The 115343-nt window shown below is 70.1% G+C and carries 91 protein-coding genes, 2 tRNA genes and 2 pseudogenes (2 of these 95 only partly in view); 47 read left to right on the top strand and 48 right to left on the bottom strand.

The genetic code is table 11. The features are described from left to right. Positions 1 to 121, top strand: the end of a protein-coding gene (locus OG245_RS20780) for a trehalose-6-phosphate synthase (protein ID WP_371624990.1). The gene continues 1271 nt to the left of window position 1, outside the view; 121 of the gene's 1392 nt are visible here — the last part of the coding sequence; its start codon lies beyond the left edge, outside the window; its stop codon occupies positions 119 to 121. Between the two features lie 58 nt (positions 122 to 179). Here the strand turns inward: OG245_RS20780 and otsB are convergent, their stop codons facing one another. From otsB to OG245_RS20765, 3 genes are all read right to left on the bottom strand, one after another. Continuing rightward, positions 180 to 1031, bottom strand: coding sequence for a trehalose-phosphatase (otsB, locus tag OG245_RS20775; RefSeq protein ID WP_371624989.1), 852 nt, complete (start codon positions 1029 to 1031; stop codon positions 180 to 182). A gap of 286 nt (positions 1032 to 1317) precedes the next feature. Then, entirely contained in the window at positions 1318 to 3969 is a 2652-nt protein-coding gene (locus OG245_RS20770; RefSeq protein WP_371627935.1) for an FtsX-like permease family protein, read from the bottom strand. Then, positions 3969 to 4862 carry an ABC transporter ATP-binding protein gene (locus OG245_RS20765; protein WP_371624988.1) on the bottom strand — a complete coding sequence of 298 codons (894 nt, stop codon included), beginning with the start codon at positions 4860 to 4862 and terminating at the stop codon, positions 3969 to 3971. Before OG245_RS20765 ends, OG245_RS20770 begins: the two co-directional genes overlap by 1 nt. Positions 4863 to 4997: 135 nt before the next feature. Between OG245_RS20765 and OG245_RS20760 the strand changes: the two genes are divergently transcribed. The 5 genes from OG245_RS20760 to OG245_RS20740 all read left to right on the top strand — a co-directional run bounded on the left by OG245_RS20760 (position 4998) and on the right by OG245_RS20740 (position 9585). Continuing rightward, entirely contained in the window at positions 4998 to 6428 is a 1431-nt protein-coding gene (locus OG245_RS20760; RefSeq protein ID WP_371624987.1) for a sensor histidine kinase, read from the top strand. Further along, the gene (locus OG245_RS20755; RefSeq protein ID WP_371624986.1) at positions 6428 to 7072 is read left to right on the top strand and encodes a LuxR C-terminal-related transcriptional regulator; all 645 of its coding nucleotides are present in this window, start codon (positions 6428 to 6430) and stop codon (positions 7070 to 7072) included. Before OG245_RS20760 ends, OG245_RS20755 begins: the two co-directional genes overlap by 1 nt. Before the next feature lie 150 nt (positions 7073 to 7222). Beyond that, positions 7223 to 8167 (top strand): ABC transporter ATP-binding protein, encoded by a 945-nt coding sequence (locus tag OG245_RS20750; protein ID WP_371624985.1) that lies wholly within the window; start codon positions 7223 to 7225, stop codon positions 8165 to 8167. After that, positions 8164 to 9138, top strand: a complete 975-nt coding sequence (locus OG245_RS20745; protein ID WP_371624984.1) for an ABC transporter permease — start codon at positions 8164 to 8166, stop codon at positions 9136 to 9138. Before OG245_RS20750 ends, OG245_RS20745 begins: the two co-directional genes overlap by 4 nt. 42 nt (positions 9139 to 9180) lie before the next feature. Then, positions 9181 to 9585, top strand: coding sequence for a GntR family transcriptional regulator (locus tag OG245_RS20740; protein WP_371624983.1), 405 nt, complete (start codon positions 9181 to 9183; stop codon positions 9583 to 9585). 70 nt (positions 9586 to 9655) lie between these two features. Here the strand turns inward: OG245_RS20740 and OG245_RS20735 are convergent, their stop codons facing one another. Beyond that, a complete protein-coding gene (locus tag OG245_RS20735) occupies positions 9656 to 10456 on the bottom strand; it encodes a thioesterase II family protein (RefSeq protein WP_371624982.1) in 801 nt (266 codons plus the stop codon). 237 nt (positions 10457 to 10693) lie between these two features. On the opposite strand from OG245_RS20735, the gene OG245_RS20730 reads away from it, so the two are divergent. Next, positions 10694 to 11938 carry a sensor histidine kinase gene (locus OG245_RS20730; RefSeq protein WP_371624981.1) on the top strand — a complete coding sequence of 415 codons (1245 nt, stop codon included), beginning with the start codon at positions 10694 to 10696 and terminating at the stop codon, positions 11936 to 11938. 38 nt (positions 11939 to 11976) lie between these two features. On the opposite strand, the gene OG245_RS20725 is transcribed toward OG245_RS20730, so the two are convergent. After that, positions 11977 to 13056, bottom strand: a complete 1080-nt coding sequence (locus tag OG245_RS20725) for a hypothetical protein (RefSeq protein WP_371624980.1) — start codon at positions 13054 to 13056, stop codon at positions 11977 to 11979. A 148-nt stretch (positions 13057 to 13204) separates the two neighbouring features. Here OG245_RS20725 and OG245_RS20720 point away from each other — a divergent pair, with 148 nt between their 5' ends. Beyond that, positions 13205 to 13855, top strand: a complete 651-nt coding sequence (locus OG245_RS20720) for a response regulator (RefSeq protein WP_371624979.1) — start codon at positions 13205 to 13207, stop codon at positions 13853 to 13855. A 231-nt stretch (positions 13856 to 14086) separates the two neighbouring features. On the opposite strand, the gene OG245_RS20715 is transcribed toward OG245_RS20720, so the two are convergent. After that, positions 14087 to 14740, bottom strand: coding sequence for a helix-turn-helix transcriptional regulator (locus tag OG245_RS20715; protein WP_371624978.1), 654 nt, complete (start codon positions 14738 to 14740; stop codon positions 14087 to 14089). 96 nt (positions 14741 to 14836) lie between these two features. Here OG245_RS20715 and OG245_RS20710 point away from each other — a divergent pair, with 96 nt between their 5' ends. The 7 genes from OG245_RS20710 to OG245_RS20680 all read left to right on the top strand — a co-directional run bounded on the left by OG245_RS20710 (position 14837) and on the right by OG245_RS20680 (position 19213). Then, the gene (locus OG245_RS20710; RefSeq protein ID WP_371624977.1) at positions 14837 to 15529 is read left to right on the top strand and encodes an HAD family hydrolase; all 693 of its coding nucleotides are present in this window, start codon (positions 14837 to 14839) and stop codon (positions 15527 to 15529) included. 104 nt (positions 15530 to 15633) lie between these two features. Continuing rightward, the gene (locus OG245_RS20705) at positions 15634 to 16536 is read left to right on the top strand and encodes a radical SAM protein (RefSeq protein WP_371624976.1); all 903 of its coding nucleotides are present in this window, start codon (positions 15634 to 15636) and stop codon (positions 16534 to 16536) included. A 61-nt stretch (positions 16537 to 16597) separates the two neighbouring features. Then, positions 16598 to 17170: a hypothetical protein gene (locus OG245_RS20700; protein WP_371624975.1), complete on the top strand. Its 573-nt coding sequence runs from the start codon at positions 16598 to 16600 to the stop codon at positions 17168 to 17170. After that, the gene (locus OG245_RS20695) at positions 17088 to 17750 is read left to right on the top strand and encodes a class I SAM-dependent methyltransferase (RefSeq protein ID WP_371624974.1); all 663 of its coding nucleotides are present in this window, start codon (positions 17088 to 17090) and stop codon (positions 17748 to 17750) included. Before OG245_RS20700 ends, OG245_RS20695 begins: the two co-directional genes overlap by 83 nt. Positions 17751 to 17761: 11 nt before the next feature. Continuing rightward, positions 17762 to 18349: a class IV adenylate cyclase gene (locus tag OG245_RS20690; RefSeq protein ID WP_371624973.1), complete on the top strand. Its 588-nt coding sequence runs from the start codon at positions 17762 to 17764 to the stop codon at positions 18347 to 18349. Between the two features lie 19 nt (positions 18350 to 18368). Beyond that, positions 18369 to 18794 (top strand): hypothetical protein, encoded by a 426-nt coding sequence (locus tag OG245_RS20685; protein WP_371624972.1) that lies wholly within the window; start codon positions 18369 to 18371, stop codon positions 18792 to 18794. Positions 18795 to 18943: 149 nt separating this feature from the next. Next, positions 18944 to 19213, top strand: coding sequence for a hypothetical protein (locus tag OG245_RS20680; RefSeq protein ID WP_371624971.1), 270 nt, complete (start codon positions 18944 to 18946; stop codon positions 19211 to 19213). Positions 19214 to 19325: 112 nt separating this feature from the next. On the opposite strand, the gene OG245_RS20675 is transcribed toward OG245_RS20680, so the two are convergent. The 11 genes from OG245_RS20675 to OG245_RS20625 form a co-directional block, all read right to left on the bottom strand. Further along, positions 19326 to 19399: transfer RNA gene (locus OG245_RS20675), tRNA-Thr, on the bottom strand. Between the two features lie 142 nt (positions 19400 to 19541). Further along, positions 19542 to 21071, bottom strand: coding sequence for an alpha/beta hydrolase (locus OG245_RS20670; protein WP_371624970.1), 1530 nt, complete (start codon positions 21069 to 21071; stop codon positions 19542 to 19544). A gap of 80 nt (positions 21072 to 21151) precedes the next feature. Then, the gene (locus OG245_RS20665) at positions 21152 to 22357 is read right to left on the bottom strand and encodes a DNA polymerase III subunit delta' (RefSeq protein WP_371624969.1); all 1206 of its coding nucleotides are present in this window, start codon (positions 22355 to 22357) and stop codon (positions 21152 to 21154) included. Positions 22358 to 22586: 229 nt separating this feature from the next. After that, positions 22587 to 25898, bottom strand: a complete 3312-nt coding sequence (gene tmk, locus OG245_RS20660; protein WP_371624968.1) for a dTMP kinase — start codon at positions 25896 to 25898, stop codon at positions 22587 to 22589. 193 nt (positions 25899 to 26091) lie between these two features. After that, positions 26092 to 29010 carry a type I DNA topoisomerase gene (gene topA / locus OG245_RS20655; protein WP_371624967.1) on the bottom strand — a complete coding sequence of 973 codons (2919 nt, stop codon included), beginning with the start codon at positions 29008 to 29010 and terminating at the stop codon, positions 26092 to 26094. Positions 29011 to 29291: 281 nt separating this feature from the next. Beyond that, on the bottom strand, positions 29292 to 29489 hold the full coding sequence (locus OG245_RS20650) for a hypothetical protein (RefSeq protein WP_032791540.1): 198 nt from the start codon (positions 29487 to 29489) through the stop codon (positions 29292 to 29294). Positions 29490 to 30046: 557 nt separating this feature from the next. Further along, complete coding sequence (locus OG245_RS20645; protein WP_371624966.1) at positions 30047 to 31573, bottom strand: methyltransferase; 1527 nt, start codon at positions 31571 to 31573, stop codon at positions 30047 to 30049. 78 nt (positions 31574 to 31651) lie between these two features. Continuing rightward, a complete protein-coding gene (locus tag OG245_RS20640; protein WP_371624965.1) occupies positions 31652 to 32338 on the bottom strand; it encodes a small secreted protein in 687 nt (228 codons plus the stop codon). A gap of 406 nt (positions 32339 to 32744) precedes the next feature. Further along, positions 32745 to 35174, bottom strand: coding sequence for a sodium-translocating pyrophosphatase (locus tag OG245_RS20635; protein ID WP_371624964.1), 2430 nt, complete (start codon positions 35172 to 35174; stop codon positions 32745 to 32747). Between the two features lie 550 nt (positions 35175 to 35724). Beyond that, positions 35725 to 36204 carry an ATP-binding protein gene (locus OG245_RS20630; protein WP_371624963.1) on the bottom strand — a complete coding sequence of 160 codons (480 nt, stop codon included), beginning with the start codon at positions 36202 to 36204 and terminating at the stop codon, positions 35725 to 35727. Positions 36205 to 36403: 199 nt separating this feature from the next. Continuing rightward, on the bottom strand, positions 36404 to 36757 hold the full coding sequence (locus OG245_RS20625) for an STAS domain-containing protein (RefSeq protein WP_003967428.1): 354 nt from the start codon (positions 36755 to 36757) through the stop codon (positions 36404 to 36406). Between the two features lie 79 nt (positions 36758 to 36836). Here OG245_RS20625 and OG245_RS20620 point away from each other — a divergent pair, with 79 nt between their 5' ends. Continuing rightward, on the top strand, positions 36837 to 39353 hold the full coding sequence (locus tag OG245_RS20620; protein ID WP_371624962.1) for a DEAD/DEAH box helicase: 2517 nt from the start codon (positions 36837 to 36839) through the stop codon (positions 39351 to 39353). A 206-nt stretch (positions 39354 to 39559) separates the two neighbouring features. Here OG245_RS20620 and OG245_RS20615 read toward each other — a convergent pair whose 3' ends face one another. The 7 genes and pseudogenes from OG245_RS20615 to OG245_RS20585 all read right to left on the bottom strand — a co-directional run. Continuing rightward, complete coding sequence (locus OG245_RS20615; RefSeq protein WP_371624961.1) at positions 39560 to 40120, bottom strand: TlpA family protein disulfide reductase; 561 nt, start codon at positions 40118 to 40120, stop codon at positions 39560 to 39562. Positions 40121 to 40442: 322 nt separating this feature from the next. Next, entirely contained in the window at positions 40443 to 40910 is a 468-nt protein-coding gene (locus tag OG245_RS20610; RefSeq protein ID WP_371624960.1) for an Rv3654c family TadE-like protein, read from the bottom strand. A gap of 149 nt (positions 40911 to 41059) precedes the next feature. Further along, a complete protein-coding gene (locus OG245_RS20605; protein ID WP_371627934.1) occupies positions 41060 to 41443 on the bottom strand; it encodes a TadE family type IV pilus minor pilin in 384 nt (127 codons plus the stop codon). Positions 41444 to 41519: 76 nt separating this feature from the next. After that, positions 41520 to 41786 (bottom strand): DUF4244 domain-containing protein, encoded by a 267-nt coding sequence (locus OG245_RS20600; protein WP_371624959.1) that lies wholly within the window; start codon positions 41784 to 41786, stop codon positions 41520 to 41522. A 189-nt stretch (positions 41787 to 41975) separates the two neighbouring features. Further along, the gene (locus OG245_RS20595) at positions 41976 to 42779 is read right to left on the bottom strand and encodes a type II secretion system F family protein (protein WP_371627933.1); all 804 of its coding nucleotides are present in this window, start codon (positions 42777 to 42779) and stop codon (positions 41976 to 41978) included. Positions 42780 to 42814: 35 nt separating this feature from the next. Next, positions 42815 to 43735 (bottom strand): type II secretion system F family protein, encoded by a 921-nt coding sequence (locus OG245_RS20590; protein WP_371624958.1) that lies wholly within the window; start codon positions 43733 to 43735, stop codon positions 42815 to 42817. Next, positions 43732 to 44040: pseudogene (locus OG245_RS20585) on the bottom strand (ATPase, T2SS/T4P/T4SS family); the annotation flags it as partial. The pseudogene OG245_RS20585 and the gene OG245_RS20590, both read right to left, overlap by 4 nt. A 669-nt stretch (positions 44041 to 44709) precedes the next feature. Here OG245_RS20585 and OG245_RS20580 point away from each other — a divergent pair. After that, complete coding sequence (locus tag OG245_RS20580; protein WP_371624957.1) at positions 44710 to 47316, top strand: DEAD/DEAH box helicase family protein; 2607 nt, start codon at positions 44710 to 44712, stop codon at positions 47314 to 47316. Between the two features lie 152 nt (positions 47317 to 47468). Continuing rightward, a complete protein-coding gene (locus tag OG245_RS20575) occupies positions 47469 to 49850 on the top strand; it encodes a protein kinase (protein ID WP_371624956.1) in 2382 nt (793 codons plus the stop codon). Here OG245_RS20575 and OG245_RS20570 read toward each other — a convergent pair. Genes OG245_RS20570 through OG245_RS20555 form a run of 4 tightly spaced genes read right to left on the bottom strand, consistent with a single transcriptional unit; the run spans position 49847 to position 55723 of the window. Further along, on the bottom strand, positions 49847 to 51031 hold the full coding sequence (locus tag OG245_RS20570) for a TniB family NTP-binding protein (protein ID WP_371624955.1): 1185 nt from the start codon (positions 51029 to 51031) through the stop codon (positions 49847 to 49849). The two genes, OG245_RS20575 and OG245_RS20570, sit on opposite strands and share 4 nt — an antisense overlap. 2 nt (positions 51032 to 51033) lie before the next feature. After that, on the bottom strand, positions 51034 to 53178 hold the full coding sequence (locus tag OG245_RS20565) for a transposase (protein ID WP_371624954.1): 2145 nt from the start codon (positions 53176 to 53178) through the stop codon (positions 51034 to 51036). Beyond that, positions 53178 to 53945, bottom strand: a complete 768-nt coding sequence (locus OG245_RS20560; protein ID WP_371624953.1) for a TnsA-like heteromeric transposase endonuclease subunit — start codon at positions 53943 to 53945, stop codon at positions 53178 to 53180. The genes OG245_RS20565 and OG245_RS20560 overlap by 1 nt, the downstream gene beginning before the upstream one ends. Next, the gene (locus tag OG245_RS20555) at positions 53942 to 55723 is read right to left on the bottom strand and encodes a TniQ family protein (protein WP_371624952.1); all 1782 of its coding nucleotides are present in this window, start codon (positions 55721 to 55723) and stop codon (positions 53942 to 53944) included. The genes OG245_RS20560 and OG245_RS20555 overlap by 4 nt, the downstream gene beginning before the upstream one ends. 73 nt (positions 55724 to 55796) lie before the next feature. Here OG245_RS20555 and OG245_RS20550 point away from each other — a divergent pair, with 73 nt between their 5' ends. The 3 genes from OG245_RS20550 (at position 55797) to OG245_RS20540 (ending at position 58223) form a co-directional block, all read left to right on the top strand. Continuing rightward, a complete protein-coding gene (locus OG245_RS20550; RefSeq protein WP_371624951.1) occupies positions 55797 to 56051 on the top strand; it encodes a helix-turn-helix domain-containing protein in 255 nt (84 codons plus the stop codon). A gap of 6 nt (positions 56052 to 56057) precedes the next feature. Beyond that, positions 56058 to 57251 (top strand): TniQ family protein, encoded by a 1194-nt coding sequence (locus OG245_RS20545; RefSeq protein WP_371624950.1) that lies wholly within the window; start codon positions 56058 to 56060, stop codon positions 57249 to 57251. 450 nt (positions 57252 to 57701) lie between these two features. Beyond that, complete coding sequence (locus OG245_RS20540; RefSeq protein WP_371624949.1) at positions 57702 to 58223, top strand: hypothetical protein; 522 nt, start codon at positions 57702 to 57704, stop codon at positions 58221 to 58223. A 207-nt stretch (positions 58224 to 58430) separates the two neighbouring features. Here OG245_RS20540 and OG245_RS20535 read toward each other — a convergent pair whose 3' ends face one another. Next, the gene (locus OG245_RS20535; protein WP_371624948.1) at positions 58431 to 59330 is read right to left on the bottom strand and encodes a DUF6233 domain-containing protein; all 900 of its coding nucleotides are present in this window, start codon (positions 59328 to 59330) and stop codon (positions 58431 to 58433) included. A gap of 26 nt (positions 59331 to 59356) precedes the next feature. Between OG245_RS20535 and OG245_RS20530 the strand changes: the two genes are divergently transcribed. Next, positions 59357 to 59731: a helix-turn-helix domain-containing protein gene (locus OG245_RS20530; RefSeq protein WP_371624947.1), complete on the top strand. Its 375-nt coding sequence runs from the start codon at positions 59357 to 59359 to the stop codon at positions 59729 to 59731. Between the two features lie 87 nt (positions 59732 to 59818). Here OG245_RS20530 and OG245_RS20525 read toward each other — a convergent pair whose 3' ends face one another. Then, a complete protein-coding gene (locus tag OG245_RS20525) occupies positions 59819 to 60067 on the bottom strand; it encodes a hypothetical protein (RefSeq protein WP_371624946.1) in 249 nt (82 codons plus the stop codon). A gap of 653 nt (positions 60068 to 60720) precedes the next feature. Between OG245_RS20525 and OG245_RS20520 the strand changes: the two genes are divergently transcribed. Genes OG245_RS20520 through OG245_RS20510 form a run of 3 tightly spaced genes read left to right on the top strand, consistent with a single transcriptional unit; the run spans position 60721 to position 69516 of the window. Next, entirely contained in the window at positions 60721 to 63924 is a 3204-nt protein-coding gene (locus tag OG245_RS20520; RefSeq protein ID WP_371624945.1) for a BPTD_3080 family restriction endonuclease, read from the top strand. Between the two features lie 2 nt (positions 63925 to 63926). Beyond that, positions 63927 to 66716 carry a site-specific DNA-methyltransferase gene (locus tag OG245_RS20515; RefSeq protein WP_371624944.1) on the top strand — a complete coding sequence of 930 codons (2790 nt, stop codon included), beginning with the start codon at positions 63927 to 63929 and terminating at the stop codon, positions 66714 to 66716. Positions 66717 to 66735: 19 nt separating this feature from the next. After that, positions 66736 to 69516 (top strand): ATP-dependent helicase, encoded by a 2781-nt coding sequence (locus OG245_RS20510; protein WP_371624943.1) that lies wholly within the window; start codon positions 66736 to 66738, stop codon positions 69514 to 69516. Positions 69517 to 70029: 513 nt separating this feature from the next. Here OG245_RS20510 and OG245_RS20505 read toward each other — a convergent pair. From OG245_RS20505 to ssd, 3 genes and pseudogenes are all read right to left on the bottom strand, one after another. Next, positions 70030 to 71073 (bottom strand): TniQ family protein, encoded by a 1044-nt coding sequence (locus OG245_RS20505; protein ID WP_371627932.1) that lies wholly within the window; start codon positions 71071 to 71073, stop codon positions 70030 to 70032. Between the two features lie 244 nt (positions 71074 to 71317). Next, a pseudogene (locus tag OG245_RS20500) lies at positions 71318 to 72172 on the bottom strand (TadA family conjugal transfer-associated ATPase); the annotation flags it as partial. Beyond that, the gene (ssd, locus tag OG245_RS20495) at positions 72169 to 73305 is read right to left on the bottom strand and encodes a septum site-determining protein Ssd (protein WP_371624942.1); all 1137 of its coding nucleotides are present in this window, start codon (positions 73303 to 73305) and stop codon (positions 72169 to 72171) included. The gene ssd and the pseudogene OG245_RS20500, both read right to left, overlap by 4 nt. Positions 73306 to 73804: 499 nt before the next feature. On the opposite strand from ssd, the gene OG245_RS20490 reads away from it, so the two are divergent. After that, on the top strand, positions 73805 to 74650 hold the full coding sequence (locus tag OG245_RS20490) for an HAD family phosphatase (RefSeq protein WP_286023115.1): 846 nt from the start codon (positions 73805 to 73807) through the stop codon (positions 74648 to 74650). 686 nt (positions 74651 to 75336) lie between these two features. Here OG245_RS20490 and OG245_RS20485 read toward each other — a convergent pair. Next, positions 75337 to 76161: an oxidoreductase gene (locus OG245_RS20485; RefSeq protein WP_069752101.1), complete on the bottom strand. Its 825-nt coding sequence runs from the start codon at positions 76159 to 76161 to the stop codon at positions 75337 to 75339. Positions 76162 to 76263: 102 nt separating this feature from the next. Between OG245_RS20485 and OG245_RS20480 the strand changes: the two genes are divergently transcribed. Beyond that, positions 76264 to 77259, top strand: coding sequence for an ATP-binding protein (locus OG245_RS20480; RefSeq protein ID WP_371624941.1), 996 nt, complete (start codon positions 76264 to 76266; stop codon positions 77257 to 77259). A gap of 103 nt (positions 77260 to 77362) precedes the next feature. Here the strand turns inward: OG245_RS20480 and OG245_RS20475 are convergent, their stop codons facing one another. Then, a complete protein-coding gene (locus OG245_RS20475; protein ID WP_371624940.1) occupies positions 77363 to 78847 on the bottom strand; it encodes a hypothetical protein in 1485 nt (494 codons plus the stop codon). 405 nt (positions 78848 to 79252) lie between these two features. On the opposite strand from OG245_RS20475, the gene acs reads away from it, so the two are divergent. The 5 genes from acs to OG245_RS20450 all read left to right on the top strand — a co-directional run bounded on the left by acs (position 79253) and on the right by OG245_RS20450 (position 84847). Next, a complete protein-coding gene (gene acs, locus OG245_RS20470) occupies positions 79253 to 81250 on the top strand; it encodes an acetate--CoA ligase (protein WP_371624939.1) in 1998 nt (665 codons plus the stop codon). A gap of 257 nt (positions 81251 to 81507) precedes the next feature. Further along, positions 81508 to 82929, top strand: coding sequence for a Na+/H+ antiporter NhaA (nhaA, locus tag OG245_RS20465; RefSeq protein WP_371624938.1), 1422 nt, complete (start codon positions 81508 to 81510; stop codon positions 82927 to 82929). Positions 82930 to 82969: 40 nt separating this feature from the next. Further along, positions 82970 to 83509, top strand: coding sequence for a phage holin family protein (locus tag OG245_RS20460; protein ID WP_371624937.1), 540 nt, complete (start codon positions 82970 to 82972; stop codon positions 83507 to 83509). Next, the gene (locus OG245_RS20455; protein ID WP_371624936.1) at positions 83506 to 84528 is read left to right on the top strand and encodes an alpha/beta fold hydrolase; all 1023 of its coding nucleotides are present in this window, start codon (positions 83506 to 83508) and stop codon (positions 84526 to 84528) included. Before OG245_RS20460 ends, OG245_RS20455 begins: the two co-directional genes overlap by 4 nt. A gap of 115 nt (positions 84529 to 84643) precedes the next feature. Continuing rightward, positions 84644 to 84847 carry a hypothetical protein gene (locus tag OG245_RS20450; RefSeq protein ID WP_371624935.1) on the top strand — a complete coding sequence of 68 codons (204 nt, stop codon included), beginning with the start codon at positions 84644 to 84646 and terminating at the stop codon, positions 84845 to 84847. 39 nt (positions 84848 to 84886) lie between these two features. Here OG245_RS20450 and OG245_RS20445 read toward each other — a convergent pair whose 3' ends face one another. The 3 genes from OG245_RS20445 to nth form a co-directional block, all read right to left on the bottom strand. After that, positions 84887 to 86092 carry a MarP family serine protease gene (locus OG245_RS20445; protein WP_371624934.1) on the bottom strand — a complete coding sequence of 402 codons (1206 nt, stop codon included), beginning with the start codon at positions 86090 to 86092 and terminating at the stop codon, positions 84887 to 84889. A 91-nt stretch (positions 86093 to 86183) separates the two neighbouring features. Beyond that, entirely contained in the window at positions 86184 to 87014 is an 831-nt protein-coding gene (locus tag OG245_RS20440; protein ID WP_371624933.1) for a CoA pyrophosphatase, read from the bottom strand. Positions 87015 to 87108: 94 nt separating this feature from the next. Then, on the bottom strand, positions 87109 to 87969 hold the full coding sequence (nth, locus tag OG245_RS20435; RefSeq protein WP_371624932.1) for an endonuclease III: 861 nt from the start codon (positions 87967 to 87969) through the stop codon (positions 87109 to 87111). A 370-nt stretch (positions 87970 to 88339) separates the two neighbouring features. Here nth and OG245_RS20430 point away from each other — a divergent pair, with 370 nt between their 5' ends. Further along, on the top strand, positions 88340 to 89014 hold the full coding sequence (locus OG245_RS20430; protein WP_003967450.1) for a Crp/Fnr family transcriptional regulator: 675 nt from the start codon (positions 88340 to 88342) through the stop codon (positions 89012 to 89014). 102 nt (positions 89015 to 89116) lie between these two features. On the opposite strand, the gene OG245_RS20425 is transcribed toward OG245_RS20430, so the two are convergent. The 4 genes from OG245_RS20425 to OG245_RS20410 all read right to left on the bottom strand — a co-directional run bounded on the left by OG245_RS20425 (position 89117) and on the right by OG245_RS20410 (position 91814). After that, the gene (locus tag OG245_RS20425) at positions 89117 to 89953 is read right to left on the bottom strand and encodes an MBL fold metallo-hydrolase (protein ID WP_371624931.1); all 837 of its coding nucleotides are present in this window, start codon (positions 89951 to 89953) and stop codon (positions 89117 to 89119) included. Then, the gene (locus OG245_RS20420) at positions 89950 to 90906 is read right to left on the bottom strand and encodes an NUDIX hydrolase (protein WP_371624930.1); all 957 of its coding nucleotides are present in this window, start codon (positions 90904 to 90906) and stop codon (positions 89950 to 89952) included. Before OG245_RS20420 ends, OG245_RS20425 begins: the two co-directional genes overlap by 4 nt. A 279-nt stretch (positions 90907 to 91185) precedes the next feature. Next, the gene (locus OG245_RS20415; protein ID WP_279567404.1) at positions 91186 to 91656 is read right to left on the bottom strand and encodes a RidA family protein; all 471 of its coding nucleotides are present in this window, start codon (positions 91654 to 91656) and stop codon (positions 91186 to 91188) included. Continuing rightward, positions 91656 to 91814: a DUF4177 domain-containing protein gene (locus OG245_RS20410; RefSeq protein WP_017947820.1), complete on the bottom strand. Its 159-nt coding sequence runs from the start codon at positions 91812 to 91814 to the stop codon at positions 91656 to 91658. Before OG245_RS20410 ends, OG245_RS20415 begins: the two co-directional genes overlap by 1 nt. A gap of 72 nt (positions 91815 to 91886) precedes the next feature. On the opposite strand from OG245_RS20410, the gene OG245_RS20405 reads away from it, so the two are divergent. Together OG245_RS20405 and OG245_RS20400 are read left to right on the top strand one after the other, a co-directional pair. Beyond that, the gene (locus tag OG245_RS20405) at positions 91887 to 92861 is read left to right on the top strand and encodes an ArsA family ATPase (RefSeq protein ID WP_371624929.1); all 975 of its coding nucleotides are present in this window, start codon (positions 91887 to 91889) and stop codon (positions 92859 to 92861) included. Beyond that, positions 92858 to 94345 carry an ArsA-related P-loop ATPase gene (locus tag OG245_RS20400; RefSeq protein WP_371624928.1) on the top strand — a complete coding sequence of 496 codons (1488 nt, stop codon included), beginning with the start codon at positions 92858 to 92860 and terminating at the stop codon, positions 94343 to 94345. The genes OG245_RS20405 and OG245_RS20400 overlap by 4 nt, the downstream gene beginning before the upstream one ends. A 216-nt stretch (positions 94346 to 94561) precedes the next feature. On the opposite strand, the gene OG245_RS20395 is transcribed toward OG245_RS20400, so the two are convergent. Further along, positions 94562 to 94912, bottom strand: coding sequence for a WhiB family transcriptional regulator (locus OG245_RS20395; RefSeq protein WP_006126397.1), 351 nt, complete (start codon positions 94910 to 94912; stop codon positions 94562 to 94564). Between the two features lie 774 nt (positions 94913 to 95686). Here OG245_RS20395 and OG245_RS20390 point away from each other — a divergent pair. Continuing rightward, a complete protein-coding gene (locus OG245_RS20390; RefSeq protein WP_371624927.1) occupies positions 95687 to 97924 on the top strand; it encodes a transglycosylase domain-containing protein in 2238 nt (745 codons plus the stop codon). 147 nt (positions 97925 to 98071) lie between these two features. Here OG245_RS20390 and OG245_RS20385 read toward each other — a convergent pair whose 3' ends face one another. Next, the gene (locus OG245_RS20385; RefSeq protein ID WP_371624926.1) at positions 98072 to 98536 is read right to left on the bottom strand and encodes a GatB/YqeY domain-containing protein; all 465 of its coding nucleotides are present in this window, start codon (positions 98534 to 98536) and stop codon (positions 98072 to 98074) included. A 98-nt stretch (positions 98537 to 98634) separates the two neighbouring features. On the opposite strand from OG245_RS20385, the gene OG245_RS20380 reads away from it, so the two are divergent. From OG245_RS20380 to OG245_RS20365, 4 genes are all read left to right on the top strand, one after another. Beyond that, a complete protein-coding gene (locus OG245_RS20380; RefSeq protein ID WP_371624925.1) occupies positions 98635 to 99573 on the top strand; it encodes a metallophosphoesterase in 939 nt (312 codons plus the stop codon). 138 nt (positions 99574 to 99711) lie between these two features. After that, entirely contained in the window at positions 99712 to 100482 is a 771-nt protein-coding gene (locus tag OG245_RS20375; protein WP_371624924.1) for a Pr6Pr family membrane protein, read from the top strand. A 28-nt stretch (positions 100483 to 100510) separates the two neighbouring features. Then, a tRNA-Pro gene (locus OG245_RS20370) sits at positions 100511 to 100584 on the top strand. A gap of 229 nt (positions 100585 to 100813) precedes the next feature. Further along, complete coding sequence (locus tag OG245_RS20365; protein ID WP_371624923.1) at positions 100814 to 102241, top strand: DNA-binding protein; 1428 nt, start codon at positions 100814 to 100816, stop codon at positions 102239 to 102241. Between the two features lie 72 nt (positions 102242 to 102313). Here the strand turns inward: OG245_RS20365 and OG245_RS20360 are convergent, their stop codons facing one another. Next, positions 102314 to 103543 (bottom strand): damage-control phosphatase ARMT1 family protein, encoded by a 1230-nt coding sequence (locus tag OG245_RS20360; RefSeq protein ID WP_371624922.1) that lies wholly within the window; start codon positions 103541 to 103543, stop codon positions 102314 to 102316. Positions 103544 to 103676: 133 nt separating this feature from the next. Between OG245_RS20360 and OG245_RS20355 the strand changes: the two genes are divergently transcribed. Continuing rightward, the gene (locus OG245_RS20355; RefSeq protein ID WP_371624921.1) at positions 103677 to 104075 is read left to right on the top strand and encodes a molybdopterin-binding protein; all 399 of its coding nucleotides are present in this window, start codon (positions 103677 to 103679) and stop codon (positions 104073 to 104075) included. A gap of 73 nt (positions 104076 to 104148) precedes the next feature. Here OG245_RS20355 and OG245_RS20350 read toward each other — a convergent pair whose 3' ends face one another. After that, on the bottom strand, positions 104149 to 105675 hold the full coding sequence (locus tag OG245_RS20350) for a PucR family transcriptional regulator (RefSeq protein ID WP_371624920.1): 1527 nt from the start codon (positions 105673 to 105675) through the stop codon (positions 104149 to 104151). 231 nt (positions 105676 to 105906) lie between these two features. On the opposite strand from OG245_RS20350, the gene OG245_RS20345 reads away from it, so the two are divergent. The 4 genes from OG245_RS20345 to OG245_RS20330 all read left to right on the top strand — a co-directional run bounded on the left by OG245_RS20345 (position 105907) and on the right by OG245_RS20330 (position 111401). Next, on the top strand, positions 105907 to 106731 hold the full coding sequence (locus tag OG245_RS20345; RefSeq protein ID WP_371624919.1) for a xanthine dehydrogenase family protein subunit M: 825 nt from the start codon (positions 105907 to 105909) through the stop codon (positions 106729 to 106731). Then, positions 106728 to 109520, top strand: coding sequence for a molybdopterin-dependent oxidoreductase (locus OG245_RS20340; protein ID WP_371624918.1), 2793 nt, complete (start codon positions 106728 to 106730; stop codon positions 109518 to 109520). The genes OG245_RS20345 and OG245_RS20340 overlap by 4 nt, the downstream gene beginning before the upstream one ends. Before the next feature lie 222 nt (positions 109521 to 109742). Beyond that, positions 109743 to 110237, top strand: coding sequence for a molybdopterin-dependent oxidoreductase (locus OG245_RS20335; protein ID WP_371624917.1), 495 nt, complete (start codon positions 109743 to 109745; stop codon positions 110235 to 110237). 357 nt (positions 110238 to 110594) lie between these two features. Then, positions 110595 to 111401 (top strand): SGNH/GDSL hydrolase family protein, encoded by an 807-nt coding sequence (locus OG245_RS20330; protein ID WP_371624916.1) that lies wholly within the window; start codon positions 110595 to 110597, stop codon positions 111399 to 111401. A gap of 88 nt (positions 111402 to 111489) precedes the next feature. Here the strand turns inward: OG245_RS20330 and OG245_RS20325 are convergent, their stop codons facing one another. Both OG245_RS20325 and OG245_RS20320 read right to left on the bottom strand, forming a co-directional pair. Continuing rightward, a complete protein-coding gene (locus OG245_RS20325) occupies positions 111490 to 111882 on the bottom strand; it encodes a nuclear transport factor 2 family protein (protein ID WP_371627931.1) in 393 nt (130 codons plus the stop codon). Positions 111883 to 112082: 200 nt separating this feature from the next. Next, complete coding sequence (locus tag OG245_RS20320) at positions 112083 to 112922, bottom strand: class I SAM-dependent methyltransferase (protein WP_371624915.1); 840 nt, start codon at positions 112920 to 112922, stop codon at positions 112083 to 112085. Positions 112923 to 113206: 284 nt separating this feature from the next. Here OG245_RS20320 and OG245_RS20315 point away from each other — a divergent pair, with 284 nt between their 5' ends. Both OG245_RS20315 and OG245_RS20310 read left to right on the top strand, forming a co-directional pair. Then, a complete protein-coding gene (locus OG245_RS20315; protein WP_371624914.1) occupies positions 113207 to 115048 on the top strand; it encodes a prolyl oligopeptidase family serine peptidase in 1842 nt (613 codons plus the stop codon). 51 nt (positions 115049 to 115099) lie between these two features. Continuing rightward, positions 115100 to 115343, top strand: the start of a protein-coding gene (locus OG245_RS20310) for an SURF1 family protein (RefSeq protein ID WP_371624913.1). It continues 659 nt past the right edge of the window; only the first 244 of its 903 coding nucleotides appear in the window; it begins with the start codon at positions 115100 to 115102; the stop codon falls past the right edge of the window.

The following is a 115343-nucleotide window of genomic DNA, read 5'->3' as shown; positions in this document are numbered from 1 at the left end:
GGCGCTGACGATGAGCGCGGACGAGCGGTCCGGCCGCACGGAGCGACTGGCCGAGGCGGCGACCGCGCTGCCGCCCCAGCAGTGGTTCCTGGACCAGTTGGAGGCGCTGCGCCAGGGGTGAGCCGGCCGGGCCGGCCGGCCCGGCTCCCTGACGCCGCGGCTCAGATCCGCTCGTCGGCTCAGATCCGCTCGGCCAGGGCCGCCAGGAACGCGACGACGGCGGCCGGGCCGGGCACCGACAGGTCGGCCCGCTCGGCCAGTTCGGGCACCTCGGTGCTGCCGCTGCACACCAGGAGGCCGGGAACGCCGTCCGGGCCCTCGGTCCGCAGCTTCTCCACCGCGGCGAACGCGGCGAGGTCCCCGAGGTCGTCGCCCGCGTAGATCACGGACTCGGCGTCCAGCTCCGCGACGAACATGCTGAGCGCGACGCCCTTGTCCATGCCGGGCGGGCGCAACTCCAGCACCAGACGGCCCGGTTCGACGATCAGCCCGTGCTTCGCCGCCAGCTCGCCGAGGGGTCCGCGCAGCGTCTCGAAGGCCGCCTGCGGGTCCTGGGCGCGCCGGGTGTGGACGGCCACGGCCTGCCCCTTCTCCTCGATCCAGGTGCCGTGCCACGAGTCGAACTCATGCAGTACGCCGGGTAGTTCGGCCCGGGCCGCGGCGACTCCGGGGTGCGGGGCGGGGGCGTTGACGGTGCCCGTCACGGCGTCCCAGCGTTCGGCGCCGTAGTGCCCGAGCACGACGAGGTGCTCCAGCCCGGGGACGCCCGCGAAGCCTCCGTAGCGCACCGCGACGCCCGCCGGGCGGCCGGTGATCACGGCGACGGCGGCGACCTTCGGCGCGAGCGCGGCGAGCGCGGCCACCGTGCCGGGGTGGGCGCGGGCCTGCTCGGGGTCCGCGACGATGTCGGCGAGCGTGCCGTCGAAGTCGAGGGCGACGACCGCGCGGTCGGGCCGGGCGAGAACGGCGTCGAGCCCTTCGCGGCCGGCCGGAGTGGTCGGGTTCGGCAGATGTGCGGAGTGACTGCCCATGGGGCGAGCCTATGCCCTGAACGGGTTGATCACGAGCGTTGTGGACCGTCGTTCGGCTGCTCAAGGGCGCGATGAGCAGCCGACGACGGCCCTTCCCGGGTGTCGGTGAACAGTCGGTGGCCGCATGCTCCGGGCGCCGGTGAACAGCCGGTGACGGCCACTCCGGGAGGCGGTGAGCGACCGAGCGCGGCTCGCCGGGCGATGGTGACTACTCGCGGGCACCCGGCTCCCGGCTCCCGGCGCCCGGCCGGCGGTGAGCGGCCGAGGACGGGCGGCCGGCGGGTGACTACTCGCGGGCGCCCGCGAGTTCGACCGGTCGCATCCGCAGGGCGAGCGAGGCGGGCAGGACGGCGGAGACGGCGGCCAGGAGCGCCGCGGCCGCGACGACGAGGCCGAGCGTTCCCCACGGCACCACCACGGCCGACGTGACGCCCAGCAGTACCAGCGCACCCCACACCACCAGCAGGTTCAACGCCGCGACCACGCCCCCGAGGACGGTGCCGACTCCGACCGCCGCCACCGCCTCGGCCGCGACGAGCCGCAGGATCTGGGGGACGGTGGCCCCGGCGAGGCGGAGCACGGCGAGATCGCGGGCCCGGCCGGAGGTGGCCATGACCAGGGTGTTGGCCAGGGCCGTCGCCGTACAGAGGAGAGCGATGCCGAGGATCATCCGGAGCCCGGTCCTGGTCGGGTCGTTCGGCCCCGGGCCGTTCGCGGCGAGCCATTCGGCCCGGGTCGTCACCCGCGTACCGGTGGCGGCCCCGGCGCTGTGCAGCGCGGCGGCGACGGCCCGCCGGTCACCGCCCTCGGCGACCTTGACGTCGATCCGGTCGACGCCCGCGCCGCCGGCGTTGTGCCGGGTGACGTAGACGCCGTTGTCGCCGGTTCCGGTGGCCAGGACGGCGGCGATCCGCAGCGACGTCCTCCGGCCGTCGCCCAGCCAGGCGGTGACCCGGTCGCCGATGCGCGTGGTCAGCCACTCCTCGTTGACGACGATCGTGCCGTCGTCGAGGTCGGCGAGCCGGCCCGCCGTCACCGGCAGCTCCGACACGGCGGCCAGCCGGGCGGGGTCGACCGCGCGGGCCTCGGAGGTGACGAGGGCCGTGTCCTCTTCGAGGACGGTGACGGCCGTGGACCGCGAGACGCCGACCACGGCTCCCTCGACGGCCCGTACCCGCTCCACGAAGGCGGGCGGCAGCGGCCGGCCCTCCTGTCCCGACGTCACCACGAAGTCGGCGGTCACGGCGGTGCGGGCCTCGGTGGCCCTGGCCTCCTCCAGGGTGGCGACGGTGCCGGTCAGCGTGGCGGCGAGGGCGACGGTGATGAGGACGGGCGCGGCGACGGCCGCGGTCCTGCGCACCCCGGCGGCGGTGTTCTCCCGGACGAGTACGCCGGTGGCGCCGGGCAGCCGGGCGGGCAGCCAGGTCAGCAGCCGGCCGACGGGGCGCACCAGGACGGGGGCCAGGAGCGCGCAGCCGACGATGAGCAGCATGGGCCGGGTGATGAAGGACTTGCGGCCCAGCAGGTCGCCGGGGTCGACGGCCAACGCCAGAGCGGGCAGGCCCAGTCCGGCGAGCAGGATCAGGACGGCGGCGGCCCAGCGGCTCGCCGGCATGACGCGGCTGTCGACGGCCGCCTCGCGCAGCGCCTCGGTCGGGGCGGTCCGCCCGGCCCGGTGGCAGGAGACGAGCGCCGCCGCCGTGGCGACGAACACCCCGGTCCAGAAGGCGGTGTGGAGCGGCCAGGAGGCGTCGCCGAGGGCGAACCAGGGCGGTGCCAGGCCCGCTTCGGTCATCCGGCCGACGAGCGCGGGCGCGCTCCTGGCACCGAGCCACGCGCCGGCCGCCGAGGCGAGGACGCCGACGAGGACCGCTTCGGCGCACACCGTACGGCGGATCTGGCCGGGCGTCGCACCGGCCGTGCGCAACAGGCCGAACTCCCGCCGGCGCCCGGCCACGGCGAACGAGAACGTCGAGGCCACGACGGCGGCGGAGACGAACAGGGTGATGCCCGCCGCGGTGCCGAGCAGGGCGTTGACGGAGACCAGGGCCCGGGCGTCGCGGTCGGGATCGGGATCGGCGCGGCGGCGGTCGTGGCCCGTGAGGACGTCCATGCCGCTGTCCGGCCCGAGCGCCTCGCGTACGGCGGTGGCGCCGGCGTGCACCACGAGGGCGTCGATGTCCGGGGAGATCCGGGCGGCCTCGGCGTCGGTGAAGAAGACGGCGTCCTCGAAGCCCCGGCCGCCCAGGGTGCCGACGACGGTCCGGGGAGCGTTCCCGGCCGGGGTACGGACCAGGAGGCGGTCACCGGTACGGAGCGGGGCGCCGCCGGGCCCCGTGGTGACGACGACCTCGCCGGGGGCGGCGGGGGCCCGGCCCGAGGTGAGGCGGTACGGAGCCGCGGCGGCGACCGCCCACGGGTGCCCGACCCGCGGCTCGGCGGACTGGCCGGGGCGGGTCTCGGCGGACTGGCCGGGGCGGGGCTTCCTCGCGTCGGTGCCGGTACGCGTGACCGTGGGGTCGGTGCCGGTACGCGTGACCGTGGCGTCGGTGCCGGTACGCGTGACCGTGGGGTCGGTGCCGGTACGCGTGACCGTGGCGTCGGTGCCGGTACGCGTGACCGTGACGTCCGCCGGGAACGTCCGGTCCTCCACCGTGCGGCCGAGGGCGGCCAGTCGGGCGGCGATCCGCGCGCCGACCGGCCCGGGGTGGTCGAGCGGCTTGCTCCGCGTCCCGGTCGGGGTGTCGACCCGGAGGTGATCGGCCGCCCGGACGACGACGGGGGCGGCGGCGAACCGCTCGGGTCCGCGCTCCGGTGCGTCGAACGTCGCGGCGAGGGCGAGTCCGGTGGCCGCGATCAGGCCCACCCCCAGGGCCAGGGCGACGAACGATCCGACGAAGGTGACCCAGCGCGTGCGCATCCCGCGCAGTGCCAGCATCAGCACGGGACCACCGCCGGGTCCCCCGGGACCTTGGGCGCGGCCTTGGCGCCGCCCGAGACCTTCGGTGCGGCCGTGGCGGCGCCCGCCGCCATACGGGCGGCGACCCGCTCCACCGTGGGCGCGTCCAGCTCGTCCCGGATGCGGCCGTCGGCGAGGAAGACGACCCGGTCGGCGAAGGAGGCGGCGACCGGGTCGTGGGTCACCATGATCACGGTGCGCCCCTCGTCGGTCATCGCCCGCAGCAGGCCGAGCACCACGCGCCCCGCGGTGGAGTCCAGGGCCCCGGTCGGCTCGTCGCCGAAGAGCACCTCGGGCCGGGTCACCAGGGCGCGGGCGATCGCGACCCGCTGCTGCTGGCCTCCGGAGAGTTCGCCGGGCCGGTGGCCGGCCCGGTCGCGCAGCCCGACCTGCTCCAGCGCGCGGAGCACGTCGGCCTTGCGGGGCCGCCGCCCGGCGAGCCTCAGGGGCAGGGCCACGTTCTGCGCGGCGGTCAGGGAGGGCAGCAGGTTGAACGCCTGGAAGACGAAGCCGATCCGCCCGCGGCGCAGCCGGGTCAGCCGGGCCTCGCTCAGCCCGGTCAGATCGGTGTCGCCGAGCAGCACCCGGCCGCCGGTCGGCCGGTCCAGGCCCGCGACGCAGTGCAGGAGCGTCGACTTGCCGGAGCCGGAGGGCCCCATGACAGCGGTGAACGTGCCGCGGTCGATGGTCAGGCTGACGTCGTCGAGCGCTTTCACCATGCGGCCGCCCCTGCCCTCGCGACCGTCGCGACCGTCGCGGCCGCCCCTGCCATCACGGCCTGCGCTCGCTGCGCTGCCTTCGCTGCCGTAGGAACGGGTAACGGACCGGAGCCGAACGGCCGGTACCCGACCGGCGCTTGCTGCTGGATTCATGGGGTCCACTCAACCGGCGGCGCCCGCACGGCACATCGCAGCGAGAGGGGGCTTCCCTGGTGGAGCCAGCTCCACCAGGGAAGGGGCAGAGAACAGGGTGGCCTGCCCGGCGGACCGTCTCGTAGCGTGCCCGGCATGCTCTCCCCCAGCCCACCGCCCGCGCCCCCGGAGCCCCATCCGGCCGCCCTCTCGGAGCCCCGGCCGCCCCGCCCCCGGGCCGCAGCCCGAGCTGTCCCCCGGGCGCTGTCCCGGGCGCTCCCCCGGGCACTGGCCCGTCGGCTCCTCGGCGGCCGGCCGTGGCGTGCCGCGGTCTATCTCCTGACCAGCGTGCCCCTCGGCGCGGCGACGCTGGTGACGCTGCTCCTGCTGGCGGTCGCGGGCAGCGCGCTGACCGTCCTCGTCATCGGGGTGCCGCTGCTGCTGACGCTCGTACTCGCCGGGATTCCGCTGGCCGCGCTGGAACGGCGCAGGCTCCGGCTGATCGACCCGGCCCCTCTCCTCGATCCGCACCGCGAACCGCCCGAGCCGGGCCTGGCGTCCTGGCTGCGGACCAGACTCCAGGAGCGTTGCACCTGGCGGGAGTTGGCGTACGCGCTGCTGTTCGCGTTCGTCCTGTGGCCGCTGGAGGCGCTGGCCGTCGGCAGCGTACTGCTGGTGTGCGGCGGGCTGATCGGGACCCCGGTGATGATGGCGGCGGGCGGGGACGGCGAGGCGCGCGTCCTGAAGCTCTGGCTCGCCGACTCCTGGCCGGAGGCGTTCGCGGTGCTGCTGGCGGGGGTGGTGCTGCTGCCGTTGCTGATCCGGCCGCTGGGGGTGGTGGCCCGGGGCCGGGCCGTACTGACCCGGGCGCTGCTCTCCCCGCCGGACTCCGCGCTCGACTCCCGGATCGCGGAGCTGGACCGGTCGCGGACGCGGCTGGTGGACGCGTTCGAGGCGGAACGCCGCCGTATCGAGCGCGACCTGCACGACGGCGCGCAGCAGCGGCTCGTGGCCCTCTCCATGACGCTGGGCCTCGCCCGGCTGGAGCGGCCCGCCGAGCCGCTGGGCGGGCTGTTGGACCGGGCGCACGAGGAGGCGTCGGTCGCGCTGGTGGAGATCCGTGAGCTGATCCACGGAATCCACCCCCACATCCTCACCGACCGGGGCCTGGAGGCCGCCGTGGAGGACCTGGCGGACCGCTCACCGGTCCCGGTCGAGGTGCGGCTCGCCGTACCGGGCCGACTGCCCGAAGCCGTCGAGACCGCCGTCTACTTCGCGGTCAGCGAAGCCCTGGCGAACGTGGCGAAGCACAGCGGGGCGGGGCGCGTGACGGTGACCGGTGCGACCGCGAGGAGGCGGCTGACCGTGGAGGTCGAGGACGACGGACGCGGGGGCGCACGGCTGGGCGGAACGGCCGGCGGGAGCGTAAACGGGAGCGGACGCGGCGGCAGGGGCGGGACCGGCCTCCAGGGCGTCGCCGATCGCCTCTCGGTGCTGGGCGGGACCCTGCTACTGTCCAGTCCGCCCGGGGGGCCGACGGTGTTCCGGCTGGAGGTTCCCTGCCCGCCCGCGGATTCGAGGACCTGATGCTGCGCGTCGTACTGGCCGAGGACAGCGTGCTCCTGCGCGAGGGCCTGGTCGGCCTGCTGGAACGCTTCGGGCACCGGGTCCTCGCCGCGGTGGGCACCGCCGACGAGCTGACGGCCGCCGCCCTGGAGCACCGCCCGGACATCGTGGTGACCGACGTCCGGATGCCGCCCGGCTTCTCGGACGAGGGACTGCGGGCCGCGGTCGCGCTGCGCGGGAAGCTGCCGGGGCTACCGGTGCTGGTGCTCAGCCAGTACGTCCAGCGCACCTACGCCGAGGACCTGCTGGACGCCTCGGACGGTACGGGAGTGGGCTACCTGCTCAAGGAGCGCATCGGCCACGTCGAGGAGTTCGCCGACGCGCTGCGCCGGGTGGCCGAGGGCGCCACGGTGGTGGACCCCGAGGTCGTACGGCAGCTGATCCGGCGTCGCCGCGACCCGCTCGACCGGCTCACCGCCCGGGAGCTGGAGGTGCTCGCGCTGATGGCGGAGGGCCGGTCCAACGCGTCCGTCGCCGAGGCCCTGCACGTCGGCGAGGGCACGGTCAGCAAGCACTTCGGGTCGATCCTCGCCAAGCTCGACCTCGACGTCTCGGACGCCACCAACCGCCGGGTGCTCGCGGTCCTGGCGTTCCTGCGCGGCTGAGCCCACCACCTTCCCGCTCCCCCTCCCCGTCCTTCCACCGCCACCTCCACCTCCACCGCGTCCGGCCCTCACCGGCCTGCCCGGCTTGACAGTCATTCCCTCACGACTCCATGATTCCATTAATTGACTAATGGAATTGAGGTGAGGCGCGTGGCGGACACGGGCACTCCGAACGCGACGTCCGGCAGCTGGGCACTGGAAGCCCGCGGCCTGGGCAAGCGCTACCGGCGCGGCTGGGCGCTGCGCGACTGCTCCTTCCGGATCCCGGCCGGCCGCATCTGCGGTCTGGTCGGCCCGAACGGGGCGGGCAAGAGCACCCTGCTCAACCTGGCGACCCGGCAGGTGCAGCCGACGACCGGCGAGCTACGGATCTTCGGCGTACCGGTCGACGACCCCGCCGTGATGCCCTCCTTCGCCTTCCTCGGCCAGGACAAGCCGCTGTTCAAGCGGTTCACCGTGGCCGACACCCTGCGCATGGGCGCCGAGCTGAACCCCGGCTGGGACGCGGCGGCGGCGACGCGCATCGTCCGCTCGGGCAACGTCCCGCTGCACGCGAGGGTCGGCACGCTCTCCGGCGGCCAGCGCACCCGCGTGGCCTTCGCGCTCGCCTTCGGCAAGCGGCCGGAGCTGCTGCTCCTGGACGAGCCGATGTCGGACCTCGACCCGCTGGCCCGCGACGAGATGAGCACCCTGCTGATGGCGGAGGCCGTCGAGCGCGGCACGACGGTGGTGATGTCCTCGCACATGCTGACCGAGCTGGAGGACATGTGCGACTACCTGCTGGTCGTCTCCGAGGGCCGGATCCGGATGGCCGGTGACGCCGACGCGCTGGTCCCGGCCCACGCGCTGGTCACCGGAATGGCCCGGGACGGCTCGCTGCCGCCCGAGCTGGCCGACCACACCGTCGTCGAAACCCGCCTCCAGGGGCGGCAGTTCCAGGCGATGATCCGGCCGAAGGCGCCGATCCCTGCCGACTGGGAGAGCGCCGAACCCTCCCTGGAGGAAGTCCTCCTCGCCCATCTCCGCTCCCCGGACGCGCCCTCGCTCTACACCCAGGGCGCCCGCGTCGAGGCCGAAGGGACCCAGGCCGCATGAGCACCACCCTCACCGAGAAGCCCGCCGGAACCGACTCCGGACGCCGCCTGCTGCGCGGCATGCCGTGGCTCGTCGTACGCCAGCACCGGACCGCGCTGGCCTGCGTCCTCGGCCTCACGCTGGTGGGCGCGCTCCTGATCGCGTACGGGCGCAACGAGCTGGTCCAGCTGCTCGACGCGAAGGGCTGGCCGGAGAAGGACGCCGGCCAGCCGATGGAGAACAACCGCGTTTACGAGTACGTCAGTTCCATCCTCGGCGGCCTCCCCCTGATCCTCGCCGTCTTCATCGGCGCTCCGCTGATCGCGGGCGACCAGGAGAACGGCACCGCGCAGCTCGTCACCACCCAGTCGGCGACCCGCCGCCAGTGGCTGATCGCCAAGCTGGGCCTGGCCTACACCCTCGCGCTGGTCTCCGGCGTGGTGCTCTCGGCGCTGTTCACCTGGTGGTGGAAGCCGTACCGCTCGGTCTTCCTCAGCGACTGGATCGACGGCGCCGTCTTCGACAACACGGGCCCCGTCCTGCCCGCGTTCCTCCTCTTCCTCACCGCCGCGGGCATCACCATCGGCACCCTGATCCGCCGGGTGCTCCCGGCCATGGTGGTCACGTTCCTCTTCACGGTGATCACCACCATGTTCGTCTGGGACGAGATCCGCGTACGCCTCGGCGACACACAGATCTTCACCTACCCGATGGGCACCGAACTCCCGGCCCGCTACGCCGAGGCGTACGAGGTGGACCGCTGGGTCGGCAGCGCCGACGGGACCCTGTACGGCTGGGGCACCTGCGCCGAGGCGACCGAGAAGGCGCAGAACGCCTGCATCAAGGAACACGGCATCGTCAACGACGTGATCGAATACCTCGACTACAGCCAGATGGCGCCGATGCAGTGGACCGCGGCGGGCATCCTGCTCGCCGGAACGGCCCTGCTCACGGCGTTCACCCTGTGGCGGGTCACCCGCCGCCCGCTGTGAGCACCATCCGCTCCTACGTAAAATGTCGCAATCGAGCGGAAGGTGAAGACCGTGGTCGTGTTCCGCATCGACCGGCGCAGTGGAGTGGCGACCTATCTCCAGATCGTCCGGCAGGTCGAGCAGGCGCTGCGCATGGGCGCCCTGGAGGAGGGTGACCGGCTGCCCACCGCCGCCCAGGTCGCCGCGACCACCAAGGTCAACCCGAACACGACCCTGAAGGCCTACCGCGAACTGGAACGCATGGGCCTCGCCGAGGTACGCCAGGGAGCAGGCACGTTCATCACCCGCTCCCTCGCCCAGCCCCAGTCCGGCCCCGGCTCACCCCTGCGCTCCGCGCTCGCCGAATGGCTGGACCTGGCCCGCGCCGAGGGCCTCACCAGGCAGGACGTCATGGCCCTGTTCCACGCGGCGTTCGAGAGCGCGTACCCGGGCGAGGCACCGGACTGACCTGCCGGCCTGACCGGCCCGGCCGGCGCTGGTCAGGCACGGTCGAACAGGGCGCGGCCAGGAGGAACGGTCAGGAGGAACCGGGGCCGTCGTCGGCGGAGTGCAGGCGGGCGAGGACGGACCGGAGCAGCGGCTTGTGCTGCTCGACCAGGTAGAAGTGGCCTCCGGGCAGGACGTCCAGCCGGAAACCGTCGGGGGCGACGTCGGACCACGCCGACATGTCCTCCACCGAGGTGTTCGGGTCCTCGTCCCCGATGTACGCGTACACGGGGCAGCCGACCGGATCGGCCGGACGCGGTCCATAGGTCCCGACGATCGTGAAGTCGGCGCGAATGGCGGGCAGGATGATCTCCCGGAGGTCCGGGTCGCCGAGGACCGACTCGTCGGTGCCGCCGAGCCGGCGCACCTCCTCGATCAACGCGTCGTCGCCCTGTTCGTGCAGGTCCCGTGGGGTCAGGCGGTGCGGCGGCGTACGGCTCGACACGTGCAGCGCCGCCGGGCTCCTCCCGTGCCGGTGCCTCAGGCGCAGCGCCACCTCGTAGGCGAGCGAGGCTCCCATGCTGTGGCCGAAGAGCGACAGCGGTACGTCGTGGAAGGGGAGGACCGCTTCGGTCACCCGGTCGGCCAGCTCGTCCATCGCCGTGACGCAGGGTTCGCCCAGCCGGTCGTGGCGTCCGGGGTAGCTCGCGACCAGCAGCTCCGTACCGCTGTCCAGCGCGGCGGCCCAGGGGTGGAAGAAGCCGGGCGAGCCGCCCGCGTGCGGCAGGACCACGAGCCTGCGGCGGACGTCCGCCGGCGCGGTGTAGCGACGCAGCCATCCATCCGCGACGACTTTCACTGGCGGTGCGGTGCGGGAAGTGCCGACGTTCATCCGGTCATCCTTGCTCTGAGGCGCTGGGCGATGGGGAGTCGGTGGACGGGAGGCCGAGCGAAGAGGACCGACACATAAGGGGAGTTGGGTGAATGAGTTGCCGATCCGCAGCATGGCCACCGCCGGTAGAGGATGTCGCGTCGAAGAATATCGCTTCGTGGAGCGGCAGTTAGGGCTTCCGGGAGCACCGGCCCACCAGAGCCGGGAAGAACCTGACGGGTACGTAGAATCCAGGAAATGGGGACGACTGCGGGGGACTTCACCCCGGCCCGCCTCCGGGAGCGCACCGTCGGCCCGGTCTGCGCGGTTCTGGCGCTGCTCGCGGTGCCGGCCGGTCTGCTGACGGGCCCGTCAGCCGGCTGGCGCGCGGCCCTGCCCATGGTGGTCGCGGTGCTGGGCGCCCTCGCCGTGGCCTCGCTGCACGGCAGGGACCGGCTGGTCCCGGCGGCCGCGGCCGCGGTGGCGGCGAGCTCCGCCCTGGGCACCCTGTTCGGGGCCCCTCCGGCCCGGGCGGCGGCGACCGGCGTCGCCACCCTGGTGGAGATCACGGCGCTTCTGCTGCTCGTCTGCCTGGTCGCCCGGTACGCCGGGACTACCCGGCAGGCCTTCGTGCTCTGCACCGTGCTCGGGATTCTGGCCTCGACGGCGCTCCTGCGGCTCCACCTCCCCCCGACCGCACGGGAAGCCGCCGCGCAGAGCTCGTTCTTCGCGCTCGGCGCCATCGCAGCGGCCGCCGCGGGCGGCGGTCTGCGCGCCCTGGAGACCCGAAGGATCCGTGCGGTGCACGAGGCCCGGCTCACTCAGCGCCTCCAACTGGCGGGCGATCTGCATGACTTCGTCGCCCACGACGTCTCGGGCATCGTCGTGCTGGCACAGGCGGCCCAGGTGATCGGCGCGGAGCAGCCGGAGAAGATCGCGCCGCTCCTCCAGCAGATCGAGGCCTCCGGTCTCCAGGCCCTCGGCTCCCTGGACCGTACGGTCCACATGCTCAGGTCCTCCGACGAAACGGTCCCGGCCGACCGGGGCGCGACGAACGCGTCACCGCCCGTCGCGTACGACCTGGAGGACATCGTGGACGTCGTGGACCGGTTCCGCGCGGCGGGCCGGAGCGACGTCCGACTGGACATGACCGGGTTGCCCGAGCAGCTCGCCCGAATCCCCCGCGAAGTGGCGAGCACGGCCCACCGCGTGGTGGTGGAGGCGCTGACCAACGTACGGCGGCACGCCGGCGGCGCGCCCTGGGTGACCGTGTCCGTGACGCCCGAACCGGATCGCCCGGAGCCGGTGCTCTCCGTGTCCGTGACGAACGGCCCTGCCACCGTCGGCGATCCGGGCGACGGGCGCCTGGGTGACCGGGGGCGGCAGGGGGCCAGCGGCCTGGCGGGGCTCGCCGAACGCACCCGGGCGCTCGGAGGGACCCTGGAGTTCGGCGTTCACGGGGAACACGGCTGGCAGGTCACCGCGGTCCTGCCACTGAGCTGAGGCCGTCCCGCCGCGGCGCCTGCCCGTACCGGCTCGCCTCAGCCGCGGGTGCAGCGCCTGCACGCCCCACGCCGCCGGAAGTAGTAGGCGAGCGTGGCGGCGGCCAGGGCGATGCCCCACACCGGCCAGATCATCTCCGGAACCGTGGCCCCCCAGTCGTCCCTCTGGTTGTCGAAGGCCCCCTGGAAGTGCAGCCGGATGTACATGACCCCGGCGATCGTCACCATGACGGAGACCAGCGTGGCCGGAACGACGGCCAGGCTCAACGGCACCCGCCGCCCCCTGAGGCCCACCATCCACCGGGGGAAGACCTCGCCCCAGCGCTGCACCAGGCCCAGAGTGAGCAGCGAGCCGAGCGCTCCCATGGTGGCGAGCGCGGCGCCGGCGATCCAGAGGTTGTCCTCCTTGCCCTCCTCCCACAGCTCCTCGGAGATGCCGAGCGGAATACCCAGGGCCCAGGCCCACCGCGTGCTGGCATAGAGCAGCGGGACGGCGACTGCCGTCCAGGCGGCCCGCTTGCCCCAGCGGGCCGCGGCCTCCGGCGTGGTCCATCCGGCACCCGAGCCGGTACGCCCGCAGCCGGTGCACGCGCCGGAGGTGCGGCGCTGGTAGACGATCGCCGAGGCGAGCATGAGGCCCACCGAGACCACCGCGAACAGCTGGTTGATCACGGTCCAGTTGATCGCGCCGAACTTCAGCATGAAGACATAGGCGAGATTGCCGAGGATGCGGAAGTCGGCGAGCGCGCAGAACACCGCGGCGGCCGAGAACCCGGAGGCGCCCACCAGCACCCGGGCGGGTATCCGCCGGCGGCCCGGCAGGGCAAGGAGGAGAGCCACCGCCGCGCTGCCCAGGAACCCGCCCGCGATCCACGGCGCCAACCGGTCGCGGCCGACGTGCTCGAAGGCCGAGTACTCCGGATTGGCGTCGTCGGCACCGAACGGGAAGCCGTCCCCGCCGAGGGCCCAGTAGGTGTGGGCGAGCCCGTAGAGGAGGAGCGCGAGAAAGGCCACGTAGCCGATCAGGGCCGCCCTGTCGAACCGCTCGCCCACCGGACCTGGGACACCCTCGGCACCGCCCGCTGTCCGCGATGACGGGTGCTCGACCACCTGGGTCATGATGCTTCCTCCTTGGATCGCCTCGCCGACCAGCCTTCCTGGCAGGGCCGTTCGGCACATCTCCCGAACGGCAGATGTGCCTACGCGGGCTTGACGCGCACACGTTTCCGCTGGCTCGTCGTTTCCAGAGCGAACTACCGTACGCACCGTGACAGTTCGCATCCTCCTCGCCGACGACCAGGAATCCGTACGCCTCGGATTCCGCCTCATCCTGGATTCTCAGCCCGACATGGAGGTGATCGGCGAGGCGCGCGACGGCCTGGAAGCCGTAGAACTCGCCGCGAAGCTGAACCCGGACGTCGTGCTGGCCGACATCCGCATGCCGCGCCTGGACGGCCTGGAGGTCACCCGGCGGCTCGCCGGACCCGACGTCGAGCATCCGATGCGCGTGGTGGTGGTGACGACCTTCGGACTCGACGAGTACGCCCACACGGCGCTGCGCAACGGCGCCTGCGGCTTCCTCCTGAAGCGCTCGGGCCCGACGCTGCTGGTGGAGGCGGTACGCGCCGCGATGGCGGGCGACACACTGATCAGCCCCTCCCTCACGATCAGCCTGCTGCAACACCACCGGAACGCCGGCCGCCCCAGGCCCGCGCAGCCGATGGACGCCCTGACGAGCAGGGAAACGGAGATCGCCCGCCTGGTCGCCAAGGGAATGACCAACGCGGAGATCGGGACCGAGCTGTTCATCTCGGCCGGCACGGCCAAGACCCATGTCGCCAACATCCAGCGCAAGCTGAGCGTCCGCAACCGGGTCGGCATCGCCGCCTGGATCTGGGGCAACGGCCTGGAGGAGTGACCTCGGCGGCAATCATCCCGAGAACCACGGAAGCCCGGCTCAGAGGTGTCTGAGCCGGGCTTCGCATGGAGCCGCCTTCGGGATTCGAACCCGAGACCTACGCATTACGAGGGCCTGCAAGATCATCCTGGGTGGTGCTGAGCGGCGCCGCAGAATCCCGTTTCCCCAGATCAGAGGCGTCCGACCGTGATCACCATGACGCCGGGTCCACCCTAGTGCCACCCAGTCCGCTCACGCAGCGCTGGGGTTGGCGCTGGCCGGTTGGCCCCAGATGTGCGGGTTGACGAGCAGGTTGTCGTCGTAGCGGAACATGGATGTGTAGAGGGTGGTGTCGTGGAGTCGTACGCCGCACCCAGCCTCGCCCAACAGCGGGCGGTAGTACGTCAGTGATGCGCGGATCTTGGCGGCGAGGGTGTCGCCGATTCCCTCCTCGCGACCCCGTACGGCGACTGCCTGCCCGTCGGGGTCGCCGAAGCACAGGCGCACCCGGACGCCCTCGGCGGCACGTTCGGAGAGCATCTTGGCGACGTGGGGGTTGGACTGGGCGAAGAAGGTGCCGGAGAAGACGAGGACGCCGATCTCGTGCCGCGCCTCTCGCAGCAGTGCGAGCCATACGTCCCGGGGCACGCTGGCTCGGTTCTGGTAGGTGCCGACCAGCTCTGTGCCTAACCCGTCCTTCGGCCGGCCTGGACGCTTGGACGGCTCGGGCCAGAGAAAGGTCTCTTCGACGCGCAGGTGTCGCGCGACGCGGAAGCGGTGCCGTGCATGGGGGATCCGTCCGCCCAGCCATCGGCTGACCGTCTTGGGATCTACCTCGCAGATCTCGGCGAGTGCGTCGGGCGAGACGCCGCGTTGGCCGAGCACGGTGCGCAGTCGGTTGTTCACAGCTGCCATCGAATCGGCACGGCGCGTGATCGCGCAAGGACGTTTTGGGACGCAGTCCGCTGTAGTGGAACCTCGCGGACTGCCTACTCTGGCGGCATGGAGCTCTTCGTCCTGTGGGACATCGACCACACCCTCATCGAGAACGCGGGGGTCAGCAAGGAGATCTACGCCGCTGCCTTTCGTGCCCTCTCGGGTCGGGAGCCCGCGGAGCCCGCGCGTACTGAGGGGCGTACGGATCGGCTGATCATGCGCGACATGTTCGTCCGCGAAGGGCTATCCGTGCCCGACTGGCCCTTCGTCGAGACGGCGCTCGCCCAGGCAGGGGAGGCGCGCCTGGAGGAGCTGCGCAGGCGTGGGGCCGCCCTGCCCGGTGTGCACGACGCCCTGAAAGCCGCCTCGGCTCAGACCGGTTGGGTCTCCTCCGTACTCACCGGCAACATCTCCGCCAACGCCCTTGTGAAGCTTGCCGCGTTCGGCCTCGACTCCCTGCTTGATCTACCGGTCGGCGCCTACGGAGCGGACGCCGAACTCCGCCCCCACCTGGTCGCTGTCGCCCGCGAGCGCGCACAGCGGCTTCATGGTGTTCCGGCCCACATTCCCACCGTCCTCGTGGGGGACACCCCTCGTGACGTGGAAGCGGCTCTGACCACAGGCTCCGGCGTCCTCGCTGTCGCCTCCGGCATCCACAGCCAGGAGGAACTGACCGCCGCCGGAGCCGTCGAAGTCCTGCCCGACCTGTCGGACACGAAGCGTGTCCTCGGCATCCTGGAGTCCTTCGCAGGTCACTGAAACGTCCCAGGACGTCCTTGGACCGTCCCCGAACGCGGTGTCGAGGTCCCCGAGCAGAAGGCCACTATCAGGCTCCCACCAGGCAACCAGCCGAAGGAGCCGACGTGATCGAGGAAGTCACCGGGATCAAGAAGATCCGCATGCTGTACCTGCAGCTGCTCTACCGCTGCAACTTCACGTGCCTGCACTGCTTCCACGGCAAGCGGCTTCAGTACGCCGACGCCTTCACCGTCGACGAAGCCGCGGATCTCCTCACCCTGATGCGGGACCAGTACGGCACCGAGGCCGTGACCCTGCTCGGCGGAGAGCCCTTCGTCCACCGGGACCTCGCCCAGGTCGTCCGCCACGCCAAGGAGGAACTGGGCCTGCGCGTCGAGATCTGCACCAATGGGTACCGCATCGAGCGCCGCCTGACCGAGATCGCCCCCTCGCTGGACCTACTCAGGGTTTCGCTGGAGGGCGTCGGGTCGACAAACGACGGCATCCGAAAGCAGGGCAGCTACAAGAGCGCCCTGGAGGCGCTCGGTCTGGCTCGGGATCTCGGCGTTCCGACCGGTGCGACCATGACCGTCACCTCGCGGAACATCGCCGAAGTCCTGCCCCTCGGAAGGGCCTTGGCGGAACTCGGGGTCCGGCAGCTCAAGCTCCACCACCTGCGGCCGGTCGGCAACGCCGCCGATCATCCCGAGCTGCTGGTCACCTCCCCTTCCGCCTACGGCGGACTTCGGGACGAGCTGGCGTCAGCCGATCTGCCCTTGGAAGTGATCGTCGACGAGGACCTCTCCGAGGACGGTGCCCCGCAGGTGTGCGCCCCCTCCGACGGTCCTCGCGAGATCGACCGCATCGAGGTCGACCCGCGTGGTGCGCTGACCATGTCCTGCAAGGCCGTGGGGAAGGACGCGCACGCCTTCTGGTACGAGAAGGCGGCAGGGCACATCGTCCACAAGCCCTCGTCCGTCGACGAGCTCACCCTCGCGGTACCGGACGTGGTGTACGGCCGTGCCTGATCGCCCTCGCTTCGAGAGCCTGGAGGGGTTACGCGGCACCGGAAAATCCACCCTGGCGCCCATGCTCGCCGCCGCCCGGCAGGCCGTCCTCGTCGCTACCGTCCCTCTGCCCTACCAGCCGCTCAGGCAGGCGCTGGACGAGCGGACGAACGTAGAGGCACGGATGTGCTTCTACCTCTCGGGCCTGTTCACCGCGGCCGAGGAGATCCAGCACCACCTCGACGCCGGCGTCCCGGTCGTCGTCGAGAGCTACTTCGCCCGGTGCCTCACCACTCACCGGGCCCTGGGGGCACAACTCGGTATCACCCTGCCGAGCCGGCTGCCGACACCCTCTACCTACCACCTCGTCTGCGACAACGACGAGAGACAACGTCGACTCGCTGGGCGGAACAAGCCGGTGTCGCGGTGGGACTCACTGATCGAGACCGCTACGGACCGGGTGACGGACGCCTACGCCTCGTTCCCGATGCATCGCGTCGACACCACAGGGCGCAGCCCCGACGAGGTCCTTCGAGTGATCATGAAGACCGATACGCAAGGAGCGCACCCCCATGCAGACTCAGAGCCTGTGGGAGCACACCCTCACGTTCTTCCCGCAGTTCCTCGCCACGTTGCGGGAACGTGTCGCCCCTGACGCCACCGTCGCGGTGGTCGGCGCGAGCGACGGCAAGTTCGTCCTGCCCCTCGCCGCCGCCGGCTACCGCGTCGTCGCCGTCGAACGTGACGCGGTCGCCCTCCACGGGGGCGACGTCCACCTCCCGGGTGACAGCCAGGCCCACGCGTTGGGACTGATCGATCGACTGAAGCTCGAAGAACTCCACGAACGCGTAGAGGTCGTTGAGGACGACTTCCTGGACGGTGAACCTCTGGGCCCGCAGTGCGACGCGGTCTGGACGAGCTGCTCGTGGCACTACAGTGCCAACCACCACCGCCCGCTCGGCGAGTTCGTCGACCGCATGCAGCGCCTGGTCCGCCCAGGCGGCATGTTCGGCGCGGAGTTCATGATGCCCGTCGAAAGACGCCACCACATGATCGAGCACTACACCTCCCCGGAACGCCTTCACCCCCACTTCATCGGCGACTGGGAGGTCCTGCTCACCCTGCGCACCACCGAGTTCACGGAACGCGCCCACGTCGGCCAGCTGCATGACCACACCCACCGCATGGGCCTCCTGCTCGCGGCCCGGGCGTCCACCCTCACCGACCACTTCTGAGAGAAGGCCCCATGAAGCACGAATACGAGGCGAAGTTCCTGGCCGTGGACGTCGCCGGCCTCCAGAACAAGCTGAGCGCCCTCGGTGCCGTCCAGGCGTTCCCCCGCACTCTCCTCACCCGCAAGATCTTCGAGAACGACTCCCTCGACGGCGGAGCCTGGATTCGGCTGCGGGACGAGGGCACCCGCTCGACGCTCACCCTCAAGCAGGTCACCGACGCCACGACGATCGACGGCACCAAGGAGATCGAAACCGAGGTCACCGACCTTCACGCCATGGCCGACATCCTGCGCCGGGTCGGCCTCACCGAGGTCCGATACCAGGAGAACTACCGCGAGGAATGGCGCCTGGGCGAGGTCGCCTTCGACTTCGACACCTGGCCGGACCTCCCCACCTTCCTGGAGATCGAAGGACCCGACGAGGCATCGGTGCGCCAGGCCGCCGCCCTGCTGGACCTCGCCTACTCCGAAGCCCGGTTCGGCAGCGTCGACGAGATCTACAAGAGCGAGTCCAACCGCGACATCCTCTCCGAACCCACGCTCCTGTTCTCCGAAACCGAGAAGCAGAAGGAAGCTTCTCCCACGGCCCAGGACCGTTGATCGCGGAGGGAGACGAGCAATGCTGAAGGAAGTCGCCCTACAACACAGGGTGATCCCCGGGATCGCCGAGTTCGCCCGAGGAGGACTGCCCTCACCGGCGGCCACCGACGACGGCAACGAGTGGGTCGACGGACCCTGCTGGCTCTACTGCGGGCAGCGGTGGACGCGCGTCCTGTGGATCGGCCCCGCCAGAGTCGCCGGGGCCCAGGACCCGATGTACGCGTGCGGCGCCTGCATCGGTGCGCTGCAGGAACGGGTCTGGCAATCCTTCTTCAACGAGAACCGCCCGGCCGGCTCCACCCGGCCAAGCGAATCCGCCGAGGTGGGGCAGTCGACCTCCGGCAGGAGAACGGACAAGCATCAGGGCGAGAGCAGGCTCCCCTGCCCGAGGTCGAGGAGACAAGGCGGCGCCTCCACTCCGGCCAAGGCCTCGTCGGCAGCCTGACCGTCGCCGAATGGCTCGACCGGTGACTGGTCGGCAAGCACATACGTAAGTCCGGCCTCAACCGCTACGAGACCGACATCCGCGTCCATCTGAAGCCGCGCATCGGCAACCGGCGCCTGGACCGATTGCGCGTCAGCCACCTCACCCAGATGTTCATCGGCATCCGCGAGGCAGATACCCAGATCCTGAAGGACAACGCCCAGCGAAGGCCGCACTCGACGACACCAGAGCGTCCTCCCTCACATCGCAAGAGTGCCGCCGAGGCCACCGCGAAGCTCGTCCCCCACCAGCGCAAGGCAGCGAGGAAGGAGGAGGCCAGGAAGGCCCGCGCTGGCAAGGGCGGCCAGCCGAAGAAGGACGAGGCGGAAGCCCAGGCCAAGGCCGCCAAGAAGGCCACACGCCGAAAGCCCAAGAAGTAGGTCCCCGGCGACTCCGCTCACGCAAGCAACGTCACTCCCGGCCATGTGACTCGCCATGCCCCGAGCAACAGAAAACCCCAGGTCACGGGCTACGTGACCTGGGGTTCTTCTGAGCCGCCTTCGGGATTCGAACCCGAGACCTACGCATTACGAGTGCGTTGCTCTGGCCAACTGAGCTAAGGCGGCGCGCCCTGTCGCACCATGGTGCGATCAGCAGCGGGGCCAAGTCTACACAGTTTCCCGGGGTGCTCCGCACACAGCATCCCCGGAGGCGTTCGCGCTGGTCAGGGCGGGTCGGAGGGGCAGGGCAGGCCGGAAGGGCAGGGGGTCAGGTGCACTTCTTGCCGTCGGTGGGCGCGGTGCCCTCCAGGAGGTACGTGTTGATCGCCGTGTCGACGCAGTCGCTGCCCCGGCCGTACGCGGTGTGGCCGTCGCCCTCGTAGGTGAGCAGGGTGCCGGAGGAGAGCTGCTCGGCGAGGGAGCGGGACCACTTGTACGGGGTGGCCGGGTCGCGGGTGGTGCCGACGACCACGATCGGGTCGGCGCCCTTCGCCTCGGTGCGGTGCGGGGTGCCCGTGGCCTCGGTGGGCCAGTAGGCGCAGTTCAGGGAGGCCCAGGCGAAGCCGCGGCCGAAGACCGGGGAGGCCTTCTCGAAGTCCGGGACCGCCTTCTCGACCGCGTCGGGGCCGTCGAAGGCGGGCGGCAGGTCGAGGCAGTTCACGGCGGCGTTGGCGAACATCAGGTTCGCGTACTTCCCGTTCGGCTCGCGCTCGTAGTAGCTGTCGGCCAAGGACAGGAGGCCGGAGCCGTCGCTGCGCTGCGCGCCCGCCAGCGCCTCGCGGAGCTGGGGCCAGGCCGCCTCGTCGTACATGGCGGCGATCACCCCGGTGGTGGCCAGGGACTCGCCCAGCTTGCGGTCGTCGCCGGTCGGGATGGGCTTGGCGTCCAGGTCCTTGAAGAGCTGCTTCAGCGCGGTCGCCGCGTCGGCGGTGGACGTGGTGCCGAGCGGGCAGTCCGGCTGCTCGACGCAGTCGGCGGCGAAGGACTGGAAGGCCCCCTCGAAGCCCGCCGTCTGGTCGCGGTTCATGTCGACGGCCTTCTGGGAGGGGTCCATCGCCCCGTCCAGGACGAGGCGGCCCGCCCGCTCCGGGAAGAGGTCCGCGTAGGTGGCGCCCAGGAAGGTCCCGTACGAGGCTCCGACGTAATGCAGCTTCTCGTCGCCGAGCAGGGCCCGCAGGACGTCCATGTCCCGGGCCGTGTCGACGGTGGACACGTACGGGAGGATCTCGCCGCTCCGCTTCTCGCAGCCCGCCGCGAACTTCTGGAAGGACGCGCTCAGCTTCTTGACCTCCGCCCCGTCGTCGGGCGTCTGGTCGACCTGGGTGTAGGCGTCCATCTCCGGCCCCGTGAGGCACTCGACGGGTTCGCTGCGGGCCACACCGCGCGGGTCGATCGCGACCATGTCGTAGCGGGCCCTCACCTGGGCGGGATAGCCCAGTGCCGCGTACCCCTGGAGATAGCCGACCGCGGAGCCGCCGGGGCCGCCCGGATTCACCAGGAGGGAGCCGATCCGCCGGCCCGGACCGGTGGCCTTCTTGCGGGAGACGGCGAGGTCGATGTCGCCGTCATCCGGCTGGTCGTAGTCCTTCGGCGCCTTCATCGTCGCGCACTCGAACCCCTCCACGCCGCAGTCGCGCCAGCTCAGCTTCTGCGCGTAGTACGACGACAGCCCCTCGGGAGCCGCGGTGCCGGTGGCCGAGGCGCTCGGCGACGAGCCGCTGCCACTACAGCCGGAGATGAGCAGGCCGGCAGTGCCGATCCCGATGGCGAAGGTGCGGAGCAGCCGCCTGGTATCCATTCAGGGAGCGTATCCGCCGGGTGACGAGTCGTCCGATTCCCTGCGCATTCGGGTGAACAGGGACCGCGGCAGCGTGCCCCTCAGCCGGCCCGCAGCGCCATCGTCATCGCCTCCACCGCGAGCAGCGGCGCCACGTTGCGGTCCATCGCGTCCCGGCAGGCGATCACGGACTCGATCCTGCGCAGGGTCTGCGCGGGCGTCGAGGACTCCGCGATCCGGTCAAGGGAGTCCTGCACGTCGACGTTGGCGATCGCCAGCTTCGAACCGAGCTGGAGCGCCAGCACATCGCGGTAGAACCCGGTCAGCTCGGTCAGCGCCAGATCGAGGCTGTCCCGCTGCGTACGCGTCTTGCGGCGCTTCTGCTTGTCCTCCAGCTCCTTCATCGCCCCCGCCGTGCCGCGCGGCATCCGGCCCCCGGCCACTCCGCCGAGCGCCGCCTTGAGGTCCTCGGTCTCCTTGACGTCGACCTCCTCCGCCAGCTGCTTGGCGTCGTCGGTGGCCGTGTCGATCAGCTCCTGCGCCGCCTTGAGGCAGCCGCCGACGTCGGCGACCCGGAGCGGAACCTTCAGCACCGCCGCCCGCCGCGCCCGCGCCCGCTCGTCCGTCGCGAGACGGCGCGCCCGGCCGATGTGCCCCTGGGTGGCGCGCGCCGCGGAGTGCGCCCGCTCGGGGTCGACGCCGTCGCGGCGGATCAGGACGTCGGCCACCGCCTCCACCGGCGGGGTGCTCAGGGTGAGGTGGCGGCAGCGGGAACGGATCGTGGGCAGGACGTCTTCGAGCGAGGGGGCGCACAGCATCCAGACGGTGCGTGGCGCGGGCTCCTCGACGGCCTTCAGCAGGACGTTGCCGGCGCCCTCGGTGAGACGGTCGGCGTCCTCCATCACGATGACCTGCCAGCGGCCGACCGCCGGCGAGAGCTGGGCGCGCCGGACCAGGTCGCGGGTCTCCTTCACGCCGATGGAGAGGAGGTCCGTACGGATGATCTGGACGTCGGCGTGCGTGCCGATCAGGCTGGTGTGGCAGCCGTCGCAGAAACCGCAGCCGGGCGCGCCGCCCAGCGCCCGGTCCGGGCTCGTGCACTGGAGCGCGGCGGCGAAGGCCCGTGCCGCCGTGGACCGGCCGGAGCCGGGCGGTCCGGTGAACAGCCAGGCGTGCGTCATCTTCGAGCCCTGGTCCAGCGGCTTGCCGTCGGACACCGCGGTGACCAGGGCGTCGGCGTCCTTGGCGGCGGCGGCGAGCTGTTCCCGCACGCGGGTCTGTCCGACCAGGTCGTCCCATACGGTCATGGGTCACCGCCCTTCCGGTGGTGTCGTGCGGTGCAGCGGAACCGCGGTGCGTCGTGGCTTCCCATTGTGGGGGACGCCACTGACAGTCCGGCCGCCCGCCCCGTCGTGGGGGGGCGCGCCACAAACAGTCCGGCCCGCCCGCCCCCGGAGGGGCGGACGGTCCGGTACTTCACCGTCGACGATGGGGCGGGAGCGTCAGCTCGCAGGCGACGCCCCCGGCCCGGGGCTGTCAGCCGCGCGGGCGACGCCCCCGGCCGGCGGGGCCGTCGTCCTCCTGGCCACCGAGCAGCTCGTCCGCCAGGGTCGGCAGATCGTCCAGCGGGGTCTCCTCCGCCCAGTCCGAGCGGGGGCGCTTGCGGCGGCCCCGCTGCCGGTCGGAGGTCGCCCCGGCGTTCGGGTCCTCGACCTGCGGCAGTTCCCGGGTGCGCTCGTTCTCGCTCTCCGCGGGCGAGGGCGCCGGGCTCTCGTCCCGGAAGAAGCCCTGGGGCACCCGGTCGGAGGGCTGATCGGCGGAGACCGGCGGCAGCACGGCCGTCTCGTCCGCGTCCCGGGCCGGCCGGCGGTCCGTCGGCCGCTGGTCCGCCCGCCCCTGGTCCGAGAAGCGCGGCAGCATCGCCGTCTCGTCGTCCCCGAGAGCGGACCCCGAACGTGCGCCCCTGCCCGTATTCGTATCCGTACCCGTACCGGATCCGGAAGGACGGTCGTCCTCCGGCCGGACCGCCGGGACCGGCTGCGTGATCTCGTTCGGGTTCACGATCGGTGTGGGCACCGTGAGCTCGTTCTCCGGAACGGACGGGCCCTCCGACTCCGAGGACCGTGAGGACGACGACGCGGACGACCGCGACGACGTCTCCGTACGGGAGTCGCCGGAGGTACGCGACGCCCGCGCCTCCTCGGCACGATCGGCCTCCGCACGCTGGGCCTCCGCACGATCGGCCTCGGCCCGCGCCGCCTCCGTACGGGCGGCGGCCTCGGCCTCGGCCCGGCGGCGGGCCTCCTCGGCGCGCATCAGGGCCTCTTCGGCCCTGCGCTGCTTCTCCAGCCGCTGCGCCTCGGCCTCCTTGCGGAGCCGGGCCTCCTCCTCGGCCTGCTTGCGCAGGCGTTCCTGCTCGGCCTCGCGGACCCGCTCCTCGGCCTCCAGCCGCAGCCGGTCCTCCTCGGCGCGGCGGCGGGCCTCCTCGGCGCGCTGCCGGGCCTCCTCGGCCTGGCGCTCGGCCTCGCGGCGGCGGGCCTCCTCCAGCTCGCGCTGCTTGCGCTCCTCCTCCTCGGCGCGCAGCCGGGCGAGCTGCTCCTGGCGCTCCTTCTCCAGGCGCTCCTCCTCGGCCTTGCGCGCGGCCTCCTCCTCGGCCTTGCGCCGGGCCTCCTCGATGGCCTGGCGGCGGGCCTCCTCGATGGCCTCGATCTCGGCCTCGGAGAGCGGCAGGAGCTGGTCGAGCCGGTGACGTACGACGGTGGTGATCGACTCCGGCTCCTGGCCGGCGTCCACCACCAGATAGCGCGTCGGGTCGGCGGCGGCGAGGGTCAGGAACCCGGACCGCACCCGCTCGTGGAATTCGACGGGCTCCGACTCCAGCCGGTCCGGCGCCTCGGTGAACCGCTCCCGCGCGGTCGCCGGATCGACGTCCAGGAGCACCGTCAGATGCGGTACGAGGCCACTCGTCGCCCACCGCGAGATCCGGGCGATCTCGGTCGGGGCCAGGTCCCGGCCCGCGCCCTGGTAGGCGACGGACGAGTCGATGTAGCGGTCGGAGATGACGATCGCGCCGCGCTCCAGCGCCGGGCGGACCACGGAGTCGACGTGCTCGGCGCGGTCGGCGGCGTACAGCAGGGCCTCGGCCCGGTTGGACAGGCCGGCGGAGGACACGTCGAGCAGGATCGACCGCAGCCGCTTGCCGACGGGCGTGGCCCCGGGCTCACGGGTCACGACGACCTCGTGGCCCTTGGACCGGATCCAGTCGGCGAGCGCCTCGACCTGAGTGGACTTGCCCGCTCCGTCGCCGCCCTCCAGGGCGAGGAAGAAGCCGGTGGCCGCGGGCGCGACCGCCGGGTCGCCGCCGCGCAGCGCCTCGCGCAGGTCCCGGCGGAGCGGCACGCCCGCCCGGTCGTCCGTCCTGGCGAGGACGAGCGCGGCGACGGGCAGCAGCAGCGCGCCGAGGAGCATCAGGGTGAACGCGGCCCCGCCGTGGGCGAAGACGAAGTCGCCGGCGACCAGGCGGTGCCGCCCGATCGCGGCGGCCAGCAGGGGGCCCGCGACCGCGCCGAGCGCGACGAGCACCCGGGCGACGGCCTGGAGGTGCTCGGTGGTCCGGGCCTGCCGGAACGCCTCGGTCTCCTGGTCGATCAGGGTGTGTCCGGTGTTCGCGGCGACCCCGGCGGCGTAGCCGGCGACCAGGGCGATGGCGATTCCCGTCGCGGTGTCCGGCACCAGGCCGAGCGCGAGGAGCGCGAGGCCGGTGACCATGACGGCCAGCGCCAGCAGACGGCGGCGCGACAGGGTGGGCAGCACCTGGCGCGCGGTACGGATGCCGAGGGCGGTGCCACCGGTCAGTCCGAGGACCAGCAGCGCGAAGGTCGCGGGCCCGCCGCCGAGGTCGTACGCGTGCAGGACGGAGACGGCCGCGGCCGCCGCTACGGCTCCGGCGAGAGCCGCGCAGACCGCGACCAGCAGGGGGACGGCGCCGGTACGGCCCTTGTCCGGGCCGTTGCCGGTGGCGGGGCGGCGCAGCCCCTCCAGCGGGGAGCGCGGCCGGGGCGTCTGCGTGGCCGGGAACTGGATGAAGTACAGGATGGAGATGGAGGCCGAGAAGAGCCCGGCCGCGACGTAGGACCCCAGGGCCGCCTGGTGGAAGGAGAACCACTCCAGGCCCGAGCCGAGGAGGTTGCCGACCAGCGTGGCGGCCAGCAGGACCAGCGCGGCGGCGGGCACGGCGAGGAAGTTCGTACGCAGCGAGAGGCGGCGCAGGGCGTCGAGGTGGTCGGGCAGGGGGCGTACGGCAGCGCCTTCGAGGGGCGGGGCCGGCAGCAGCGCCGGTGCGGCGCTGTCCTTGGCCACGGCCCACAGGCGCTCACCGGCGCCGGTCACGAAGACGGTGATGAGGATCATCATGAGCGCCTTGTCGGGCGTCCAGTCGATCCACAGCGGGGCGACGACCAGGAGCGCCAGGCGCAGCCCGTCGACCCCGATCATCAGCCATCGTCGGTCCAGCTTTCCGCCGGGCCCCGTGAGGGACGTCAAGGGCCCCAGGAGTACGGCTCCGAAGAACAGGGTGGAAAGGATCCGGGCACCGAAGACGGCGGCGACGGCGAAGGCCGCCCCGCGGTATCCGGTGCCGAATGAGCCCTCAAGGACCGCCGCTTGCAGCGACAGCAGCACCAGCACGAGAAGGGCGAGTGCATCGCCGATACCGCCGACGAGCTGGGCGCTCCACAACCGCTTCAGCGGGGGAATACGCAACAGTGCCCGTACGGCGCGCTCGCGTGAGTCTGCGGCAAGTGTGTCGGAGGTGGGGCTCACGACCGTTGGCTGCTCGGCTCGCGTCATCCGCCCAGCCTATCGGCAGCGGTGCGGTGACCGTCGGCCCGTCCGAACATATGGACGCAGACAACTTCCGGCCATGGTGCGCGAGACCCTCTTGCGCATCGCCGCCCGGTTTCCTTCACGCACCACCGCCCGGCACCTGGATCACAGGGATCGAGGTACCGGGCGGCTGGGTGCGATCCGCGTGACGGCGGGGTCAGTCGTCCGACGGGGCGGCGGCGGAGGACGAGGCGGAAGCGGTCTTCCCCGCTGTCGCCGTCGCCTTCTTGGCAGCCGTCTTGGCGGCCGTCGTGGCGGTCGCCGCCTTCTTCGCCGTCGTCGTCTTCTTCGCCGCGGTCTTCTTGGCGGCCGTGGTCTTGGTGGCCGTCGTCTTCTTCGCGGCCGTCTTCTTGACCGTCGCCTTCTTCGCCGGGGCCTTTTTGGCCGTCTTCTTCTTCGCGGGCCCCTTGGCGCGCTTCTCGGCGAGCAGCTCGTAGCCGCGCTCCGGCGTGATGTCCTCGACGCTGTCGTCGGTCCGCAGCGTCGCGTTGGTCTCGCCGTCGGTGACGTACGCGCCGAAGCGGCCGTCCTTCACCACGACCGGCGCACCGCTGACCGGGTCGGTGCCCAGCTCCTTCAGCGGCGGCTTGGCCGCGGCCCGGCCGCGCTGCTTGGGCTGGGCGTAGATCGCGAGGGCCTCTTCGAGGGTGATGTCGAAGAGCTGGTCCTCGGAGGTCAGCGACCGGGAGTCGGTGCCCTTCTTCAGATACGGGCCGTAGCGGCCGTTCTGCGCGGTGATCTCGACGCCCTCGGCGTCCTCGCCGACGACGCGCGGCAGCGACATCAGCTTGAGGGCGTCGGCGAGGGTGACCGTGTCCAGCGACATGGACTTGAAGAGGGAGGCGGTCCGCGGCTTCACCGCGTTCTTGCCGGTCTTCGGCGTCCCCTCGGGCAGCACCTCGGTGACGTACGGGCCGTAGCGGCCGTCCTTGGCGATGATCTGGTTCCCGCTGACGGGGTCGGCACCCAGCTCGAAGTCGCCGCTGGGCTTCGCCAGCAGCTCCTCCGCGAGCTCCACGGTCAGCTCGTCGGGGGCCAGGTCCTCGGGGACGTCGGCACGCTGGTGACCCTCGGCGTCCTTCTCGCCCCGCTCGATGTACGGGCCGTAGCGGCCGACACGGAGCTTGATGTCGTTGCCGACGGGGAAGGAGGAGATCTCCCGGGCGTCGATCGCGCCGAGGTCGGTGACCAGTGCCTTCAGGCCGCCGAGGTGGTCGCCGTCGCCGTTGCCCGCGTCGGAGGCCGATCCGGCTCCGGCGGTGTCCTCACCGGGCTGGGCGCCGAAGTAGAAGCGCTTGAGCCACGGCACGGACTGGGCCTCGCCCCGCGAGATGCGGTCGAGGTCGTCCTCCATGCGGGCGGTGAAGTCGTAGTCGACGAGCCGGCCGAAGTGCTTCTCCAGCAGGTTGACCACGGCGAAGGACAGGAAGGACGGGACGAGGGCCGTGCCCTTCTTGAAGACGTAGCCGCGGTCGAGGATGGTCCCGATGATCGAGGCGTACGTCGACGGGCGGCCGATCTCGCGCTCTTCCAGCTCCTTGACCAGCGAGGCCTCGGTGTAGCGGGCCGGGGGCTTGGTGGCGTGCCCGTCGACCGTGACCTCGTCGGCGGACAGCGCGTCGCCCTCGGCCACCTGCGGCAGCCGGCGCTCGCGGTCGTCCAGCTCGGCGTTCGGGTCGTCCGCGCCCTCGACGTACGCCTTCATGAAGCCGTGGAAGGTGATCGTCTTACCGGACGCGGAGAACTCGGCGTCCCGGCCGTCGCTCGCCCGGCCGCCGATCTTGACGGTGACGGAGTTGCCGGTCGCGTCCTTCATCTGGGAGGCGACGGTCCGCTTCCAGATCAGCTCGTAGAGCCGGAACTGGTCGCCGGTGAGGCCGGTCTCGGCAGGGGTGCGGAAGCGGTCGCCGGAGGGGCGGATCGCCTCGTGCGCCTCCTGCGCGTTCTTGACCTTCCCCGCGTACGTACGCGGCTTCTCGGGGAGGTAGTTCGCCCCGTACAACTGCGTGACCTGGGCCCGGGCCGCGGAGACCGCGGTGTCCGAGAGGGTCGTGGAGTCCGTACGCATATAGGTGATGAAGCCGTTCTCGTACAGCTTCTGCGCCACCTGCATGGTCGCCTTCGCCCCGAAGCCCAGCTTGCGGCTCGCCTCCTGCTGGAGGGTCGTGGTCCGGAAGGGGGCGTACGGGGAGCGGCGGTACGGCTTCGACTCGACGGACCGGACCGCGAAGGAGGAGTCGGCGAGCGCGGCGGCCAGGGCGCGGGCGTTCGTCTCGTCCAGGTGCAGGGTCTGGGCGGAGCCGGCCTTCAGCTGCCCGTCGGGGCCGAAGTCGCGGCCCTGGGCGATCCGACGGCCGTCGACCGCGCTGAGGCGGGCGGTGAGGGTCGAGGGGTCGGAGGCGTCACCGGCGCGGCCGGTGGCGAACTTTCCGGTCAGGTCCCAGTACTCGGCGGAGCGGAAGGCGATGCGCTCGCGCTCCCGCTCGACGACGAGCCGGGTGGCGACGGACTGGACGCGGCCCGCCGAGAGCTTCGGCATGACCTTCTTCCACAGGACCGGCGAGACCTCGTAGCCGTAGAGGCGGTCGAGGATGCGGCGGGTCTCCTGGGCGTCGACCATGCGCTGGTTGAGCTCGCGCGGGTTGGCGACGGCGGCCCGGATCGCGTCCTTGGTGATCTCGTGGAAGACCATCCGGTGGACCGGGACCTTGGGCTTGAGCACTTCCTGGAGGTGCCACGCGATGGCTTCGCCCTCGCGGTCCTCATCGGTGGCGAGGAAGAGTTCGTCGGACTCGGCCAGCAGCTGCTTGAGCTTCCTGACCTGGGCCTTCTTGTCGGCGTTGACGACATAGATGGGCTGGAAGTCGTGTTCGACGTCCACCCCGAGGCGGCGTACCTCGCCGGTGTACTCGTCCGGGACCTCGGCCGCGCCGTTCGGGAGGTCGCGGATGTGCCCGACGCTCGCCTCGACGACGTATCCGGGGCCGAGATAGCCCTTGATCGTCTTCGCCTTGGCAGGCGACTCGACGATGACGAGTCGGCGGCCGCCCTGTGCGGTCTCGCTGGTCGGGGACAACTTCGCTCTTCTCTCCGGTCGACACTCGATGGGCATCCGGGCAGCGTCATGACGCTGCCCGCGGTGCTGTCGCTGCGGAGTGTGACGGTACAACCCGCCCCCGTGTCAAACGGCAAAAGCCCGCAACGGCCACTCGAACGGTAACCCGACTTCCGCCATTCCTGCCGCCCGGACCGCCGGGTCCGGGCCGCGCGGAGGGGTGGCCGGTGTCTTTTCGGAGGTGGTCACGGTGTCCGCCGGACATCCTGTCGGCCCGGGCGCCGCCCTGCCGGGGGCGGGGATCAGACGAGCGTGAAGCACCACACGCCGAGGCCTAGGAAAACCACGCCGAAGAGGGTCGTGAGTGCGGTGGAGGCGACGGGGCTCACACCGTGCGCCACCGGCGCACGGTGCAGGGCTCGCGCCCCGGTCCAGATCAGGAGGGCGGCGCCGAACAGCGCCAGGGCCGTACCGGCGAAGACTGCTGACACGCTCTCCATGTCGTACCCCTAGCCCGTCGTGGCGAACCGCCCGGGACGGGCCGACCGGTCCCGGTGCCGGACCTCGGCGGTCCGGCACCGGGAGGTTGTCACCCCGGGGCATCGCCCACACGAACCCGGGGTGAACAGCACTCCCCCGCCGACCAGCGGAACCCCATCGGCCGCATAGAGACACACGGCCCTCATGCGGACCCCATGAGGACCGCATGAGGACAGCGCAGGGACCACACAGGGGCCGCACGACCGGAATGCGCGGTCCGGGCGCGTCGGAGAGCGCGCCGAGCGGGAACGCACTGGTGACAAGGACGGCACCGCCCGACCGGGAAGCGTCCCCGCCCCGTACCGGAAGACGGTCGCGATCACCGCCGCAGGGCATCGGCCCCCGGGTCACGCTGTTCTACGGACCCGGCCTCCCGATCACGCCGCCCTGACGGACACGACCTCCCGATCACGCCGCCCTACGGACCCGGCCTCCAGGTCGTAGGCCGCCATGCCTCCGCGCCGCCTTCCCCGCACTGCATGCACTCCACCGCCGCGTCCAGCACGCACTCCGCGCCCTACTGGCCCCGCGGTACGACGCCGGTCGCCGGCTCCAGGAAGCCCTCCTCGACCAGCAGCCGGATCGCCTGCGGCGTGCGGTCGCGCAGGAGCACCGGGTCTTCCGCCATCAACTGCGCGATGGCGTCCAGAATCCGCCCGGCGGGCAGCGAGCCGTCGCACACACCCGCGAATCCGGCGGCCACGGCGTCGACCTTGGTCGCCCGCATCATGCCGCGGTGCTGACGCAGCACCACATGTTCGGGGTCCTCCGCGCCCGGCAGGCCGACCTGCTCCTGCACGACCTCGGTGGCGAGGACGAAGTGCCCGGCGAGGAGCGCCGCGTCGTCCTGGTCGCGGAGGTAGTCCTGGCGGGCGAAGTGCTCCTGGACGGCCTGTCCGAGCGGCTGCTGCACGGCGTGCGGCCACTCCTCGACGACGATCGAGGGATTCCCGGCCGCCGCCGCGGCGGATTTGCGCAGGGTGATCCAGCCGAATCCCACGGCCGTGGCGCCCCGCGCCTCGAACTCGTCGAGCCACGCCTCGTACCGCTCGGTGTACTCGGCGGGGTCGCTGCGGTGGTCGCCGCTGTCCCGCAGCCACAGCTCGGCGTACTGCGTGACGTCCTGGACCTCGCGCTGGACGATCCAGGCGTCGCAGCCGTGCGGCACCCAGGAGCGCAGCCGGTCCTGCCACTCCTCGCCCTCCACGTGCTGCCAGTTGGCGAGGAGCTGGGCGTAGCCCCCCTCGTTCAGATGGTCGCCGGACTGCTGCACCAGCGCCCGGCACAGGTCGTCGCCGCCCATGCCGCCGTCCCGGTAGGTGAGGCGGGCGCCGGGCGAGATGACGAAGGGCGGGTTGGAGACGATCAGGTCGAACGTGTCGGAGCCCACCGGCTCGAAGAGGGAGCCCTCGCGCAGGTCGGCGGGGGCGGCGCCGGACAGGGCGAGGGTGAGCCGGGTGAACTCCAGGGCACGGGGGTTGAGGTCGGTGGCGGTGACCCGGGTCGCGTGCTGGGCGGCGTGCAGCGCCTGGATGCCGGAGCCCGTACCGAGGTCGAGGGCCGAGGCGACCGGTGCCCGGACGGTGATCCCGGCGAGGGTGGTGGAGGCCCCGCCGACCCCGAGGACGACGCCCTCATCGCGCGAGCCGATACCGCCCGCACCGCCGACCGCGCACCCGAGGTCGGACACGATGAACCAGTCCTCGCCGTCCGGCCCCCCGTACGGCCGTACGTCGACGCCCGCACGGACCGTCCCGTCCGCGTGGCTCACCCAGCCGTCCGCGACGCACTCGGCGAGCGGCAGGGCGGCACGTGCCCGCTCCTCGGCGACGGGACGCTGCAACAGGAACAGCCGCACCAGCGTGTCGAGCGGGGTGTCGCCCCGGGTCGCCCGCAGGGCGGGGACCGTCTCGCTGCGGGCGAGGGCGGCATAGGCGGGTGCGCCGAGGCGGTCGAGGAGCCCGTCCGCGGTGAAGTCCGCGGCGAGCAGGGCCTCACGGAGGGCGGCGGCGTGGTCGGGTGCGGGAAGGCTGCTCTTACTCACCCACCCATTGTGTCCGCTCCCACCGACAACGGCAGCGGCCCGGACACCCACAAGGTGTCCGGGCCGGAAGAACGGCGCTCAGCCCTGCTTCTCCGAGGAGTCCTTGTCCCCGGACTCCTTGTCCCCGGACTCCTTCTCCGTCGAGTCCTTCTTGTCGGGGGCCGTGCCCTCCGTGGACGCGTCGGAGCCGGCCGCCCCGGAGCCGGAGGGGCCGGTCGAGGCAGTCGGCTTCTGGCAGCCCTTCTGCTTCGACATCGCGACGCCGACCTCGCCGGACTGGAGCTTCTTCAGAGCCTGGTCACCGCTGGTGCTGATCTTGTTCAGCTCGTCGGCGATGCCCTTCAGCCCGTCGGCGAACTTCGCCTGGTCCTTGGTGTCGAGCGCGTCGACGTCGGTCTTGAGGTCGGCGTACGCCTTGGAGGAGGCGTTGAGCTCCTTCACCGCTTCCTTCTGCGTGGTCTCGCCGTCGTCGACCGGCGGCGGGCCGGCCGAGTCCACGGCTGCGCCCAGCGACTTGTACGCCTGGGAGATCTGCTGGAAGGCGGCCGAGTCGGTCTTCTGGACATCGGCGGGCTTGCTGTTGTCCGCGGTCTGCTGCTGGATGGAGGCGTTGGCGTTGGCGATCTTCTGCAGTTGCGGCTGAACCTGGTCGCAGACCTTCTTGGCCCAGTCGTTGACCTTGTTGTCGCTGTCGTCGCTGCAGCCCGACAGCGTCAGTACGAGTACCGCACCGCCGGACAGTGCGGCTGCAAGCTTCTTGTTCACCGGATGGGTCCCTTCCAAGGCTCTCGGCCCCGGAACTTACACGCCGCGGGGACGACAGCCGGGTGCCGGTCATCCGGTGTGCGTGCTTTTGAAGCCATTTGCACCAAGGGAAATGAGGGAGATACCACTCACCCAGAGAATCGGACGCCCGATCGGTCACTCATCCGAAAGGCTGTTCTCAGGCACCGACCCACACCGACGCGGGAGCACGGAGGGAGGCGGAGACCGAGCCGGAGACGGAGACGGAGCACGGGAAGGCGGACGGCACGTCAACACGCACCGCCCGCCCGTTCCTTGATCACGTGTCACACAGATACGCCCACGCGTCCCACGGGTGTGCCCACCAGGCACACTTCGCTACACGCGGCCCACTTCGCTACACCCGGCGCACTTCGCCACGTACGGCTCACGGGGCCGCCGCCGGATCCGTCGCGGGAGCCGAGGGACCGCCCCCTCCCGAGGCGTCGTCATCGGCCACGGCGATGCCGCGCCGCTTGGAGACGTAGACCGCGACGACGACGATCCCGATGGAGACGACGGCCACCAGTGCCCGCACCCACGGGTTCGCGTCCGCTCCGTAGCTGAACTGCACGATCGCCGGGGCGATGAGCAGGGCGACCAGGTTCATCACCTTGAGCAGTGGGTTGATCGCCGGGCCCGCCGTGTCCTTGAACGGGTCGCCGACGGTGTCGCCGATGACGGTCGCGGCATGGGCCTCGCTGCCCTTGCCGCCGTGGTGGCCGTCCTCGACGAGCTTCTTGGCGTTGTCCCAGGCTCCCCCGGAGTTGGCGAGGAACACGGCCATCAGCGTGCCCGTGGCGATCGCGCCCGCGAGGTAGGAGCCGAGGGCGCCGACGCCGAGGGTGAAGCCGACGGCGATCGGTGCCAGGACCGCGAGCAGTCCCGGTGTGGCCAGTTCGCGCAGGGCGTCGCGGGTGCAGATGTCGACGACGCGCCCGTACTCCGGCTTCTCCGAGTAGTCCATGATCCCGGGATGCTCGCGGAACTGCCGCCTGACCTCGTAGACCACCGCTCCGGCGGACCGGGAGACGGCGTTGATGGCCAGCCCGGAGAACAGGAAGACGACCGCGGCGCCCAGGATCAGGCCGACGAGGTTGTTGGGCTGCGAGATGTCCAGGCTCAGCCCCAGCTCGCCCGCCCCGGCCCCGACCTCGTCCACCGCCGTGGCGATGGCGTCGCGGTAGGACCCGAAGAGTGCCGCAGCCGCGAGGACGGCGGTGGCGATGGCGATGCCCTTGGTGATGGCCTTGGTCGTGTTGCCGACCGCGTCCAGGTCGGTGAGCACCTGGGCGCCGGCCCCCGTGACGTCCCCGGACATCTCGGCGATGCCCTGCGCGTTGTCCGAGACCGGCCCGAAGGTGTCCATGGCCACGATGACGCCCACCGTGGTGAGGAGCCCCGTCCCGGCGAGCGCGACCGCGAAGAGCGCCAGCATGATCGACGTGCCGCCCAGCAGGAACGCCCCGTAGACGCCGAGGCTGATCAGCAGTGCCGTGTAGACGGCCGATTCCAGGCCGATGGAGATGCCCGCCAGCACCACGGTGGCCGGGCCGGTGAGGGACGACTTCCCGATGTCCCGGACCGGGCGGCGGTTGGTCTCGGTGAAGTAGCCGGTGAGCTGCTGGATGAGCGCGGCCAGGACGATGCCGATGGCCACCGCGACGAGGGCGAAGATCCGCGGATCGCCCCCGTGCCCGGCGATCGCCTCGTCGGTGACCCCGTCCAGCTCGGCGTACGAGGAGGGCAGATAGGTGAACGCGGCGACGGCCACCAGGGCGAGCGAGATCACGGCGGAGATGAAGAAGCCGCGGTTGATCGCGGTCATCCCGCTGCGGTCGGAGCGGCGCGGCGCCACCGCGAAGATCCCGATCATCGCGGTGACGACGCCGATCGCCGGGACCATCAAGGGGAAGGCGAGCCCGGAGTCGCCGAACGCGGCCATGCCGAGGATGAGCGCCGCGACGAGCGTGACGGCGTACGACTCGAAGAGGTCGGCGGCCATGCCCGCGCAGTCACCGACGTTGTCGCCCACGTTGTCGGCGATGGTGGCGGCGTTGCGCGGATCGTCCTCCGGGATGCCCTGCTCCACCTTGCCCACCAGGTCGGCGCCCACATCCGCGGCCTTGGTGAAGATGCCTCCGCCGACCCTCATGAACATGGCGATCAGCGCCGCGCCGAGGCCGAACCCCTCCAGCACCTTGGGCGCGTCGGCGGCATAGACGAGCACCACGCAGGACGCCCCGAGCAGCCCGAGTCCCACCGTGATCATTCCGACCACACCACCGGTACGGAAAGCGATCTTCATCGCTTTGTGCGAGACAGCGGTGAGATCTCTTTCCGGTTCGCCTTCCGCTGGAGTCGCCTCACGGGCGGCCGCGGCCACGCGCACATTGCTCCGTACGGCGAGCCGCATACCGATGTATCCGGTCGCCGCCGAGAAAAGCGCACCCACCAGGAAGAAGAGGGAACGCCCCGCGCGCTGCGACCAGTTGTCGGCCGGCAACAGGAACAAGAGGAAGAACACGACGACGGAGAAGACACCGACCGTGCGCAGTTGCCGGGCCAGATAGGCGTTCGCGCCCTCCTGGACCGCCGCGGCGATCTCCTTCATACGCTCGGTGCCCTCGCCGGCCGCCAGGACCTGGCGTACGAGCAGCTGGGCGACGATCAGCGCGGCGGCGGCGACGACCGCCACCACGATGACGATCAGCCGGTTGCCGTCGGTGAGTACCGCCGCCGCGAGGGAGACGGGTCGGTCAGAGAATGCGGATTCTTGCGTCAGTGCTGCCAATGGGGTGGTGAAGAACTCCGCCATACGTCCTCCTTGACGCTCAGCGCTCAAGTCGTGGACGGATTGTAGGGAGCGGAACCTGATCAAAACAGTGGGTGGGATGAGAATTGATCGCCCTCCCTCCAACGCCGAAAGATCGACGGAGGGATCGTGCTCGAATGCAGTAATGAGGCAGGACCATTACCCGAAGAGAATCAAGGAAAAAGGCCCTGCTCAGCAGGGCCAGGGAAAACGAAACATCACTGGTGTGCCTCAGCGCCCACGGATCGCAGGACCTCGGATACGCAAGGAGGATCTCAGCACCCCGCACCCAGGCACCCCGGCACCCAGGCGCCTCGGCCCCTCATACGCAGCACTCGGCACCCAGCACGCAGCACTCAGCACCTGGAATCACGGGCAACGACACGGGCACGGTCACCGGCTCGGACAGGAGGCGGCACGGGGCACGGGCGGAGACACGGGCCGCGCGAGCAGGGACGGCAGGCGCCACGTGCGGGGCACGGGTACGGGTACGGGTACAACGGGTACACGGGTACGACATGGGGGGGGCAGGCGCACGCGTGTGCGCGGGCCCTCAGGGGCGTACTGCGGCGCCCGCCGTCGGCCAGCTCATGCGGATCACTCCGCCGCCCGCGCCGGATCGGACCTCCACGTCGTCGACGAGACCGCTGATGACCGCGAGTCCCATCTCGTCCTCGCCCTCACCGTCCGTCTCGGGATCGGGCCGGACAGGCCCCGCTCCGGAAGCACTGGAGGCGCCGGAGCCATTACGCGCCGCGGACGCGGCGGAATCCCCGCCGGGGCCGGGAACACTGTCCCCGACCTCGATGGAGAACGCCTTCTCCTCCTCGGTCAACGCGACGCTGACCGGCTCGGTGATGCCGTGACTGCGGTGCAGCCCGACCGCGCGGCTGCACGCCTCTCCGACGGCGAGCCTGACCTCGTCGAGCACCGCCTCATCGACGCCGGCCCTGCGCGCCACGGCGGCCGCCACCAGGCGGGCCGTCCTGACATGTTCAGGCTGGGCGCTGAAGCGGAGTTCAACGGTGGCCATGACATCCCCCTCGAACGTTCGGGCGTACGTCTCAGAGGCCCCGGGCATATCGCCCGGCACCCCTGCTCTCCTCCTCCGGAAGCCGACAAAACCGACAGCCGACCCGAAGGTCGACCGCCTGTCCGTCACGGCCCATGCGCTGCCGCTGCCGGCCTGTCCACTGCCTGCCGACCGACCCGGAGGCCGGTCCGCTCCGACGTCAGTCGGTGGCGGCGACAGCCTCGTCGACCGTGGTGTGAATCGGGAACACCTTGGTCAGACCCGTGATCCGGAAGATCTTGAGAATGCGCTCCTGGTTGCAGACCAGGCGCAACGAGCCCTCATGGGCCCGGACACGCTTCAAGCCGCCCACGAGCACGCCGAGGCCGGTGGAGTCGAGGAAGTCGACGCCTTCCATGTCGACAACCAAGTGGTAGCTGCCGTCATTCACCAACTCGACCAACTGCTCGCGCAGCTTGGGCGCGGTATACACATCAATCTCGCCACCGACCTCGACGACCGTACGGTCGCCACCAGGCCCGGACACATTGCGAGTCGACAGGGACAGGTCCACGGATCCTCCAGCACCTTGCTATCGAGCGGTCGCCCCTCGGTCTCCCCGACGGAGGCCAGGGGACGGATCGCCAGCCGCCATGGCATTCAATCACTTACCAGCAGCCATGCACGACGCCTTGGGACCATTGTCCGTCACGCCAGTGACACACTCGGTGCCGATGGCCAAGAATCACCGTCCCGGACGACCACCCGAGAGTGTGGGCTCGCGCCCCTCTCCCGACATGATCCTCGACCGGCTCGCCGCAGGGGCGGGCCGGGCCGCGCGCATCACTCATACGGAGCACCTGCCCCCGCGATCGGGAACCCATGCCATCTGGCCGGATCGCATCCGGCCAGAAGTGATCTCGGCGATCGAGAAGGCCGGGATCGCCCATCCGTGGGCGCATCAGGCGGCAGCGGCGGAGCACGCGCTGGACGGCGAGTCGGTCGTGATCGCCACCGGAACGGCCTCCGGGAAGTCCCTCGCGTACCTCGCACCGGTCCTCAGCACGCTCCTGGACGGCTCGGAGGCCGCCAACGGCCGCGGGGCCACCGCCCTGTACCTCGCCCCCACCAAGGCCCTGGCAGCCGACCAGCGGCGCTCGGTGAAGGCGCTCGCGGCCCCGCTCGGCAACACCGTCAGGCCCGCGGTCTACGACGGCGACACACCCGTCGAGGAACGCGAATGGGTGCGGCAGTACGCGAACTACGTCCTGACCAACCCCGACATGCTGCACCGCGGGATCCTCCCGTCCCACCCCCGCTGGGCGTCCTTCCTGCGCGCCCTGCGGTTCGTCGTGATCGACGAGTGCCACACCTACCGGGGCGTCTTCGGCTCCCACGTCGCCCAGGTCCTGCGCCGTCTACGCCGTCTGTGCGCCCGCTACGGGGCCGATCCGGTCTTCCTGCTGGCCTCGGCCACGGCGGCCGATCCCGCGGTCGCAGCCGGGCGTCTGACGGGCCTCCCGGTCGAGGAGGTGTCCGACGACGCCTCCCCGCGGGGCGAGCTGGTCTTCGCCCTGTGGGAGCCCCCGCTGACCGACCTGCACGGCGAGAAGGGCGCGCCCGTTCGCCGTACCGCGACGGCCGAGACCGCCGACCTCCTCACCGACCTGACCCTCCAGGGCGTCCGCTCGGTCGCCTTCGTACGCTCCCGGCGTGGCGCGGAACTGATCTCGGTGATCGCCAAGGAGCGCCTCGCGGAGGTCGACCGCTCGCTGCCGAAGCGGGTCGCCGCCTACCGCGGGGGCTATCTCCCCGAGGAGCGCCGGGCCCTGGAGCGGGCGCTGCACTCCGGCGAGCTGCTCGGTCTGGCGGCCACCACCGCCCTGGAGCTGGGCATCGACGTCTCCGGCCTCGGCGCGGTCGTCATCTCCGGCTACCCGGGCACTCGGGCGTCCCTCTGGCAGCAGGCGGGCCGGGCCGGCCGCTCGGGGCAGGGCGCCCTGGCCGTTCTCGTCGCCCGGGACGACCCACTGGACACCTATCTGGTGCATCACCCCGAGGCCCTGTTCCAGCAGCCCGTCGAGTCGACGGTGCTGGACCCGGACAACCCCTACGTCCTCGCCCCCCACCTGTGCGCCGCGGCCGCCGAGCTGCCCCTCACCGAGCCCGACATCGCGCTCTTCGGCCCGGCCGTGCCCGAGCTGCTGCCACAACTGGAGGCGGCGAAGCTGCTGCGCAGGCGGGCGTCGGGCTGGCACTGGACCCGGCGCGAGCGGGCCGCCGACCTGGCCGACATCAGGGGCGGCGGCGGCCGTCCCGTCCAGATCGTCGAGGAGGGCACCGGCCGCCTGCTGGGCACCGTCGACGCGGCCGCCGCCCACACGGCCGTCCACGAGGGGGCCGTCCATCTCCACCAGGGCCGCACCCACCTGGTCCGGAAGCTGGACCTGGAGGACTCCGTGGCCCTGGTCGAGCAGGCCGACCCGCCGTACTCGACGGTCGCCCGCGACACCACGGCCATCACCGTCCTGGAGACCGACACCGAGATCCCCTGGGGCCAGGGGCGGCTCTGCTACGGCTCCGTCGAGGTAACCAACCAGGTCGTCTCGTTCCTCCGCCGGAGACTGATCACCGGAGAAGTCCTGGGCGAGACGAAGCTCGACCTGCCGCCCCGCACCCTGCGCACCCGCGCCGTGTGGTGGACGGTCACCGAGGACCAGCTCGACGCGGCCCGCGTCAACCCGGAGATCCTCGGCGGGGCACTCCACGCCGCCGAGCACGCGTCGATCGGCCTGCTGCCGCTCTTCGCCACCTGCGACCGCTGGGACATCGGCGGCGTGTCCGTACCACTGCACCCGGACACCCTGCTGCCGACGGTCTTCGTGTACGACGGCCACCCCGGCGGAGCCGGATTCGCCGAACGGGCCTTCCACACCGCCCGTGCGTGGCTGACGGCGACCCGTGAGGCCATCGCGTCCTGCGAATGCGAGGCGGGCTGTCCCTCCTGCATCCAGTCCCCCAAGTGCGGCAACGGCAACGAGCCCCTGCACAAACGCGGAGCCGTACGCCTGCTCACCGAACTCCTCAGGGCAGCACCCCCGGACCCGAACGAACCGGCCGCGCCGGCCGGGCCGGACACACCCGCCGGGCCGACCATGCCGAAAGACTGAGTCGCCAGGGTCATCGCCGCCGGCCACCTGGCCGACGGCGATGACGCTTACACGATCCGCTGCCAGAACGCCCCGTCAGAAGTCCGCGCCCGGGGCCGTGTCCGGGGCCGTGTTTGGGGCCGTGTTTGGGGCCGTGTTTGGGGCCGTGTCCGGGCTCGGCCCGGAAACACGGCGCCCGGAGGCGCGGCTGTCAGGAAGAGCGTCTGTCAGGCCGGCAACAGCGGCGTGACCAACCGCTTCAGCTCCGCCTCACCGATCGCTCCGATCCGTGTCGAGGCGAGCCTCCCCTCCGTGTCGACAATGATCGTGAAGGGGTATCCGGTGGTGTTCACCACGCCCGCCGGGAGCCGAAGGAGCTGACGGCCCTGCGGGTCGTGCAGGCTCGGGTACACGAGCTCCGCGTCCTTCTCGAAGGCACGTGCGTCACCGACCGACACGTCCGCGTTGACCCCCACCACCCGCAGCCCCTCGTCCCGCAGTTCCTCGTGCACCCGGGAGAGCCCAGGGGCCTCCACACGGCACGGACCGCACCACGACGCCCACGCGTTGACCACGACGACCTTGCCCCGCAGCTCCGTCAGGCTGACCCGGCCATCACCATCGACGCGTTCCCCCGCCATCTCCGGCATCGCCACCCGGTCCGCGCGGTCGTGCGACTTCAGCGGCGCAGGCCCGCCGGACTCGTCCGCAGGCGGGGTCGGTGTCGAGCATCCCGCCACCGCGACCAACAGGGCGGCCGTCACCGCCGGGTTCCGTAGAGTCTTCACGTTCGCCGATGATGCCACCGGGTCCGTGAGCGCCTGCGCGTGCCACCGCAGAACACCCGGCCCGGCCGAACAGCTCTCCCGGCGGCGATGGTTCTCTCCGCGCTCCACCCACCTTGGCCTCCCTGTCGGCCGCGGTGAAGCGGGGAGCGGCCGGGCGAGCGAGCAAGGGATCGTCGGGGCGGGCAAGGTCGGGCCATCAGCCGGTGGTCCGTGACGGCCTGGCGATCGGCAGGGTGTCCGTGGCCGTGAGATCGGCCGGTGGTCCGGCCGGACACCGGCAGGTGGTCCGGTTATGGACCAGCCGGTGTGCCCCGCCCAGGGATCAGCCGGCGGGATCCGCCCGGGGATCGGCCGGAGATCCGGCACCAGGATCGCCGGGAGGACCGGCCCGGGCCCTGACGGCGGGCAGGTAGGGCCCGAACCCGGAGCGGGCGGTCACATCGGCGATCTCCCCATGCACTGCGCACCGGAGGAGCACGGCTCCCTGCGCCACCGCTACCCGCCGGGCCGTCTCACACGCGACCACCTCCCCTTCCAACGCCCGGTCCGCAGCCGCGAGAGCCGCCAGATCCGCTGCCCCACCTGCCCGGTGACGGGCAGCCACGGCCTGTCCCAGGGCGAGCACCACGGCGAACACGGTGCAGAGACCGGCAGCGGTGACGGCCACCCACACCGTCGCCACACCTCGGTCCGCGCCAAGACCCGCACGCTGGATCGCGATCCGGCGTGCGATCCGGGGTGCGATCCGATCCGTTCGCCGACCAACGCCCCCGTCCGGGCCCCGCTCCATACCCCAGCCCACACCTCTGTCCTTTCGCTCCTCCCTACCCGTGCCGCCCATGCCCTCGTGCTCTCTCTCGCCCCGACCCCACCGCCGAAGCCCTTCCCGATGACGACGCTTGTCCGGCCCCCGGCCCCCTGCCCTCGTTTCCCTCCCCCTCATGGCCCGGCGTCCCCGACCGTGTCCTCCGCCAGCGCAACCGCTTCGGCACTCAACGTCAGGGCCAGCACGCCCGGCCCCTGGGTCGAGGCCTCCACCCGGACGCGCCACAGGTCTCCCGCCCGCCCCAACTCGACCCGGGCACCGTGAGGCGCCGTTTCACGCGCGGCTTCCAGCACGGCCGCCTCCGGTTCCGAACGGGCCGCCGCCCGGGCCCCCGCCCTCGCCGCGTCCACGCACCGGATCTGGTCGCAGGTCGCCATCAACGCCCACAGCAAAGCCATGACGAAGGCCACCAGCACCGGAATCACCACGGCCGCCTCCGCCGTCACCGCGCCCCGGTCGCGGCATCCGCGGCCGCTCGTCGCCGGGCGGCCGCGCAGCCCCCGGTGCCATCCCCGGGGAAGGCCACGTACCGACGTCACGAGGCCCTTCCCCCGGCATGGCCCCGGCGGGGTCTCAGAACTTCGCATCGAGCGCGTCCTCGACCAGCGACTGCAGCGCCGACAGCACCGGCCCGCTGTTCACCACCTTGTAGAGCACCGCCGCGAAGGCGCACGCGGCGATGGTTCCCACCGCGTACTCGGACGTGGTCATCCCTCGGTCGGACCGGCCGAGCCGCCCCGCCCACCGTGCGGCCCACTTCGCCGTCCGGTCCGGCACATCCGCGGACAACCGGCCGCCGCACAGAGCGTTGACGGCCCGGTCCCAGAACTTCGTTTCCATTTCATCCCCCGATGAGCATCGATGACGAGCAGGCGCCCGAAGGGAACGCCCTTGAGTGACAGCGAGAATGAATGACCGCCAGGTCGTCGCCAGCCGCACATGCCTCCGGCCGCCCTCCAGCCCACGCGGCCTCACCGGCCCACGAAGGCTCACCAGCCGCGCCGCCTCGTCGGCCTGGCCGGAGCGGCTTCACCGACCAGGGCGGCCGGTGGCGAGCAGGTCACCGGCCAGGCCGATGATCACCGGCGCCACCCCGACCGCCAGGAAGGCGGGGAGAAAGCAGAGGCCGACCGGCGCGGTGATCAGCACCCCGGCCCGCTGCGCCCGCGCCACCGCCGCGGCGGCTCGCTCGGCGCGCATCGACTCGGCCAGTCTGGCGACCGGTTCCGCGGCCGGGGCCCCCGTCGAACCTGCCCGGTACAGACAGCGGGCCAGCGGGCCGGCGCCCGGTATTTCCCCGAACCGACCCCATGCCTCGGCCGGTTCGCCGCCGAGGCGGATCTCGGCGGCGGTCCTGGCCAGCCGATCGCCGACCGGGCCGCCGATCGATTCGCCCACCTCCTCCGCCGCTTCCCGAGGACCTGCCCCGACCGCGATACAGGCCGCCAGCAGATCCGCGGCCAGCGGGAGTTGCCCGGCGATCACGGCCCGCTCCGGATGGGAACCGCCCGGACGCGTGCGGGGCCGGGTTCGCTGCCACCGCCACGCCCCGTACGCCGCGGCCGAACCGGCCGCGCAGCCCATCACACCGCCGACCAGAATCCACCCGGCCAGCCAGGCCCCTGCCGGGGCCGCCCACCGCCGAGCTGCCTCGGAGGAAGCCGCACCACCGCTCGCCCGGAACGGTGCGACCAGCCGGCTCCACCTGCCGGGCCGTGCCGCCATGGCCATCCCCAGCAGCAGAGCGCCCCGCCCACGAACCGTTCGCTCGCGCATTCCGGCGGCGGTTACGGCTGCCAGCTGCACCGCCACGCCCAGCACCGCCGCCGACATCCCCAGGCTGTGGAGAACTCCTCCGCCCGTCACGTTCACGCCGCCTCCCCGCCGCGCACGATCCGGCAGGCCCAGTACAGCCCGGCCGCCTCCAGGAACGCTCCCACCGCCAGGCAGGCCAGGCCGCCCGGAGTGTGCAGCAGTACGCGCAAGGGCTCGGCACCGAGTGCCGCTCCCAGCCCCAGCCCCGCGAGCGGGAGCAGTGCCAGGACAACGACCGTCGACCACGCTCCGGCCAGTTGAGCGCGTAGCTCCTCCCGTCTGCGCCGGTCCTCCCGCAGCGCGGTCTCCAGGCGCTCCAGACCGGTCGCCAGCCCGGCACCGCCGTCGACGGCCACGCGCCAGCACGCGGCCATCCCGGACAGCCCTCCCAGCCCCGGCCCCTCCGCCGCCAGCCGCAGCGCCGCCGGCACATCGCCGCCGAACCGCGCCGCCGCCAACACCGCGGACTCCGCCTCCCCCAGCCGGATGCCGGAGGTTGCCGTCGCCGAAGAACTGTCCGCCGCCAGGCCTTCGCGCAGCGCGATCAGCAACGCCTGCCCCGGCTCGCGGCCGGCCCGCAGCTCCCCGACCACGGCTCCGCACAACGCCGCCACCGCGGAAGAGGCCCGCTCCGCCTCCCGCGCTCCGGCCCGCCTCCGCAGCCACCTGCCCACCAACGGGACCGCCACGGCCCCCGCGACCAGCGGCAGCGCCGACGCGCCCAGCACCGCAAGCAGCACCGCGACCGGGACGCACCACCACTCCCGACGCCCCCGGGCCGCCTCCGTCAGTCGTCCCTGGGCCTTGAGCAGGCCCGGCCACCGGCTCCACGTCCGACGTGAGTCGGTGGGAGCGTCCACGAACAGCACCCGGGCCCGCCGAACACCCGTGTCACGCACCATCGCGAGCCACACCGCCGAACCCGCGCAGAGAGCCATCGCATGGACCGCGTACGCGGACGTAGCCCCCGTCACAGCGCACCTCCGATCAGCGATCGCAGCCGTTCCCATCCCCGCTCCGGAACGAATACGCCGACGCCCCAGCTCAGGGCCGGGACCGTGAGGACCAGGCCCGCCGCATCCCGCTCCAGGACGTGCACCTCGGCGACCCGCCGTTGCCCCGCGCGGTCCCGCACGAGATGCACGACCACCGAGAGCGCGGCCGCCAACTGGCTGTGCAGAGCCACCCGGTCGAGACCGGCCGCGGTGCCCAGGGCCTCCAGCCGGGCGGGGACGTGCTCGGCGGCGTTGGCGTGGACGGTGCCGCACCTGTCGGGGTGCGCGAAAGATTTCAGTAAGCATGCCTCTGGCCTGGGCGCTGAAATCTTCCCTGCGGTGGCTTGGGTCACATCCGGCGCACGGAAGATTTCAGTGCCCGAAGCCGCACGAGGACGCTCCTGCCACCTACATCACTCAGCGTAGTCGACAGAAGGAGGCACTTCGCGTAGTTGAGTTCTCTGGCGTCGGGAACAATCCCGTTGGATCAGCAGGCAGTAGACCTGACCCGCATGCTGAAGTCTCCGCTTAAGACGCAACCTCTCGACTCATCTCCGGCGGAACTTCAGCACGCAGGCAAGGCCTCGCGGAAGGCCGAAGCCGCCTGTCGACTCGGCGCTCCAGCCAAGCGCATGGTCAAGGCGACCAGCCTCATCGGACAGTTCTGTGTCCTCACTGCAGCCCAAGTCTGGCGCACGGTTCGGCCACCCTCTTACGATCGACCGGTTCCGGTCGCCGTGGCCTTCCTGTATCGGCGGCCTGAGCACTGGACTCGTGTCGACGGCATCATCTGTGTGTACAACGCAGTCGGCCCGCGGTACCCGGAGGAAGTCCCCCGAACATGCCGTCGCCGGGCGCCGTGGCGTGATTGGCTCTGTCCAGGCCCGGGCGGCGCCGTGGACAGGGTGACGTCCGGTGGCCAGCGGCTGAGACCACCCGAAGGGTTGGAGCACATGGCGTTCAAGCGCTCGTCCGGTACGACCGCGACTCCTGCTGACCCGGAGCAGCTGTACCGGCAGCTTGCGCTCGTCAACAACGGCCCGGCGAATCTGTGGTTGCACCAGGGAGATGTCCTACGCTCCTGGCACGCCAACCATCTGAACGCTGCAGACGTGGCCATCGAGTTGCCGACCGGCGCCGGTAAAACTTTGGTCGGTGGCCTCATCGGTGATTACTTGCGCCGCTCGAACGGGGAACGTGTCACCTACCTGTGCGCGACGCGGCAGCTCGCGAAGCAGACCGCGGAAAAGCTGACTCAGTACGGCATCTCCAACGTCCTGCTGATCGGCAGGGTCCGCACATGGAATGCGGCAGACCGCAGCCGCTACACCTCAGCCAATGCCATCGCCGTCAGTGTCTACAGTCACGTGTTCAACGCGAACCCGGCCCTCGACGACGCGCAGCTGCTGTTGCTCGATGACGCGCACGCTGCCGAGGGATACGTTGCCGGGCCATGGAGCCTGGAAATCAGCCGTGACGAGCAGAGCGCCTACCACGACGTGCTCTCCGCGTTGGCCGATGCTCTTGATCCTCTGGTCGTCGCGCGGCTTCGCGCGGATGCGCCGGACGCCCAGTACCGCAACAGCGTCTATCTCGCGTCTCCGCTGGGCGTGAGCTCCCAGGCCGGGCCCTTGGAGGAGGTCCTCTCAGCTGCCGCGGCCGCCAGCAAGATCAGCGACGAGGCGGGGTACGCACTGCGGTTCCTGCAAGGCCACCTCGGTCAGTGCATGGTCTATCTGTCCCACCGTCGTCTGCTGATCCGGCCACTGATCCCCCCCACGCTGTTCCACGCCCCCTTCAACGACCCGGCCCGCCGCGTCTACATGAGCGCCACCCTCGGAGCCGGAGGCGAACTCGAGCGTGTCTTTGGGCGGCGAGCGATCAAGCGGATCCCCATCCCCAAGGGCTGGGAAAAGCAGGGGACCGGCCGTCGCCTGTTCTGCTTCCCGCAGCTGACCAGCGATCTGTCTGCCGCACCGGCCCAGGTCGGTCCGTGGGTCGCCGACGTCATCGCCCAGCAGGGCCGTGCTGTCATCCTGACGCCCGACACCCGCACCGCCAAAGCCTTTACCAGCACTTGCATTCCGGACGGCTATGAGGTCCTCAAAGCTGATCAGGTGGAGGACGACCTGAAGGTGTTCACCCAGAAGTCAGCGGGGGCCCTGGTGCTCAACAACCGCTACGACGGCATCGACCTTCCGGACCAGGACTGCCGCCTGGTTGTCCTGGCAGGGCTGCCCGCCCGGGGCGACCTGCAAGAGCGCTTCCTCCACGGATCCCTCGGCGCGGTCGAAGTACTCCAGGAACGCATCCGCGCGCGCATCATGCAGGGCGCCGGCCGCGCCACCCGCAATTCCAGAGACTTCGCCGCCGTCCTCCTCCTCGACGAGGATCTCGTCTCCTACGTGACGCGACGTGATGTTCAGCAAGCCATGCATCCGGAGATCCACGCCGAACTCGACTTCGGATACAACAACAGCATCGGCGCCACCTCAAGAGAGATGCTCGACAACCTGCAGGTCTTCCTCGAGCACGACCAGCCGTGGCGAGACGTCGACCAGGACATCGTCGACGCCCGAGAACAGTATGAGCGGATCGACGCTCCAGGCGCGGCCGAGCTTCAACGCTCGGTGCGCAACGAAGTGGCCGCCTGGGACGCGATCTGGCAGGCCGAGTGGCAGAGAGCACTGGACCTCATCCGCGAGGTGCTCGACGCGCTGCGTGGAGGTCGGGCGCCACAGCGCTACGCGGCCCTGTGGAACTATCTCGCGTCCTGCATCGCACAGCGGCTTGCCGATCAAGGCGGCGCCCCCGCCCTACGTGCCGCAGCGGAAAGGTTCTACGACGACGCCCGTCACTGCGGCCGCGGAACGACCTGGCTGTCGCATTTGGCGGCCCCGATCGAATCCGTCTCCGCCCCGGCCCCGCCGGTCATCGACCCACTCGATGAACAGGCGATGATCGGCGTCATCGCCAACGCTGCCCACCTGGCCAAGCCCGCCGTCTTCGACACTGCGATCCACAGCGCCCGCGCGGCACTGACCGACACGCCTCGAAAGCCCTACGAGAACGCCCTGGTACTGCTCGGCCAGCTCGCCGGCGCCGTCCCGAGCGAAGGCGACGGCAACAACGACTCCGCACCGGACGCCACCTGGATCTTCGGGGACGCTCTCTGGGCCGTCTGGGAAGCCAAGAGCGAAGCCAGGCCGGAGGGCGAACTCGGCGCGGGAGACGTCCGGCAGGCCGGGAGCCACCTGCGGTTCGCCGCGGACAAGCGCGGGGAGGCCGCGCCGGGTGACTCCCCTTGCCTGCTCGTCACACCACAAGAACGGATCCATCCCAGCGCCCATGCTGTCGCCGAAAGCCACCTCTGCCTCGTGCGCCCGCACGAGGTTGTAGACCTCTTCGACCGCTTGGTCCGCGCGTGGCGCACCGCGCGAACCCGTGACCTCAGCTCGCTGTCGGCCACCGATCTCCTTGCCGTCTTCCGGACCGAAAACGCTCTGCCGTCCCAGTGGCTTCACCTGCTGCGCGCCTACCCCCTGGCCCGGCGGCAGTGAATTCACCGATGGCAGACCGGGCACCGGCCCTGCGGGATGCGAGGGCCTACCGCCTTGGGCCCGGCGCCGGTGGAACCAGCGCCAGGGCCGGGTTCAAGTCCACCGCACCCAGCGGGCCGTGAGCGGTGCGACTGGTCGTCTAATGTGCCTTCATGGCTGCTGATCGACCGATTGTTTCCCGTGCTGCGCGCAACGCTGTGCGCCGAATGATGAGCAATCTGTACATTGCAGCCATTGACGAGTACTGGGAGAGCGAGAACTTCGCGCGCCGCGAGATCGCCACACCTCGTCATGGGGGAGCCCGTCAGCAGACGTTCGACGCGTACGAGGCGTCGGTCGACTGGACCGACCAGGAACATGCGCGCAGGGCGCTGCGCGTATTCGAGACGTTGCTGCGACGTCTTGACCGCGACAGCCGGAAGCACGGCGCGAACGGCATCGAAGCCGCTGAGCTGGAGGAGCTCCGCGAGGCACTGAATCGCGACGGCTACCTTCTGAACCAAGACCTTCGGATCCAACCTGCGCCCACCGCTGCTTCTCCGGACCCGCAGCCCACGTCCATTCCTTCCGACGCACGGGACATCACCCATGTCACGCGTACGCGGCTCTTCCAGCAACTGACGAGCAGGGAGGTGCGTTGGTTCGGCGATCTCGAGGAAATCGCCTTCCTCCGCCGTCTCTACCCACTTGAAGAGCTGCCCAGCTCGGACGACCGGTTCACTGACGCAGAAGGCGACATCACGCAGCACCGGTACAACAACTACGACTGGGAAGACGACTGGATCTACACCGATGACCGCTTCGCACTGAACAACGGTCCGGATCTTGTTCTCCTGCAGTTCCTGTCGCAAATGGTGCACCCCGAAGTGCGATCCGATGATGCCGAGGCTGCAATCCTGAGCGAGCTCGTGGACAGGATGGTGCGGCGTGACGGCTACGCCTTCGTACCCGTGGCCCACATCAGCGGCTACCCCGTCTACGGGGCACGCCGCCTCACCGGTGCCGACGCGGACACCGCACCCCACGACGCACCTTCGCGGTACACACCCCGACCGGGAGCCTCCGATTTCGAGCGGATAGCCACCGCGGTCTGGGGCAGGCCGGGCGCGGGCGGCGAGCCTGATCAATCGAGCCCGGACGGCCGGGAGGCCGAGACTGGCGTGCCGGGCCAGGACACTCGTCCCTCTGACCTGCCGGCTCCCCTAGGCCCTTACGCGGCGGTGCAGGGTGTGGCCCGCGGGCAGCGTAAGGACTATGCCCTGGAGCGGCTTCCGATGAAGGTCGGCGGCCAGGCACAGGTTTTCGAGGCCACTCATAAGGCCACCGGTGTCCGTGTCGCCTTCAAACGCCGCCTCTCCTGGCGGGATACGCCCGCTGCGCGTATGAGGCGTGAGATCGAAGTCGCCCAAGACCTCAACTCGCACCCGAACTACGTGCCGGTCCTTGACGCCAACCCCGTCGAGGGCTGGCTCGTCATGCCGCTGGCGCAGTGCACCGCCGAGGACTGTCGTGAGCAGCTGAAAGAGACGACACAACTTGCGGAGTTGGTGAATGCGCTCCTCAATGTGCTGGAGGTCGCGCACAACGCGCATGCGGATGGCTGGATACACCGCGACGTCAAACCCTCCAACATCCTCTACCTCGACGGGCGGTGGAGGCTCGGCGACTGGGGCGTCGTGCGCCGCCCTCGCGGACAGACGACATCCGACCGCACCCGCGCGGAAGTCGGCACCGACGGATTCGCTGCGCCGGAGCTGTTCATCAACGCTCACGACGCCACCCCGGCGGCCGACATCTATGGTGTCGGCCGCGTGATGGCCTGGGCGCTGACAGGAGACGTCCCCGTCATGACCCAACGGCTGCTGCCCTCCGCAGGGCCGTGGCGGGAGATCGTCCGAGCGGCGACCGCCCGCGATCCACGCAGTCGCCCCCAGACGGCCGCTGACCTGCGCCAGCTGATGCAGGACAAACTCACCGGCCCGGTGCTGACTCCGGCAGAGCAGGGCCAGGCGTTGCTTTCCGCTGCCCACGGCGGCCATCCGGAGCCCGTGCAGACGTTCCTCTCCTTCACCGCCGACCATCCAGAGGATCAAGACCTCTACGTCGGGGTGCTGACCCAACTCCTGCCCGAGAGGGCGGCCGAGGGACTGATGCGCCTGCCAGCCGAGTCGGAAGTGCTCGTCGAAGCGCTGAGCTCCCATGCTGCGGCCCCACAGCGTCGTATCCAGTACGCCGAGGCCCACCGCGCCATCCTGTGGCTCCACCGTGTCTCCGCCTTCGCCGCCTCTGCAGGTTCCTGGGACCTGTTGGACGAGGCGACGCGGGCGATGTGTGTATGGGACAGCATCTGGGACCAGTACCGGCCCCGGGATGTGATCGCCGCATGGCTGCTCACCTTGCACGGAGCGGCCGCAGTTCTTGTGGCGTCAGCCCTGCAAGACCACCCCGACAGCGCGGTCCACTTCCGGGACCTCCTGGACAAGCAAGCACTGGCGCCGCAGCTTCGTACGGCTCTTCGGACCCCTGTTCCCTAACTGGCTTCGGCTTCGCCCTCCTCGTCCTCAGCGGCAGGGTTCTTGGGGTTGCCGGGAGGCGGCGGAGTCGGTTCTGTCTGACCCCAGTTGGCCTCGTAGGTGCTTTGGGCGTGCTCATTGATCGCGATGCCGTCGAGGAGTTTCCGGTCGATCCCTTCGGCTTCGGTAAGCACCGCGTCGGCCGCCGCTTCACGGATGAGCTCAGCCAGGGAGCTGATGTTTCCTCCAGTGCGCCGGTACAGATACTCCCACTCGCCCGTGAGGGTGCCTGGCCGGTGTTTGTACAAGACGAGCGCCTCCTCCATCGCGGTGATGACGGAGACCCAGTCGGCCTTTTCCGCCCTGGTGCGGATGGCGTACTCGGTCATGTGCAGCAGGGTGTTGCGGCCGGCGGTCTGGGTGACACGGGCACCACCGATGCCCTCAAGGAAGAGGCCGGAATGCTCGAGGTCGACTCCGGTGTAGATAAAGGTGGCCGCGGTGTGGTTCGCGATGTACTTCAGGTGGTCGTTGACGACCTTTCCCTCTTTAAAGGACAGGTCCATGAAATGCGCGTCGTCGATGATAACGAGTTCGACGCCGACCATGCGCATCTTCTCCAGGACGAGACGGGTGATGTCGCTCTTGGTCGCGCCGGACCGGTATCTCTGGCCGAGGTACTGGGCGAGCGCGATGGACAGGTCCTTGGGCGTGGCTTGCGAGGGGATGTTGATGTACACGACAGGGGTGTAGTCGATCATGTGATCGTCAACTATGTACTGATTAAGGAAGCGTTCGGGGTAGGTGCCCCTCAGTTCATGCTCGAAGTCGTAGGCGAACGTCTTGACCAGCGTTGACTTGCCGAGGGTGGCGGGCCCGTCGAGGACGATGCTGCGGCGGGCACCGGCGGGCTGGTGGGCGTTGGTCATCATCCGGCGGCGGATCTGGTGGTGGATGGTTTTCATCTGACTGGTGCGGACGATGATCAGGGCGCTGTGGTGAGCGGCGCGGGCCTGATTGTGAAGGTGCCGTTCCTTTGCGCTGAGCCGCTTGTAGACCTCGGGGGGCAGCAGGGCCGGTCGGGGCGGGAGCTGGTAGTCGAGGTATTCGCGCCATTCCTCTTTGGTGCGCGGCTCAGACAGTCCGGGGTGCTTGAAGTCGCCGGGACCGTAAGCGTCCCCGGAGGAAAAAGGTGTCGGCATGATCAGCCTTCCTGGCTGGTGTGGGGGTTCCAGACCTCGGCGGGCTGGACAGCGAACGGGTCGAAGTCGTCGTCCTCGCCGGGCAGGTCGGGGACGGCGTGCAGCGAGGGGACAGTCGACTCAACGACTTCCGGTACCAGCCGCGGCGGCGGGGCGGTGGCGGGGACCGCGCGGGTGGAGCGTGCTTCGTCCTGGGCTTGCGCCTCGCCGCGATGCCGGTCGCGGGTGTGGCGCTTGCGGTCGGTCTTGGTCCACATCTCGGGGGCGTCGGTGCGGTTCTGCAGGTCCCACAGGGCCTTGGCGATCTGCTCCTGGAAGTCCTTGTCCTTCGGGTCGCCATCGCGGAGTTCGACCAGGCGCCTGGCCTCGCGCAGGGTGATGTCAGTGAAGGGCTGCAGGTCATTGAGGGCTTTGGTCCAGCGCAGCGTGTACCAGGTGTTGTTGCTGGGGTTGTGGAAGTAGGCGTGCAGCAGGTTGCGGGGGTCGTAGCGGATGGGCCAGCGTCCGTTGTCGTACGGGGACTTGGCCCGGCGGAGCTGGTAGAGGATGTCCGCGTTGTAAATCAGGTAGTTGAGTTCGACGCCGTAAGAGTTGATCGCACGGCCGCCGTCCGCGATGGGCAGCAACTCGTAGTACAGGTTCGGGTCGCGGGGACAATCGACGTAGCCGGCCGAGCCGAGCGCCATAGCGTACGCTTCGTTGGGCGAAACGTTTAGGTCGGGAAAGCCGTGCAGGTGCAGACCCCTGTGGTGCTGGTTCTGGTAGACCGCGATGACGTATTCGGCGAAGAACTCGGCGATCTCGTCCAAGGTCCAGCGGGCCTGCTCTTCGACGTGCTGGCCGCGGTGAGCGACGTTGAAGCCCTTGTAACCCGCGATGTGCATGGACAGCTGTTCCCGAACCGTCCCGAACAAACGTTCCACTTGAGGTTTGTCCGTGGGCTTCAGTTTGCGGGCGTCCTGGAGGTCGATCTTCCATTTGCGGCAGGCGCGCTTGACGACGTCGGACTTGTAGGGCTTGCCGTGGTCGTAGAGCAGCGTCTCGGGGTAGATGACGGGCCGCGCGGCAGCCTCGGCGAGGCGTTCATCGACGCTGAGGTGGCGCTCGTAGGGGACGCGGAGCATCTGGTAGCGCAGGGCGTCGGCCCACTGAGGGCGCATCGGTTCGGGCGTCATGATGTCCGCCAGCAGCAGGCCGATATCGATGGCCTTGGTGCCCAGCGGGGTGAGGCGCCAGGCGAGGATGGAGCGGGTGGCGACGTCGATGGCGACGGTGAGTTCGACGTTGTAGGTGGCGTTCATCGCGGGGTCGAAGGCCAGGACGTCGAGCGGGGTGGTGTCGAGCATGACGACCTGGCCGGGCCGATGGGCGAGGACGTTGCCGAAGGTGCGGTCGGGCTGGTTGGCATCCGAGATCCGCTGGTAGGCGGGGTCGGAGGGGCTGTGGTGGAGGATCAGCTTGACCACGCGGCGGAAGGTGTCGGGCTTGGGCAGCTCCACGACGCCGGGGCCGTAGTCCGCGTCCAGCCGGTTCTGGGTACGGCGGCGAAAGCGGGTGGAGACGCTGGAGGAGCTGTCGCGGCGTTCGGCGGCACCCTGTTCGCGGATCGCGGCGATCACCCGCTCGTCAATGTTGCGCAGCGGGTTCTTCAGCCGTGCCTTGCGGCGGTCGACCAGCCCCCATAGGCCCTTCTCCTGCCATCCTTCGAGGAGCTGCCAGATGCGCCGCTCGGTCAGGTCAAGCTCGGCCGCCTTGGCCACGACGCGGGCGGAGAGCAGGAGGTCGGGGTGGTACTGCGGGCGGGGCTCACCGGACTCCTTGTCGAGCGAGTCGCCCGAGCGATAGCCGGTGGTGGCCTCGTACAGGTGGGCTTCGAGTTCCAGAGCGTCATCGCGGGCCTGCTTGTCCTTCAGTGACGCCAGGACGCCGCCGGGATCGAGGCCCGCGGCACCGTTGTCGGCGTCCGCGGGCGGTACGGCAAGGGCGCGGAAGGAGAGGTCGCTCAGCAGGACGCTGAGCATGATCGTCTGGTGGTGTCCGGAGTTCGAGCGCAGCCGGACCAGGGCCCCGGTGAGGCCGGTGACCTGGTGCTGTTCTTCCTCGAACTCGATCCAGCCTTCGGCTGCGATGCGGTAGCGCTGATCCATCAGGCGTGCTCCGGGACGGGTGGGGCCCACACCTGGGTGTGGTCTCGCAGCGGGCGGGTGAGGTCGAAGTGCAGGCGGTGGTGCCACATGAGGTGGTAGGTGACGGCCCGTTCGATGTCCGGGTCGGGCCACAGGGAGAGCAACTCGGCGATGCTGAGCGGTTCCTGGGCGCGGAGGAGAAGCACATGCGCGAGGGGGGCGGCGGCGTTCAGCGGTCTGCGGTAGCCGGCCAGCCACTCGACGGTGGCCCACAGCTGCGGGTCAGGTTCGCCGACCATCTGGTAGTCCCAGCCGAGTTCCCGGCAGGCCAAGGCCGTACGGCGAGCTTGGAGGAGCACTTTGGGCTTGTCGAGCTGTTCGGGGTTCTTCACATCCAGCAGCAGCACGGAGCCGTCGGTGCGGCGCACAAACAGGTCCGGATAGTGGGTCCAGGCACCGTCGGTATCGATGCCCTCAAAGATGAAGGGCTGGGACGCGAAGCAGGCGATCTTCGCATCGAAGTCGAGGAGCTTCATCCAGCGGGCTTCCAGGAAGCTCTCGTAGTCCAGGACGGTGTCGCTGCTGGCCGCCCAGTAGGCGCCGGGGGTGTGCTGCTGGCCGACATAGGTGGGGAAATCGCGGGTGGGCAGACACGTCTCGAAACGCACCTCGGCGGCCTGGGCGGCGGGCAGGAGCCGCTCGGTGCCGCCGGCGTCGTAGTAATGGATGTACAGCTGGCGGGACGCGTGCCGCAAGGGCCGCAAGGTGTTGGGTTTTTTCGGGCTCATGCCCCTCCTGGCGGATCGGGATGGATAAGTTCGCGCCCGAAGACCATCAGTCGCTGGGCGACGACGTCGGGGATCCAGGCGGCGAAGCGGCGCCAGCCCTCCCGGAGGGATTCGGTGCTGGTCGGTGTCCACAGCCCGGGGGCGTAGGCAGGCGCTTCGCGGACGTCACCGCCGGTGAAGTGTTGCCAGGTCCAGGCGGCGGAGTGGCGGCGGCGCTGGAGGGTGACGTCGTATTCGAGCGGGCGGCACACCGGATAGAGCACCGCGTGCGGCACGGTGGTCAGGCTGGCCAGTTTCCGGCGGCAGGCCGCGTAGTCGACCAGGCCGCGCTCACGGAGGCGGACACCGATCCGCTCGGTGGCCCTCCAGAAAGCGTCGGGGTCGGTGATGCGCTGGACCAGGGTGTTGGTGGCGCGGGCGGCCTTGAGCGGGTCCATGGCCAGGTCGGCGGCAGCCTGCTGCCAGCTGGTGGCACCGGCGATGCGGGCCAGTGCCAGGGCGGCGAGGCGGCGCCCGCTGACCGGGGCGGTGCCGGGCAGGTGGGCGGCGAGCAACTGCGTGTAGTCGTCGGCGTCGACGAGGTGGGGCAGGTGGGCCATGGTGAAAAGAGGCCGGGCGGCGGGACGGACGGCGAGGGCTCCGGCGATGCGGGAGGAGGGCGGGACGGCGGCCCGCACCAACGGCTCTAGGCAGGCGGGGCGGGGCACGACACGCAGAGGATCGCTCTTGCCCGGTGACCGGCGCCGGGCGACCGCGCGTCCCATCCAAGCGCTCAGCACCTGCTGGCATGTGTGCCGGTCCGGGGCGAACAGCACGGGCTCGGTCAGGGCGAGCACGGCTGCGGCGTGGGCCGCGCTGGGCGGGCTGGCCCGCAGCTGGGTGCCGGCGCCGCCCCGGCTGGCCTGCTCCCGCCCCCGCTGGTCGGCAGCGAACTCCTCGGCCACACCGCCCGGCAAAGCTGTGCAGACGGCAAGGTCGTCGGCCGTGGCCACCAGCCTTACCAGGGCGGCGGTGAACCGCAGCGCGGCGAAGAACTCCGCCGGAGCCACGGCCAAGCCGGCGACCCGCGGCACGGCGCGGCCGTCGGCGATATCCAGGACCTGCTGCTGCAGTACGGCGAGCCCGGCGGGCACCGGGATCGCAGGAAGCGCGGCCAGATTCTGCTCGCACAGCCCAGCTTTACGGCGCCCGGTCGCGGGGCGGCGGTTGTTGCAGCGGCCCAGGTCCACCTCTTGACGGCGGGTGAGCAGGCCCCGGGGATGGCCGGTGTAGCCGCGTCCCAGCCGGATGCCGCAACGGCGGCACAGGTCCACCAGCAGCACTTGGTGCACCGGGCACACCGCGGCGATGCCCAGACGCCACCACAGCGGCCACACTGGGCGGGCGGCCAGGCACTTCGGGCATGCCCGACTGGAGGTGAACAGGGCCCACTCGCGGTGCCCGAGCGCGGTGAGCGACGCCTCGGCGGCGAGATCCAGGCCGGCGAAATCCAACGCACTCGTCGCGTACCAGGACAGCTGCATCGCCCGCAGCGCCTGCGCGTCGATTCCGGTAGCCGCCACGGCCCGCGCCAGGCTCCGTTCGGTCAGCGTGATCCCGAAGAACAAGGGGCGCACTACCGAGTAGCCCGGGTGGCACTCCAGTCCCATGGCATGCGCGGCCTCCCCGGGAGCGAGTTGCCAGTCGGCCGCAGCCCGGTTCAGCCAGGAGGCGAACGACTCACCGTCAATAGGGACCAGAACGGCAGGTAGACGCCGGGGCAGACCGCTCTCCCCCATGAAACCGTCCCTCCCCGACACGATCCCGTAGGAGATATCCTACAATCGGGAGACTGTACTACGGTTACCGGCTGTGGCGAACAGTGATTCCGATAGCGGTATCCCGGCCCAGCGACTGGTCTTCGGTCGGCGACTTCGGGCCCTGCGTACGCGCGCGGGACTGACTCAGACCGCGGTGGCTGCCGCGGCGGGGATGGACCGGTCCTTCTACGCCGAGGTGGAGGCCGCGGTCCACAGCGTCTCCGTCGATCGCATCCCCGCCCTGGCCAAGGCTCTGGGGGTCACCGCCTCCGAGCTGTTCGAGGACGTGGACCCGGAGAACCGGTAGGAACCCGTGCCCGTACCTCTCCCCCCGCCCGCGTCATCGGCCGGAATCCCGCGCCGGCTGCCTGCCGTACCGCTGCCACAGCCCGGCGAGTCCCTGTTCAGCTGGGTGGACCACGTCGCCGCCGGCTACGAAGTGGATCGCACGCAGATCATGCACGCCCTCGGCCTGGAGCCGAAAAAGAAGCACGCCGCGAACCTGGCCCAGTACACGACCGAACTTCCCCTGGATATGGTCCAGTTCTTGCATGCTGCAACCGGGTTGAGCCCCTCGGAACTGCGCGACATGACGATCTCGGGCATCAACGGCATCGGCGACTTCCGCCGCAAGCCGTACCGCGAGACGCCTTGGGCCCCCGCAGAATCATGGGCGTTCTGTCCGCAATGCCTCAAGCCACCCGTGCGCTGGCCCCTGTGGTGGTACCAGCCATGGGCCGTGATGTGCCCCGTGCATGACTGCTACACCGCCTCGTTCTGTTCGGACTGCGGATCACCCTTCTCGCCGTCCTTCCTGCGCGGAGACACCTCCGGGCGATGCCCCGGTTTCCTCGCGCCTTCGGACGAACAGATCGCCAGGTCCTCCCAGCGCCGACCCAAACGGAAACGGTGTGGTCACCCCCTGTGGGAGATCGAGACCCCACCCGTCGCCGACCCGGTCGTACGCGATGTCCATCAGATGCTGATCAGGCACCTCGCCGCGATCCGCTCCAGGCAACCGGACGCCACACAGCAGTGGTACGACAACTTCCGGACCTTGCGCATCCTGCTCAAAGATCCCGATCCGCTCCACGTTCGTGTCTTCACCAGCCCTGACCCTGCCCTCCAGGCGCGCTACACCGACCAGATCGCCGATGAGAGCTGGGCCGACTTCACCGAGGAAGAGATCCAGTGGCAGCCGTCCGAATCCGGGTTCCTGCACCCCTGGCGGGACAGGGCATTCGGCACGCGCGACTGGGAACGTGATCCGGTCACCACGGCTGCCGAGTTCAGCGTCATCGGGCGCATCCTCAACAGCGGTGATTTGGCTGCCGCCGTCCAGGATGCTTTCGACGTCCCTCACCGCACCGACCTCAGATCCTTCGGCGACAGTCTGCCTTCCTACCTGTCCCGGACCAGCCCTCAGCTCCACGGTCTCCTCCGCCAGGCCCTCGACGCGGATACCCTCGACCAGATCCTGGGATTTGCCCAGCCACCGCTGACATAGACACCGGCGCCCGCCGACGGGTGCACGGCCCGTACGTGTCGTGGAGTTGAGGCCGTCTAGGCCCGGATGTCCGCGCGGCCAGCAATCATGTACGAGGACTTCGCCGCCGGCTGCAGATGCGGCTCACACCGCTGCCGTGGCCGTATCACCGGCTGGCGGGATCTACCGGCACAACGCAAAGCGGCCTATCACTGCTTCGTAGCCCCCTACCTCATCGAGCTCCAGACCCGTACAGCTGGCCGCCCGCGGAGAGGGTCGCGGGTAGCCGGCTCGGCGAAGGACCTGCAGACCACGACGACGCTGCCGACCGGAGGAAGTAGACCGCGAGCCGGCCAGGAGAGCCCACCAGTAACGGCCGGAGACCGGCGACCAACCTGGTGATCATTTTCGTAATGGAAACCTGACGATCCCTCTTGACGCCTAACCAGTCGTAATGAAAGCATTACGGCCATGAAGACGACCATTGAGTACGACGGGCATGCGTTCAGCACCCGGGTTGTGCTGGACGAGTCCGACCCTGAGTTCATCGTTCCCGTGGGCTTGGTGGCTGCGTGCAGTTGCGGCTGGCTCGGCGCCTCCGCCGCTCCCGGCATGGAAGGGAAGGGCGGTTATCAGGGCGGTGAGGCACACGTGATCACGGATGAGGAGGGCAAGGCTGAGCGGGCAGCAATGGCCGAGTGGCGCGATGAGCACCTCATCTTCATCGAAGACAGTGCCATCCCGGCAGCCCTCGCCAAGCACATCCGCGACATCGGTGAACAGCTTGACACCCTGATCCAGGCGGACAAGCCGATGGCAGCCCTGGCCGCGATCCGTCTGTCGGAGGGCAACTTCGCCCGCCAGGCCCGCGACGCCGCCCTACGCGCCAGCTACCTGGATCACTCCTGGTCGCAGATCGGCGAAGCGCTCGGCATCTCCAAGCAGGCGGCATGGGAGCGCTACGGGAAGGTCCGCCCCGAGGCTGGCCGGTGAGTGCCGCGATCCCGCACCAAGCGCGCAACGCGAGCGCCCATGATCTCTTCGATGCGTGCCGCAGGTACGTAGCCATCTCGCCGGGGGCCGCCTTGCCCGCGGGGGGTGTCGCACATCTGGGCGCGCTCTGCCAGTTGCCTCGGACCTCAGCCTCTTTGCCCGATGGGTAGCCACCGCGGTCTTTTCACCTCTCCGCGTGTCCCAGGCCTAGCCGATCACGTCGCGGGTCGGCCGACGGTTCTTGTAGCCGGGCATCGTTGGTGCTCCAAGTGCACGGGCGGTGCGGTAGGCGCCACACGTCGAACAGAGGCGGGCATCGCGCGCGGCAAGGTCAACCACTTCTTCGGTGGTCAGCGTTCTGGTTGATTGCGTCGACATGCAGCCGTCCAGGTGGACGATCACCTGTCGTCCGCCGTCAGGGTTTTGGCGGCATCGAAGCCGCCAGACGGGACCGCTCGGCGGGTGCTCAAGAGGCGTCGGCGCGAGGCCGGGATCTGCTAGCTCTTCATGCTCGATTGCCAAGCGAAGTTCGCTGAGGCGCACCGACGCCGCCAACTCATGGCGGCGCAGTTCGTCGAGATCCAGCCCATGGCGGGCAAGCACCCGCACAGCGCTTCGCTGATCCGCTGGTAGATGGCTGAGGTATTCCTCCGGTAGGTAGCGCACCTCGATGAATGCTTCGGGCGACCATCCGAGCCCTTCGCCCTCCGGGAAGACGACACCGTGGATGAGGCTGGCCTGGGGGTCGAGTTGACATCCGCTCCGGTCGGGATGGATGGAGACAATCCGGCGTCCAGCGATCTCGAGGGCTGGGACGAGCACGCCGCCTGGGTGGAATTGGTTCAAGTCCAACAGGATGTCGATTCCTGGCGCCGGAGAGCCGTCGGCGTAAAAGATCTCGTCCAGAAGCGCTCGGATTTGTGGTGTCTCATCTCTGGGAAAGATCCACATTCGTCTGTCAGAGTTCCACTTTCCCCGGAGCACCCTGGCCTCGGTGACAAACAACGGATTCCAGGGGCAAACCACAGAGATATTCGAATCATCGTACCGGCTGAGGATCACGCCGGTGGGGCCCCCAGCATCCGCGCGCCGCGCTTGCCCCGCCATGCGTCTTCTCCCGATTGTCGTACTCGATGTCCGACCGTCTGTTCACGCTCAGCTCGGCCGAGATCTCCGCAGCCATGATTATGCACAACTGTTCATGGTGGTCAAGATATGCCCGCTGTTCGAGTCAAGGGGTGGCGCAATCAACCCCACCCGACCCGAAGCTTCATCTTTTTGGCATGCACGTACGGAGCCTGCGGGAAGCACGTGGACTGAGTCTGGAAGAGCTCGCGGAGCGCAGCGGAATGAGCTTCAGGGGAGTTATCTACATCGAGCACGGGCGCCGAAACCCGTCACTGCTGACCCTGCTGAGTATTGCCTCAGGCCTTGGTGTGGCCCCAGCTCGCCTTTTGGACTGCTTCTCGCTGGACGAGAGCATTGCGGAGTCGGAGGCGGACCCGTAGGCCGGCTCGGCAAGCGATGGCGGCTTGGAAGTAGTCGATCCGTGGCCCTGGCGTGTCACGGGGAGCCGGGTGACCTCCCGTGACAATTCAGGCCGCGCGTCGCCGGCCGCTCAAACCTCCGGTGACGTGCAGGTTCGTCGTTCCGGGCGGAATGGCTGCGAGGTCGCAGAAGACCGGGTAGAGCAGGTGGTCGCGTTCGTGGCGGCGGGTGATGCGGCGGTAGCCGTTGAGCAAGGCCATCGTGCCCCGGATCGCCAGCCGGTCGCGGCCCAGGGTTTGGCTCGACTCGATGCCCTGTGGGCGATTCGGGGCAGGAGCTGTTGTCGGCGGAGCCATTTCCGCAGTTCAGTGCCGTCGTAGGCGCTGTCTGCATGGACCGGACCGCCTTGGTTGCCATCCACGCGCTGCCCGGAAGCGAGATCCGCCAATTGCCGCTGACGGACCTCGACCTGGCCAAGAGAACCCTGGCGGTCCGCCGTCGAGGGGTCAGACACACGGTCTAGCTGGGAGAGTTGACGCACCAGTTGGCCTCCCGGTGGCTCATTGAACGCCACCGTCGCTGGCCAGCCTGCTGCAACCCGTATCTGCTGGTTAGCCAGCAGTCGGCGCTGGACCTGGCCCATCCCAACATGCAAATGAGTACGCGCAAGAAGGCGCTCCGATCGCTGGGCCAGTCGATGCAGCAGCTGCGTCAAGGCCGCGTCCTAGACGAGGCGAAGGTGTCAGCTGAGCCGGTTCGTCTGATGCGGCTGTTCGGGATCGGTGACGGTACCGGATGCGTTACATCTCCGCCGCCCGCCCTGAGCCGACCGGTCGGACGCTGCAGTGAGTCGTGTCAACGGCGGGCCGTAACCCTGCCCTGACTGGACAGGTGTCGGCCTTCGCGCGCCGTATGGACAAGCAACCTGAGGAATCGGCGTCGGCTGTGTCAGTGGTGCCATCTAGTGTGAGCAGTACCAGCGACCACGATCATACCTAGGCTGTAACGAATGAAACTGGAGAGGGGAGCGAGCGCAGTGGGCACACCGATCGAGGATCCGATCATCAACTCGCCATACAGTGAGCCCGCCCTGCACTGGGAGCTCGACTCGAACGGCCAGCCCACCGGCGAGAAGGCGGTCGGCCGTCGCGCGAGCGAGTCGCTGATGCCGGTTCCCAAGCCCCGTAAGGGCTCCAAGGCCGCGGCTCGGCAAGCTGAGCTCTTCGGTTTCGACGGAATCCTAGAGACCCGCCGTAGTAACGACATCATCGCTGAAATCCGCACGCTGGTCCGCGACTGGCGGGACCAAGGGCACCCCAACGTTACGGTGACCACGCGACGACTGCTGGAGTACTGGACACAGGAGTCACGCGGGAGGCGCCTGTTCTACGCCCAGTTGGAGGCGGTCGAGACAGCGATCTACCTGACCGAGGTCGGAACCAAACTCGGCAAGGGTTGGGTCGGCGAACGGTTGCGCGACGCCAATGCGCAGTACAACGCTGGTCTGCCACGAGTGGCGCTGAAGATGGCGACCGGCACCGGCAAGACCGTGGTGATGGCGATGCTGATCACCTGGCAGGTGCTGAACAAGGCCGCGTCGCCCCAGGACGCCAGGTTCACCAAGAAATTCCTGCTTGTCGCCCCAGGTATCACGATCCGGGACCGGTTGCGAGTCCTGATGCCCTCCGATCCGTCGAGCTATTACAAGGAGATGGACATCGTCCCGGCCGACCTGGCTTCGGCACTGGGGACTGCGCAGGTCGCGATCACGAATTTCCATAACTTCGAGTTGAAGGCGACGCGCGAGGGCTCGGGCCTGGCTTCCACTACGAAGAAGCTGCTGCTGGGCAAGAAGAAGTTCCGCGACCCGTTCGTCGAGACCCCCGACCAGATGGTCAACCGTGTGCTGCGTGACCTAGGCGGCAGCGACAAAAGCCAAATTATCGTGCTCAACGACGAGGCTCACCACTGCTACCAAACCCGCGAGGCAGCCGTAGAGGGCGGACTGTTGGTCGACCAGCTCAAGGGCACGGCGCGCAAGGAGGCGCAAGAGCTGGAGAAGGCTGCGCGCCGTTGGTTCGACGGACTCAGACACATCGCGGCCAAGTCCGGTATCAAGCAGGTCTACGACCTCTCAGCCACTCCGTCGTTCCTGTCCGGATCCGGCTATCCGGAAGGGCTGATGTTCCCGTGGGTCGTCAGCGATTTCGGCCTCCTCGATGCGATTGAGTCGGGGCTGGTGAAGATCCCACGTGTCCCTGTGGACGACGATGCGGCCCAGAAGCGGGTCTCTTACCTGAACTTGTGGGATAGCATCCCCGACCAAGACCGCGACAACCTCCTCAAGGGCAAGCCACAGCGCGAGGATGACCTGCCCGCAGTCGTCGAAGGCGCGCTCAAGAGCCTGTATGCCAACTACGCGGATTCGTTCCAGCGCTGGCAGTCTGCGAACATCACCGGCTCCACCCCTCCCGTGTTCATCGTCGTCTGCGCGAACACGAAGATCTCGCGTTGGGTCTACGACAAGATCGCCGGATACGAGACCGAGGGCCAAGGCCGCGAGGGCGACCTGCCGCTGTTCTCCAACTACGACGGACAGGGTCACGCGTACGGCAAGCCGCGCACCATCCTGGTGGACTCGGCGTACCTGGAGGACGAGGACGCGAAGCTGTCCACGGAGTTCAAGGCTGCCGCCGAGCAGGAGATCGCCGCGTTCCACGATGAGTACCTCAAGCGCTACCCCGGCCGCACCGTTGACACCCTGACCGAGAAAGACCTGCTCCGCGAGGTCCTGAACACCGTCGGCAAGAACGGCAAACTCGGTCAGGACGTGCGCTGCGTGGTATCAGTCTCCATGCTCACCGAGGGCTGGGACGCCAACACGGTCACGCACGTGCTCGGCATCCGCGCCTTCGGCAGCAGCCTGCTGTGCGAGCAGGTCGTGGGCCGCGCACTTCGGCGCGTCTCCTACGAGGTGAACCAGCAGGGTCTGCTCGACGCCGAGTATGCCGAGGTCTACGGCATCCCCTTCCAGTTCATTCAGACCGACCCCACCAAAGTCCTCGAGAGCAAGCCGAAGCCGATCCCGGTGCGAGTGCAGGCCATGCCGGAGCGCGAAGCTCAGCGGATCGTGTTTCCCCGACTGGAGGGCTACCGAATCGAGATCGCGGACGCGCCCTACGAGGCGGACTTCTCCGGAGTGGCAAAGTTCCGAGTGGACGACGCTGTCGCGACCAAGACGCTGACCTCAGCTGTCGTGGGCACCGAGGAGGAGCACGCCGTATCCGATGAGCCGGCGCGCCCGCAGCAGGTCGCCTACCTGCTGGCGGGCGAACTGCTGCGCCGGTACCGGGACCCTACGGGGGCGCCGAAGCCGTGGCTGTTCCCGAGCCTGGTCACCCTCACAAAACAGTGGCTCCAGTGCTGCGTCGGTACGAGCAATCAGAAAGCACTCGATGCCATCACCCACGTCGCCCAGGAGCGGGTACGCGCCGTCGAAGAACTGCACTTGGCGATCGAACAACAGCACAGCTCGGGCGAGTCCTTCGCTCGGGTGCTGCCGGTGTTCCAGAGGTTTCGGCCCGAAGGCTCGACCGACGAGGTCGATTTCTTTAGCACCAAGGCACGCTACGAGGCCGAGCCGGACAAGTGCCCGGTGAACTATGTAGTGCTCGACGGTTTCGACGGGAACACCTGGGAGCGTGGGATGGCGGAGCTTCTTGAAGCACGTCCCGAGGTGGACTCGTACGTCAAGAACGATCACCTCGAGTTCCGGATCCCGTACAGCCATCTGGGTCGTGCGCACTGGTACGTGCCGGACTTCATCGTCCGGCTCAACAAGCGCGGGCCCGAGGACGAGGACCGGCACCTAATCGTCGAGGTGTCGGGGACCCGTAAATCCCAGGGGCCACGGCGGATCAAGGCGATCACTGCGCGGGACCAGTGGTGTGCGGCCGTCAACAACCAGGGTGGTTACGGCGTGTGGGGCTACACGGAGGTAGACGACCCGAGGCGCTTCGAGGCACGCATCATTGAGGCCATCGCGGACCTGTACAACAACGGGTCAGTTACGGGCCTGCACACCGAGGCACTCCACAACGAGCTGCACCATGTCGTCGGATCCGAAGCTGATGGGCTCTTCGAGGATTTCTTCATTCAGCCCGTCGAATCGACACAGAGCACGCTGAACCTCCGCACAGGGGAAGGGAACTAGCCATGGCCACCGCGAAGAGGCACAGTGCCGCCGCCGGCAGTCCCGCAGGCCCAGTGGGCGTCGAGGGGGCGCAGGCCATAAGGCACGAAGAGAAGCGCATCAACATCCCGACCGCCGACGCAGCCGACCTAATGACCGAGGAAGCGGAAGCGGTACAGGACGTGGCCTACCCCCGTACGCCCTGGCTGCCAGCTGAGCAGCGCGACCGTGCTCTGGACCCGCAGCTGGTCTGGACGGGTAAGGACGAGACAGACCAGGCCGACTTTGTTGTCGCAGCCCCGCCGATCTTCCGCCAGGAGCGGATCGAACCGCAGTACCTGATCAATGAACTTCTCAAAGAGACGAAGAGTCGCAAGCCAGCGCCGGAGGAGCCCCAAGGGCTCTTCAACCTCGACTACTTCCAGGACGGTATCGAGGACGAATTGGATAAAGTCGACTGGTATCACCACCAGATGAACTGGGCCAACCGGATGATCCTGGGTGACTCACTCCAGGTCATGGCCTCCCTCGCGGAGCGGGAGGACCTGCGCCAGAAAGTCCAGATGGTCTTTTTGGACCCGCCCTATGGGATCAAGTTCAACTCAAACTGGCAGGTATCGACCAAGTCCCGCGATGTCAAGGACGGAAACCTCGCGCACACCACACGTGAGGTCGAGCAGGTCAAGGCGTTCCGAGACACCTGGGAACTGGGCATCAGCTCGTACCTGACGTATCTACGCGACCGGCTCACGGTCGCGCGGGACCTGCTGACCGAGTCGGGGTCCGTCTTCGTTCAGATCGGCGACCAGAACGTCCACCTTGTTCGATCGCTCCTCGACGAGGTCTTCGGCGCTGCGAACTTCTGCGCACAGATCTCATTCCGCACCACGACAGGTGCTACCGGAAACTTGCTCCCCGGCACGGTCGACTACATCCTGTGGTACTCGCACACCCGGGACAAGACCAAGTACCGGCAGATGTTCCGCCAGAAGAGCGTCGGCGGGGACGGCTCCTCCACCTATACCTCCGTAGAAGAGGCCGATGGAACGCGTCGGAAGATGACGCCCGAAGAGCGCAGGGATCCGTCGCTACTTAACGACAAAGCAAAGGTCTTCGGCCTGGACAACATCACCAGCCAAAGCGCCGGCCGCGAGAAGGGCGAGGGCGCAGCGTCATGGTTCCCGGTCGAATTTGAAGGAAAGACCTTCCGTCCGACCATGCAATCGCGATGGAAGACCAACGAGGCTGGCATGGAGCGCCTACTCGCTGCGGGGCGCCTTGGTGCGGCGGGCAACACCCTTCGCTATGTGCGATACATCAACGACTTCCCGGCGTACCCGTACAACAATTTTTGGGACGACACGAGCACTGCCGGCTTCGGGGCGGACAAGCTCTACGTCGTCCAGACGAACACGAAGGTCATCGAACGCTGCATGCTGATGGTGACCGACCCGGGCGACCTGGTCCTCGACCCGACCTGTGGCTCGGGCACCACGGCCCACGTTGCAGAGCAGTGGGGCCGCCGCTGGATCACCATCGACACCTCGCGGGTGGCGATCGCCTTGGCGCGGCATCGGATCATGGGCGCCAAGTACCCGGCCTACCTGCTTGCCGACTCTATCGAGGGCAAAGCCAAGGAAGCCGAGCTGAGCGGACAGGAGCCCAACCGTACGGCATCGAGTAACGATGTCCATCGGGGATTTATCTACGAGCGAGTGCCGCACATCACCCTCAAGGCCATTGCCAACAATCCCGACATCGAGCCCGGGATGTCTCGGGCAGCGATCGAGACGGCGATTCAAAGGCACGCCGAGTACGAGACTCTTTTTGACCGTGCCTACGAAAACAAAAAGGCGCTGCGCGTCGCCGGCCCCTTCACGGTCGAGTCGCTCTCGCCGCACCGATCGATCTCCTTCGACGGCGAGCTTCCGAAATCGGAGCAGGCCGCGAAGCAGGCCACTGGCGGCGGCTCCTATGCCGAGACGATCCTGGAGCACATCAAGACTGCCGGGGTGCAGAACGGTATCCGTGACGAGCGGCTCGTCTTCGAGTCCATCGAGCCAGCCTCAGGACGCACCCTGACCGCAGTCGGCGTGCGCGAGCAGGCCGACGCTGGCACCCCGGCTCGGGTCGGTATCGCCCTCGGTCCCGAGTACGGGACGGTGGACCCGCTGTTCATCAAGAACGCGGCTCGAGAGGCCATCGCGGCCGGCAACTTGGACCTGTTGCTCGTCCTCGGTTTCGCCTTCGACCCGACGGCGGTCGAGGCGGTAGCCGAGTTCAAGCCCGCAGCGCAGAACTTCGCCTCGGTCGTCCGCGAGCGGACCGTGGGCAAGCTGCCGGTGATGCTGGTCAGGATGAACGCCGACCTCTCAATGGGGGACGAACTGGCCAAGTCGAGCACTGCGAACCTGTTCACTGTCTTTGGCGAGCCGGACATTGAGGTGACCGAGACCTCGGACGGACAGCTCGTCGTCGAGGTCAAGGGCGTGGACACCTACAACCCCACCACCGGGAAGATCAGCTCGCTCACCATCGACAGCATCATGCTCTGGTCCCTGGACACTGACTACGACAGCGATGCGTTCTTCGTGCGGCATGTCTACTTCAACGGCAAGAGCGAGGGCAAGCCCGGCGACCTCAATCCCTACGAGAAACTACAGAAGACGCTCAAGGCAGAAATTGATCAGGATGCCTGGGCCTCTCTCTACGCCACCCGGTCGAGGCCCTTCGCCAAACCGGTATCCGGGAAGATCGCCGTCAAGGTCATTAACTACTACGGCGACGAAGTCCTCAAGGTCATCGAGGTCTGAACGGGAGAGGAGCAACACGATGCAGTTCACTAAGGCACAAGCGGAAGCGATTGCCACGACTGACCAGAATCTGCTGATCGTCGCCTGCGCCGGATCCGGGAAGACTGAGGTGCTCTCCAGGCGGATCGCCGGGCTCCTCGGCAAGACCGGCCCAGACGGAACTACGACGCAGCCCAAGCACATCGTTGCGTTCACCTTCACCGAGAAGGCAGCAGGTGAGCTGAAGGAGCGCGTCTACGCGCGCATCAAGTCTCAGCACGGCGAGATTAACGGCTTGGCCGAGATGTACATCGGCACAATGCACGGGTACGCCCTGGACTTGCTGCACAGCCACGTGCCGGAGGCGTTCAAGTACAACGTGCTTAATGACGTACAGACTCGACTGATCATTGACAAGAACAGCGCCAAATCCGGCCTGACCACAACCAATCACGTCGTCCAGGGGGCCGAGAAGCCTCTGCGGCGCTACATCCACTCGAAGCTTTACCAACAGGCTATGTCGATCCTGCGCGAGGACGACGTGGACATCGCCGGTCTCCGTCCCGACGTCAAGGAAGGCCTCGACAAGTACCAGGAGCTGCTGGCAGCACGGCGGTACTTCGACTACACGGCGATCCTACTCAACGCTGTCACGCTCCTCGAGGGCGACGACGAGGAGGCCGATTCGATCCTGAACCTGCGCAATCACATCAGGGACAGCGTCCGCTACGTCGTGGTCGACGAGTACCAGGACACCAACCCGATCCAGGAGCGGCTAATCCGGGGGCTGACTCAGTTCGGCGCCAACCTGTGCGTCGTCGGCGACGACGACCAGACTATCTACCAGTGGCGCGGTAGCGCGGTAGCGAACATTCTCAACGTCGAAGACCGGTACAAGGACGTCGCGCGCGTCACCCTAAACGAGAACTTCCGCTCCAGCCCTGCGATCGTCGAACTCGCACGCACCTACGTCGACCGCATCCCGGATGAGCACCGGCTGCCGAAGCAGATGGTCGCCGCCGGGCATCAGAGCTTCGACCTGGGCGACATCCTGGCAGTGGATTTCGCCAACCAGCAGGAGGAGGCTCGCTGGATCGTCGACAGGATCGAAACACTGCGCGGTGTCCCGTTCGAGGACGGCAGCGACGCGCCGGCGCGCGGCATGACGTGGTCCGACAACGCGGTCCTGTTCCGTTCGGTTAAAGCGGATGCCGGACCGCTGGTCGAGGAACTCCGCAGCCGCGGCGTGCCCTACGTGATCAAAGGCCTTACCAAGCTTTTTGAAACACCCGAGGTCGTGGCCGCGTGCAGCCTGTTCCGGTACACCGCCTCCCTCGTCGACGCGGACACCGTCGTTGGCACCTGGCTTGCAGCGGATCTCGCGCTCACCGAGGCTGACCTGCGAGCCGCGATCTCACGCGTCCTCGACAAAGCCATGATGTGGGACTCCTCTCGTCCCTGGGACGCGACCACCCTCCAGGGCACCTTCCTCGACTTTCTCGAAGCGGCAGGACTGCGCGAGGAAACCGTGCCTGGTGACCGCGGCGAGCTCGTTTACTACAACCTTGGCCGCTTCTCCACCGCGATCGGCGACTACGAGAAGATCTTCCTGACCAGTACGCCGCAGGATCGCTTCATCAGCTTCGCTTCCTGGCTGGAGAACCAGGCACCGAACTACTATGCGGAAGCGGACCGCGACACCGGGTATGCCCAGCCCGACGCAGTCGTCATCGCCACCGTGCACCAGGCCAAAGGAATGCAGTGGCCTGCCGTTTACCTTCCGGCACTGCGCAAGAACACCTTCCCGTCTCGGGCGTCCGGCGGAACCAATATCTTTCACATCATTGAACGTGAACTCGTCCCGGACGCCGACCGCTACCGCGGCGGCGAGGAGGACGAGCGCCGCCTGTTCTACGTCGCGGCGACCCGAGCCCAGAAATACCTGGCCCTCACCTTCGCCTCCAACGGCAAGACGACGGGCAAGGCCCAGTCGGTCTTCTTCACCGAAGCGACGCGCGTAAGCACCGTCCTCACCCGCGAGATCGCCCCCTCGACGCAGCAGCGCCTCACTCCGGCACCGCGTCGCGGCACGCCCGACGTCGTCATGTCATTCTCCGACCTGAAGTACCTTTTCGAATGCCCGTATTCGTTTAAGCTGCGCCTCCTCTACGGCTTCGACTCCCCCCTTCAGAAGGAAATCGGCTATGGCAAGTCCTTGCACGATGCCATGGCCGAGATTCACAAGCGTGCGATCGAAGGCGACTACGCGGCCCCCGGCGAAGCTGAGGATCTCGTGAACCGGCACCTGAACCTTCCCTTCGCCAACGTGGCCGCGTACGAGCAGCTCCGGCCGGCCGCGATCTCGTCTGTGCAGCGCTACCTACAGGAGAACTCGGCAACCCTGCGCCAGACCGTCTACTCCGAGCAACCCGTAGAGATTCACCCTGCTCCCGGCGTCACGGTCATCGGCCGAGTCGATCTGATCAAGCGGCTCGACAGCGAAATGACCTCGATCGTCGACTTTAAGTCGACCGAACGCGCGCAAGCCGAGGACCTGACTCGGGACCAGCTACACCTGTACGCCTTGGGCTACCGGGAACTGACCGGGCAGAACGCAGACCTGGTCGAGGTGCTCAACCTCGACAAGGCCGGCAAGTCGACTCGCGAGACAGTGGACCCCCAGCACATGGACTCCCTGACGCAGCGCGTTGCTGCAGCTGGCGATGCGCTGCGTACCAACGTCCTGCCGCGCCTGCCCGTCTGGTGCGCGTCCTGCGCGTCCTGCGACCACGCTGGCATTTGTCGCAAGCGGGAGAACTAGCCTCGGGCCTGTATTGGGTTCGTATCGCTGATCGCGAGGTCCTGAGTAGCCACGCGATGGCAGCTAAGTTCCTTCAGAACGACTTCAACACGGTGAAGGTCAGCGGCTTGAGGGTGCGCTCTGTCAGGGGACTCACCGCAGTCAACCTTCCCCCTCGGCGGACAAGCGTCCAGGCGTCTCCCCCGCAACGCTCGCCGTCGAACGCGGCATCGCGCTGCTCACCTCAGCACCCGCCATGCCCCGTTCGACGCCTCGGGCGCCGCCGCCCACCTCCGACCTCGCCGTCCCCGCACCGCGTCAGAACACCTCAGCATCCTTGCTGCAGCGCCTGTTCCGGCGAAGCCTCTGACGGCCTGCGGGACGATGCTAATCGCCCGCAGCCGCGCCGACGGATGCGTCACCAGCGAAAACCCGAGGCTGGCCAGATAGGTCCCGCCCCACCTGGTGTGCGCCCTGCTTATGGCCGATTGGCCGCCCGGTCATCAGCAGCGCCTGACAGAGACTGGGCCGCACTCATTCATACAGAGCACGCTCCAGAATCCGCCCGTCAGGCCCGCGTGTTGAGGGCGCCGCGATACGCACCGACCGCACGATTCCCTCCAGCCGCTCGGTGGTGTCCTGCGGCGGCCTTTTGAGCCATGCCTCATGCAACGGTCTGGCTCGAGAAGCCAGCGGCCGGGAGGCGAAGTCGGCAATCGCTCGTGCGGTGGCCCATGGATTGTCGCTGAACACAATCTGCGAGGCGATCCGCAACCCCGCTGTTCGCACCATCGGTTCGGCCTCTTCCAACATCGGCCCACCGTGCGTGAGTGCAGATCTGCGACGGAACTCGGCGAAGCTCTGTACAACAACGGGGTCAGCACCATCCAAATGTTCTGGAGCAGCCAGAAACAACGCAAATTCCGCCATCGCCGCAAGATCAGCAAAGTCACCCCTGGCGTGGACGAACTCCTGCCGGGTGCTGCTGAGATGGCTGTCCAACAACCGTTGCAGGTAGGCCAACAGCTTGTCCTGCAGGTCAGGAGCTTGCATCTTCCGATACTCCATGCCGCACCGCCAGGTGACGGCGTCGGTCAGATGATGCTTCTCGAAACCGCGGCAAACGCCCTGCCCGAGTCTGACGCCGGCACGTATCGGTGTACGGCACGTCGGACATTCGGCCAGCAGGTAGCAACCGTGCCGCAAGCACGCGAACGCCCATGGTGTGCACCACTCCAGCGGCCAACGGCCGTCCTTCTCATCTATGCAAGATGGGCAGAACCTCAGCTCCCGCGGGTCGATCCAACTCGCCTTCATCACACGGAAACGCTCCCGCGGGCTCGCTTCGATCAGCTCAGACCTCACGGCCGTGCCGACAAAGCGCGACCAAGTCATGGCCTGAACTTCGCAAGCCGAGAGGCCTGTTGCCCGTTCTACCCGGACAGCATCCGCGTCGCCCAAGCCGTACACGGCCGAAGTCGGCCCAGAGGCCGCGATCCTTGATGGCCCATCAGGGTGGCGCAAGAGGCCGCAGGCTTCCGCCATGTGCATACGAGAGACCTCGTACCCCGCCGCCAAGTGGTCCAGCCAGCTCAGCAAGGACTCCCGCCGCAGCGGCAACGGCACAACGGGCAAACGCCGAATCTGGTCGGCGACGTGAGAATCGACCACACCGCACGGTACATACCCATGGCCAGTTGACGCTGCCCCTCAGCCCTGAGTCATCATCACCCTAGGTGACGCCACTGAAATCTTCCGTGCGGTACTGAAATCTCTACTGAAATTAATCTTGCGGTACTGAAATCTTCAGAGCCATCCGACAGCACCCGCCTTCGTGTCCGGTGTTCAAGGCGGCCAGCAACTCGGTGACCTCGGCGCCCCGCACCTCTCCGACCACCAGCCGATCGGGCCGCATGCGCAACGCCTGCCGCACCAGATCGCGCAACGTCACCCGGCCCGCACCCTCCTGATTGGCCGGACGGGACTCCAGGCGGACCACATGCGGATGGTCCGGCCGCAGTTCGGCGGAGTCCTCGGCGAGCACGATCCGCTCGTTCACGCCGACCGCGCCCAGCAGGCTGGCGAGGAGCGTCGTCTTGCCCGCCCCCGTGCCGCCGCTGATCACATAGGAGATCCGCGCTTCCACGAGGGCCCGCAGGATCCGGTCTCCGCCCGGCGGCACCGTGCCCGCCTCCACCAACTCCGCCAGGGAGAAGGCCCGCGGCCGCACCACGCGCAGGGAGAGGCAGGTCGAGCCGACGGACACCGGGGGCAGTACGGCGTGCATGCGGGTGCCGTCAGGAAGGCGTGCGTCCACCCAGGGCCGTGCGTCGTCCAGCCTCCTGCCGGCCACCGCGGCGAGCCGCTGGGCCAGTCTCCGCACCGCCGCCGCGTCCACGAAGGTGACGCCCGTCAGCTGGAGCCCGCCGCCCCGGTCCACCCATACCCGGTCCGGTGCGGAGACCAGCACATCGGTCACCTCCGGATCCGCGAGCAACGGCTCCAGCACTCCCGTGCCGACGAGTTCGCCGCGCAACTCTGCCGCCGCCCCGAGCACCTCGGCATCACCCAGCAGCCGCCCCTGGGCCCGCAGAGCGGTGGCCACTCCGGCCGGGGTGGGAGCGGCGCCACTGCGTGCCAGCCGCTGGCGTACGGCGTCGAGCAGTTCGTCCGTCATGCCGTCACTCCCCCGGGCGGGCCGGACACGGGGCCGGTGTCACCGGCCGCGGCCGCCTGTTCCCAGAAGGCCGAACAGAACCGGGCCAGCGGCCCGCGGGCACTGCCGCCGGGTGGGGTGCCGTCGTCCTGGGAGGCCAGGAGCCCTGATTCCAGGGGAAGTTCACCAACCAGCGGGAGGCCGATGGCCTGAGCGACCCATCGCCCGTCCAGCCCGGACGCATAGGGCCCCCGGGGCACCACTCGCAGGTCGTCCAGGACCATTCCGGCCGTGGCGGCGACGCGCTTGGCCGCTGCTACCGCACGCAGTTCGCCCGGCACCACGAGGAGCCCGAGATCGAGCTGGGCCAGTGCTTCGGCGACCGACTCGTCGACCCGGCGCGGGAGGTCCACGACCACGACCCCGCCGAGTCGCCGCGCGGCGGCCAGCACCGCACGCATCGCCTGCGGCGGGATCACCACCTCGTCGTCCCGCCCCCAACTCAGCACCCGCAACCCGTGGAGCGCGGGCAGCGAGTCCTCCAGGGCTCCGCCTCCCAGGCGGCCCTTCGACTGTGCGAAATCCGGCCACCGCATGCCTTCGGCACGTTCGCCGCCGAGCAGGACGTCGATGCCGCCCCCCAACGGGTCGGCGTCGATCAGCATCGTCCGCCTTCCGGACCTCGCCGCACTCACGGCAAGGGCGCAGGCCAGCGTCGATGCGCCGGAGCCGCCCCTGCCGCCCATCACACCGACGGTGAAAGCGGGCCGTCCCACACCTTCGGCGGCGTTGGCGATCTGATCGACGAGCCACCCTTCGGAATCGGGCAACCGCAGCACGTACTCGGCCCCGATCTCCACCGCTCGCCGCCACACGTCCGGGTCGTCCTGGTCCCGGCCCACCAGCATCACCCCCTTCCGGCGGCCGGCGCCCCGGCAACGCGCGGCGGCGTCATCTCCCACCAGCACCATCGGGGCCCGCTCCCAGCCGCCCCGGCGCCCGGGCGGCCCGTGATGAACTTCCGGCTCGGCTCCGGCCGCCGCGCACAGCCGCAGCAGGTCGTCGAGCAGTTCCACGTCCTCCGTCACGATCAGCGGGCCCGCGCGCCGCCCCTCGACGACCGCCGCTCCTTCTCCTGCGATGGATCCAGCCACGATCTCCGCCCCCTTCTCACTGCCCCTTCAGTGCGGTTCGCGGTGTTCTCGGAGCGTTCCGAGATGCGCGATTCCGGCACCCGCGGACTTCGCGGGTGGAATCAACGTGCAGCACCTCGGAAAATCATGTGGATCTTGATGAAAAACTGTGGACAACTTCAGGGCTGTGAATAACTTCGTCACCCGAACCAGCGACTTCCGGAGCGCAGCCCTCTGGCTACACACTGTGACGAGACGAGTTGCACGACGCCGGGCTCGCGCAGTCGGGCCGATGTCGGCCAGATGGGAGGCTCAGGTGGTTTCCACCCTCAAAATGCGTCCGGACATGCGACGACCCCCGCCGGGGGGGAGAGCGGGGGTCGTCCCCACGGCCGACTCGGGGGGGGAGGAGTCGGACCGGGTTAGCACGGTCGCGAACGATCCGTGACTTCCATGGTGTACCCGAGGGCCTCCTCAGGCAAACCCACGCGCCGGAGTTTACGCCGAATGGTGGGCCCCTATGCTCAGCGTTGTGGAAAACTGCTTCTCGCCGCGCACAGCAGCCTTCTTTGACCTGGACAAGACGGTCATTGCGAAGTCTTCGACGCTGACCTTCAGCAAGTCCTTCTACCAAGGCGGACTGATCAACCGCCGCGCTGTACTGCGCACTGCGTACGCACAGTTTGTGTTCCTCGCCGGGGGTGCCGATCACGACCAGATGGAGCGGATGCGTGAATATCTCTCCGCCCTCTGCAAGGGGTGGAACGTCCAGCAGGTCAAGGAGATCGTCGCCGAGACCCTGCACGACCTGATCGACCCGATCATCTACGACGAGGCCGCCACCCTCATCGAAGAACACCACACGGCCGGGCGCGATGTGGTCATCGTCTCGACCTCGGGGGCCGAAGTCGTCGAACCCATCGGCGAATTGCTCGGCGCCGACCGCGTCGTCGCCACGCGCATGGTCGTCGGCGACGACGGCTGCTTCACGGGCGAGGTCGAGTACTACGCCTATGGACCCACCAAGGCCGAGGCCGTGAAGGCGCTCGCGGTCTCGGAGGGGTACGACCTTTCGCGCTGCTACGCCTACAGCGACTCCGCGACCGATGTTCCGATGCTGGAGTCGGTCGGCCACCCCCACGCGGTCAACCCCGACCGCGCGCTGCGCCGCGAAGCGACCCTTCGCGAGTGGCCGATTCTCGTCTTCAACCGCCCGGTCCGACTCAAGCAGCGACTGCCCGCCTTCTCGATGCCGCCCCGCCCCGCCCTCGTGGCGGCGGCCGCGGTCGGTGCGGCAGCCGTCACCGCCGGGCTGGTCTGGTACGCCAGTCGCCGGCGCACCGTCGGCGCCGCCCTGCCCGGGTGACACGGGGACGAGGCTCAGCGAAGGTGACGCGGGGTACCGCCCCACCGGAGCGACACCCTGCCCGATTCGCCCTTGATTGATCGGAAAAGTAAAGAAGCGGGGCCAGGGCTTTCCCTTCCTCTGGTCCTGGAGTACAAAGGATTTAACGGCCCGCGAGACCAAGGACATCCGCGAGGATGACCTGTTACGCAGAACGGCCCCACGGACCGAGCACGAAAGCCGAGCACCCACGCGACGTCGACCCGTCGATTACGGGCCAGCCGCACCAGGTGACGGGCAAAGTACCCGACCTGATGGGCGAATTTACGAGGACGCTTGGTAACTGGGCGGACGTGCCAGCGGCGGTACCGCATATCGGTACCGCCGCAACCCTTACTCCCGGCCGTCGATCACCTGATCGCCCGATCACCCTCGCCCCGACCGGGAGTCGACCTCTCCGGTGCCGCAGGGGCCTTCGACGCCAGCCGCACCGGGCCCGTGGGCAACATCCGCCCCAAGCCACACCGGAACCCTCACCGCAGCCGCCCCTGAGGCCGCGTCGAATCCAGGCCGCGTCGAATCCAGGCCGCGTCGAATCCAGGCCACGCCTCCACCGAGGCCGCACAGCCGCCCGGACGGACGCCCGGACTCCCGGACTCCCGGGCGCCGGCCCGGCGACGACGACCCCGGGCAGCGGCGGCGAGGTCTCAGGCGGCGCCGCGCTGAAGGGCCTCGCACACGGCGGTCGACTCGCGCACGCCCAGCTCGACGGAGCGTCCGCAGTGGGTGATCCAGGCGGCCATACCCTCCGGGGTCCCGGCGGTGTAGCCCTCGAACGCGGCGACATAGGCCGCCCGGCCCTGCTCCGCGTGTCCCACCTCGGCCGGGCAGATCGACTTCGGGTCCAGTCCACTGCCGATCAGCACGATGCGCTCGGCGGTCCGGGCCACCAGACCGTTGTGCGAGCCGAACGGGCGCAACGCCAGCAGTTCGCCGTGCACGACGGCGGCGGTGACCAGGGCAGGGGCGCTGCCGCCCGCGATGATCAGCCGCGACAGCCCTTCGAGCCGCCCGGCGACCTCCTCGGCCCCAGGAAGCGGCGCCTCGATCAGCGGCTCGTCCACGGACTCGCCCGCCAGCCGAGGACGCCCCACAGCGTCGTCGGGAGTCGCCCCGCCGGCCGCCACCAGATGCAACCGGGCCAGCACCCGCAGCGGCGACTGCCGCCAGATGGAGAGGAGTTGCCCGGCTTCCGCCGTGAGCCTCAGCGCGGCGCCGACCATGCGCGCCTCGTCCTCACCGCTGAAGTCGGTACGCCGACGCACCTCCTCAAGGTTCCAGTCGGCACCGGCCAGCGCGGCCGAACCACGAGAACCCCGCAGTGCGGCCTCGGCCGTGACCTCATTGCTGCGGCGCCGCATGACGCGATGACCGTAGACCCGGTCGACGGCCTTGCGCACGGAGTCCACGGCGTCGGGAACGCCGGGCAGGGAACCGAGCGCGGCGAGCGGATCTGAGGCAGTCGTACTCATAAGTAGCGAGGCTACGCGCCCACCCCACCCGCACCACCCTCAAGTGGCCTTCTTCACGAACAGTGACAGCAGAACGCGATGGAGCCACTACCCTAGGTGAACATGAAGATCGCTTTCGTCGGGAAGGGCGGCAGCGGAAAGACCACGCTGTCCTCGCTCTTCATCCGCCACCTCGCCGCCAACGAAGCCCACGTCATCGCCGTGGACGCCGATATCAACCAGCACCTGGGGGCCGCTCTCGGCCTGGACGAGGCAGAGGCCGCCGCGCTGCCCGCCATGGGCGCGCACCTCCCCCTCATCAAGGACTATCTGCGGGGCACCAATCCCCGTATCGCTTCCGCCGAGACGATGATCAAGACGACTCCGCCCGGCGAGGGCTCCCGGCTGCTGCGGGTCGGCGAGGACAACCCGATCTTCGCGGCCTGCGCGCGCACGGTACGGCTCGACGACGGGGACGTCCGGCTGATGGCGACGGGGCCCTTCACGGAGTCCGATCTCGGAGTGGCCTGCTACCACTCCAAGGTCGGGGCCGTGGAGCTCTGCCTCAACCACCTGGTCGACGGTCCCGACGAGTACGTCGTGGTCGACATGACGGCGGGCTCGGACTCGTTCGCCTCGGGTATGTTCACGCGCTTCGACATGACGTTCCTGGTCGCGGAGCCGACCCGCAAGGGGGTGTCGGTCTACCGGCAGTACAAGGAGTACGCACGCGACTACGGCGTCGCCCTGAAGGTCGTGGGCAACAAGGTGCAGGGCCCGGACGACCTGGAGTTCCTGCGTGCGGAGGTCGGCGACGACCTGCTGATCGGAATCGGCCACTCCGACTGGGTGCGGGCGATGGAGAAGGGCCGGCCGTCCAGGTTCGAGCTGCTGGAGGCCGACAACCGGATGGCCCTGCAGACGCTGCAGGACACCGCCGAGGACTCGTACGGGTCGCGTGACTGGGAGCGCTACACGCGGCAGATGGTGCACTTCCACCTGAAGAACGCCGAGAGCTGGGGCAACGAGAAGACCGGCGCCGACCTGGCCGCACAGGTCGACCCCGCCTTCGTCCTCGACGAACGGCACGCGGGAGCGGGCGTGACCGCACCCGCCTGACTCACACGTACCCCCCTCGCCGGCCTCCTTTCGGGCCGACGAGGGGGTGAACGATGCGGCGCGCGCGGCCGGACGCCGTTTCGGGCGGCGTTCCCTCGGTGCGTCAGCCAGTCGCTCCGGCGGGCTCCGAACCCGTGTCACCCTGACCCGAGGCATTGCCCGGGGCGGCCTGATCCGGGGCCTGCCCCGGGGCCTGACCCGGAACCTCTCCGGCATCCCCGCCCGGGGCTTGGCCCTCGCCCTGGTCCTTGCGCTGGTCCTGGTCCCCGCCCTGGTCCTTACCCTTGTCCTTACCTTCGCCCTTGCCCTGGCCCGCGGGCTGCGCGGCGGCCTGCTGGGTGCCGAGGTAGGACGACCAGCCCGTCTTGGGCGCCTCGCCGACGCCGAGCGTGGTGAGCTTGGCCAGCGCCTTCGGGTCCTGCGCGTCCAGCCAGTCGGCGAGCTGCCGGAAGGACACGCAGCGCACGCCCTCCTTGGTGCACACCTGCGCGATGGTCTCCTCGATGGCGCGCATGTAGGTGCCGCCGTTCCAGGACTCGAAGTGGTTGCCGATGATCAGGGGCGCCCGGTTGCCGTTGTACGAGCGGTCGAAGGCCTGGAGCAGCCCGTCCCGCATCTGGTCGCCCCAGTACTCGTGCTGGGAGGGGTCTCCCTGTGTGGCCGTGCCGGACTGGTTGACCATGAAGTTGTAGTCCATCGAGAGGGTCTCGAAGGCACGGCCCGGCATCGGGACGAGCTGGAGCGGAATGTCCCAGACCCCGTCCTTCTTCTTGGGCCAGACCTGGTTGCCGACGCCGCTGGAGTCGTAGCGGAAGCCCATGGTCCGGGCGGCGGCGACCATGTTCTTCTGGCCTTCGAGGCAGGGGGTGCGGGCGCCGACCAGTTCCTTGTCGTAGTCGAAGGGCAGCGGGTCCTCGCCCTTCAGCTCCGGAGTGTTGGTCTTCCAGCTCTTGACGAAAGCTTTCGCCTGGCTGATCTCGCTCTTCCACTCCTCGACCGACCAGGTCCCGACACCGCCGTCCGCGCCGCAGAAGTGGCCGTTGAAGTGGGTGCCGATCTCGTTGCCTTCCAGCCACGCGGCCCGCACCTCGTCGAGGGTGTCGCGGATGCCCTCGGTGTCGTTGAAGCCGATGTCGGAACGGCCCGGCGCGTGCTGGGGCGGGTTGTAGAGGTCCTTCTTCTCCTCCGGCAGCAGGTACACGCCACTGAGGAAGTACGTCATCTTGGCGTTGTACTTTTTGGCCACGCCGCGGAAGTGCGAGAAGAGCCTCTGACTGTCCTCTCCGGCGCCGTCCCAGGAGAACACCACGAACTGGGGAGGCTTCTCGCCGGGCGCCAGGCGTTCGACGGCCGGCATCTTCGGCTGGACCCCGGTGAAGGCGGTGGACCCGTCCCCGATGAGCTTGACCGCGTTCTTCGGGGCAGCGGCCGGAGGGTTCTCCTTGGCGCCGTGGGCGCCCTTCTCCGCGTCGGCTCCGGCTCCCCCGGACGCGGACCCTCCGGACCCGGCTCCGGAACAGCCCGCGAGAACGGCGACCAGGGCCGTGGACATGACGCCCAAGGCGATCCTCTTCGTGGCGGCCATCATCCGCCCACCCTCTTCCTTGCAGGTTATTTGCGTTGAAGTGCCGACACGGCGCGGCCAAATTCGCACGCGGTTCCGCATAGCAAGGGCGACATACCGAATGAAAAGCTGCTTATTCACTGACAAGAGTTACCAACTAGCCCGAACGCCTCCGGCCTGAACCGGACGGGCTCCGGACCCGTGCAACCAGGCGCCCCCGTTCCGCATCACCCCGACCCCCGGACGCGTTCCGGCACCCGACACACCCCGACTCGTCTCGACGCACCCGACCGGCACGGAACCGCCGTGCGCCACGCGTCGTACGGCGGCCCTCGACCGCGGAGCGGGAACATGGCTCCATACACGAAAACACAGGTCTAAACCAATTCCCGGCAGGCCCTTGTCACCTGGCCCCGCGCCTGATGAGCTATGCCCCGGGACACAACGGACACCCTGGGACTGGGAGAAGTCGTGAGCAACGAGAGCCTGGCCAACCTGCTTCGGGAAGAGCGGAAATTCGCTCCGCCTGCCGAGCTGGCCGCCAACGCCAACGTCACAGCAGAGGCGTACGAGCAGGCCGAGGCGGACCGGCTGGGCTTCTGGGCCGAGCAGGCCCGCCGCCTGACGTGGGCCACCGAGCCGACCGAGACCCTCGACTGGAGCAACCCGCCCTTCGCGAAGTGGTTCGCGGACGGCAAGCTGAACGTCGCGTACAACTGCGTGGACCGCCACGTCGAGGCGGGCAACGGCGACCGGGTCGCCATCCACTTCGAGGGCGAGCCGGGCGACAGCCGGGCCATCACGTACGCGGAGCTGAAGGACGAGGTCTCCCGCGCCGCCAACGCGCTGACCGAGCTGGGCGTCGGCAAGGGCGACCGGGTCGCCGTCTACCTGCCGATGATCCCCGAGGCCGCGATCGCGATGCTGGCCTGCGCCCGTATCGGCGCCGCGCACTCCGTGGTCTTCGGCGGCTTCTCGGCCGACGCCATCGCCGCCCGCATCAAGGACGCGGACGCCAAGGTCGTCATCACCGCCGACGGCGGCTACCGCCGCGGCAAGCCGTCCGCGCTCAAGCCCGCCGTCGACGACGCCGTCTCGCGGTTCGAGAACGTCGAGCACGTCCTCGTGGTCCGCCGCACCGGCGAGGACACCGCGTGGACCGAGGGCCGCGACGTCTGGTGGCACGAGATCACCGCCCGGCAGTCCGCCGAGCACACCCCCGAGGCCTTCGAGGCGGAGCAGCCGCTCTTCATCCTCTACACCTCGGGCACCACGGGTAAGCCGAAGGGCATCCTGCACACCTCCGGCGGCTACCTCACGCAGGCGTCGTACACGCACAACGCGGTCTTCGACCTCAAGCCGGAGTCCGACGTCTACTGGTGCACCGCCGACATCGGCTGGGTGACCGGACACTCGTACATCGTCTACGGGCCGCTGGCCAACGGCGCGACGCAGGTGATGTACGAGGGCACCCCGGACACCCCGCACCAGGGCCGGTTCTGGGAGATCGTGCAGAAGTACGGCGTCACGATCCTCTACACCGCCCCCACGGCGATCCGCACGTTCATGAAGTGGGGCGACGACATCCCCGCGAAGTTCGACCTGAGCAGCCTCCGCGTCCTCGGTTCGGTCGGTGAGCCGATCAACCCCGAGGCGTGGATGTGGTACCGGAAGAACATCGGCGCCGACAAGTGCCCCATCGTGGACACCTGGTGGCAGACCGAGACCGGCGCGATGATGATCTCGCCGCTGCCCGGTGTGACGGAGACCAAGCCGGGAAGCGCCCAGCGCGCGCTGCCGGGCATCGCCGCCACCGTCGTGGACGACGACGCCAACGAGGTGCCGGACGGCGGGGGCGGCTACCTCGTCCTCACCGAGCCGTGGCCCTCCATGCTCCGCACCATCTGGGGCGACGACCAGCGGTTCATCGACACCTACTGGTCGCGTTTCGAGGGCAAGTACTTCGCGGGCGACGGTGCGAAGAAGGACGAGGACGGCGACATCTGGCTGCTCGGCCGGGTCGACGACGTCATGCTCGTCTCCGGGCACAACATCTCCACCACCGAGGTCGAGTCCGCGCTCGTCTCCCACCCGGCGGTCGCCGAGGCCGCCGTGGTCGGCGCCGCGGACGAGACGACCGGCCAGGCCATCGTGGCGTTCGTGATCCTGCGCGGCACCGCCACCGCCTCCGACGAGCTCGTCGCCGACCTGCGCAACCACGTCGGGGCGACCCTCGGCCCGATCGCCAAGCCCAAGCGGGTGCTGCCGGTCGCCGAACTGCCGAAGACCCGCTCCGGCAAGATCATGCGGCGACTCCTCCGCGACGTCGCGGAGAACCGCGAACTGGGCGATGTCACCACGCTGACGGACTCCTCCGTGATGGACCTGATCACCACGCAGCTGCCGTCCTCCTCGTCCGAGGACTGACACCGCGGAACGACGGAACAGACGCGGAAGCACAGAACAGACACGGCAGTACGGCTCCGATGGGCATCCGGCAACGCGCCGGATGCCCATCGGGCATTTAGCCTGAAGATCACCTATTCGGTCCCGCTCTTTACGCCCCCGGTACAGTGGACGCTTCACCCACAACTGCAGAGAACATCTCCACAGGGGCGCCGGGAAGTCTGGTCGGCATGTCCATCAGTCATGCCCTCATGCCGCCCTGACCTGGAGGTCCTCTCGTGGCACCGCCCAACCCGCCCACCCCCGCACCCCCGGCGCCGCCCCGGCGCCCGCTGCTCGGCAGGCTCTCGCTGCCCGAGCGGAACTACGTGGCGGAGGCGCTGCGCACCGAGACGGTCGGCGGTGTGCTGCTGCTGGTGGCGGCGGTGGCCGCACTCGTCTGGGCGAACACCTTCGGCGGCTCGTACGAAGAGGTCAGCGGCTTCCACTTCGGTCCCGGCAGCCTCGGCCTGGACCTCTCCGTCGCGCACTGGGCGGCGGACGGACTGCTCGCCGTCTTCTTCTTCGTCGCCGGCGTCGAGCTCAAGCGCGAACTGGTCGCGGGCGAACTCCGCGATCCGAAGGCCGCGGCCCTCCCGGTGGTGGCGGCACTGTGCGGCATGGCCGTGCCCGCCCTCGTCTACTTCCTCACCACGGCCATCGGCGGCGGCTCGACCGACGGCTGGGCGGTCCCGACCGCCACCGACATCGCCTTCGCCCTCGCCGTCCTCGCGGTGATCGGCACCTCGCTGCCGTCCGCGCTGCGGGCCTTCCTGCTCACCCTGGCCGTCGTCGACGACCTCTTCGCGATCCTGATCATCGCGGTGTTCTTCACCTCGGACCTGAACTTCGTGGCGCTCGGCGGGGCCGTCCTCGGCCTGGTCGTCTTCCACTTCCTCCTCCGCTTCGACGTCCGGGGCTGGTACGTCTACGTTCCGCTCGCCCTGGTCATCTGGGGCCTGATGTACAACAGCGGCATCCACGCCACCATCGCCGGTGTCGCGATGGGCCTGATGCTGCGCTGCACCCGCCGCGAGGGCGAGAAGCACTCCCCCGGCGAGCACATCGAGCACCTGGTCCGCCCGCTGTCCGCCGGGATCGCCGTCCCGCTGTTCGCCCTGTTCTCGGCCGGGGTCGTGCTGAACGGCGAGGCGCTGGCGGGCGTCTTCACCCGGCCCGAGACGCTCGGCGTCGTCCTCGGTCTCGTCGTCGGCAAGACCGTCGGCATCTTCGGCGGCACCTACCTCGCAGCCCGCTTCACCAAGGCGGAGCTGAACAAGGACCTGGCCTGGGCCGACGTCTTCGCGGTCGCCTCGCTCGCCGGCATCGGGTTCACCGTCTCGCTGCTCATCGGCGAGCTCGCCTTCGAGGGCGACCAGGAGATGGTCAACGAGATCAAGGCCGCCGTCCTGCTCGGCTCCCTGATCGCCGCCCTGCTCGCCTGCGTACTGCTCAAGGTCCGGGTACGCAGGTACAAGGAGCTGTACGAGGCAGAGGAGCTGGACGAGGACGAATCCGGGGTACCCGACGTCTACGAGCAGGATGATCCGGAATATCACCTGCGGATGGCCGCCATCCACGAGCGGAAGGCGGCCGAACACCGCCGTCTCGCCGAAGAGCGGGCGGGGGCAGCGCGCAACAAGCCGAACAGTCCGGCATGATCGGACATCGGATGTGTCGAAGACGGAGAGGGAGTCAGGGATGAGCGACCCCGGCAACTACGCGGGCAGTGCGGACCGCAGCATCGGGCAGCTGGTCGCCTCGGCGACGGCGGAGATGTCCGCGCTGGTGCACGACGAGATCGCCCTGGCCAAGGCGGAGGTGCGGCAGGACGTCAAGCGCGGGGCGATCGGCAGCGCGGCGTTCATCGCCGCGGGCGTGCTGCTGCTCTTCACGATGCCGATGCTGAGCTTCGCGGCCGCGTACGGGATCCACAACCTGGGCCTGGGCCTGGCGTGGTCCTTCCTGATCGTGGCGGGCGCCTTCATCGTCCTGGCCGCCCTGATCGGATTCATCGGTCTGCGGAAGTTCAAGAAGATCAAGCCGCCGGAGAAGTCCATCGCCTCCGCCAAGCAGACCGCCGCCGTCCTGCAGAAGGCCAAGCCGCACCCGCGCCCCTCGATCGAGGCCGCCGCGATCATCGAGCGCTCCGCCGTCTCCGGCAGTTCGCTGGTGAAGAAGAGCGTCGAGAGCGGCTCCGGTCAGGACAGGGCCGGGTCTGTGGCACGCTCGTCCGCATGACCGTTCCCGATTCCAGCGCATTCGGTCCGACGGGTCCCGCGGACCCGGAGGGTCCGGCTGCCCCGTCCGACCCGGCCACGGGCCCCTCGGGCCGGGGTGCGGCCGGAGGGCCCGTGCGCCTCGACGGCCCCTGGGCCCACCGCGACGTGGCGGCCAACGGGGCGCGGTTCCACATCGCGGAGATGGGCGAGGGGCCGCTGGTGCTCCTGCTGCACGGCTTCCCGCAGTTCTGGTGGACCTGGCGCCACCAGCTGCCGGCGCTCGCCGACGCGGGCTTCCGGGCGGTCGCGATGGACCTGCGCGGGGTGGGCGGCAGCGACCGTACGCCGCGCGGTTACGACCCCGCCAACCTGGCCCTCGACGTCACCGGGGTGATCCGCTCCCTCGGTGAGCCCGACGCGGCCCTGGTCGGCCACGACCTCGGCGGCTATCTCGCCTGGACGGCCGCCGTGATGCGGCCCAAGCTGGTCCGCCGGCTCGTCGTCTCCTCGATGCCGCACCCGCGCCGCTGGCGCTCGTCGATGCTGTCCGACTTCGCGCAGTCGCGGGCCGGTTCGTACGTCTGGGGCTTCCAGCGGCCGTGGCTGCCGGAGCGTCAGCTCCTCGCGGACGACGCCGCCCTGGTCGGGAGCCTCGTCCAGGACTGGGCGGGCCCCCGCACCCCGGAGTTCCCGGACGAGGAGGCCCTGGACGTCTACCGGCGGGCCATGAGCATCCCCTCCACCGCCCACTGCTCGATCGAGCCGTACCGCTGGATGGTGCGGTCGATGGCGCGTCCGGACGGTATCCAGTTCAACCGGCGGATGAAGCGTCCGGTCCGGGTGCCGACGCTGCACCTGCACGGGTCGCTCGATCCGGCGGTCCGCACCCGTAGTTCGGCCGGGTCCGGCCAGTACGTCGAGGCACCCTACCGGTGGCGACTTTTCGACGGTGTCGGTCACTTCCCCCACGAGGAGGACCCGATCGGCTTCTCCACCGAACTCATCAACTGGCTCAAGGACCCCGAGCCCGACCGGTAGCCGCCCGCCCGCCACGGGCACGCGTGTCCGACGAACAGCCAATTGCCCGCCGCATAGGCCGATTGGCTGACTCGCGCACGATTACCGACCTTGGGTCACGGGCAGACGTCGGGGTATGGGCTGGACGCACGACTTCACTGACGAAGCACGCAACCGCCGCTCCACCGTCTCAGCCGGTGTGAGCACTCATGAGGGGGGCGGCCCTCGCGGCCGGGTGCACCACGTGCATGACCTTCACCGTTCCCGTCTCGGGATTTCCCGCATCCTCCGCCGTCGGGCCCGCTGGGTCTCGGCACGGCTCCGCCATCCCCGTAACTGACCCTCACCGGCTCGGCCGGGACGGGCCCTCGGACGCCCTCTAGAGGGCGCAGCCCTGGCTGTCGACCTGCTGGTCGGCCTCGCGGCCGATCTCGATGTCCTCGCGGATCTCGTCGGCGGTCAGCGCGTAGCCGGTGTCCGGGTCGTCGAGCGACTTGGCGAACACCACTCCGTACACCTTCCCGTCCGGAGTGAGCAGCGGGCCGCCCGAGTTGCCCTGGCGCACCGTCGCGTAGAGCGAGTACACATCGCGTCGCACCGTGCCCCGGTGGTAGATGTCCGGGCCGTCGGCGTCGATGCGGGCGCGGACGCGTGCCGAGCGCACGTCGTACGCGCCGTTCTCGGGGAAGCCGGCGACGATCGCGCTGTCGCCGGTCTCCGCGTCGTCGTCCGGGCCGGTGAACTGCAGCGGCCTGGCCCGGAGATCGGGGACGTCCAGGACCGCGATGTCGCGCTGCCAGTCGTAGAGGACGACCTTCGCGTCGTACAGCCGGCCCTCACCGCCGATCTGCACGGTGGGCTCCTCCACGCCGCCGACCACGTGGGCGTTGGTCATCACCCGGCGCTCGGAGAAGACGAACCCGGTGCCTTCGAGGACCTTGCCGCAGCTCGGGGCCGTGCCCACGACCTTGACGATCGACTTCTTGGCACGGGCGGCCACCGGGCTGCCGACGAGGGCCGGGTCCGGGGCCTTGACCTCGGTGATCGGCTCGTTGGCGAACGGGCTGAAGACCTGCGGGAAGCCGTTCTGCGCGAGGACGGACGAGAAGTCCTGGAACCAGCTGGGCGCCTGCTCCGGCATCACCCGGTCGACCCCGAGCAGGACCGATGAGCTGCGGACCTCCTTGCCGAGGGTCGGCAGCGAGGTGCCCGCCAGCAGCAGGCCGATCATCCAGGCCACCAGCAGCATGGCCACCACGTTGACCAGGGCGCCGCCGGTGGCGTCCAGGGCGCGCGCGGGCGACCACGTGATGTACCGGCGGAGTCTGTTGCCCAGGTGGGTGGTGAAGGCCTGGCCGATCGAGGCGCAGACGATCACGATGACGACCGCGCCGATGGCGACGGCGGTGGAGACCTCGGCGTCCTCCGTCACCCGGTCCCAGATGACCGGCAGCAGGTAGACGGCGACGAGACCGCCCCCGAGGAAGCCGATCACCGACAGGATGCCGACGACGAAACCCTGGCGATAACCGATGACCGCGAACCACACGGCAGCCAGCAGCAGCAGGATGTCCAGCACGTTCACCGTCTATAGCCTCGCAGTTTCGTCACCTGGCCCGTCGGTGGTGACGGGGTCCGGGCCGGGCCCGGAACAGCGCAGCAGGACAGCCAGCGTGTCATGCGCGCCAGTCGAGCGGCACCTGCCTGGCCCTGTCCCAGGGGCGTTCCCATCCCGCGTAGTGCACGATCCGGTCGATCACTCCGGCCGTGAAACCCCAGACCAGGGCTGATTCGACCAGAAATGCCGGGCCGCTGTGGCCGCTCGGGTGGATGGCCGTGGCCCGGTTCGCGGGGTCCGTGAGATCCGCCACGGGGACCGTGAAGACCCGGGCCGTCTCGGCCGGATCGACCACCCCGACCGGGCTGGGCGCGCGCCACCAGCCCAGCACGGGCGTCACGACGAAGCTGCTGACCGGGATGTAGAGCCGGGGCAGCACGCCGAAGAGCTGTACGCCCCGGGGGTCGAGCCCGGTCTCCTCCTCGGCCTCGCGCAGCGCCGCCCGCAGGGGCCCGGTGGTGGCCTGGTCGCCGTCCTCGGGATCGAGTGCGCCGCCGGGGAAGGACGGCTGCCCGGCGTGGGAGCGCAGGGTCCCGGACCGCTCCATCAGCAGCAGCTCGGGCCCGCGCTCCCCCTCGCCGAACAGGACCAGGACGGCGGACTGCCGGCCCGCCCCGCTCTCGGGCGGCAGGAAGCGGCTGAGCTGCTGCGGCCGGACGCTCCGCGCGGCGCGGGCGACGGGGTCGAGCCATGCGGGGAGGCCGTCGGTGGTGACCGGGACGCCGGCGTCGACGGCCCCGCCTCCCGGTCCCGGCGCTCCGTAGCTTCCGGGGCTTCCGGGGCTTCCGGGCTCCAGGCTCTCGGCGAAGCCGTTCCCGGCCTGCGCGTGCGCTTGTGAGCGCGCCGGTGTGTGCGCCTGTGTCATGTCGTGTGTCTGCGCGTGCGTCATGGGCACCCCCGTTGATTCACAACGCCTGTCATCGGCCATTTCGTTCCGAGCCGTTCCGTCCTGAGGAGTGAAGCTGGAGGCGAGGGCGTGACGCTCACTCCGCCCCGAGCGCGGGCGCGGGCTTTCCCGGGTAGTCGGCGGGCGGGCTGAGCCGCTGGCCCGGGTAGCCGCCCATCTCGTACTTCAGGAGCTTCCTGGCCTTCTCCGGGTCGGTCTCGCCCTCCCCGTACGAAGGACAGAGCGGGGCGATGGGGCAGGCTCCGCAGGCGGGCTTGCGGGCGTGGCAGATCCGGCGGCCGTGGAACACCACCCGGTGCGACAGCATCGTCCACTCGCTCTTGGGGAAGATCCCGGCGACGACCGCCTCGACCTTCACCGGGTCCTCCTCGTCGGTCCACTTCCAGCGCCGCACGAGGCGCCCGAAGTGCGTGTCGACGGTGATGCCGGGGACGCCGAAGGCGTTGCCCAGGACCACGTTGGCGGTCTTGCGGCCGACGCCGGGCAGCTTCACCAGGTCCTCCAGGCGCCCCGGGACCTCGCCGCCGAACTCGTCCCGGAGGGCGGCCGAGAGGCCGAGCAGCGACTTGGTCTTCGCCCGGAAGAACCCGGTCGGCCGGATGATCTCCTCCATCTCCTCCGGCACGGCCGCCGCCATGTCCTCGGGTGTGGGATAGGCGGCGAAGAGCGCGGGGGTGGTCTGGTTGACCCTCAGGTCCGTGGTCTGGGCGGAGAGGACCGTGGCCACGAGGAGCTCGAACGGGTTACGGAAGTCCAGCTCGGGATGGGCGTACGGATAGACCTCGGCGAGCTCGCGGTTGATCCGGCGCGCCCGGCGGACCATCGCGAGGTGCGACTCCGCCTTGGGCGCCTTGGCCACCTTGGCGGGCTTCGCAGATTTGGCGGTTTTGGTGTTTTTGGCGGTTTTGCCGGATTTCGCGGGCGTTGACGATGACACTGCGGACCTCCTGGCCGACTCCCGGAGCGGTTTCCCCGGCTCTCCGGGGGAGCCGTACGCCCCTCCGGGGGAGCCATTCGCGGCATTCTCCGGGCGCGGCCGGGGCTGTTCGCCCACAGCGGAATCGCCGCCCTTCAGCACCCCGTCAGCCCGCTCGACCTGCGCTCTCCCCGGCGTTCTGGACACCCCGCCAGCCTAGAGCCAGGCACCGACAACCACCGCCGTCACGGCGCATCCGCCCCCGATCGGCCCCCTGCCGTAGGGTCCGGCACGCCCGTGCGTCAAACTGGTTTGTGATTGATCGCACTGTTTTACCGTCCGGCATGATGGGGACCACGGTTCCCTGAACAGGCCGACAAGGAGAGAACTCGTGGACGACGTTCTGCGGCGCGCCCCGCTTTTCGCGGCGCTCGATGATGAGCAGGCCGCGGAGCTCCGCGCCTCGATGAGTGAGGTGACCCTCGCGCGCGGAGACGCGCTGTTCCACGAGGGCGACCAGGGTGACCGCCTGTACGTGGTCACCGAGGGCAAGGTGAAGCTCCACCGCACCTCGCCCGACGGGCGCGAGAACATGCTGGCCGTGCTCGGCCCCGGCGAGCTGATCGGGGAGCTGTCGCTCTTCGACCCGGGCCCGCGTACGGCGACCGCCTCCGCGCTGACCGAGGTCAAGCTCCTCGGCCTCGGCCACGGCGACCTCCAGCCCTGGCTGAACGCCCGGCCCGAGGTGGCCACCGCGCTGCTGCGCGCGGTCGCCCGGCGGCTGCGCAAGACCAACGACCAGATGTCCGACCTGGTCTTCTCCGACGTCCCGGGCCGTGTCGCCCGCGCCCTCCTGGACCTGTCACGCCGCTTCGGCGTCCAGTCCGAGGAAGGCATCCACGTCGTGCACGACCTCACCCAGGAGGAGCTGGCCCAGCTGGTCGGCGCCTCCCGCGAGACGGTCAACAAGGCGCTCGCGGACTTCGCGGGACGCGGCTGGCTGCGCCTGGAGGCCCGCGCGGTCATCCTGCTGGACGTGGAGCGGCTGGCGAAGCGTTCGCGCTGACCCCGGATCCCGTACGCGAAGGGCCCCGCCGACCTGGGCACGTAGCGGAGCACGCACTCCGTCACGTCCGTCGGCGGGGCCCTTCGCCGCGCGCGGACCCCGTCAGCTCTGGATCAGCCCGTGCTCGGTCAGGTACTCCAGCTGCGCCCGCACCGACAGCTCGGCGGCCGGCCACAGGGAGCGGTCCACGTCGGCGTACACCGTCGCCACCACCTCCGACGGCGTACGGTGCCCGGCCTCCACCGCCGTCTCCACCTGGGCGAGGCGGTGCGCGCGGTGGGCCAGGTAGAACTCCACCGCCCCCTGCGCGTCCTCCAGCACCGGGCCGTGGCCCGGCAGCACCGTGTGGACGCCGTCGTCGACCGTCAGCGACCGCAGCCGCCTGAGCGAGTCCAGGTAGTCGCCGAGCCGCCCGTCCGGGTGCGCGACCACCGTCGTACCGCGGCCGAGGATCGTGTCGCCCGTCAGCACCGCCCGGTCGGCGGGCAGATGGAACGAGAGCGAGTCCGCGGTGTGCCCGGGCGTCGGCACGACCCGCAGCTCCAGGCCGCCGGTGGTGATCACGTCGCCCGCCCCGAGGCCCTCGTCGCCCAGCCGCAGCGCCGCGTCCAGGGCCCGCACCTTCGTCCCCGTCAACTCCGCGAACCGGCCCGCGCCCTCCGCGTGGTCGGGGTGGCCGTGGGTGAGCAGCGTGAGTCCCACGCGCCGCCCGGACCGCTCCACCGCCTCGATCACGGCCCGCAGGTGGACGTCGTCGAGCGGCCCGGGATCGATGACGACCGCGAGATCGGAGCCGGGCTCGGCCACGATCCAGGTGTTCGTCCCGTCGAGCGTCATCGCGGACGGATTGGGCGCGAGGATGTTGACCGTACGGGCGGTCGCGGGGCCGGAGGCCACGGTTCCGCGCGGCTGTCCGGGCAGGGCCGCTGCGTCGCTCACGCTCGACCGCCTCCCGGGCCCGTCGCGGGCACGTGCTTGGTGAACTCGTCGTGCCCCGGCCAGCTCAGCACCAGCTCACCGCCCTCCAGACGGGCCTGCGCGAGGACCGGGGCCATGTCCTGCCCGTCGGCCGCCCCGAGCGCCTCGGCGGCCGTCCTGTACGGCGCGAGGGCCCGCAGCGTGGTCACGGTGGGCGGCATCATCAGCAGCTCGCCCCGGTCGTAGCGGCGGGCCGCCTCGGCGGGGGCGATCCACACCGTGCGGTCGGCCTCCGTGGAGACGTCCCGGGTGCGCTGGCCCTCGGGGAGCGCGGCGACGAAGAACCAGGTGTCGTACCGGCGCGGTTCGAACTCCGGCGTGATCCAGCGCGCCCAGGCGCCCAGCAGGTCCGAGCGCAGCACCAGGCCGCGCCGGTCCAGGAACTCCGCGAAGGACAGCTCCCGGGCGACCAGCGCCTCCCGGTCGGCCTCCCAGTGGTCCCCGGTCGTGTCGCCGACCACGGCCCGGGCGGTCGGCCCGGCGAGGAGAACGCCCGCCTCCTCGAACATCTCGCGCACCGCCGCGCAGACGATGGCCTGCGCCTCGGTGACCGTCGCCACGCCGAGCCGGGCGGCCCAGTGCTCCAACGGGGGTCCGGCCCACCCGATCAGCCGGTCGTCGTCGCGCGGATCCACACCGCCACCCGGATAGGCGTACGCGCCTCCGGCGAACGCCATGGAGGTCCGGCGGCGAAGCATGTGCACGACAGGGCCATCGGGCGCGCCGCCCGTCCGACCCGGATCGCCGCCCGTCCCGCTCCGATCGCCGCCCGTCGCGCCCGCCTCGGGCCCGCCGGGATCGCGGAGCAGCATCACGGTGGCGGCCCGCCGGGGTGCCACGGCCGTCAGCTCACCGGCGGCGAGGGCCCTGATCCGGTCGGGCCATTCCGGGGGGTACCACTGACCTTGGGACATGGCCGGAGGCTATCCGGAACCGCGCCGATGTTCGAGAGGTCCCTGATCGTCGCGATGACCCGACACGCCCCGTACGCGCCACGCCATGCCCCGTACACGCTCGTCATGCGCCGTACATGCCCGTCAATGCCCCGCACATGCCCGCCATGCCCCGTACATGCCCGCCCGCCATGCCCCGGACCCGAACGATCCCCGGACCCGAACGGTCCCGGTACGCGAACGATCCCGCCCGGTCGCGGGGACCGGACGGGATCGGAAGGCGGAGCGGGAGAGGGATGCTCAGGCGTCGTCGAGCTCCACCTGGACCTCGACCTCGACCGGTGCGTCCAGCGGCAGCACCGCGACGCCCACGGCGCTGCGGGCGTGCACGCCCCTGTCGCCGAGGACCGCGCCCAGCAGCTCGCTGGCGCCGTTGATCACGGCGGGCTGGCCGGTGAAGTCGGAGGCCGAGGCGACGAAGCCCACGACCTTCACGACGCGCTTGATCCGGTCCAGGTCGCCGGCGACCGACTTCACGGCGGCCAGGGCGTTGAGCGCGCAGGTCTTCGCGAGCTCCTTCGCCTCGTCCGGCGTGACCTCGGCGCCGACCTTGCCGGTGACGGCGAGCTTGCCGTCCACCATCGGCAGCTGGCCGGAGGTGTACACGTACACCCCGGACCGCACGGCCGGCTGGTACGAGGCCAGCGGCGGCACGACGGCGGGGAGGGTCAGGCCGAGCTCGGCGAGCCGCGCCTCGACGGCGCCCGCCACTACGACTTCTCCCGCTTCAGGTAGGCCACGAGCTGCTCGGGGTTGTTCGGGCCGGGAACGACCTGGACCAGCTCCCAGCCGTCCTCGCCCCAGGTGTCCAGAATCTGCTTGGTCGCGTGCACGAGAAGCGGCACGGTCGCGTATTCCCACTTGGTCATGGGCCCGACTGTAACGCCTGGCACGTACGGTCCCGTGCGTAGGCCGGGGCCGGACTGGTTAGGCTCGAATACGTGAGCAGGTTCCAGGTCGTCAGCGGCAAGGGCGGCACCGGTAAGACCACGGTCGCCGCCGCCCTCGCGCTCGCCCTCGCGACCGAGGGCAGGCGCACTCTTCTCGTCGAGGTCGAGGGCAGGCAGGGCATCGCCCAGCTCTTCGGTTCCGACGCGCTCCCCTACGAGGAGCGCAAGATCGCCGTCGCGCCGGGCGGCGGCGAGGTGTACGCGCTGGCGATCGACGCCGAACGCGCGCTCCTCGACTACCTCCAGATGTTCTACAAGCTCGGCAGCGCGGGCCGGGCGCTGAAGAAGCTCGGCGCGATCGACTTCGCCACCACCATCGCGCCCGGCGTCCGGGACGTCCTGCTGACCGGCAAGGCGTGCGAAGCCGTACGCCGCAAGGACAAGCAGGGCCGGTTCGTCTACGACCACGTGATCATGGACGCCCCGCCGACCGGCCGGATCACCCGCTTCCTGAACGTCAACGACGAGGTCGCCGGGCTGGCCAGGATCGGCCCCATACACAACCAGGCCCAGGCCGTGATGCGGGTCCTGAAGTCCCCGCAGACCGCGGTCCATCTGGTGACCCTCCTGGAGGAGATGCCGGTCCAGGAGACCGCGGACGGCATCGCCGAGCTGCGCGCCGCCGAACTGCCCGTGGGCAGCGTGTTCGTGAACATGGTCCGCCCGCATCTGCTCGACGAGGACGCCCTGCGCACCGCCGCGGGCGGCCGCCGCAAGGAGATCGCCAAGGCGCTGACCCGGGCCGGAGTGACCGGCTCCACCGCGCTCGTGCGGCCCCTGGTCGAGCAGGCGGCCGAGCACGCCGAGCGGGTCGGCCTGGAGCGGGAGCAGCGCGCGGTGCTGGCCGGTCTCGGGCTGCCGACGGCGGAGCTGCCGCTGATCGGCGACGGGGTGGACCTCACCGCGCTGCACGACCTGGCCACGGAGCTCCGTAAGCAGGGCGCGGGGGAAGAGGGAGACGCATGACGGCGGACACGGCGGACACGGCGGACACGGCCGGTGGGGACCCGTCCGTGGCGGGGCTGGACACGGACGCGCTGCTGGACGACCCGGGCATCCGGATCGTCGTGTGCTGCGGCTCCGGCGGGGTCGGCAAGACCACGACCGCCGCCGCCCTCGGCGTACGGGCCGCCGAGCGCGGCCGGAAGGTCGTCGTCCTCACCATCGACCCGGCCCGCCGGCTCGCCCAGTCCATGGGCATCGACCGGCTGGACAACGTGCCGAGGCGGGTCGACGGCATCGACGGCGAGGGCGAGCTGCACGCCATGATGCTGGACATGAAGCGGACCTTCGACGAGACCGTCGAGGCGCACGCGGACGCCGAACGTGCCCGGGCGATCCTGGAGAACCCCTTCTACCAGTCCCTGTCCGCCGGGTTCGCCGGTACGCAGGAGTACATGGCGATGGAGAAGCTCGGGCAGTTGCGGGCGCGCGACGAGTGGGACCTGATCATCGTCGACACGCCTCCCTCGCGTTCCGCGCTGGACTTCCTGGACGCGCCTAAGCGGCTCGGGTCGTTCCTCGACGGGAAGTTCATCCGGCTGCTGATGGCGCCCGCGAAGGTGGGCGGCCGGGCCGGGATGAAGTTCCTCAACGTCGGTATGTCGATGATGAGCGGAACGCTGGGCAAGCTGCTCGGGGGTCAGTTCCTGCGGGACGTGCAGACGTTCGTCGCGGCGATGGACACCATGTTCGGCGGCTTCCGCAGCCGCGCGGACGCCACGTACAAGCTGCTCCAGGCGCCGGGCACGGCCTTTCTCGTGGTGGCGACGCCGGAGCAGGACGCGCTGCGCGAGGCCGCCTACTTCGTGGAGCGGCTGGCCGCCGAGAAGATGCCGCTGGCCGGCCTGGTCCTCAACCGCGTGCACGGCAGCGAGGCTTCGCGGCTCTCCGCCGAGCAGGCACTGGCGGCCGCGGAAAACCTTGACGACGCCCGCACGGAAAATCTTGACGACACCCGCATTGTGGATCAGAGGGCCGGGAAAGCTGGCTTTGGTGACCAGGAAGCCCACGACCCGGCGGTCACCGCTTCCGGACCGACCGAGCCGCCCCTCTCCCCCGAGGCAGGGCAGGCGTCCGGCCCCGAGCCCGCAGCCGAGCACCAGGACACGACGGAGAACGAGCCGCCCCACCAGAACATCGCGACACCCGCGACCACCCCTGACGACGCGACGAGCCCCGCGGAGGCGGCCGACGCCGTCGGCGCGACCACCGACGAGGCCGTGGGCGTCGAGGAACTGACGGCAGGTCTGCTGCGGCTGCACGCCGAGCGTATGCAGGTCGTCGCCCGCGAGCACCGCACCCGCGACCGCTTCACCGAGCTGCACCCCGAGGTGCCGGTGACGGCCGTGGCAGCGCTGCCCGGCGACGTACACGACCTGAACGGACTCCGGGCCATCGGTGACCGCCTGGCGGACGGCTCCGCTCCGACCCCTGCCGGAGCGGCGTAGACACCACCCGCCGGGCCCGATGACGCACGGGCCGGCTCAGCGGTGCCGACGCCCAAGGGCTGTCCCGTGATTCCCGGTGGATCGGCGCGCGGCGTCAGACGCGGTGCATCGCACGGCGGAGGGACGTCCACATACTGGATGTATGGGGATGTTCCGACAACGCGGCGAGGTGCCGTAGCTGTCATCGCGCGCCCGCCGGGAAGTGCGGGACAGCCCTTAGCCGACGGCCGCGTACGTCTCGTGCAGTTCCTCGTCCTCCAGCCCGATGACTCCGGGCAGAATGCCGGTGGACCGCTCGTACTCGCTGCGTGCGGTCTCCAGCAGTCGACGCCAGGACGTGACGGTCGGCCGGCGCCGCAGCAGTGCGCGGCGCTCCCGCTCCGTCATTCCACCCCACACGCCGAATTCGACGCGATTGTCGAGCGCATCGGCCAGGCACTCGGTCCGCACCGGACATCCGGTGCACACCGCCTTGGCCCTGTTCTGCGCTGCCCCTTGTACGAACAGTTCATCCGGATCGGTAGTGCGGCAGGCTGCCTGCGCACTCCAGTCGGTTACCCAGCCCATGCCGGCGCCGTCCTCTCCCGAATCGAGGCTCCCCCACGGCGGTAGCGGCATATTCACCGCTGCCAGTTGAGGACGTTACGGAAGGTGGGAACAGCACAACACCCCCTTCGGGCCCAATCTTGAATGGTCCGAACGGACTATGCGTATGCGGCAGATCACCCAGGGGAGTGAGCCGACGACATGCAGGACTATCTCCGTGAAAAGGGGACAGTGCACTCAAGTCGCAAGGGACTTCCCGTGACATACGCGGCGATTTCGGGAGCGCCTCGATGGCTACGTGAAGGACAATGCGGATGCTCATCCACCGGGCGAAGAATGACCAGAAGACGCGCATGGGATGGCACGGGGCTTGATACGGAACCGGTCTGCTGTGACAGTTGAGAGCAGCTTAGGCCAAGGCCTGTCCGTCTGTCCGGCGAATGAGAACGTAGGCGCCCCGCGCCCGCGCCCGTGTCGCCATGCCCGGCACCCGCTCGCCGCAGGGACGCTCGCCACAGGGCCGAGGCGGTCCGCCCGGCGGGAGTCAGGGGTGAGTCCGGCAGCCGTCAGGGGTGAGTCCGGCAGGCGTCCAGCGGAACTTCGGCAGGCATCCAGCGGGAGTCCGGCACGCCTCCGACGGAAGTCCGGAACAGGTGCCGGACAGACGCCGAGCAGGTGCCGGACAGACGCCGAGCAGGCGCTCGGCCGGCCCGGATGTCACGGTCCGGTACCTGAACGCTCCGAGAGGCCCCTGCTCCTGCGACACCTTCATCACTACGGATTAGGCTGCCCCCTATGCCAAAGAAGCGCTCGGGCGGGGGTCTCACCACGACCCAGCAGGCCGCCAAGTTCCTCGGTGTCGCCGCGCTCTCCGGAGCTGTCCTGGCAGGCATCGCGCTGCCCGCAGCCGGAGCGCTGGGGCTCGCCGCCAAGGGGACGGTCGAAGGATTCGACGAGATCCCCTCCAACCTCAAGACTCCTCCGCTCAGCCAGCGGACCACGATCCAGGACCGCGACGGCGGCACCATCGCCACGGTGTACTCCCGCGACCGCACGGTCGTCCCGCTCAAGGACATCTCGCCGCACATGCAGGCCGCGATCATCGCGATCGAGGACTCCCGCTTCTACGAGCACGGCGCGGTCGACCTCAAGGGCATCCTCCGCGCGATGAACCGCAACGTGCAGGCGGGCGGGGCGGCGCAGGGCGCGTCGACCCTCACCCAGCAGTACGTGAAGAACGTCTTCGTCGAGGAGGCGGGCGACGACCCGGAGAAGGTCGCCGAGGCCACGCAGCAGACGCTCGGCCGCAAGGTCCGCGAGCTGAAGTACGCGATCCAGGTCGAGGAGGAGCTCGGCAAGAAGAAGATCCTGGAGAACTACCTCAACATCACGTTCTTCGGGCAGCAGGCGTACGGCGTCGAGGCCGCCTCCCAGCGCTACTTCTCCAAGCGCGCCAAGGATCTCGACGTGGAGGAGGCCGCGCTGCTCGCCGGCATCGTCCAGTCGCCGAGCCGCTACGACCCGGTCAACGACACGGAGGAGGCGACCAAGCGTCGCAACACCGTGCTGGCACGGATGGCCGCGGTCAAGAGCATCACGCAGGCCGAGGCCGACAAGGCCATGGAGACGCCCATCAAGCTGAAGGTCTCCCGGCCGAAGAACGGCTGCATCACCGCCGTCAGCGGCTCCGGCTTCTTCTGCGACTACGTCCGCAAGACGATCCTCACGGACCCCGCCTTCGGCAAGACCGACGAGGACCGGGCGAAGCTCTGGAACCTCGGCGGTCTGACCATCCGGACCACGCTGGACCCGCGCGCCCAGAAGGCCGCCAACGAGGCCGCCACCGCGAAGGTCAACAAGGACGACAAGTTCGCGGCGTCCGTGGTGCAGGTCCAGCCGGGCAGCGGCAAGATCCTCTCCATGGGCCAGTCCCGCCCGTACGGCCTGGACCAGAAGCAGAACGAGACCGTGCTGAACCTCGCCGTCAGCAACAAGATGGGCGGCAGCACCTACGGCTTCCAGGTCGGCTCGACGTTCAAGCCGTTCACCGCTGCCGCGGCGCTGGAGAAGGGCATCAGCCCGGCGACGACGTTCTCGACGGACTGGAAGATGACGCTCAAGGAGCGGGACTTCCGGAACTGCACCGGCTCTCCGGCCGGCTACGCGGACTGGGCCCTGCAGAACGAGCTGGAGTCCGAAAAGGGCACCTGGGACATGACGAGCGCGCTCGGCAAGTCCATCAACACCTACTTCGCGCTGCTGGAGCAGAAGGCCGGCCTCTGCGAGACCGTGGAGATGGCCAAGAAGGTCGGCTACGAGCGCGGCGACGGCAAGAAGATCGTCGAGGCCCCCTCGATCACCCTGGGCAGTGAGGTGAGCACCCCGCTCTCGATGGCCAGCGCCTACGCCGCGTTCGCCAACCGGGGCACCTTCTGCACGCCGATCGCCATCGAGTCCATCAAGGACCCGCAGGACAAGAAGCTCCCCGTGCCGAAGACGTCCTGCTCGCGGGCGATGAGCGAGAAGACCGCGGACACGATCAACCAGATGCTCAAGGGCGTCGTGGAGGACGGCACCGGTACGCAGGCCGGACTCAGCGACCGGGACAACGCGGGCAAGACCGGTACGACCAACGACCGCAAGGACGCCTGGTTCGTCGGGTACACGCCGAACCTCTCCACCGCGGTGTGGGTCGGTGACGACGTCGGCGAGAAGAGCTCGATGTTCGGTGTCACCATCGGCGGCCAGTACTACGACAAGGTCTGCGGCGGCTGCCTGCCCGGTCCGATCTGGCGCATCGCGATGACCGGCGCCCTGGACGCGGCGGAGACCCCCGGGTTCAACCCGGTCGCCGTACCCCGGGGCAAGGAGAAGAAGGACGAGGAGAAGGGCGACCGGGACCGCGACCGCGACGACGAGGACCGCGAGGACGCGAAGCCCGGCGACGACGGCAACCGGTTCCCCGGCATCGAACTCCCGGACGGCGTGATCGGCGGACCGGGTGGTGGCGGACGAGGCCAGAACGGCCCCTGACCCGTCTGCGTATCCGTACAGCGGAAAAGGGTGGGCGCCCCGGTCCTGGACCGGGGCGCCCACCCTTTTCCGCGCGTTCTCCGTCTTCCTTGCTCCGCGGCTGCTCTGCGGCTGCTCCGCGGCTGCTCCGCGGCTGCTCCGCGTGCCTCAGCCGGCGAGGAGCTTCTTCACCGCGGCGGCGACCCGGCCGCCCTCGGCGAGCCCGGCGACCTTCGGGTTGACGATCTTCATGACGGCGCCCATCGCACGCGGCCCCTCGGCGCCGGCGGCCTTCGCCTCCTCGACGGCGGACGCCACGATCGCGTTCAGCTCGTCGTCGGAGAGCTGCTTGGGCAGGTAGCCGTCGAGCAGCTCGCCCTCCGCCTTCTCCCGCTCGGCCTGCTCGGAGCGGCCGCCCTGGGCGAAGGCCTCGGCCGCCTCACGGCGCTTCTTCGCCTCCTTGGCGATCACCTTCTGCACCTCGTCGTCGGAGAGCTCGCGCGCCGACTTGCCGCTGACCTCTTCCTTGGTGATCGCGGTGAGGGTGAGCCGGAGCGTGGACGAGGTCAGCTCGTCACGCGCCTTCATGGCCGTGTGGAGGTCTTCCTTGAGCTTGGACTTGAGCGTGGTCATGCCGCGATTGTGACAGGTACGGGGCCGAAGCCGCCCTCCGGTTTTCCGGCCGCCCACCGGTTTTCCGCTCACGGTTCCGCTTCTGCGACGATGGGCGCATGCGCGCACGCTATGGAGTACCTCTGAAAGTCACGGCAGTCGGCGCGGCGCTCGGCGTCGCCGGGCTCGCCTACGCCGCCGGGTTCGAGGCCCGCTCCTTCCGCCTGCGGCGGGTCACCGTCCCCGTACTCCCGCACGGGGCACGCCCGTTGCGCGTGCTCCAGGTCTCCGACATCCACATGGTGAGCGGCCAGGGCAAGAAGCGCGCCTGGCTCCAGTCGCTCGCCGGACTGCGCCCCGACTTCGTCGTGAACACCGGTGACAACCTCTCCGACCCGGAGGCCGTGCCCGAGCTGCTCGACGCGCTCGGCCCGCTGATGGAGTTCCCGGGGGTGTACGTCTTCGGCTCCAACGACTACTACGGCCCCAAGCTCCGCAACCCGGCCCGCTACCTCCTGGAGAAGGCCCGGGGCAAGCACGGCCTCAACGGCAACGCCCCCGCGGTCGGCGTCGTCCACAACCCGTGGGAGCCGATGCGCGACGCCTTCGACGAGGCGGGCTGGCTGAACCTGTCGAACACCCGGGGCCGGCTCAAGCTCGACGGCATGGAGCTGGCGTTCACCGGTCTGGACGACCCGCACATCAAGCGGGACCGTTACGCCGAGGTCCAGGGCGGCCCGGAGACCGGTGCCGACCTCTCCATCGGCGTGGTCCACGCCCCGTACCTCCGCTCCCTGGACGCCTTCACGGCCGACGGCTACCCCTTGATCCTGGCGGGCCACACGCATGGCGGTCAGCTGTGCATCCCGTTCTACGGGGCGCTGGTCACCAACTGCGACCTGGACACCGACCGGGTCAAGGGCCTGTCCAGCCACACGGTCGGCGACAAGCGCGCCTACCTCCACGTCTCCGCCGGCTGCGGCACCAACCGCTACACCCCGGTCCGCTTCGCCTGCCCGCCCGAGGTCACCCTGCTGACACTGACGCCGAAGGCCTGAGCCGGGGCCCCAGCGGGGCGGGGGCAGGCGGGGCGGGGGCAGGCGGACCTGCGCACGCGGGGCGGGGGCAGGCGGCCCGCAGCTCGCCGGCCGCCTGGCGAATCGCGGGGGTCTTCCCACCCGCTTACGGTACGAATCATGACCGCGCCCCGGACCACCTTGCTCCCCGGCCCCCGGGCGGCAGAGGTGCTCCCGGACCCCGCCGGGCCCCGCCGCCCCTGGGCCGCGACCGTGCGCACGACCGCGTGCGGGGCGGCGGCCGCGGGCCCGGTCATCGCGCTGACCACCGGCTACGCGCCACCCACGCTCATCCACTTCACGGTCCTGGCGAACGTCCTGGTCGCGGGGGCTTTCGCGTGGTCGGCCGTACGTTCCTGGCGGGGCGGTCCACCGCTGTCGCCGCGGCTGTGGGGCGGGGTACTCCTGCTCGCCGCCGTGACCGGGCTGATGTACCACCTGGTGCTGGTGAACTTCGGCGGCTCCCCGGGGAGCACCCTCCGGACCGGCCCGGACACGGCGACCGGCTGGTCCACCACCGTGAGCCTCCTGCTCCACACGGTGACCCCCTTGGCCGTCGCCGCGGACTGGCTCCTGCTGACCGCACCCCGGCGCCTGCGCCTGGCCCACATCCCGCTCTGGCTGTCCGCCCCGGCGGCCTACCTGGGCATCGTCCTGGTCCGCGGCGCCCTGCTCTCCCCCGGCGCCCCGGCCCGCTACCCGTACCCGTTCCTCGACGTCGACGCGTACGGCTACGCCGGCGCCCTGACCCAGGCCCTCGCCCTCGGCCTCCTCTTCGCGGCGCTGGGCGCCCTGATCACCGCCGTGGACCACCTCCGGCCGAACGTGACGGGGTGGTTCCCGCACGGACGAAACCGGATTTCGCCTCCGGCCGCCGGTGGGCTAAAGTAATCGATGTCGCCGGGAGACCGGTGGGCATCGGGGTGTAGCGCAGCTTGGCAGCGCGCTTCGTTCGGGACGAAGAGGTCGTGGGTTCAAATCCCGCCACCCCGACAGCTGAAACACCAGGTCAGGGGCCTGATCCGCTTAGCGGGTCGGGCCCCTGAGTGGTTTCCGGGGGTCTTGGGAGCCGCTTCGGGAGCCGTTCTCAGGATCCGGCTCCCGCAAGGCGACGAGAGGGCGTGTCCGTGGTGTGGCGAAAGAGCCTTCGCGAGGCGAGCTCACCCACGTAGGCTCCGGAGGTCCGGCACGCCGTGGCCGGGCACGTACCCGGGGGGGCACCGTGGATCATCTCTTTACCGTCGCCGGCCAGACGGCCACACCGATATCGCGCACCGGGCTGGCCGCAGAGAGTCTTCTTGAGCGGCAGCACCTTCAGGAGTGGGTGATCGCCCATCCGCAGGTGCTCGGGGAGTCCGTGCTCGTGGTCACCGCGGAGTACGACCGGTGGGCCGATACGGACGGGGTGCCGGCGCGCGACCGGCTGGATGTTCTGGGGCTCGACGCGACCGGGCGCCTCGTCGTGGTCGAGCTGAAGCGCGGAACGGCCGACCGGGACGTGCACCTCCAGGCGATCACGTACGCCGCCCTGGTGTCCCGGTTCGACCTCGGGACCCTGGCCCAGGCACACCGCGACTTCCTGTCCCGCAGGAAGCAGGACCTCGACCTCGACGCGTGCAAGCGGCGCCTGCTCGATCACGTGGACGGGGAATGGAGCCCTGAGCTGCTCCAGCGCCCCCGCCAAGTGATCATCGCCGCCGACTTCCCCAAGCAGGTCACCCACTCCGTGGTCTGGCTGTCGGAGATGAGCCTCGACATCGACCTCGTCCAGGTGGGCCTGTGGAAGGTGGAGGGGCACCTCGTCGCCGGCTTCACCAAGGTCTACCCGACACCGGAGGTGGAGGAGTTCACGCTCGCCCCGGCCCGGGTCGAAGGCGAGGCGGCGGTCAAGAAGCTGCAGGAACGCTCACGCTCGCGCAACGCCGTGCACGTCCTCGTCGGCGCGGGCCTGCTGCCGGAGGGAACGAGGCTGCGGCTGACGCCGCGCCACGGTGCACCGGAATCCATCCGCAACGCCATCCACGCGTGGGTGGAGGAGGACATCGGCCGAGCGACCGCCACCTGGACCAACAGCACCGCCAAGCCGCTGGTCTGGGACGCCGATGGCGCGTCCTATTCACCGACCGGGCTCGCCAACCACATCTTCACGAGCGTGACGCGTCGCACCGCCGACGGCATACAGGGAACAACGTGGTGGGAGGTCGACACCGCCCATGTCCCCGATGGTGTCGACGCCGAAGAGTGGTCCGCCCTGGCGGGGGTCGACCTCTCGGGTCTGGCCAGGCAGCTCAAGGGCACCCGCAAGGACTGGACCGGGCTGCACACCCTGCTGAGCACCGTGCCCGCCGGGCGGTGGACCACCTACGGAGACGTGGCCGCGGTGATCGGCAGTCATGCCGTCCCGGTCGGTACCCATCTGGCCACCTGCGGCCAATGCCCCCATCCCTGGCGCGTCCTCAATACGGCGGGGCGCGTCAGCAAAGGCTTCCAGTGGCCCGATCGGACGCGCACGGAAACACCCGCGGACGTCCTGATCGACGAAGGGGTCCGGTTCGACGGGGACGCCGCCGATCCGGAGAAGCGCCTGCCTCTGGACGATCTCCGGCGGCTGTTCGACGACCGGGACGATCTCCGGTCCGCGGTGCTGTGACGCCCTCGTCGTCGAGCTGCTCGGCCGGCGACGTCCGGGAGGACGAGCAACCGGTGGTGCCGCCCGCCCGCCCTACCGACGCACCTGGATCAGCGCGTGAGTGCCGCTGGTACGCCAGGCGTCACCCGATCGCTCCAGTGCGCCAAGCGTTTCCTCCTCCAGGCCGACGATGACGTCCGACTTCAGGGTCCGGAGCGCCGCGACGGGCCCCGGGAAGTACGTGGTGAGATCGGCGAAGGACGCTGTGGCCTCCCACAACTGGTCACCTACGAGGCGGCGGTAGTTGAGGTCGCCCTTCAGGAGGGTGAGCGCGGCGCTCGCGAACTCGTCGCGCAGGTCCTCGGGCATCTCCCCGTACGGCTGCGGAGCGCAGAAGAACGGGTGGGTGCGGGCCTCCAGGCTGCCTGCCGTCATGGCCTTCCACAGCCGGCCGCCGATCCGGCCGGCCTCGCCCGTCGCCTCGACGAGGCGACGGAGGCAGTCGACGACGTCCGCCGTCGTCGCGTCGGAGACGTAGTAGGGGTAGGGCTTGACGTGAAGCACGACCCGGTCGGCGTGCCGCTGTTCGAGGAGGTGGTCGATGAGGATCAGGTCGGGGATCAGCTCCCGGCCCGCGTTGTCCGCCACCACGGCGACCGTGGAGCCGGCTCCGACCGGCAGGAGCTGCCACAGCAGGACGCTGTCGTCGGCGACCAAGGCGGGGGTGGCGGCATCTTTGGCCTCCGGCTCCCCCGCCGCGACGCGGAAGCCGAGGTCCGCGCGGTTGCCCCAGAGCGAGGCGTGGAGCAGGGCCGTGGCCCGCTCCTCGGCCGTCACGTTCGCGAGCGCGTCCAGGGCTCGCAGCTCCTCCTCCACCGCGTCGCCCCGCAGCTCGGCCTTCTTGAACGGCGCGAACGGATCGACTCCCTGCCACGGTCCGGGGCCGAAGTACCCGACCGCGCCGAGGAGCCTGCGGTAGAAGTAGCTCTCCGCCCACAGGAACGGAGCGTCGTACCAGGAACGGCCGAAGTGCTCCTGCCCCAGGACCGCCCAGCGTTCGTGGTCGTGTTCCGCGGGGGCGAGCGGTTCGACGACACCGTTGGTGATCTCGTCCAGCAGGGCGTCGAGCGCCTCGTGCCGGCTCCGGCCGTACGGGAAGGCGTCCCGTACCTGCTGGACGAGTGCGGGGTGGCGATGGGCCAGCACACCCCGGGCGAACGAACCGGGCTCGTTGCCGAGGATCACCGGAGCCTTCGACGCCGCGGCCGACGTGGAGGTGCCGGCCGCCTCTTCGCCCGAGGCGCGGGAGGTCTTCTCCGTCATGGTGTCCAAGCCCTTCGTTTCGCGATCGTGTGTCCGTGACCCCCGGGCCGACGACGTCGGCCGCATCATGCTCTCCCGGTCGTCGTCCGGGAGCCGCCTTTCGCGGTCCGGTGTCTGACCTAGAGTTCGCCCTGTGCCGTCGTACAGCATTGGGCAGGCAGCGAAGCTGCTGGGCGTGAGTTCGGAGACCGTCCGGAGGTGGGCCGACTCCGGGCGGCTGGCCATGGACCGGGAAGGGCCGGGCAACCGTGCGATCGACGGGGTGGGGCTGGCCGCGTTCGCGAAGGAGCGGGCGCAGGGGGCGCAGCCGGTGCCGGAGAGCCCCGTGGCCACTTCCGTGCGGAACGCGTTCCGCGGGATCGTGACCGGGGTGACGCTCGACGACATCGCCGCGCAGGTCGAGGTCCAGTCGGGACCGCACCGGATCGTCTCGCTGGTGACGCGGGAGTCGGTGGAGGAGCTCGGCATCGAGGTCGGTGTCACCGTCATCGCCCGGGTGAAGTCGACCAACGTGCACATCGACACCCCGTGAAGCGGCGCCGGCCGTGCCGCCGGCCGTGCCTTCGGCCGCCGGGCGGCGGGACCGGTCCTGGGTGGCGGGCGGCTCAGCGGCACAGCAGCGCGGCGCGCAGGTCGAGCTTGTGGTCGAGCCGGGAGAGGTCCCGTCCGGTGAGCACCTGAACGCGGTCGATGCGGTAGTGGACCGTGTTCACGTGCAAGTGGAGCGCCTCCGCCGTGCGGGCCCAGGAGCAGTTGTGGGCGAGGAAGACCTCCAGGGTCTCCAGCAGCGTGTGGTGCGAGGCCGTGTCGCTGTCGGCGAGGGGGCCGAGTGTCCTGGCGCTGAAGATCGTGCGTACGTCGGCGGGGATGCCGGCCAGGAGTGACTCCAGGGTGGCGAGTTCCTCGACCGCGGTCACGCGACCGGCCGCCGGGGACGTGTGGCGTGCCGCCGCGAGGGCGTAGCGGGCTTGGGCGAGGGCCGCGTGGAGTCCGGCGGGTTCCGTGGTGAGGGCGCTGACGCCGGCGTACAGCGGAGTGCCGGGGCGGCAGTCGTGCAGCAGGGGCCAGGGCTCGTCCAGGGAGAAGGGGGCTTCGCCGGCGGTTCGTACGACGGCTACGGCTTCCGCCTCCGTGTCCGGGGCCGTGCCCGCGGCGAAGTACGTGGCGGGGTCGTGCTGGAGGGCCTCCGTGAGCGCCGCCTCCGCGCCGCCGTCCGAGTGGCGCCCGCCGGTGGTCGTGACCACGACCCGCCAGGGGCCCTCGGCGAGCGGGCCGCAGGACGCCAGGGCGTTCGCGAGGGCCGAGGCGTCGGTGTCGCCCTGGCCGAGGAGCGCGATCAGGTCCGGGTCGGTCCGGCGGCGGGCCGCGCGCCCGAGGTCGTGGCCGCGGTGGCGGTACTGGGCGATGATCTCCGCTATCTCGTGCAGCGCCCGGGGAGGCGCCGCGCCGGCCTGTGGCACGTGGAGGTACCAGACGTCGTACGGCGTCGTCCCGGCCTGGACGCGCAGCGTCGCACCGGTGGGGCTGCGCAGGCCCGCCACCGCCCGCGCCGCCGGCAGCCCGGGGGCCGACGCGGTGCGGGCGATCGTGCGCCCGGTGCTCGTGAGCACGTAGGCCGGGGGCGTGTCGAACGGGGCCAGCGCCCGCCCGAGCAGTTCGTCCGCGTCGGCGCCGTGGTCGACGAGACGGCCGAGGTCGCCGCGTACGTGCTCGGGCAGGGCGAAGTGGTCGGCGGGGCGGCGGCTGAGGTCGCCCCACCGGTGCCGGTACACGACTTCGGTGATGACCCGGAAGTTGGTGCGCGCGGGTACGGCCAGGAGCGCGATGCCGTGTTCGCGGCAGGAGTCGACGATGTCGGCCGGGACGGTGCCGTGGGTCTCCTCGCCGGCGAGGAGTGCCGTGGCTCCGGCCCGGGACAGTGCGGAGACGAAGCGCTCGGTCCTGGTCCGGCCGTCCGCCTCGTTCCACCACACCAGGCCGCTGAGCACGATCTCTCCGGGCTGGAGGAACCGGGCGGGGTCCTCCAGGTCGGTTGCGGTCACTCCGCCGATCGCCCGGCCGAGCAGGTTCTCGCCACCCCAGAGGAGGGTCAGGTCGAGCCCCTCGGTCCGGAGGAGGTCTCCGACGCGCATTGCTGACTCCTCGCACAGTCATCGGAGACGGGCTCCGGCTTCTCACATTCCTCAGGTGAAGGCGGGCTTCGACATCGTAAATGCAAGGGAGGAGAAACAGAACGCCTCTTGGTTGATCCACCAGGACGAGGCGCCTCCCGCTGGAGGTTTTCCGTGTGGCGCACCAGTCGTTTTCGGCCTCGGGCGCGGCTTCACTGAGGCGGTCAGGCAACGGGCGACGGCGGTGGAGACATGGATCTGAACACGGTTCTCGACGTACGCGACGCACGCCGTCACGAGCCCTGGCGTCCCGGCGACGCCTGGCTCGGCGGCGGAACGTATCTCTTCTCCGAACCCCAGCCGCAGGTGCGGCGGCTGGTCGACCTCAGCCGGATGGGCTGGGCGCCGGTCCGGAGGCTGCCCGACGGATCGGTGGAGATCGCGGCCACGTGCACGATCGCCCAGCTGTCCCGGTTCGGGCGGACGCTCGACGCCGTCGCGGCACCGCTGGTCGAGCAGTGCTGCCGGGCCTTCCTCGCCTCCTTCAAGATCTGGAACATGGCGACCGTCGGGGGGAACCTCTGCAACGCCCTGCCCGCGGGGCCGATGATCTCCCTCACCGCGGCACTCGACGGCGTGTGTCTGCTGCGGGCGCAGGACGGCACCCTGCGGCGGGTGAAGGCGGCGGACTTCGTCACCGGAGCCGGCCGCAAGGACCTCGCCGAGGGCGAGCTGCTGCGGTCGGTGACGCTCCCCGCCCGTTCGCTGGGGGGCCGCACCGCGTTCCGGCAGGCGTCGCTCTACGGCCTCGGGCGCTCCGGCGCCCTCGTCATCGGGTCGCTGGATCCGCTGGACGGTTCGCTGGCCGTGACCATCACGGCCGCGACCGTCCGGCCCTTCCGCCTCTGGTTCGCCCTGCCGCCCGACCGGGCCGGGCTGCGCCGCGCGATCGGCTCGGCGGTGACGGAGCGCGACTGGTTCGACGACATCCACGGACTGCCCGAGTGGCGGCGGCACATGGCCTGCCACCTCGCCGAACAGGTCCGCCGCGAACTCACCCGGGACGGTGTGCGATGAGCTTCCACATCCAGGTCAACGACCAGCCCTTCGACTCCGAGCCGCGCGCCGGGCAGTGCCTGCGCACGTATCTGCGCGAGCGCGGCTGGTTCGGCGTGAAGAAGGGCTGCGACGCCGGTGACTGCGGGGCCTGCACGGTCCATGTGGACGGCGAGCCGGTGCACAGCTGTATCTACCCGGCCGTACGGGCCGAGGGCCGCTCGGTCACCACCGTGGAGGGCCTGGCCGGCGATGACGGCGAACTCCACCCCGTACAGCGGAAGTTCCTCGACGCCCAGGGCTTCCAGTGCGGGTTCTGCACCGCCGGGTTCCTGATGACCACGGCCGCCCTGGAGGAGGAGAGGGGCCGTGCGCACGACGACGGGAAGCTGGACGACCTCCCGCGGGCGTTCAAGGGCAACCTCTGCCGGTGCACCGGCTATCGCGCCATCGAGGACGCCGTCCGCGGCGTGAAGCACACCGAACGCCCCTGCGCGGGGAAGGCGGTGGGCAAGAGCCCCGGCGCTCCGGCGGGGCCCCAGGTCGTCACGGGCACCGCCCGCTACACCTTCGACGTCGAGGTTCCCGGGCTGCTCCACATGAAGCTCCTCCGCTCCCCGCATCCGCACGCCCGCGTCCTCGCCGTGGACACCTCCGCCGCGCTGCGGGTCCCCGGCGTGCACGCCGTCCTCACCCACGAGGACGCCCCCGCCACGCTGTACTCCAGCGCCCGGCACGAGCACCCCACCGAGGACCCCGACGACACCCGTGTGCTGGACGACACCGTCCGGTACGTCGGCCAGCGGGTCGCCGCCGTCGTCGCGACGAGCGAGCGGGCGGCCGAGGAGGGCTGTCGGAGGATCGAGGTGACGTACGAGCTCCTCCCGCACGTCACCGACCCCGAGGAGGCGATGCGCCCCGGCGCGCCCGTCCTGCACGCCGGCAAGGGCCCGGAGGCACGCATCGCGCGCGTCGAGAACAACGTGGCGGGCGAGGCGCACGGGGAGACCGGCTCCGTGGACGACGGATTCGCCGAGGCCGCCGTCATCCACGAGGAGACCTACCGCACCCAACGCGTCCAGCACGCCAGCCTCGAAACACACGGCTGCGTGGCCTACTTCGAGCCGAAGGAGGACGGCAGCGGCGAGCGGCTGACGGTCCGCTCCTCGACCCAGACACCGTTCCTGACGCGCCGCGCGCTGTGTGCGCTGTACGGCCTGCCGGAGGACGAGGTCCGGGTGGTCGCGGGCCGGGTGGGCGGCGGTTTCGGCGGCAAGCAGGAGATGCTGACGGAGGACATCGTCGCCCTCGCCGCCCTCAGGCTGCGCCGGCCGGTCAAACTCGAATACACCCGCGCCGAGCAGTTCCACGGGGCCACCACCCGCCACCCGTTCACCATCCGCGTCAAGGTCGGCGCCCGCGCCGACGGCACCCTGACCGCGATCCGGATGCGCGTGGTCTCCAACACCGGCGCCTACGGCAATCACGGACCGGCCGTCATGTTCCACAGCGTCGGCGAGTCCTTCGCCGTCTACCGGGCCCCGCACAAGAAGGTCGACGCCTACTCCGTCTACACCAACTGCGTTCCCGCGGGCGCCTTCCGGGGCTACGGACTGGGCCAGGTCACCTTCGCCGTCGAGTCCGCGATGGACGAGGTGGCCCGCCGTCTCGGCATGGACCCGCTCGCCTTCCGCGAGAAGAACATCATCGGCCCCGGGGACCCCATGGTCACCCCGATCGGCGAGGAGGAGGACCTGCACATCGCCTCCTACGGACTCGCCCAGTGCCTGGGCATCGTCCGCAGGGCCATCGCGGAGGACCGGAGCACCGACGACGTGCCCGAGGGCTGGCTCACCGGCCAGGGCACGGCCCTGGCGATGATCGCCACGGGACCGCCGGGCGGCCACTACGCCGACGCGACCGTCAGCCTCCTGGCCGACGGGACGTACGACATCGCCGTCGGCACGGCGGAGTTCGGCAACGGCACCACCACCGTCCACAAACAGATCACCGCGGGCGCGCTCGGCACCACCGTCGACCGGATCGCGATCCGCCAGTCCGACACCGACGTCGTACGCCACGACACCGGCGCCTTCGGTTCCGCCGGCACGGTCGTGGCCGGCAAGGCGGTCCTGCTCGCGGCGGAGTCCCTGGCCGGGCGCCTGAAGACCTTCGCTGCCCGGTACACGGGGGTGGCCCGCCACCTGTGCGCGCTCGGCGAGGAGGCGCTCGACTGCGCGGGCCGGACCGTCACGCTGAAGGAGCTCCACGAGGCGGCCCGCGCCTCGGGAGCACAGGACGAGATCACGGCGGAGGGGCACTGGGGCGGCAGCCCGCGCTCGGTCGCCTTCAACGCCCAGTGGTTCCGCGTCGCCGTCGACCCGGACACCGGCGAGATGAGGATCCTGCGCAGCGTTCACGCCGCCGACGCCGGCAAGGTGATGAACCCCTTGCAGTGCCGCGGCCAGGTGGAGGGCGGAGTCGCCCAGGCGCTCGGCGCCACCCTCTTCGAGAACGTACGGACGGACGACCGGGGTGCGGTGACCACGGCGGCCTTCCGGCGCTACCGGCTCCCGCAGTACGCCGATGTGCCGCGCACCGAGGTGCACTTCATGGAGACGACCGACGCGATCGGCCCGCTCGGCGCCAAGTCGATGAGCGAGAGTCCCTTCAATCCCGTCGCCCCCGCCTTCGCCAACGCGCTGCGCGATGCCACGGGGGTCCGTTTCACGGAGATGCCGGTGACCCGTGACCGGGTCTGGCTCGCGATGGACCGGCGGGCGGCGCGGCGGGCCGGACCCTCGGCGTAGCGGAGCAACTGGACCGGAGCCGTGGCCGGAGACGGAACCGGGCGGGACCAGGAACGGGCTGCGGAACTCTCGGATGATGCTCCCGAAAATGCCAGGCAGATGTTCGTAGTGCCCTCCTGAATACCCGTCGAATGCCGCCTCATGGATGGCAGATGAGGTTCCCCGAACCCTCGGTCGGGTATCACCTTCCGTGGCACCGACCGCCGGCCCGAAGGGGAACTGATGAGTCGTCCGAGCGCCGCGTCCCGCACCGACCCGACCTTCTCGACCGGTGCCCCGTCCTTCACCGTCTGCGGGGATGTGGCGGAGCCGTTCACGCTCACCGTCGCCGAACTCCGCGAGGGCTGGCGGCAGCACCGGGCGGAGGTGACCTTCGACTGCGCCACGAGCGGGCCGCAGCACCACCGGTTCGAAGGTGCTCTGCTGTACGACGTCATCCGTGCCGCGGAGCCCGGCTTCGACCCGGGTCGGCGCAAGGACCGGGCCCGTTTCCTGCTCGCCGTCAGCGGCGGCGACGGCCACCACACCGTGCTGTCGTGGGCCGAGATCGACCAGGACTTCGCCGGCAGCCCGATCCTGCTGGCGACCCGGCTCGACGACCTCGACCTCGACACGGCGGGCAGCCAGCTCGTGGTTCCCTCGGACCGCTGCGGGGCGCGGTACGTCAGTGCGATCACCAGCGTCTGGACCGGCGCCTGCGGTGACCTGACGGCATGACACGCCCCGGCGGCCCTGCGGGGCCCCGCACCGGCCGCCTCACCCGTACGGATGAAATCGCCGGTGCGGCGACACCCGGACAGGACCCTTCCGTACAGCGTGTCGCCGCCCGTCCGGGCTCCTCGGGGGGCCCGAAGTTCTGCTGAACTTACTGGTTCTGCAACCGAGTTGATGGTTTATCTACGCGCGGAGCACGGCCCACCGAACGATCATTCGGGCATATCAGACGACTTCTCGCACGGGCATTACCGACGGGTACCGCGAGCTGCTAGAAACTGCATCGCTCCCCCCAACCCCCCACCCCCACAGCTCGTCCCCCATCTGCTCATCCCCCCCCACTTCGAAGGGCTGGCAGCCATGTCAGTACGCAGAATTCGAGCATCCGTCGTCACTCTCGCACTCGCCGCCGTGGCCGCTCTCGGCGTCGCGGGACCGGCTTCCGCGACCGGCTCGGCCGCCGCGGGCGGCTATGTCGCGCTCGGCGACTCCTACTCCTCCGGCGTCGGCGCCGGAAGCTACCTCTCCGACAGCGGCGACTGCCGGCGCAGCACCAACGCCTACCCGTATCTGTGGCAGGCGGCCAACTCCCCCGCCTCGTTCGACTTCGTCGCCTGTTCGGGAGCGACCACCTCGTCCGTGGCGAGCAGCCAGCTCGGCGTGCTCAGCGCGTCCACCTCGCTGGTCAGCGTCACCGCCGGAGGCAATGACGTCGGGTTCGCCGACGTCATGCAGGACTGCGTGCTGTCGAGCGAGGCCACCTGCATCAACAGCGTCAACAACGCTGTCGCGCAGATGAACAACTCCCTGCCCGGCAGCCTCGATTCGCTGTACGACGGCATCCGGGCCCGCGCCCCGCAGGCCCAGGTCGTCGTTCTCGGCTACCCGCGCTTCTACCAGCTGTCCGGCAGCTGCGTCGCCGGGCTGTCCGAAGCCGAACGGTCCGCGATCAACAACGCGTCGGACGTGCTGAACGACGTCCTCGCCAAGCGGTCCGCCGACGCCGGGTTCACCTTCTCCAGCGTGGTGGACGAATTCACCGGGCACGAGCTGTGCTCCGGCGACGCCTGGCTCCACAGCGTCACGGTCCCGGTCTACAACTCGTACCACCCCAAGGCCGCGGGCCAGTCGGGCGGCTATCTGCCCGCCTTCCGCTCGGCGGTGTAGCGCGGCGGTGCAGCTCCGCGGTGCAGCTCCGCGGTTCGGCTTCTCGTACGGAACGGCGGTTCACCGGGCGACCGGTGGGCCGCCGTTCTCAGTAGCGCTCGACCAGGTGCTCGCGGTCCGCCGGAGGCTCGTACGACTCGGGCCAGAAGTCCGTCACCCCGGTGATCAGGCCCTCCTCGTCGAACGTGAAGAAGTGGATGGCGTCCATCTCCTGCGGCTGCTCCCCCGGCCGGTCTCCCGTCACGGTGAAGCCGGTCCTGGCGGCGGCCTGCCGGCCCTCCGCGTCGGCGACGATCCGCTCGACCCGGACGTGCCAGTCGCCCGGGTACTCCTGGTTGAACCGGAGATACCGCTCCTTGCCGAGGATCCGCTCCCGCGTCTGCGGCAGGTCGTACACCACGCCCTCGGCGAGCGTCGCCCCGAACGCGCTCCAGTCACGCGCCTCGGCCGCCGACCAGTACGCCTCGACCGCCCCGCGCAGCGCGGCCGTCGTCGTCCGGGGCGTGCTGCTGGAAGCCGTCCGGGGCGTGGTGCCGGGAGCAGTACCGCGCGTGGTGCCGGAAGCCGTGCCGGGCGTGGCTCCGCCCGGCGTCCCGCCTGTTGTGTCGGTCATGAAACGAGTCTGTACCCCGGCACTGACAATCGGCCTCGGATGCCCCGAGCGACGGTCCCGGCCCGCGGTCATGCCTGATGCTCCGCCGGGCGCGACGCCTTGATCGAGTACATCAGCGGGATCCTCGGCCGGCCGGCCGGGAAGCGGTACTGGCCGTCCGCGTGGCGCTCCAGCACATCGAACCGCTGGACGAGCGAGAAATCGTGCTCGTGGAGGAACTCGATCCGCAGGCCCGCCGCGACGAGCGCCGTCACCACCCGGCCCACCGGGTGCTGCCACTCGACGCTGCGGTTGTGCACGGTCGGCGCGTCGAGGTCGGCGTACGTGCCCGGCGTCTCGTCCACCCAGGCGTCGGCGCTGAAGTAGTCGTCGGTGACGACCGAACCGGTCTCGTCCATCGAGTCGGTCAGCGGGTGGAACTCCGCGAGGTAGAGGAATCCGCCCGGCGCGACCAGCGAGGCGGCGGTCTCGGCCCAGCGGTCGAGGTCGGGCAGCCAGCCCAGCGCGCCGATGCCCGTGTAGACGATGTCGTACGCGGAGTCGGGGACGGCGGCGGGTGCGTCGTACACGTCGGCCGCGACGAACGACGCCCGGTCCGGGTCCAGCCCCAGCGACCTGGCCAGGCCCCGGGCGGTCTCGACCGCGGGCTCGGAGAAGTCGAGGCCCACGACCTGCGCGGCGCCGCGCCGCGACCAGGAAAGGGTGTCCAGGCCGAAATGGCACTGGAGGTGCAGCAGGGTCTTCCCGCTGACGTCTCCGACCTCCGCAACCTCGAAGGCGCGCAGCACGTCCTTGCCCGCCAGGAACGCGTCCAGCTCGTAAAAGTCGCTCGCCACGTGGATCGGCACGCGTTCGTCCCAGCGCGCGCGGTTGGTGTCGTGCCAGTCGTCCGGAATCGGGGAGTACATGCCGGGAAAGCTATCCACGGGCCGGGAGGGTTGCGAGCGGTTATCGCGCGTGGCCGTTCGGCGCGCGCTCTCCCGTCCCCCGAGGACTCCGGGGTCCAGGAACTCGGAGGTGCTTGAAACTCCCGACTCCTCACGGGAAGGGCTGCTTCGCTTCTCTTCACCTGCCGCGCGGTCCGGTCTCGCGGTCCGAAAGGGAATTCTGGCGGACGAAAGCGACTTCACTCCGGTTTCACCTCCTCGGAATCCCGCTTTGGGCCGGCCCCCGGATCGGGTTGTATGGAGGCATGACGACTGATGCAGCAGCTGTGCCCGACTGGGAGATGCGGTTCCGTGCTCCTCGCGTCTCCCTGCCCGACTGGGCCGAGGACGCCCCCGACCGCGCGCTGTTCGTCTCCAACGCCACCGGGACCTACGAGCTGTACGCGTGGGACCGGGCGAGCGGGCGGCAGCGCCAGGTCACGGACCGGCCGAACGGCACGACGGACGGCGTGCTGACGCCGGACGGCGAGGCCGTCTGGTGGTTCAGCGACACCGACGGCGACGAGTTCGGCGTGTGGATGCGCCAGCCGTTCGACGGCGGGGAGGACGAGCCCGCCGCCCCGGGCCTCGCTCCCTCCTACCCGGCGGGCCTGGCCATCGGGCGGGACGGTTCGGCGGTGATCGGCCGCTCGACCGACGAGGACGGCACGACGGTCCACCTGGTGCGGACGCCGGGCGCCGAGCCCGTCGAGATCTACCGGCACCGGGAGTCCGCGGGGGTCGGGGACCTCTCCCACGACGGCACCCTGATCGCGCTGGAACACACCGAGCACGGCGACGCGATGCACTCCGCGCTGCGCGTGGTGCGCCCCGACGGCTCCACGGTGGCCGAGCTGGACGACACCGAGGGCGGCACGAAGGAGCTGGGGCTCGCCGTACTGGGATTCGCCCCGGTGGCCGGTGACACCCGGCTCCTCGTGGGGCATCAGCGCCGGGGCCGCTGGGAGCCGATGATCTGGGACCCGGTCGCGGGCACGGAGACCGCGCTGCCGGTCGACCTGCCGGGCGATGTGGGGGCCGAGTGGTATCCGGACGGCTCCGCGCTGCTCATCGAGCACGGCTTCGAGGCCCGCAGCGAGCTGTGGCGGTACGAGCCCGGGGCCCCGGCTCCCGTGCGCGTGGAGACCCCCGCGGGCACCGTGTCGGGCGCCACGGCCCGCCCGGACGGCACCGTGGAGTACCTGTGGTCCTCGGCCGAGCGGCCGCCCGTGGTCCGGTCGACGAGCGGCGCGGTGGTCCTGGACCCGCCGGGCGCCAAGGCCCCGGCGTCCGTGCCCGTCGAGGACGCCTGGGTGGACGGGCCCGGCGGCCGGATCCACGCCCTCGTGCAGAAGCCCGCCGCCGGTGAGGGCCCCTTCCCCACGATCTTCGAGATCCACGGCGGGCCGACCTGGCACGACAGCGACGCCTTCGCCTCCGGCCCCGCCGCCTGGGTCGACCACGGCTTCGCGGTCGTCCGGGTCAACTACCGGGGCTCCACCGGCTACGGCCGCGCCTGGACGGACGCGCTGAAGCACCGGGTCGGCCTGATCGAGCTGGAGGACATCGCGGCCGTACGGGAGTGGGCGGTGACATCGGGGCTCGCGGATCCGGAGCGCCTGGTCCTGGCGGGCGGCTCCTGGGGCGGCTATCTGACCCTGCTCGGGCTCGGCACCCAGCCGGACTCCTGGACGCTGGGCCTGGCGGCGGTGCCGGTCGCGGACTACGTCACGGCGTACCACGACGAGATGGAGGCCCTGAAGGCGATGGACCGCACGCTGCTGGGCGGCACGCCGGAGGAGGTCCCCGAGCGCTTCGAGGCCTCGTCCCCGCTGACGTACGTCGACGCCGTGCGCGCTCCCCTCTACATCTCGGCGGGCGTCAACGATCCGCGCTGTCCCATCCGTCAGGTGGAGAACTACGTGGACCGGCTGGCGGCGCGCGGCGCGGTCCACGAGGTCTACCGGTACGACGCCGGGCACGGCTCGCTGGTGGTGGAGGAGCGGATCAAGCAGGTGCGGCTGGAGTTGGAGTTCGCCCTCAAGCACCTGGGCGGAGGCGCGGTCGTCACCTCCGCTGCCCCCGAGGCGGGCGTAAGGGCCGAATAAATCACGGACCCCGCTCCGGGTGTCCGGGGCGGGGAACCGTACCTTTGAGGGGTGTACCGGTTCCTGCTGACCCCGCGATGGTGGGGGATCAACCTCTTCGTCGTGCTGGCCATCCCGTTCTGCGTGTTCATGGGCACCTGGCAGCTCGGCCGCTTCGAGGACCGCGTGCAGTCGCACGAACAGGCGGAGAAGCAGCCCGATCCCAGCACCCGGGCCGCGAAACCCCTGGACGAGCTGCTGCCCGTCGACAAGGTGACGTCCGGGCGCCCGGCCGTCGCCACCGGTACGTACGCCG

It is taken from the genome of Streptomyces sp. NBC_01116 (assembly GCF_041435495.1).
Lineage (GTDB): Bacteria > Actinomycetota > Actinomycetes > Streptomycetales > Streptomycetaceae > Streptomyces.
Note: the sequence above shows the minus strand (reverse complement) of the source record. Positions and strands in the feature narration are given on the sequence as shown.

Bases quoted from the DNA above. Each gene is read 5' to 3' on its own strand.
- otsB (WP_371624989.1), bottom strand. From the start codon at position 1,031: ATGGGCAGTCACTCCGCACATCTGCCGAACCCGACCACTCCGGCCGGC.
- OG245_RS20770 (WP_371627935.1), bottom strand. From the start codon at position 3,969: ATGCTGGCACTGCGCGGGATGCGCACGCGCTGGGTCACCTTCGTCGGA.
- OG245_RS20765 (WP_371624988.1), bottom strand. From the start codon at position 4,862: ATGAATCCAGCAGCAAGCGCCGGTCGGGTACCGGCCGTTCGGCTCCGG.
- OG245_RS20760 (WP_371624987.1), top strand. From the start codon at position 4,998: ATGCTCTCCCCCAGCCCACCGCCCGCGCCCCCGGAGCCCCATCCGGCC.
- OG245_RS20755 (WP_371624986.1), top strand. From the start codon at position 6,428: ATGCTGCGCGTCGTACTGGCCGAGGACAGCGTGCTCCTGCGCGAGGGC.
- OG245_RS20745 (WP_371624984.1), top strand. From the start codon at position 8,164: ATGAGCACCACCCTCACCGAGAAGCCCGCCGGAACCGACTCCGGACGC.
- OG245_RS20735 (WP_371624982.1), bottom strand. From the start codon at position 10,456: ATGAACGTCGGCACTTCCCGCACCGCACCGCCAGTGAAAGTCGTCGCG.
- OG245_RS20730 (WP_371624981.1), top strand. From the start codon at position 10,694: ATGGGGACGACTGCGGGGGACTTCACCCCGGCCCGCCTCCGGGAGCGC.
- OG245_RS20725 (WP_371624980.1), bottom strand. From the start codon at position 13,056: ATGACCCAGGTGGTCGAGCACCCGTCATCGCGGACAGCGGGCGGTGCC.
- OG245_RS20710 (WP_371624977.1), top strand. From the start codon at position 14,837: ATGGAGCTCTTCGTCCTGTGGGACATCGACCACACCCTCATCGAGAAC.
- OG245_RS20700 (WP_371624975.1), top strand. From the start codon at position 16,598: ATGCTCGCCGCCGCCCGGCAGGCCGTCCTCGTCGCTACCGTCCCTCTG.
- OG245_RS20695 (WP_371624974.1), top strand. From the start codon at position 17,088: ATGCAGACTCAGAGCCTGTGGGAGCACACCCTCACGTTCTTCCCGCAG.
- OG245_RS20690 (WP_371624973.1), top strand. From the start codon at position 17,762: ATGAAGCACGAATACGAGGCGAAGTTCCTGGCCGTGGACGTCGCCGGC.
- OG245_RS20685 (WP_371624972.1), top strand. From the start codon at position 18,369: ATGCTGAAGGAAGTCGCCCTACAACACAGGGTGATCCCCGGGATCGCC.
- OG245_RS20680 (WP_371624971.1), top strand. From the start codon at position 18,944: ATGTTCATCGGCATCCGCGAGGCAGATACCCAGATCCTGAAGGACAAC.
- OG245_RS20670 (WP_371624970.1), bottom strand. From the start codon at position 21,071: ATGGATACCAGGCGGCTGCTCCGCACCTTCGCCATCGGGATCGGCACT.
- OG245_RS20665 (WP_371624969.1), bottom strand. From the start codon at position 22,357: ATGACCGTATGGGACGACCTGGTCGGACAGACCCGCGTGCGGGAACAG.
- tmk (WP_371624968.1), bottom strand. From the start codon at position 25,898: ATGACGCGAGCCGAGCAGCCAACGGTCGTGAGCCCCACCTCCGACACA.
- OG245_RS20650 (WP_032791540.1), bottom strand. From the start codon at position 29,489: ATGGAGAGCGTGTCAGCAGTCTTCGCCGGTACGGCCCTGGCGCTGTTC.
- OG245_RS20635 (WP_371624964.1), bottom strand. From the start codon at position 35,174: ATGGCGGAGTTCTTCACCACCCCATTGGCAGCACTGACGCAAGAATCC.
- OG245_RS20630 (WP_371624963.1), bottom strand. From the start codon at position 36,204: ATGGCCACCGTTGAACTCCGCTTCAGCGCCCAGCCTGAACATGTCAGG.
- OG245_RS20620 (WP_371624962.1), top strand. From the start codon at position 36,837: ATGGCATTCAATCACTTACCAGCAGCCATGCACGACGCCTTGGGACCA.
- OG245_RS20610 (WP_371624960.1), bottom strand. From the start codon at position 40,910: ATGGAGCGGGGCCCGGACGGGGGCGTTGGTCGGCGAACGGATCGGATC.
- OG245_RS20600 (WP_371624959.1), bottom strand. From the start codon at position 41,786: ATGGAAACGAAGTTCTGGGACCGGGCCGTCAACGCTCTGTGCGGCGGC.
- OG245_RS20595 (WP_371627933.1), bottom strand. From the start codon at position 42,779: ATGTCGGCGGCGGTGCTGGGCGTGGCGGTGCAGCTGGCAGCCGTAACC.
- OG245_RS20580 (WP_371624957.1), top strand. From the start codon at position 44,710: ATGGCGTTCAAGCGCTCGTCCGGTACGACCGCGACTCCTGCTGACCCG.
- OG245_RS20575 (WP_371624956.1), top strand. From the start codon at position 47,469: ATGGCTGCTGATCGACCGATTGTTTCCCGTGCTGCGCGCAACGCTGTG.
- OG245_RS20570 (WP_371624955.1), bottom strand. From the start codon at position 51,031: ATGCCGACACCTTTTTCCTCCGGGGACGCTTACGGTCCCGGCGACTTC.
- OG245_RS20565 (WP_371624954.1), bottom strand. From the start codon at position 53,178: ATGGATCAGCGCTACCGCATCGCAGCCGAAGGCTGGATCGAGTTCGAG.
- OG245_RS20560 (WP_371624953.1), bottom strand. From the start codon at position 53,945: ATGAGCCCGAAAAAACCCAACACCTTGCGGCCCTTGCGGCACGCGTCC.
- OG245_RS20555 (WP_371624952.1), bottom strand. From the start codon at position 55,723: ATGGGGGAGAGCGGTCTGCCCCGGCGTCTACCTGCCGTTCTGGTCCCT.
- OG245_RS20540 (WP_371624949.1), top strand. From the start codon at position 57,702: ATGAAGACGACCATTGAGTACGACGGGCATGCGTTCAGCACCCGGGTT.
- OG245_RS20535 (WP_371624948.1), bottom strand. From the start codon at position 59,330: ATGGCGGGGCAAGCGCGGCGCGCGGATGCTGGGGGCCCCACCGGCGTG.
- OG245_RS20530 (WP_371624947.1), top strand. From the start codon at position 59,357: ATGTCCGACCGTCTGTTCACGCTCAGCTCGGCCGAGATCTCCGCAGCC.
- OG245_RS20525 (WP_371624946.1), bottom strand. From the start codon at position 60,067: ATGGCTCCGCCGACAACAGCTCCTGCCCCGAATCGCCCACAGGGCATC.
- OG245_RS20520 (WP_371624945.1), top strand. From the start codon at position 60,721: ATGAAACTGGAGAGGGGAGCGAGCGCAGTGGGCACACCGATCGAGGAT.
- OG245_RS20515 (WP_371624944.1), top strand. From the start codon at position 63,927: ATGGCCACCGCGAAGAGGCACAGTGCCGCCGCCGGCAGTCCCGCAGGC.
- OG245_RS20510 (WP_371624943.1), top strand. From the start codon at position 66,736: ATGCAGTTCACTAAGGCACAAGCGGAAGCGATTGCCACGACTGACCAG.
- OG245_RS20490 (WP_286023115.1), top strand. From the start codon at position 73,805: ATGCTCAGCGTTGTGGAAAACTGCTTCTCGCCGCGCACAGCAGCCTTC.
- OG245_RS20485 (WP_069752101.1), bottom strand. From the start codon at position 76,161: ATGAGTACGACTGCCTCAGATCCGCTCGCCGCGCTCGGTTCCCTGCCC.
- OG245_RS20480 (WP_371624941.1), top strand. From the start codon at position 76,264: ATGAAGATCGCTTTCGTCGGGAAGGGCGGCAGCGGAAAGACCACGCTG.
- OG245_RS20475 (WP_371624940.1), bottom strand. From the start codon at position 78,847: ATGATGGCCGCCACGAAGAGGATCGCCTTGGGCGTCATGTCCACGGCC.
- acs (WP_371624939.1), top strand. From the start codon at position 79,253: ATGCCCCGGGACACAACGGACACCCTGGGACTGGGAGAAGTCGTGAGC.
- OG245_RS20460 (WP_371624937.1), top strand. From the start codon at position 82,970: ATGAGCGACCCCGGCAACTACGCGGGCAGTGCGGACCGCAGCATCGGG.
- OG245_RS20455 (WP_371624936.1), top strand. From the start codon at position 83,506: ATGACCGTTCCCGATTCCAGCGCATTCGGTCCGACGGGTCCCGCGGAC.
- OG245_RS20450 (WP_371624935.1), top strand. From the start codon at position 84,644: ATGGGCTGGACGCACGACTTCACTGACGAAGCACGCAACCGCCGCTCC.
- OG245_RS20440 (WP_371624933.1), bottom strand. From the start codon at position 87,014: ATGACGCACGCGCAGACACACGACATGACACAGGCGCACACACCGGCG.
- OG245_RS20420 (WP_371624930.1), bottom strand. From the start codon at position 90,906: ATGTCCCAAGGTCAGTGGTACCCCCCGGAATGGCCCGACCGGATCAGG.
- OG245_RS20410 (WP_017947820.1), bottom strand. From the start codon at position 91,814: ATGACCAAGTGGGAATACGCGACCGTGCCGCTTCTCGTGCACGCGACC.
- OG245_RS20400 (WP_371624928.1), top strand. From the start codon at position 92,858: ATGACGGCGGACACGGCGGACACGGCGGACACGGCCGGTGGGGACCCG.
- OG245_RS20395 (WP_006126397.1), bottom strand. From the start codon at position 94,912: ATGGGCTGGGTAACCGACTGGAGTGCGCAGGCAGCCTGCCGCACTACC.
- OG245_RS20390 (WP_371624927.1), top strand. From the start codon at position 95,687: ATGCCAAAGAAGCGCTCGGGCGGGGGTCTCACCACGACCCAGCAGGCC.
- OG245_RS20385 (WP_371624926.1), bottom strand. From the start codon at position 98,536: ATGACCACGCTCAAGTCCAAGCTCAAGGAAGACCTCCACACGGCCATG.
- OG245_RS20380 (WP_371624925.1), top strand. From the start codon at position 98,635: ATGCGCGCACGCTATGGAGTACCTCTGAAAGTCACGGCAGTCGGCGCG.
- OG245_RS20375 (WP_371624924.1), top strand. From the start codon at position 99,712: ATGACCGCGCCCCGGACCACCTTGCTCCCCGGCCCCCGGGCGGCAGAG.
- OG245_RS20360 (WP_371624922.1), bottom strand. From the start codon at position 103,543: ATGACGGAGAAGACCTCCCGCGCCTCGGGCGAAGAGGCGGCCGGCACC.
- OG245_RS20350 (WP_371624920.1), bottom strand. From the start codon at position 105,675: ATGCGCGTCGGAGACCTCCTCCGGACCGAGGGGCTCGACCTGACCCTC.
- OG245_RS20345 (WP_371624919.1), top strand. From the start codon at position 105,907: ATGGATCTGAACACGGTTCTCGACGTACGCGACGCACGCCGTCACGAG.
- OG245_RS20340 (WP_371624918.1), top strand. From the start codon at position 106,728: ATGAGCTTCCACATCCAGGTCAACGACCAGCCCTTCGACTCCGAGCCG.
- OG245_RS20335 (WP_371624917.1), top strand. From the start codon at position 109,743: ATGAGTCGTCCGAGCGCCGCGTCCCGCACCGACCCGACCTTCTCGACC.
- OG245_RS20330 (WP_371624916.1), top strand. From the start codon at position 110,595: ATGTCAGTACGCAGAATTCGAGCATCCGTCGTCACTCTCGCACTCGCC.
- OG245_RS20320 (WP_371624915.1), bottom strand. From the start codon at position 112,922: ATGTACTCCCCGATTCCGGACGACTGGCACGACACCAACCGCGCGCGC.
- OG245_RS20315 (WP_371624914.1), top strand. From the start codon at position 113,207: ATGACGACTGATGCAGCAGCTGTGCCCGACTGGGAGATGCGGTTCCGT.